We start from the raw sequence: 98,462 nt of genomic DNA on the forward strand, positions 1-98,462 counted from the left end.
CGGCCAGCACCACGCGGACATTGCGGTTCTTCAGGTGCTGGATGATGGCCCGCAGGTTGGCCTTGGTCATCGATGGGTCCAGGCCTAGCAAGAGATCGTTGCCGCCCAGGGCGATCACGCAGACGGTCGTCTCGGCCGGCACGCGGTCGACGCGGGCCAGGCCGTTGGCGCTGGTGTCGCCCAGCACGCCGAAACCCTGCACCCGCGACTTGATGCTCATCCGGTCCAGCGCCGCTTGCAGCCGCGCAGGCATGGCCATGTCGCTCTTGAGCCCCAGCCCCGCCGTGATCGAGTCGCCCAGCACCGTCACCAAGGGCGGCGGAGGCGGAGGGAGCGGCGGCTTGGGCGCGGCCTTCTTGCGCGTGGCGGCGAACGCGCCGCCCGGCAAGGCCAGGGCGAGCAGGCCCGCCAGCAGGCGGCGACGTTGGGGAACGCTGGACTGGAACTTCACCATGGTCGAACCGTATCAATCTCCAGAACAGATATAAGTCCATGCGCGTTGAACACAGGGTGAAGGGAGAACCGCCGATGCATCGCCGAGTTCGCGAAATCTTGGTCGTCGGCGGCGCGCTCATGGCGCTCGCGGCCTGCGGCAAGAGCAACAGCCAGCAGAACAGCTCGGTCGGCTATGGCCCCAATCCCGCCTTGCCCGAACCAACCCGCACCCTGATCCCGACCGTGAAGGTCTCCGAGGTCGTCGGCTGGCCGGCGGGCGTCACGCCCCGCGCCCCGGCCGGCTTCCGCGTGCAGCCGTTCGCGACGGGGCTGGACCATCCGCGCTGGCTGCTCGTCCTGCCCAACGGCGACGTGCTGGTCGCCGAGAGCAACGCCCCGCCCAAGAAGGAGCCGCCCAAGGGCATCAAGGGCTTCTTCGAGGCCAAGCTGATGAAGAAGGCCGGGGCGGGCGTGAAGAGCGCTGACCGCATTACCTTGCTGCGCGACGCCGACCACGATGGCATCGCCGAGGTGAAGACGCCTTTCCTGACCGGCCTCTATTCGCCGTTCGGCATGGCCCTGGTCGGCGACACGCTGTACGTCGCCAACGCCGACGCCATCGTCGCCTTCCCGTACCTGGCCGGCGAGACCCGGATCACCGCCGCGCCGCGCAAGGTCACGGACCTGCCGGGCGGGCCGATCAACCACCACTGGACCAAGAACATCATCGCCAGCCCGGACGGGACCAAGCTCTATGCCACCGTCGGCTCCAACAGCAATGTCGGCGAGAACGGCATGGCCAACGAGGTCGACCGCGCCGCGATCCTGGAGGTCGACCTGGCCACCGGGAGCAAGCGTGTGTTCGCCGGCGGCCTGCGCAATCCCAACGGCATGGGCTGGAACCCGGTGGGCGGCCAGTTGTGGACCACGGTCAACGAGCGCGACGAGCTGGGCAACGACCTGGTGCCCGACTACATGACCTCGGTGCATGAGGGCGGCTTCTACGGCTGGCCCTACAGCTGGTTCGGCCGCCATGTCGACAAGCGGGTCAAGGACGCCGACCGCCGCCCCGACATGGTCGAGCGCGCCATGGTCCCCGACTACGCCCTGGGCGCCCACACCGCCTCGCTGGGCCTGACATTCTATACCGGCGCCAGCTTCCCGGCCCACTACAAGGACGGGGTGTTTATCGGCCAGCACGGGTCGTGGAACCGCAAGCCGCAGGCGGGGTACAAGGTGATCTTCGTACCGTTCGCCGGGGGCAAGCCGGCCGGCGGGGTGGAGGATTTCCTGACCGGGTTCCTGGACGCGGACGGCAAGGCCCAGGGCCGGCCGGTCGGCGTGACCGTGGACGGCGCGGGGGCGCTGCTGGTGGCGGACGATGTGGGGAATGTGGTGTGGAAGGTCAGCAAGCAATGACCGAGCTCCCTCTCTCTTAGAGAGAGGGTTGGGGTGAGAGGTTACGGCGCCCGACGGAGTGCCGGCACGCCGTCAAACCTCGTAACCACTCACCCTCCCACCGCTTCGCGGCGGGCCCCTCCCTCTCTCTAAGAGAGAGGGGTTTTGAGCTCCGCCTCAGCGCCCTTCACGATCAACTCCAACCCCCGCTCGAACAGCCCCTCGTGGTCGCTCCGGCGGTAGTAGGCGATCGCCTCCGCCAGGGCCGGATAGGCCCGCGCCGCCTCGTCCAGCCGCGCCTGCTCGGCCGAGCCGGTGATGGGCGAGGCCTGTTCCTCCAGCACGCAGCCGACGATGTAGCGGCTGATCGCCACGAACAGCTGCAGCGCTTCGCCCGGCGAAAACCCCGCCGCTGTCAGATGGCGGATCTGGATCTCGACATGGTCCAGGTCGTCGGGCGCGGCCTCGGTGCCGGCATGCACACGCGCGCCGTCGCGATAGGACAGCAGAGCGGCGCGGAAGCCGCGGGCGTTGCGGCGCAGGAAGGCCTGCCAGGTCTCGTCCGGCCGCGGCGTGCGCGCGTCGGCGGCCCGCGCCAGGATCTCGCCGTTGATGGCGTCCAGCAGGGCCTGCTTGTTCTTGAAGTGCCAGTAGAGGGCCGGCTGCTGCACGCCCAGGCGCTGGGCGATGGCGCGCGTCGACAGGGCGTCGATCCCGACCTCGTTCAGGACCTCCAGGGCTGTGTCCAGGATGCGCTGGCGGTCGACCTTCATTCGATTTTCCAGAGCCCCATATGAATCGCTTGACCTCGCGGCCGATATGAACTTTATCGCCGATAAAGGAATTTATCGATGATAAAGTTTGACCGCTCGAAAGCCGCCTTCGGCTTGATCCTGACCACCGTGGCCCTGGACGCCGTCGGCATCGGCCTGGTCATGCCGATCATCCCGCGCCTGCTGCGCGAAGTCGGCCACACCGGGGACCTCGGCTGGCGGTTCGGCGCGTTCCTGGGCCTGTACGCTCTGATGCAGTTCCTGTGCGCCCCGGTGCTGGGGGCGATCAGCGACAAGGTCGGCCGGCGGCCGGTGCTGCTGGTCTCGCTGGCCGGGGCGGCGATCGACTATGTGTTCATGGCCCTGGCGCCGTCGCTGTGGTGGCTGTTCGTCGGCCGCGCCATCGCCGGGGTCACCGGGGCCAACATGGCCGTGGCCCAGGCCTATATCGCCGACATCACCCCCGAGGCGCAGCGCACCCGCCGCTTTGGCCTGTTCAGCGCCATGTTCGGGGTGGGCTTCATCCTGGGCCCGGTGATGGGCGGGTTCCTGGGCGAGGTCTGGACCCGCGCGCCGTTCCTGGCCGCCGCCGCGCTGAACGCCGTCAACTTCCTGCTGGCCGTGTTCGTACTGCCGGAGTCGCATGAGAAGCGCGGCGGGACCATCGACCACGCCGCCTTCAACCCGTTCGCCTCGCTGCGCTGGGCCACGGCCTTTCCCGCCCTGCTGCCGCTGATGGCCGCCTTCACGATCCTGGCCATCGTCGGCGAGGTCGGCGGCACCATTTGGGTGCTGTATGGCGAGGACAAGTTCGCCTGGGACCCGTGGACGATCGGCTTCTCGCTGGCCGGCTTCGGCGTCTTCACCGCCCTGGCCCAGGCCTTTGTGGCGGGCCCCGTCGCCGAGCGGTTCGGCGAGCGCAAGACCCTGGCCATGGCCATCGTCTGCGACGCTTTCGCGTACGGAGCTATCGCCCTGGCGACCAAGGGCTGGATGGCGTTCGCCCTGCTGCCGTTCTTCTGCCTGGGCGGCATCGGCCACGCGGCCATCGCCTCGCTGCTGTCGGCCCAGGTCGGCGAGGACCAGCAGGGCCGCCTGCAAGGCGTGATGGCCAGCCTGGCGAGCCTGGCCTCGGTCATCGGCCCGGTGGTCATCGCCCAGGTCTATTTCGCCAGCCGCGGCGTCTTCCCGGGTCTGGTCTGGGCGGTCGGCGCGGGGCTGGGCCTGCTGTGCCTGCCCATCTTGCTGAGCGGACGTCAGGGGAAGCTTGCACAACAGGACTGACTGGACTTAGGGTTGCCTCCAAAGCGGAGGAAGCCCCATGAAAGTCGATCGCCTGCCCAAGGTGCGGACCTCGCTGTCGCCGACCAACCACCCGTACATGACCGGCGCCTGGACGCCGCTGCACGAGGAGGTCAACGCCTGGGACCTGGAGGTGCTGGAGGGCGCGATCCCCGCCGACCTGGACGGCGTCTATCTGCGCAACACCGAGAACCCCGTCCACGACCCGGTCGGGCGCTACCACCCGTTCGACGGCGACGGCATGGTGCATGCGATCGAATTCAAGGGCGGTGAGGCGACCTATCGCAACCGCTTCATCCGCACCCGCTGCTTCGAGGCCGAGCAGGAAGCCGGCGAGGGCCTCTGGGGCGGGCTGATGGACGGTCCGGGCACGTCCAAGCTGCCCGGCTTCGGCGCCCACGGCTCTCTGAAGGACACCGCCAGCACCGACATCGTCGTCCACAACGGCGAGGCCATCGCCACCTTCTACCAGTGCGGCGAGGCCTATCGCCTGGATCCCCTGACCCTGGAGAACCTGGGCGTGGCGGCCTGGGCCCCGCTGGAGGGCGTCTCGGCCCACCCCAAGGTCGACGAGGCGACCGGGGAGCTGATGTTCTTCAACTACTCCAAGACCTGGCCCTACATGCACTACGGCGTGGTCGATCAGAGCGGCAAGCGCAGCGTCTACCAGGGCGTGCCCCTGCCCGGCCCGCGCCTGCCGCACGACATGGCCTTCTCGTCGAAATACGCGATCCTCAACGACTTGCCGGTGTTCTGGGACCAGGACCTGATGGCGCGGAACATCCATGCCGTGCGCCTGCACAAGGGCCTGCCGTCACGCTTTGCCCTGGTCCCCCGCGAGGGCGGCGAGCCGCGCTGGTTCGAGGCCGCGCCGACCTATGTGTTGCACTGGCTCAATGCGTATGAGGACGGCGACGAGGTGGTGCTGGACGGCTACTTCCAGGAAAACCCCATCCCCCGCCCGCTGGAGACCGCGCCCGAGGGTCACAGCCACCTGATGGCCTATCTGGACGAGCACAGCTTCCGTTCGAAACTGCACCGCTGGCGCTTCAACCTGGCCACCGGCGAGACCACCGAGCGCCACCTGGACGACCGGGTGCTGGAGTTCGGCATGTTCAACCAGAAATACGCCGGCAAGCCGTACCGCTACGCCTATTCCACCACGAGCAAGCCGGGCTGGTTTCTGTTCAACGGCTTCGTGAAGCACGACCTGGAGACGGGCGAGAGCTGGGAGATTCAGCTGCCCGAGGGTGTGTATGCGAGTGAAGCCCCGTTCGCGCCGAAAGTCGGGGCGGTGGACGAGGACGACGGGTATCTGGTCAGCTTCCTGATCGACGAGAACCGCGGAACGTCGGAGTGCGCGATCGTGGATGCGAAGAGCTTCCAGATCGTGTGTAGGGTGGCGTTGCCGCACAAGCTCAGCAGCGGGACGCACTCGGTGTGGGCGGGGCGGGAGATGCTCACCAAATAGCCCACAAACAACCCGTTTCCCCGGCGAAAGCCGGGGCCCAGATCGAACCCAAAGCGTCTGATAGGCGGACGGGGCGCATCTCGGATCACCCCAAACCCGCTCAGGCTTAATCTGGGCCCCGGCTTTCGCCGGGGAAACGGGGTTTTGGATGTGGGATTTATGGTTAATCGGGTTTTTACCCTACCACCCTACCCTCCCGGGCCATGCGCCGCGCCCTGCTCGCCCTGCTGATCTTGACCACCGCCGGCCCTGCCTTGGCGCAGAAGGTCGCCGCCAAGGCGCCGCCCAAGCCCGTGGCCATGGCCTCGCAGGCGCCGGTCGACACCCAGAACTACGTCCTGCCGCCGATGATCCCGCTGGCCTCGCAGCGCCCCGGCGGCGACGCCGGCCAATGCCGGGCCTCGTGCGCCAAGCAGCTCTATTTCTGCGGCGTCGACAGCGACGACGGCACGTGCGGCAGCCTCTACGCCCAGTGCGCGGCCTCGTGTAAGGCCACCTACGCCGCGCCCCGCTTCAACGGCGCGCGCTGACCTAAGGTCCGCTTGCCCGCTCGCATAACGCCGATACAGTCCTGAACAACGATAAGTCAGGAGGGCGCGATGACGACCAGGCTCCCCAAGGCATGCGTCATCGGCGCGGGCTGCAGCGGCTTCACCACGATCAAGCGGCTGAAGGACTTCGGCGTCCCCTACGACTGCTTCGAGATGTCCGACGAGGTCGGCGGCAACTGGTACTTCAAGAACCCCAACGGGATGTCGGCCTGCTACGAGAGCCTGCACATCGACACGTCCAAGTGGCGGCTGGCGTTCGAGGACTTCCCGGTGCCGAAGGACTGGCCGGACTTTCCGCACCACGCGCAGCTGTTCCAGTACTTCAAGGACTATGTCGACCACTTTGGCCTGCGCGAGACCATCACCTTCAACACCCGGGTCGAGAGCGCCAGACGCACCGACGAGGGGCTGTGGTCGGTGACGCTCTCCACCGGCGAGACGCGGCTCTACGACGTGCTGTTCGTCTGCAACGGCCACCACTGGGACCCACGTATCCCCGAATATCCGGGCGAGTTCGACGGGCCGGCCTTCCACGCTCATGCGTACAGCGACCCGTTCGAGCCGGTCGACATGCGCGGCAAGAACGTCGTGGTCGTCGGCATGGGCAACTCGGCCATGGACATCGCCAGCGAGCTCTCGCAGCGGCCGATCGCCAAGAACCTCTGGGTCTCGGCCCGGCGCGGGGTGTGGGTGTTTCCCAAGTACCTGAACGGCAAGCCCGCCGATAAGAGCGCCATGCCCGCCTGGATGCCCAAGGCGCTGGGCCTGAAGCTGGCCCGCTCGGTGATCAAGAAGACCATCGGCAAGATGGAGAACTACGGCCTCCCGAAACCCGACCACGAGCCGCTGGAGGCCCATCCGTCGGTCTCGGGCGAGTTCCTGACCCGCGCCGGCTGCGGCGACATCAAGTTCAAGCCGGCGATCAAGGCGCTGGAGGGCAGGCGCGTGCGCTTCGCCGACGACACCGTCGAGGACGTCGACGCCATCGTCTTCGCGACGGGGTACAAAATCAGCTTCCCGTTCTTCGACGACCCGGCCCTGCTGCCGGACGCCGACCACCGCCTGCCGCTGTTCAAGCGGATGATGAAGCCGGGGGTGCCCAACCTCTTCTTCATGGGCCTGGCCCAGCCGCTGCCGACCTTGGTGAACTTCGCCGAGCAGCAGGCCAAGCTGGCGGCGGCCTATCTGGCGGGGCGGTACGCGCCGCCGCCGGAAGCCGAGATGGTGCGGATCATGGCCAAGGACGAAGAGCGCCACACGGGGCAGTTCTATGACTCCGCGCGGCATACGATCCAGGTCGACTTCAACGTCTACTGCGCGGATCTCAAGAAGGAGATCGCCAAGGGCGAGGCGCGGGCGCGGAGCGCTGGCGGGAAACTCCCCGTGGCGGCGCTGGCGGAGATCAAGACCGAACCGCTGCTGGCCCCCACCTGACCACGCTCCGCGTGGTCGTCCGCCCCCGGAGGGGGCAGAAGGTGCGCTGTCGTCCTTCTTCCCCCTCTGGGGGAGGAGCGCCGTAGGCGCGGAGGGGGCAAGTGCGCTACCTCTCCCGCCAAAGGAGCCCCCATGCCCAAGATCACCTTCGACAAGGCCACCCGCGCCAAGCTTGCGGGCGCGCTGTCCGACTACATGCGGACCGAGCTGGACCTGGAGGTGAAGGGCTTCGACGCCGAGTTCCTGCTGGACTTCATCAGCGAGACCCTGGGCCCGCACTACTACAACCAGGGCCTCCAGGACGCCCAGGAGCTGTTCCGCACCAAGTTCGAGGCGGTGCTGGAGGCGGTCTACGAGATCGAGCAGCCGGTGAAGGGGCTCTGAGCCAATCCCAAACCCAAACCCCAATCCCGTCTCCCCGGCGAAAGCCGGGGCCCAGATGGAAGAGCGCTGGGGTGGGTTCTAGGAACTCCGAGCTTTTCCAATCAGCCCCAGCGCCTTGAGATCTGGGCCCCGGCTTTCGCCGGGGAGACGGATGTGGGGAGATCGGGCGGTGGATGATCTTCCCCTCGCGTAAACATTGACGCCCACCGCCAGCGGCGCATGCTTCCTGAACAACGATAAGTCGCTCATCCCAGAGCGACGGGAGGAAGCTCGATGGCCGACGGCTCCGCCGCCTTCGCCCTGCCCCGCGTCTGCGTCATCGGCGCGGGCAGCTCGGGCATCGCGACCTGCAAGCAGCTGCATGCGGCGGGCATCCCGTTCGACTGCTTCGAGGCCTCGGATCGGGTCGGCGGCAACTGGGTGTTCCAGAACCGCAACGGCATGAGCAGCGCCTATCGCTCGCTGCACATCAACACCAGCCGGGACAAGATGGCCTATTCGGACTTTCCGATGCCGGCCGACTATCCGGACTATCCGCACCACAGCCACATCGCGGCGTACTTCGACAGCTACGTCGACCACTTCGGCTTCCGCGACCGGATCACCTTCCAGTGCGCGGTGACCTGGGCCAAGCGCCGCGAAGACGGCCTGTGGGAGATCACGCTGGAGACCGGCGAGAAGCGGCTCTACGACGCCCTGTGCGTCGCCAACGGCCACCACTGGGATCCCCGCTGGCCCGAGCCCAAGCCGCCGGGCCAGTTCACCGGGCTGGAGATGCACAGCCACTATTATATCGACCCCGCCACGCCCCACGACCTGCGCGGCAAGAAGGTCGTCATCGTCGGCTTCGGCAACTCGGCCCTGGATCTGGCCTGTGAGCTGGGCCGGCGGGAGAACACCGACGGGGTCTATCTATCGGTGCGGCGCGGCTACTGGGTGGTGCCGCGCTATTTCGGCAACGAGGTGCTGGACCACTTCAACAATCACCCTAGCGAAGACCCCCCGCTGCTGGCCCGCCTCCTGCCCGGCAGGATGGTCGCCAAGATGCTGGAGAAGAAGATCGCCACCGTGCACGGCCGGCCCGAGGACCACGGCCTCCCCAAGCCCGACCACGACTTCGGCGCCAGCCACCCGGCCATCAGCCACGAGCTCTACAACCGCATCGGCTCGGGCGACGTGACCATCAAGCCCGATATCGAGCGGTTCGACGGCAAACAGGTGTTCTTCAAGGATGGGACGTCGGTCGAGGCCGACGCGGTGATCTGGTGCACCGGCTACAAGATCACCTTCCCGTTCTTCGACAGCCTGGTCATCGACGCGCCCGACAACGACATCGCCCTGTGGAAGCGGATGGTCGATCCGCGCTTCGACAACCTCTTCATGGTCGCCCTGGTCCAGCCGCTGTGCGCCATGATGCCGATCGCCGAGGAGCAGTCGAAACTGATCGCCGCCTACCTGACCGGCCACTACGCCATGCCCGATGCGGCGACCATGGCCCGCGAGCGCGACGCGATGCACCAGGCGGTCAAGTCGCACTATGTCGCCTCGGCCCGGCACACGATCCAGATCAATTGCGGGGAGTACGCCTATGACCTGCGCAAGGAGCTGAAGCGCGGGATCAAGCGCGCGAAATCCAAAGGTAATCCCCTGCCGATTCAACCGAGAGCCGTGAAGGTCTTGCGTGTTGCCGCAGAGTAAGGCTGTGATCATGACGGGGCGTCACGATCGTCCCGTCCTTGAGTCGCGGTCCATGTCGAATATCGCCTACTTCCCCAAGCCCCACGTCGACCAGCGACCGGGCAAGCGGGAACGCACCAAGACCGCCAACCGCCAGGCCATCCTGGACGCCGCCCGCGAGGTGTTCGGCGAGCTGGGCTACGACGCCGCCACCGTGCGCGACATCATCCGCCGCACCGGCCTCGCCTCGGGCACCTTCTATAACTACTACAAGTCCAAGGAGGAGGTGTTCGACGCCCTGGCCGACGACGGCGCTCGCCGCTTCCGGCCGCTGCTGCGCGAACAGTCCGAGAAGGCGACCGACTTCGAGAGCTTCGTGCGCGGGGCGATCCTGGCCTATTTCAACTTCGTGGCCACCGAGCAGGAGGCCTGGCGGATCAACCGGCCGCCGGGCGAGCAGATCCCGCATGCCCGTCCCACGCCCGAGGTCACCGCCGTGTTCGACGAGGTGCGCGAGGCCTTCGCCCGGGTGCTGGAACACACCCATGCGCCGCCCGTGGACCTGGACTACCTGACCACGGCCTGCATCGCGGTGGCCCGCGAGATCGGCGACAAGATGCTGGAGCGGCGGCCCGTCGACACCGAGGGCGCGACTGACTTCGCCGTCAAGCTGATCCTGGGCGGGCTGCCGGCTCTGCCGAGGTTGTAGGCTTTGACCGCTATGTCCCCTCTCTCCGTTCTTCCCGGCGAAAGCCGGGACCCAGATCGAACCCAGAGCGCCCGACGCGCCGATCTGGGCGTATTTCGGATCATCCCCAGACGCTCAGGCTGAATCTGGGCCCCGGCCTTCGCCGGGGAAACGGGCTTGGGTAATAATCAAAAAGACATTGGGAGCACACATGGCCTCCGACGCCGCCCAGAAGACCATCCTGAAGCTGATCCTGTCGCTGCCCAGCCCGGTCCTGCGGGCCATGTCGGGCGGCGGGGTCGTGTACAAGGGCGGTCGCACCCTGGACCCCCGCTTCCAGTTCTTCGCCCACGCCGCCAAGAAGATGCCGCCGATGAGCAGCGTCTCGCCCGCCGAGGCCGTCGCCGGCAGCGCCAAGGGCCTGGCGGCCGTGCAAGGCCCGCTGGAGCCGGGCGTGCGCACCGAGAGCGTGTCGATCGAGGGGCCCAACGGCGCGATCCCGGCCCGCGCCTATCGCCCAGAGAGCCAGGACGCGACCGCGCCGCTGATCGTCTACGCCCACATGGGCGGCGGGGTGATCGGGGACCTGGAGACCTGCCACGCCTTCTGTTCGATCCTGGCGCGGATCGTGCGCACGGCGGTGATCTCGGTCGACTACCGCCTGGCCCCGGACCACAAGTTCCCGGCCGGACTGGAGGATGTGCTGGCCGCCTATCGCTGGGCGCGCGACAACGCGGTGCGCTTCGGCGCGGCGGCGGTCCCGCCGGCTATCGGCGGCGACAGCATGGGCGGCAACTTCGCCGCCATCATCGCCCAGGAGATGGCCCGCAAGGGCGAGCCGCAACCGGCCGCCCAGATCCTGATCTATCCCGCCGTGGACGTGGCCAGCGAGACGGCGTCCATGACCACCTATGCCGACGCCTATCCCCTGACCCGCGCGACCATGGACTGGTTCATGGGCCACTATATGGGCACCGACGCCGACCCAGCCGACCCGCGCCTGTCGCCGGACAAGACCGCGGATTTGACCGGCCTGGCTCCGGCTGTAATCGCCACCGCCGGCTTCGATCCCTTGGTCGACCAGGGCGAGGCCTACGCCAAGCGCCTGCAGGCCGCCGGCGTGCCGGTGCTGTACCGCTGCTACGACAGCCTGGCGCATGGATTCACGGCGTTCACGGGGGCGATCCCGGCGGCGGACGGAGCGTGTCGCGAGATCGCGGGGCTGGTGCGCCAGACGTTTGACGCTTGGGCTACTCAATAGGCCCGTATTCCCGGCGAAAGCCGGGACCCAGATCGAACCAGAAGCGCCCGACAAGCTGACAGGGCGCATCTCGGATCATCCCAAACCGCTCAGGCTGGATCTGGGCCCCGGCTTTCGCCGGGGAAACGGAGGGGGAGAGGAAAGGCCTTGAGTTCCACCATGCGCGCCCTGGTCGTCGAGGATCTGGCTCCGGATTTTGCCGGTTGCGCCATCCGTGACGTCCCGACGCCCGCCCCAGGCCCCGGCGAGGTCCTCGTCCGCGTCCGCGCCGCCAGCGTCAACTTCCCCGACCTCCTGATGACGCGCGGCGAATACCAGTTCAAACCGCCCCTACCCTTCACGCCTGGCCTGGATATCGCCGGCGAGGTCGCGGCGCTGGGCGAGGGCGTCAGCGGCTTGAGCATCGGCGACGCTGTGGTCGGCGGGGCGCGGCTGGGCGGCTTCGCGGAATATGCCGTGCTCTCCGCGGACGCTCTGAAGCCCAAGCCTGCGCGGCTGTCTTATCCCGAGGCGGCCGCCTATGGCGCGGCCTACCTCACCGCCTATGTCGCCCTGGTCCGCCGCGCGCGGCTGGAGCCGGGCGAGTGGGTGCTGGTCCACGGCGCGGCCGGCGGGGTGGGTCTGGCGGCGGTCGACCTGGCCAAGGCCCTGGGCGCGCGGGTGATCGCCGCCTCGGCCTCCGACGACAAGTTGGCCCAGGTGCAGGCGCTCTACGCCCCTGACGCGGTCGTCAACGTCACCGGCGGCTTCCGCGAGTGCGTGAAAGAGATCACCGGCGGCCACGGCGCCGACGTCATCTACGACCCGGTCGGCGGCGACGTGTTCGACGAAAGCGTCCGCTGCATCGCCTTCGACGGCCGGCTGCTGGTGATCGGCTTCACCTCGGGGCGGATCCCGACGGTCTCGGTCAACATGCCGCTGATCAAGGGCTTCTCGGTCATGGGCGTCCGGGCGGGCGAATACGGCCGGCAGTTTCCCGAGAAAGGCCGCGAGAACGGCGAGGCGATCTGGCGAATGGCGGATGAGGGGACGATCCGGCCGCATGTGCATGCGGAGTTGCCGTTGGATCGCTGGCGGGAGGCGTTTGAGCTGCTGAGCGAGCGCAAGGTGGTGGGCAAGGCGGTGCTCACGCCCTGACACCGCTCCTACCCCGTCTCCCCGGCGAAAGCCGGGGTCCAGATCGAACCCACGGGCGCTGGGCGGGCGGACAGGACGTATCCCGGATCATCCCCAACCGCTCCGGATGAATCTGGGCCCCGGCTTTCGCCGGGGAAACGGGTATAGAGGGAAGTGGATGAAGGGAGCGGACCAAGAACCGTAACCCTCTGAACCGACTCAGGTTGACATCCCGCGCCCGTTCTTTTATCCACCGCCCCTCACTCGCGGAGCCCTTGGCCTCGCGTCCAACGTTTATGCATTTCGGAGCCACGTCGTGAAGCGCACCTTCCAGCCGTCGAAGCTCGTGCGTGCTCGCCGTCACGGCTACCGCGCGCGTATGGCCACCAAGAACGGTCAAAAGATCGTCGCGCGTCGCCGCGCCAAGGGCCGCAAGCGCCTGACCGCCTAATTTCTCTTCCTCCCCCGGGAGGCAAGACGATGATCAAAGCCGCCTTTTCCACAGACCTGGTTTCAGGTTCTCGCCGGAAAGGCGGCTTTTTTCATGCCTGAGACTCAAGCTTTGAAGTTCGAGCGCCTCAGAAAGCGCCCCGACTTCCTGCTGGCGGCCAAGGCCCCGGCCCTGTCGCGCGGCGCGGTCTTCATCCAGATGCGCAAGCGGCCCGACGAAGACCCCACGGTGCGGGTCGGCTTCACCGCCACCAAGAAGATCGGCGGGGCCGTCGACCGAAATCGCGCCAAACGCCGCCTCCGGGAGGCCGCGAGGCTGGTGCTACCCCTTCATGCGCGGCCTTCGCACGACTATGTGTTCATCGCGCGCGGCGGAACCACCGCCCGCGAATGGGGGCGTTTGCTTGACGACGTCAAAACCGCGCTGATAAGCCTCGCCGCCGAGTACGATCGCGGAGGAGCCAAGGTTCCCCAACGTCGCCACGGCCAGACATCTGAAGCCGCCTCTTCCCAATCACCCGATCCCAAAGTTTCCGGTTAAGCGCTCCATGCAGAACGACAACAAAAACACGCTGATGTTCATCGTCAGCGCGTTCGCGATCCTGATCGGGTACCAGTTCTTCGTCCTGGGTCCGCAACAGCGCAAGGCCGAGGCCGAGGCGCGCGCCAAGAAGGCCGCCGCCGTGCAGATGGCCGCGACCCAGCCCGGCGTGACCCTGGACGCCAACGGCAACCCCGCCCCGCTGCGCCTGTCGCGCGAGACGGCCAAGGCCGCCAGCCCGCGCGTTCCCGTCGACACCCCGGCCCTGTCGGGCTCGATCGCCCTGAAGGGCGGCCGCATCGACGACCTGTTCCTGCGCAAGTACGCCGAGACCACCGACAAGAACTCGCCGCCGGTCGAGCTCTTCCGTCCGGAAGGCGCCGAGCACGCCTGGTTCGCCGATTTCGGCTGGGCCGGCGCCAACCTGCCGGGCCTGCCCGACAGCCGCACCGTCTGGACCGCCGCGCCGGGCCAGGTGCTGCGCCCCAACTCGCCTGTCACCCTGACCTTCGACAACGGCCAGGGCCTGCTGTTCACCCGCGTGATCGCCGTCGACGCCGACGCGATGTTCACCATCACCGACAGCGTCAAGAACAATGGCGCCAACGCCTTCCAGCTGGCCCCCTACGCCACCGTCCAGCGCCAGGGCATCACCGACCACCTGGGCAAGACCCAGATCGTCCACGAAGGCGCCATCGGCGTGCTGGGCTCGGGCAAGGACCAGAAGCTGGAGCTGAACAAGTACGGCAAGTGGAAGAAGGACAAGCCGCTCACGACCTTCGACTCGGTCGGCGGCTGGGCCGGCATCACCGACAAGTACTGGCTGGCGGCCCTGGTCCCGAACCAGGACCAGACCATCAAGGCCCAGTACCGCATGACCAATGTCGGCGGCACCGATGTCTATGACGTCAACATCGTCGGCCCGACCCAGGCCCTGAACCCGGGCGCGACCCTGACCCAGGCCACCCGCCTGTTCGCCGGCGCCAAGACGGTGCCGCTGCTGCGCAAGTACGAGTACAATGGCCAGGCGCCCGAGTGGTGGAAGTTCTGGGACAGCCGCAAGGCCGAGATCCCGCGCTTCGACTGGGCCGTGGACTGGGGCATGTTCTCCATGTTCACCCGTCCGATCTTCAACATCCTGGAGATCTTCTATCGTCTGGTCGGCAACTTCGGCCTGGCCATCATGCTGCTGACCGTCGTGCTCAAGCTCGTCCTCTATCCGATGGCGGACAAGAGCTATGAGAGCATGGCCAAGATCAAGAAGATCCAGCCCGAGGTCGAGAAGCTCAAGGCCAAGCACAAGGACGATCCGACCAAGCAGCAGCAGGAAATGATGCAGCTGTATGCGAAGGAGAAGATCAACCCGATGATGGGCTGCCTGCCCATGCTGGTGCAGATCCCGGTCTTCTACTCGCTGTACAAGGTGCTGACCGTCACCATCGAAATGCGCCACGCGCCGTTCTTCGGCTGGATCCAGGACCTGTCGGCCCGCGACCCGTCGACGATCTTCAACCTGTTCGGCGCGATCCCCTGGGATCCGGCGACGGCCCCGCTGATCGGCTCGTTCCTGGGCGGTCCGCTGCACATCGGCGTCTGGCCGCTGCTGTACGGCTTCACCATGTGGCTGACGACGGCGATGAACCCGCCCGCCGGCGACCCCATCCAGCAGAAGATCTTCCAGCTGTTCCCGATCATCTTCACCTTCACCCTGTCGCAGTTCGCGGTGGGCCTGGTGATCTACTGGTGCTGGTCGAACGTCCTGACCATCATCCAGCAGTACATCATCATGCGCCGCTACAAGGTCGAGAACCCGATCGACAAGATCATCGCTCGACTGCAGGGCAAGACCGCAAACGCGACCTGATGACCGACGAACCGACCATCCAGCCCGACTTCTCCGATAAGTCGGAGTTCACCGAGGAGCAGATCGAGACGGCGCGGGTCTTCTTCGCCCAACCCGTCTCGTTCGTGATGGGCGCTGTCCGCATGGACACGATGCCCTCCACGGACCTGCCGGAAGTGGCCTTCGCGGGCCGCTCCAACGTCGGCAAGTCCAGCCTGATCAACGGGCTGGTGGGGCAGAAGTACCTGGCCCGCGCCTCGAACGAGCCGGGCCGCACGCGGGAGATCAACTTCTTCCTGCTGGCCGAGAAGATGCGCCTGGTCGACTTGCCCGGCTACGGCTTCGCCCGCGCCTCGCGCTCGATCGTCGACAAGTTCCAGGACCTGGGTCGCGCCTATCTGCGCGGCCGTCCGAACCTGAAGCGCGTCTATGTCCTGATCGACGCCCGCCACGGCCTCAAGAAGGTCGACCTGGAGGCGCTGGACGCCCTGGACGTGGCCGCCGTCAGCTACCAGATCGTCCTGACCAAGGCCGACAAGATCAAGCCGCACGAAGTCGACAAGGTCGTGGCCGAGACCCTCAAGGCCATCGCCAAACGCCCCGCCGCCTTCCCCCGCGTGCTGGCCACCTCGTCCGAGAAGGGCCTGGGCATGCCGGAGCTGCGGGCCGAGATCGTGCGGCTCTGCATCGACGAGTGACCTAGATCCGCCCGAGGGTGTCATCCCGGAAGCCTCGCAGAGGCTATCCGGGACCCAGGGGCAACCGCACTGCATTGGCCCCTGGGTCCCGGCTCTCCGCTTCGCTGCGGCCGGGATGACACACTTGGGGGCATTGGCTTTGAGGGCTATCCACAGCCCTATTGTCGTCCATTAACCCTGCGCTAGGTTCCCTCCGCCAGAACCGCCCGCTTTCCGTTTTTCTAGAAAAGTCCGCCCGCCATGACCCGCCACGAACTCAAGACCTGGCCCAAATATTTCGCCGCCGTCCGCTCGGGCCAGAAGCGCTTCGAGATCCGTCGCAACGACCGCGACTTCAAGGTCGGCGACATCCTGGTGCTGTCGGAGTTCGATCCGGAAACCGACAGCTACACCGGCCAGGCCGAGGAGCGGCAGGTGACCTTCCTGCTGTCGGAAGAAGACTATGGCGGCGTGATCCACGGCTTCGTGGCCATCGGCTTCGGTGAAGTCGCCCCGCACCCGGACGCCGCGGCCGAGGTCACCGCAGAGCAGCTGGCGACCTGGCACGAGACCGCCGCCTCCAACGCCGCCCTGCGCGCCCAGGAGGCCCGCAAGGTCTCGGAAAGCTACGCCGCCAGCAACATGGGCGTGGCCCGCGACCGCCACGGCGCCGTGGCCGACCTGGCCGAAGCCGAGGCCGGCTTCCACGCCGCCGCGGCCCGGATCGTCCGCAAGGGCTGACCTGCGCGCAGCGCGCAAAGAAAAGGCCGCCGGGGGCAACCCCGGCGGCCTTTCTCTTACCTGGATGGAAGCGACTTAAGCCGCTTCGCTGACCTGGGCCGGGAAAACGTCGTCCATGCGCAGATAGGTGATCAGGCGGTTTTCCATCGAGATGATGGCCTGGATGTAGCGCAGCTCTTCCACGCCGACGTCCGGGGCCGGCTGCAGGCTGTCGCGCGGCACGGTGAAGGTTTCCGACACGGCGTCGACCAGGATGCCGGCCAGGCGGTCCTGGCACTCGACGACCACGATCACGTGGCGGGTCTCGGGGATGGTGACGCCCAGGCCCAGGCGGTTGCGCAGGTCGATGACCGGCATGATCGCGCCGCGCAGGTTGATGACGCCGCGCATATAGGCCGGAGCGTGCGGGATCGGGGTGGCCGGGGTCCAGCCGCGGATTTCGCGGACCGTCTTCACGTCGATGCAGAATTCCTGCTCGCCGATGCAGAACGAGATCAGTTCCAGCGCGGGCGCGGTGTTGTCGGTCATGGCAGTCCCCAGGTCGAATGTGTGCCCGGAGCGGCGCGTTCGGCGCGCTCCCGTGGCTGGATGCCAGAAGAGCCCGAAGCGCCTTTAACAACGGTTAAGGCTGACGGCGAAGGGGCGCGGTGCAATGTCGCGGGCCGAAAAAACCTGTCATCCCGGCCGCAGCGCAGCGGAGAGCCGGGACCGCGGAAAGCTCGGCGCTTCCGGCGGTCCCGGCTCGGCGTGCTTCGCACTTGGCCGGGATGACAGTTTTTAAGGCGCGTCCAGCCCTTCATCCCCCTCGTCGGACAGGTTGAACTCGTACCAGATGCCGTTCAGCACGCCGAAGCCGACGGCGAGGCCCAGGCCCAGGATCCAGGTGAAGTACCACATGCTGAGGCCTCCTCAGTACAGGTCGGGGTTGGTGACGAGGGCGCCGGTGGTGCTCTTGCCCCACAGGACTTTGTAGACCCACGCGGTGTACAGCAGGATCAGCGGCAGGAAGACCGCCGTGACGATCATCATCACGAACAGCGTCAGGTGGGTCGACGAGGCGTTCCAAACCGTCAGGCTCGAGCGCGGATCGTAGCTGCTGGGCAGGATGAACGGGAACATCGACACGCCCACCGTCGCCACGATCCCGAAGGTCGAGGCCGACGAGCCGCCGAACGCCGCCCAGGCCTTGTTGAAGCGCATGCCGTAGAGGGCCAGCGCCGCGCCCAGGAAGCCCAGCACCGGGGCGATGATCATCCAGCCGTGGCGACCATAGTTGTCCAGCCACGCGCCCGGCGCCCGCACGGCGGCGGCGCCACGCAGCGGGTTCGAGGGTCCAGCCGCATCGGCCAAGCCTTCGATCCGGAAGCCCATGCCGCCGAACGCCACCCAGAAGCCGCCGGCCGCGAACAGCACGATGCTGGCCAGGCCGGCGATCTCGCCGATGCGGCGGGCGCGCTCGGTGACCGGACCGTCCTCGGCCTTGACCGTCAGCCACGCCGCGCCGTGCAGCACCAGCATAGAGACCGACAGCAGGCCGCACAGCAGGGCGAACGGCGAGAAGAGGCCAATGAAGCTGCCCTCATAGAAGGCGCGCAGGTCGGTATCCAGGCGGAAGGGCGCGCCTTGCAGCACGTTGCCCAGGGCCACGCCGAAGCACAGCACCGGCACGAAGCCGCCGACAAACAGGCCCCAGTCCCAGAACGACCGCCACTTGGCGTTCGGACGCTTGGACCGGTACTTGAAGCTGACCGGCCGCAGGATCATCGCCGACAGCACCACGAACAGGGCCAGATAGAACCCCGAGAAGGTGATGGCGTAGACGAACGGCCAGGCCGCGAAGATCGCGCCGCCGCCCAGGATGAACCACACCTGGTTGCCTTCCCAGGTCGGGCCGACGGTGTTGATGACCATGCGCCGCTCGGCGTCGTCCTTGGCCACGAAGGGCAGAAGGGTCCCGACGCCCATGTCGAAGCCGTCGGTGAGGGCGAAGCCGATCAGGAGGATGCCCACCAGGGCCCACCAGATGACCCGCAGGGTGGCGTAGTCGATAGGGAGTTCCATGTTCAGGGCTCCTCTTAAGCGGTCAGCGGCTCGGGCTCAGCCGGTTCCCCGTCCGGGACGGGGTCGTGCTGGGCGAACGGGCCTTTCTTGATGGCGCGCAGGATCAGGCCGACCTCGACCACGGCCAGCGCGCCGTACAGCAGGGTGAAGACCGCGATGCTGGTGATCAGCTGCGGGACGGTCAGGCTGGAGGCCGACAGGAAGGTGGGCAGCACGCCGTCCACCGCCCAGGGCTGACGCCCCACCTCGGCCAGCACCCAGCCCAGCTCGGTCGAGATCCACGGCAGCGGCAGGGCCAGCACGGCGATCCACAGGAACCACTTGGTCTCGTGCTTGCGCATGGTCACCAGGGCGAAGGCGGTGGCGAACATCAGGATCATCAGGACCCCGATCCCCGCCATGATCCGGAAGGCCCAGAACATCACCGGCACGTTGGGCACCGCGTCCCAGGCGGTCTTCTTGATCAGCTCTGGCGTGGCCGTGCGCGGATCCTCGACATAGCGCTTGAGCAACAGGGCATAGCCCAGGTCGCGGCGGTGCTGTTCGAAGGTGGCGCGGGCGGCGACGTCATTGGGATTGTTCTTCAGCGCTTCAACGGCTCCATAGGCGACGACGCCGCTCTCGATGCGGTCCTCGGCCTTGGCGACCAGCGAGAAGATGCCTTCCACCGGCTTGTCGAAGCTACGGGTGGCGATCAGGCCCAGGACATAGGGGATCTTGATCTCGGCGTGGGTCTTGCGTTCCTTCAGGTCCGGGATGCCGAAGGCGGTCAGACCGGCCGGGGCGGGCTCGGTCTCCCACATGGCTTCCAGAGCCGCGAGCTTCATTTTCTGGTTGTCGGTCAGGGCATAGCCGCTCTCGTCGCCCAGCACGACCACCGACAGCGAGGACGCCAGGCCGAAGGCGGCGGCCACGGTCATCGACCGCTTGGCCACGCCGATGTGCTTGCCCTTCAGCAGGTACCAGGCCGACACGCCCAGCACGAACACCGAGGCGATGACATAGCCGGCGCTGACCGTGTGCACGAACTTGGCCTGGGCCACCGGGTTGAACAGCACGTCGCGGAAGCTGGAGACCTCCATGCGCATGGTCTCGGGATTGAAAGCCGCCCCGATCGGGTTCTGCATCCAGCCGTTGGCGACCAGGATCCACAGCGCCGACAGGTTGGTGCCCAGGGCGACCATGAAGGTCACGAACAGGTGGCCCACCCGGCTCAGCTTGTCCCAGCCGAAGAACATCAGCCCGACGAAGGTGGCCTCCAGGAAGAAGGCCATCAGCCCTTCGATCGCCAGCGGGGCGCCGAAGATGTCGCCGACATAGTGCGAGTAGTAGGACCAGTTCATGCCGAACTGGAATTCCATGGTGATGCCGGTGGCCACGCCCAGGGCGAAGTTGATGCCGAACAGCACGCCCCAGAAGCGCGTGACGGTTCGCCAGATCGGGCGCTTGGTCATCACATAGACGCTCTCCATGATGACCAGCATGAAGCTGAGCCCGATGGTGAGCGGAACGAACAGGAAGTGGTACAGGGCGGTCAGCGCGAACTGGAGGCGCGACAGGTCGATGACGGCGGGGTCCATGGACAGCTCCGAGACGAACGGCCGAAGATCACGCCGATCGATGAGCCAAAGCTCCTAGACCGCCGCGACCGCCCGGTCCTTGATCGGGATCAAGGCTTCCGGATGAACCCAACCTACACTCAACCCATGGGCGCCCGCATAGTACAGATTGATCATATGTCCGAGGCGCCCAAGGCAGTGCTGAAACATCTGGAGCGCTCGGCAAGTCCGGCGGGGCAGCGCGCGCGGCTGCTGATGGCGCTGGACGGCCTGGCCGCGATCGCCTTCGCGGCGGGCCTGGCATTCGGGATCGACGCCATCGCGCAGGGGCGCGGCATGGCCCCGTGGCTGGTTCTGGCGCTGGCGGCCATGACGTTTCGAGGCGTGCTGGCTCATTTGACCGGCGTCGCCGGAGCCCAGGCCGCCGCCGAGGCCAAGGCCAGCGTGCGCGCCGATCTGGCCCGGTCGATTTTCGGCGGGCCGCGTCGCGCCGCCGGTGAAGCGACCACCGCCCTGGTCGAGGGCGTCGAGGCCCTGGACGGCCATGTCGCCCGCTTCCTGCCCGCCCGCTTCTCGGCCGCCGCCCTGCCGCTGGTGATGATCGCCGTCGCCGCCATCGCCAGCCCGGTCTGCGCCGGCATTCTCCTCGCCACGCTCGTCCCGTTCATCGCCGCCATGGTCCTGGCCGGCACGGCCGCCGCCGCCGAAAGCCGGGCGCAGTTCCTGGCCCTGGAGCGCCTGTCGGGCCTGTTCCTGGACCGCGTCCGCGCCCTGCCCGTGGTGCTGGCCTTCCAGGCCGAGGGCGCGACCACGGCAGCCCTGAAGCGCTCGGCGTCGGAGCTGGCCGAGCGCACCATCCGCGTTCTGCGCGTGGCCTTCATCTCGTCGGCGGCGCTGGAGTTCTTCGCGGCCCTGTCGGTGGCGCTGGTCGCGGTCTATTGCGGCTTCAACCTGCTGCGCCTGTTGCCTTTCCCGGTCCCTGAGCAACTGGACCTCAAGCGCGCCTTCTTCGTCCTGGCCCTGGCGCCGGAGGTCTATGCCCCGATGCGCCGCCTGGCCGCCGCCTATCACGATCGGCAGGCGGCGGAGGCGGCGAGCGCGAGCCTGTCGACGTTCGAGGCGCCGACGCCGAAGCCGGCCGCTGCGGTTGCGACTGAGGCGCCGACCATCCGCTTCGAAGGCGTCACCGTCCGCTATCCCGACGCCGACGCGCCAGCGCTGGAGAACTTCTCGCTGGTGGCCCAGGCCGGAACCATCACCGCCCTGGTCGGCCCCAGCGGCGCGGGCAAGAGCTCGCTGCTGAACCTACTGCTGGATCTCGCGCCCCTCACCGCCGGCCGCATCGAAGCGCAGGGCGAGATCGCCTGGGCCGGCCAGTCGCCGCTGATTCTGCCCGCCTCGATCGCCGACAACATCGCCCTCTCCCGCCGCGACGCCTCGCGCGCCGAGATCGAGGCCGCCGCCCGCGCGGTGGGCCTCGTTGTCGACCGTCCCGGCGGCCTGGACTTCGTGCTCGACGAACGCGGCAGCGGCCTCTCCGGCGGCGAGCGGAGACGCCTCTCCCTGGCCCGCGCCCTGCTCAAGCCCGCCCCGATCCTGCTGCTGGACGAACCGACCGCGAACCTGGACGCGGCATCGGAAGCCGCCCTGCTGGACGCCATCCGCGAGGCGGCGAAGGGGCGCACGACCCTGATCGCGACGCACTCGGAGGCCGTGGCGGCGCTGGCGGACCAGGTGGTGAGGCTGTGAGCTACAACCGCCATAACAAACTCCCGTCATTCCCGCCCTTGTGGCGGGAACCCCTCTATCCGCCGCTGGCGAAGACGGGGCGGACCGTCGGCGGTCCGCTTGCTCCGCACTTGCGGGTTGAACCAGGGGTTCCCGCCACAAGAGCGGGAATGACGAATGTTGAGGGGATCGTGAACTAATGTCGCCCTCCCCCCTCGACCACCTCATCCGCGCCCAGAAGCGCGAGCGGGCCGGGATGCTGCGCCTCGCCATCGCCAGCGCCGTGGTGCTGGGCGCCGCGTCGACGCTGCTGATGGGCCTGTCGGGCTGGTTCATCGTGGCCAGCGCCATCGCCGGCGCGGCGGGCCTGGCGGTGGCCCATACGTTCAACGTGCTGCTGCCCAGCGCCATGATCCGGCTCCTCGCCATCGGCCGCACCGCCGCCCGCTACGGCGAGCGCCTGTCGGGCCACGCCGCCGCCCTGCGGGCGCTCGCCGCCATCCGGCCGGCGGTGTTCGCCAGCCTGGCCGCCGCGCCGCCGTCGGAGGCCCTTTCCCTATCGCGCGGCGAGGCCTCGGCCCGGCTGGTGCAGGACGTCGATGCGATCGAGACCCGGTTCGTCCGCCTCTCCGCGCCGTGGAGCGCCGTCGCGGGGCTGGGTTCGGCCATCGCCCTGGCCGCGCTCGCGGGTCCCGCGCCCGCCGTCGTGATCCTGGTCGCGGCGCTCGCGGCGATCCTCTCCGCCCGCGCTCTCGCCAAGCGGTTCTCCACCCCCGCCCGCGCCGCCATCCAGGCCAAGGTCGGCGCGCTGAAGGACACCGCCGCCGCCCTGGTCGCCGCCAGCGCCGAGCTGCGCGCCTACGGCCTTGAGGCCTGGGCCGGCGAGGCGCTGAACGCCAAGGCGGCCGAGCTGGACGCCGCGCGCCTGGAGGCCGCCCGCGCCCAGGGCCTGATCGTCGCCAGCCAGGCGGTGATCCTGGGCGCGGCCGTCGCCGCCGCCATCGCGACCGCCGCTCCGGCCGGTCCCGCCCTCGCCGCGCTGGCGGGCCTGGCCGCCGCCATGGGCGTCGACGCCCTGGCGAGTCTGGCCCACGCCTTCGACCAGGACGGCGCGGCGCGGGAAGCATGCGAGCGGCTGGACACGATCCTGCGCCACCAGCCGCGAGCCGCGCCGAAGCTGGAAGCCGTCCCCACGCTGACCATCCTCGGCGAGACCCTGGCTCCCGGCGAGCGCCTGGCCATCGTCGGCCCGTCCGGCTGCGGCAAGACCACCGCCATCGAGACCCTGCTGGGCTTGCGTGGAGAAAGCGCCCTGCCCCGCGCCGCCTTCGCCTGGCTCCCGCAGGACGCCGGCCTGGTCGCCGGCACGGTGCGCGAGAACCTGCGCCTGGCCGCGCCCAAGGCGACCGACGATGAGCTGTGGCAAGTGCTGGAAGACGCCGCCCTGGCCGACCGCATCCGCGCCGCGCCGCAAGGCCTGGCCGCCTATCTCGGCGATAATGGCGAACGCCTGTCCGGCGGCGAGCGCCGGCGCCTGGCGCTCGCCCGCGCCTACCTGCGCGACGCCCCGTGGCTGCTGCTGGATGAACCGACCGAAGGCCTGGACGCGGCGACCGAGGCGCTGGTGGTGGAACGGCTGGACGCCCGGCTCCAGCGCACCGGCCAGGGCCTGATCTTGGTCAGCCATCGCCCCGCCCCGGCCGCGCTGTGCGGCCGCGTCGTGCGGATGGGCTAGCTGTCCTTCGGCGCCTTGCTCTGCAGGATCGTCCAGCCGCCGCCCTTCACCAGAAGCGCGGCTGACCGGGTGATGGTCTGGCCGTGATAGAGCAGCAGGATCACCAAGGCCGCGGTGACCACGCCCTTCTTCTTGGCCAGCGCCGCGATCAGCGTGAAGGTGGTGAAGATGGCCAGGCCGATCCACAGCATCGGCCGGTTGATGGCCCCGAACTCGCCCGTGCCCAGGGTCAGGGTCGTCAGCACCGCGACCATGACCAGGTTGGCCGCCAGCACGCACAGCAGCACGATGCGGCGGTTTTCCCAGAAGTGCTCGTCCAGGTGCGCGCCTTCAGGCGGGTCCTTGGCGAACACCAGGCTGGCGGCGACATAGAAGGTGATGGCCACGACCAGCCCCAGGATCAGCAGGGCGAAGTTGAACGGCGCGAACCGCAGGATCGTCCAGGCCTGGGCCCAGAAGGTGGCGATGTCGATGGCGACGAAGGCGGCCAGCAGCACGGTCAGGTAGCCGAAACGCACCGTCCGCCGCCGCTGCACCAGCCCCGCGAATCCGCCTGCCAGCTCGGCGGCGGAAAAGCCCAGGACCAGCCCGTAGAAGCTGAAGAAGAATTCGAACGCGCTCACTGAAGTCCCCCGCCGTGAAGCTTCCCGGACCGGCATAGTCGAGGAGGCGGGTTTTCCCAAACCCGATCTCCCCGGCTTTCGCCGGGGAGACGGGGTTATGGAGGAGGAGTCCTACTTCATGTTGACCCGGATATAGGTCACGAACAGCACCACGGCGAACGCGCTGAACGCCGCGATCACCAGACCCAGATACGCCATTTGCCCGCCCGACATCGAAATCTCCCGTGTGTTGGCAAAGACAGCATCGGACCTACGCAATGGCCCGTCCTTGACCTGGCTCAAACCGGCGCGGCTATAAGGACTTTCACGTTGGAGCTCCCATGAAGCCGGCCCGGGGCCTGTCCTCGACCCTGTTCAGCGATCCGCACCCCACCGCCTACCTGGCCGCCTTCGCGGCGGTGATGGCGACGGCGGTGGCGCGCCTGTACCTGCCGGAAGCCTTCACCGCGCCGTCGTCGTTCCTGCTGTTCGTGCCGGCCGTGCTGATCGCCGCCGCGCTGGGGGGCCTGGGGCCGGGCGTCTTCGCCACCACCTTCGCCTGGGGCACGGTGTGGTGGGTGACCCGGTCGATCCCGTTCAACCTGGTCAGCGGCATCTGCGCGGCGATCTTCCTGTCGGTGGGCTTTGGCATGGCCGTGGGCGGCGGCTGGTTCCACGCCGCGCGGCGGCGAGCGGCGGCGATCAACGACCACCTGCAATCGATCCTCGACACCGTGCCCGACGGGGTGGTGGTCATCGACCGCGCCGGGATCATGACCTCGTTCAGCCCCGCCGCCGAGCGCATGTTCGGCTGGAAGGCGTCCGAGGTGCTAGGCCGCAATGTCAGCATCCTGATGCCCGAGCCCAACGCCGCCGCCCACGACAGCTATATCCAGCGCTACCACCGCACCGGCGAGAAGCGGATCATCGGCGCCGGCCGCGTCGTGGTCGGCATGCGCAAGGACGGCTCGACCTTCCCCATGGAGCTGGCGGTCGGCGAGACACAAGGGCAGGTGCCCTCCTACACCGGCTTCATCCGCGACCTGACCGAGACGCAGGAGACCGAGACCCGCCTGCAGGAGCTGCAGAACGAACTGGTCCACGTCTCGCGCCTGACGGCCATGGGCGAGATGGCCTCGACGCTGGCGCACGAGCTGAACCAGCCGCTGTCGGCCATCGCCAACCTGCTGACCGGCTCGCGCCGCCTGATCGACCGGGGCCGCGAGGCCGACCAGGCCAAGGTGCGCGACGCCATCGACAAGGCCGCCAACCAGGCCCTGCGCGCCGGCGAGGTCATCCACCGCATGCGCGACTTCGTCCGCCGCGGAGCCAGCGAGCGCGAGGCCGAGAGCCTGTCCAAGCTGATCGAGGAGGCTTCGGCCCTCGCTTTGATCGGCGAGAAAGACCGCCAGGTCGATGTGCGCCTGTCGCTGGATCCCGCCGCCGACGCGGTGTTCGCCGATCGGGTCCAGGTGCAGCAGGTGCTGCTGAACCTGATCCGCAACGGCATCGACGCCATGCAGGACCAGACGGCCCGCCGCCGCGCCCTCCTGATCACCACCGACGTCACCGAGGAAGGCTGGTCGCGGGTCAGCGTCGCCGACACCGGTCCGGGCATCGCCGACGCGGTGCTGGAGCGCCTGTTCCAGCCGTTCATGACCACCAAGCCCCAGGGCATGGGCGTGGGCCTGTCGATCTCGCGCTCGATCATCGAGGCCCATGGCGGCCGGATCTGGGCGGAAGCCAATCCCGGCGGCGGGGCGCTGTTCCGCTTCACCCTGCCGCCCGCCGAGCACCATCAGAAGGAATCCGCAGATGACTGACGCAGTCGTGCACGTGGTCGACGACGACGAAAGCGCCCGCGAGTCGCTGGCCTTCCTGCTGGAGTCCGCCGACTTCGAGGTCGTGGCCTATGCCAGCGCCCCGGCCTTCCTGGACGCCCTGCCGGCCGCCAAGCCCGGCGTGATCATCAGCGACGTGCGCATGCCCGAGATGAGCGGCCAGGAGCTGGTCGCCCGCCTGGCGGCCCAGAAGATCCGCATGCCGATCATCATGATCACCGGCCACGGCGACATCCCGATGGCGGTCGAGGCCATGCGCTCGGGCGTCGTGGATTTCATCGAAAAGCCGTTCAGCGACGCGCGCATGCTGGACGCCCTGGAGCGCGCCATGAAGGCCGCCGAGGCCTCGCCCGTCAGCGACGACCAGGCCGCCGTGCTGCACCGGCTGGAGACCCTGTCCGAACGCGAACGCCAGGTGCTGGACGGCGTCGTGGCAGGCCACGCCAACAAGGTCATCGCCCGCGAGCTGGGCATCAGCCCGCGCACGGTCGAGATCTATCGCGCCAAGCTGATGACCAAGATGCAGGCCGACAACCTGGCGGCGCTGGTCCGGATGACGCTGTCCGCGCGCGGGGGTTAGTTAGGCCCTGAGGTTCAGCAGGCCGCCGGGCCGCACGCGGGACGCATCGCTGGCCTGGCCGCCGATCTTCTGCTTCAGCCAGCCGATCATGACATCGGGCGACGACGTCGTCTGGTCGCCCATGGTCGCGCTGAGCAGGCCCTTCTTCACCATTGGGTTCGAGGCCAAGTTCTCGAGCATGGCCAGCTTGGTCTTCGCCTGATCGGCCGTGTAGTGCGTGAAGTCGCCGATCGACGACGGGCGCCAGGTCTGGCGCGGGGCCTCAGTGGCGGGCGCCTGCTCGTCCGTGGGTTTCGCCTTAGCGCCAGAGGTGCGTTTCAGAGTCTCCTCGACCTCCGCCTTTTGCTGCGAAGTGAGTTCCTGCGGCTTGGGTTGGAGGGTGCGGAACGGCCCCGTCGGCGTCGACGTGGACGTCGGGAACTGGCTCTGGAGCTCGGCGCGGATCGCCATGGTCCGCTCTCTGTTCGTGATGTCCATGGTCGGCGCCCTCGACGGTTCACCGAAAAACATGCACAAAACACGCCAACTCAACCGAGCTTCAATCGGTTGATTTGTAAGGTAAAAAACTTCACCTTTCGCGTCACCCGACGCGGGCCGGGCAAGTTTCTCCCGGCGGTATTTTCCCCAGCAGAGTCGACAGCTTTCGCTCCAGCGCGTCGTCCAGCAGCGGCTTTTCCACCACCGCCACCCCGCTGACGCCCCGGCGCATGAGCCGCTCGGCGTCGCCCGTCAGCATGATGGTCGGCAGGCCCTGGACCGGTCCGCGCCAGTCGCCCTCGTCGACCACCACCGCCGCCACCGGCCGCCCGTCCGGACGCGTGGCCACCGCGTAGCCTTCCGTCTCCAGCGAGAACCGCAGGGCCTCGCGCAAGGGCTCGTCGTCGACGAGCAGCAGGATCAGGGGGCGGTTGGACATCTTGCCATCTTGCGCGCGCGCCCGCGCCGCGGCCTTGATCCGCCTCAAAAGCGGGCGCCCCCGCATCCCCGCGTAAGGGGGTTTCCTTAGGCGCGGCTCCCGAATGGCCCGCCGCGAGGGAAAGGCGCAAAGACCTTAATAACAGAAGGGTCTTTCCATGCTGTCTCCGCTTCGTATCGACGCCGCGCCTCTCGCCCTGGACCCGGTCCTGGCCATCCCCGGCGCCTGCCCGCTTTTCCGCCGCGACGAAGAGGTCTTCGGCGAGGGCGAAGAGGCCTCGCACGTCTATCAGGTGGTGTCGGGCGCGGTGCGCACCTACCGCATCCTGCGCGACGGCCGCCGGCAGATCGACGAGTTCCACTTCGCCGGCGACTATTTCGGCCTGGAGATGGGCGAGGCCCACCGGGTGACGGCCGAGGCCATGACCGACGCCAGCATCCGCATGATCCGGCGCGGGGCGCTCAGCGAGCTGGCCGCCCGGCGCGGCGACGCGGCCCGGGCCCTCTTCCGCCTGACCGCCGAGAACCTGCAGCGCTGCCAGGACCACGTGCTGATGCTGGGCCGCCGCTCCGCCCAGGAGCGGGTCGTGGGCCTGCTGCTCGACATCGCCGAACGCACCCATGCGACCGCCGAGCTGGACGTGCCGATGGGCCGCCAGGACATGGCCGACTATCTGGGCCTGACGATCGAGACGGTGTCGCGGACGCTGACGGCCTTGCAGGACGAGGGGCTGATCGCGCTGCCGACGGTGCGGCACGTGGTGCTGAAGGATCGGCGGGCGCTGGAGCGGATGGTGGCTTAGGGTTCACCTGCCCAATCCAAAATCCTGCCTTCCTAGGCCTTGTGCCTAGGACCCATGCCGACGCTCGCACTGGCGCCGCCGGGCGCGCGACCACACCGCCGAACGCTCCCAGAATTTCAGAACCTGGCAGAACGATGGGTCCTAGGCACAAGGCCTAGGAAGGCATGAGCTTTTGAAGCGTGAGGGGTCAAACGCCCCCCTCATCCGTCCGCTCCAGCCCCGCTATCGTGGCCTCCTCTCGCGCATCGCGGTCTCCCGCCGCGCGCAGCATGGCCTGGCGCAGGGCGTAGCCCAAGAGCGCCGCCAGGATCACCGCGTTCAGCACGAACGGGCCCCAGCCGATCTTCTCGTAGAGCAGTACAAATAGCGGGGCGACCACCACGTTCAGGCCGTTGATGGCGGCGATGGCCCCGGCCGCGCCGGCCTGGTCCTTGGCATCGACCGACAGCGAAGCCCCCGCCGTGAAACCCGGCCGGGCAAAGCCGTAGCCCAGGCTGGCGATGGCGTAGCCGATGGCGACAGCGGCATAGTCCGGCGCGAAGGCGACGATGATATTCCCTAAGGCCGCGCAGCCGACGCCCCAGCGCATCAGCTCGCGCGGGCCCATCTGGAACATGCGGATCAGGCCCCACTGGGCCAGCAAACCCGCCACCGCGCCCGCCGCCATGGCCAGGGTGATGAAGCCCTGGGCCTTGACCGGCTCCAAGCCCAGCTTGTCGATGATCAGGAAGCCCAGGGTCTGGGTCTGGGCCGTCTGGCACGAGGCGACCAGGAAGCCGAAGATCAGGAAGGGCTTCAGGCGCGGGTCCTTCCACAGCGCCGCGCCCTCGCCGCGCCAGGGCAGGCCGAAACGCCGGTGGCGGGGCGGGCTGTCGCCGCGTCCGGGCTTGAAGGTCTCGGGCAGGCCGCGATGGACGACGGCCATCATCACCGCGGCGACGATGGCGAAGGCGAACATCGGACCGGCCAGACCTACACCCGGCAGCACGAACAGCGGGGCCAGCAGCGGTCCGACCACGGTGCCCAGGCCGAACGCCCCGGCCAGGGTGGCCATGGTCTGGGTGCGCTCTTCGCGGGTCGTGCGCTCGGCCATATAGGCCTGGGTCGCCGGATTGGCCGCCGAGCCGAAGCCGCCGAATAGCGCCCGGCACAGCAAGAAGAGCACGAAGATCACCATCGGCGGGGCCAGGTGATGCAGCCCGGCCGAAACGACCAGGGCGCACATCAGCATCGAGATGGAAAAGCCCGCCAGGCCCAGCAGGATCAGCGGCTTGCGGCCTCGGATGTCGGACTGCCGCGCCCAGATCGGCGAGGTCACCGCCCACAGCACGGCCGACAGCGAGAAGATGCCCGCCACCAGGGCGTCGGGAATGCCGATCTGGCGGCCGATCGCCGGCAGCACCGACAGCATGCCGGTGTTCCCCAGGGCGGTCGCGACCGACACGCCGAAGAGGATGGCGAACGCGCGCCGGTGGTCCGACGCTGGCTTTATCTCTCCCGTCATCAAACAAACGTTAGAGGCCACAAGCTTCACACGCAATGTGTCGCAGGTCACAGACCGGCTGGCCAAACGCGTGAGAACCTTGGATTAATCATTAATCGGGATGATGCGCCGTCAATCTCGGGGCCCGCCTACCACCATGTTCCAGATCATCGGCATCGTCCTGCTCTTCGGCATGGTGTTCGGCAGCTACCTGATGGGTGGCGGCAAGCTGGACGTCATCATCGAGGCGGCGCCTCACGAACTGATGGCCATCCTGGGCGCGGCCGTGGCCGCGTTCCTGATCTCGAACTCGATGGTCGTGATCAAGGGCACGGCCGGCGGCTTCGGCAAGATCTTCAAGGGCCCCAAGTGGAAGCCGGCCGACTATCGCGACCTCTTGTCCCTGCTGTTCCTGCTGACCAAGACGATGAAGTCCAAGGGCGTCATCGCCCTGGAAAGCCACATCGAAAAGCCGCACGAGAGCACGATCTTCGCGCGCTATCCCAAGGTCACTCACGACCACTTCGCCGTCGACTTCATCTGCGACACCCTGCGGATGATGACCATGAACCTGGAGGATCCCCACCAGGTCGAGGACGCGATGGAAAAGCAGCTCGAGAAGCACCACCACGAGGCGCTGGAGCCCGCCCACGCCCTGCAGGCCATGGCCGACGCCCTTCCGGCGCTGGGCATCGTCGCCGCCGTGCTGGGCGTCATCAAGACCATGGGCTCGATCACCGAACCGCCGGCCGTCCTGGGCGGCATGATCGGCGGCGCTCTGGTCGGCACCTTCCTGGGCGTGTTCATCGCCTATGGCATCGTCGGCCCGATGGCCACGCGCCTGCAGGCCGTCGTCAACGAAGACGGCGCCTTCTACAAGATCATCCAGGCCGTCCTGGTCGCCCACCTGCACGGCAACGCCGCCCAGATCTCGGTCGAGATCGGCCGCGGCAACGTGCCCTCGCCCGCCCAGCCCAGCTTCGCCGAGCTGGAAGAGGCGCTCTCGCAGATCCCCAACGAGTAGGCGCACGTTAGCGCGTCGTAACTTGCACGCGCTTTCGAACCGGTATTCCTTGCCGTCAACGAACGCCAGTTGGCGGACAGACAGGGGAAACCACCTCATGAGCACCATTCGCAAACTGCTGATCGCCGGCATCGCCGTCTCGGCCCTGTCGCTGGCCGCCTGCGGCGGCAAGCACGAAGAAGCCGGCGGTGAAGACGCCGCCGCCAAGGCCGCGGCCGCCGACGCCTCGACCGTGACCGACGCCGCCTCGGCCCAGGACCAGGCCGCCGCCGACGCCAACAAGGCCGCCGCCGACGCGGCCGCGGCTCCCGCCGATCCGGCCGATACCGCCGCGCAAACCGCCGCTGACGCGGCCGCCACGGGTGCGACCTCGGCTCCGGCCGCTGAGGCTCCCAAGCCAGCGGAAGAGAAGAAGGCGGCGCACTAAGGCCAACAAGAACGCCGATCTTCCCGGCGAAAGCCGGGACCCAGATCGAACCCAGAGCGCCCTTCGTCGATCCTCGGCGGAGGGCGCTTTCACATCTGACGCTCAGGATGACTCTGGGCCCCGGCTTTCGCCGGGGAAACGGGGTGGGGTTGACGGTAGGCTCGCGCCGGCGCTCTAGACCCGCATGGATCCCACCGCCTCATCTCCCCTCGTCTGGCGCGAGGACGGCCTGCCACAGTCCAGCCTGTACGGCGACGTCTATTTCTCCAGCGTCGACGGCCTGGCCGAGACGCGGGCGGTGTTCCTGACCGGCTGCGGATTGCCCGAAAGGTTCGCGAAGACCTTCGTCGTCGGCGAGCTGGGCTTCGGCTCGGGCCTGAACATCGCCGCCCTGCTGGACCTGTGGCGGCGCGAGAAGCCCGCCGGCGCCAAGCTGCGCATCTTCTCGATCGAGGCCCATCCGCTGGAGCGCGACGAAGCCGCCCGGATCCTGGCCCATTGGCCCGAGCTGGGCGAGGCCGCCCAGGTGCTGCTGGACCACTGGCCCGGCCGGGCGCGGGGCTTCCACCGCGTCGACCTGCCCGGCTTCGATGCGGTCCTGGACCTGGCCGTCATGGATGTGATCGAGGCGCTGGAGGCCTGGGACGGCGCGGCCGACGCCTGGTTCCTGGACGGCTTCTCCCCGGCGCTAAATCCGGCCATGTGGCGCGAGGAGGTGCTGGCCGCCGTCGCCAGGCGCTCGGCCCCCGGGGCCCGCGCGGCGACCTTCACCGTGGCCGGGGCCGTGCGGCGCGCCCTGCAGGCGGCCGGCTTCGAGATCGCCAAGCGTCCGGGCTTTGGCCGCAAGCGCGAGCGGCTGGAGGCCTGGCTGCCGGGTGAGCGCGCGATCGCCCCGCCTCCCGAGACCCTGGCGATCATCGGCGGCGGCATCGCCGGCGCGTCCCTGGCCCGCGCGGCGCGCGCGGAAGGCCTCTCGGTCACCGTCGTCGACGACCCGGAGGGCGTCGCCGCCTCGGGCAATCCCGCCGCGCTGGTCACCCCCGCCCTGGACGCCGGTGGCGGCCCGCGCGCGGCGCTCTACGCCCAGGCCCTGGCCCGCGCGGCGGCGCTCTACGAAGCCGAGCCCGGCGCGGTGATCGCGCGCGGCGTGACCCAGCTGGCCGCCAGCGAGCGCGATCCCGTCCGCTTCGCCAAGGTGGCCCAGCAGGACCTATTCGAGCCCGGCGCGATGCAAGCGACCGAGACAGGCCTCACGATGGCCAGCAGCCTGGTCATCCAGCCCTCGGTCATCACCACCGCCTGGTCCGGCGAGGTGGCGCATCGCCACGTCGCCAAGCTGGAGCGCGGCAACGATGGCTGGCGGTTGCTTGACGAGGCCGGCGACCTGATCGTGCGCGCCGACCGCGTGGCCCTGGCCGGCGGGATCTCCACGGCGGACCTGCTGCCCCTGCCCCTTAAACCCGTGCGCGGCCAGGCCAGCTGGACGGACGCGCCCGCCTCGGCTCCGACGGCGTTTGGCGGCTATGCGGTCCCCACGCGCGACGGCGTGCTGTTCGGCGCCACCCACGATCGCGGCGAGACGGCGACGGACGTCCGCGAAGGCGACCACGCGCGCAACCTCGACACCCTGGCCAAGGGCCTGCCGGCGCTGGCCGCGTCCCTGGCGGACAAGACCTTCGAAGGCCGCGCCGCGATCCGCGCTACCACGCCGGACCGCATGCCGCTGGCCGGGATCACCGAAGGCGGCCTCTTGGTGCTGACCGGATTGGGCTCGCGCGGCTTTTGCCTGGCGCCCCTGATGGCCGAGCATCTGGTCGCCCGGATGCTGGACCTGCCCTCGCCTCTCCCGGACGTTTTGTCGCACCCGGTTGAATCCCGGCGTTTCGACTCGCCTGACACGAGCAGCGGCGTATAATCGAACGCGGTTATCGGAGCGCGGAAGCGGTCCCCTTTTCCCGCGTCCCACTCTTATTGCCATGACGAAGCCGACTGCCCCTTCAGGTCGGTTCGTGCGACGGCGGCCCTCCGCCCTCTTGGTCCGCCGGATCGGACGCTCCCGACGCCCCATCGGGAGCGTCTTTTCGTTGATGCTCCCCCGCGATGCGGGGGAGGATCTATCCAGACAAGGCTAGGGGGCCGGCCCGAAGGCCGACCCCCTGTCACCCCACCAATAGTCTTTTTTAGTCTTAGAACGTGATCGACACCGTCGAGCGGCGGTTCAGCGGTTCCTTCACGCCGTCACCCGTGGCGACGGCCGGAGCGCTTTCGCCCTTCCAGTCGACCGACAGGGCCGTGGCGTTGACGCCCATGCTAACCAGGCCATCGGCGACGGCCTTGGCGCGGCGTTCCGAGAGCTTGGCGTTGTACTTGTCCGAGCCCGAGGTGTCGGTGTGACCCGTCACCACGATCTTCGAAGCGCCGCCGCCCTTGGCGTATTCGGCGGCCTGCTGGACCACCGCCTGGGCTTCCGTCGTCAGCACGTACTGATCGAACGGGAAGTAGACCACGAACTCGCGCGCTTCATACGCCGGAGCGGCCGGGGGCGGCGGCGGGGGCGGAGGCGGCGGAGGCGGCGGGGGAGGCGGCGGCGGAGGCGGAGGCGGCGGGGGCGGCGGAGGCGGCGCCGACCCGAAGGTATAGCGCAGACCCAGGGTCACCGAGGTGTCCTTGTAGCGGCCCGAGAACGTGCCGACATCCGTGATCGAACCACCGGCCGGGCCGGCGTTCTGCGTCACCGAACCCCAGTCCAGCTTGCTGGTGCGCAGGTAGCGGCCGGTCAGGTCCAGCGACCAGTTGTCGGCGAAGTTCCAGGCCACGCCCAGGATGCCCTGCATGGCGAACGCCTGGTCGACGTCGTCGAAGCTGGTGTTCTGGTAGATGGCGGCGCCGGCCGGAACGCCCGACAGCTGGCCATAGACCTTGTTGTGCACCCAGGCCGTACCGACGCCGGCGCCGATGAACGGGTTGATGCTCGAGTTCGGGGCGACGTCGAAGATGGCGTTGGCCATCAGGGTCGTGGCCTTCAGGCTGCCCTTGGGTTCGCCGCAGGTCGGGGCGGCGGCGGTGCGGCCGACGCCGGCGGTGCACAGACCGAACGGCTGGCCCGCGCCCGTGCCGCCGACGCCGATGGCGCCAGCGCCGCGGACGCTCTGCATGTCGCCCGGACGATAGCCGTACTCGGCCTCGACGCGGAAGTTCGGGGTGAACTTGTAGCCGAAGCGGCCGAACGCGGCCCAATCCTTATCGGCCGAGAAGTCCCACTGATAATTGCCCGTGGAACGCGCCTTGACCGAGTCCGGCTCGTGATAGCCGGCATCGCCAGCGATGTAGAAACCGCTCGTGGCGCTCTGGGCCAGGGCGCCCGAGGCGGCGCCCAGCGCAACCGCCGCGACGCCGACCAGCAACCGCATTTTCATTGAAATACCCTCTTCTACGAATGTCGCGGGCCCGACTTGCCCGGCGCTCGAGACGACAAACGCGTCATGTCCGAAAATGGGTGTGTCGAATGGGCCACACATCTGCCTCGAATGTGAAAATTGTGGCCGGCGGCGCCATGGTCCGGCAGCGCTTAGCTTGGCGAAAAGCTTGGCCACAAGCTGTGCGCGTTTGTCGCAAATAGCCGAGATTGCAGAGGAATTCAGCATTCACCATACTCGTCTCAAGTGGCGTGTGGAGTACGGTCGTGAGCCTTGAACCCTTCCCTTTGGCGACGGACGAATTTTTGGAAACCGGCAGCGCGATCACCGGTGGTGAGCAGCCGAACGCCTTCGTCAACGCCGACTCCCGCGCCGGCGTGGTGGCCGGCAAGACCAGCCTGACGGTCGACCAGGCCGCCTCGCAGCTGATCCGCGGCGAGCCCGGCTGGGGCCCCGCCCTGCAGAAGGCCGCGACGGTCAGCTACGCCTTCCGCGCCACGGCGCCGACCACCATGCCCAGCGACACCGCGACCTTCTCGCAGTTCTCCTCCGCCCAGATCATCCAGGCCGAGAAGGCCCTGACCGCCTGGTCGGACGTCGCCAATGTCGTGTTCACCCGCGTGGGCTCGGGAACCGGCGGCGAGGCGGCCTACAGCAACAACGCCTCGATCCTGTTCAGCAACTACAACAGCGGCCAGTCCGGCGCGGCGGCCTTCGCCTACTATCCCGGCAACACCGCCCCCGGCAGCATCTCGGGCGACGTCTGGATCAATTCCAGCCTGAGCTACAACTCCATCCCGACCAGCACGAACTATGGCGGCATGGTGCTGGTGCATGAGATCGGCCACGCCATCGGCCTGGCCCACCCCGCCGACTACGACGCCGACGGCAGCGCGCCCCTGACCTACGCGGCCGACGCCGGGTACTATGAGGACAGCCGCCAGTACACGGTGATGTCCTATTTCAGCGAGAGCAACACGGGCGGCGCGTTCTCGGGGACCTACGCCTCCTCGCCGCTGCTGGACGACATCGCCGCCGCCCAGCTGGCCTATGGCGCCAACATGACCACCCGCACGGGCGACACGGTCTACGGCTTCAACTCGACCGCCGGCCGCGACTGGTTCAGCGCCATGGCCACGCCCAAGCTGATCTTCGCCGCCTGGGACGCCGGCGGGACCGACACCTTCGACTTCTCCGGCTACAAGGTGGCCCAGACCATCGACCTGCGCTCGGGCTACTTCTCCAGCGTCGGCGGGCTGACCGGCAACGTCACCATCGCCATGGGCGCGACGATCGAGAACGCCATCGGCGGCTCGGCGGCCGACACCATCAACGGCAACGCCGTCGCCAACCGCATCGTCGGCGGCGCGGGCAACGACGTCATCGACGGCGGCCTGGGCGTCGACACCGCCGTCTATGCCGGCAGGTTCGGCGGCTACGCCATCAGCGCCAAGGCCGACGGCGGCTGGCAGATCAAGGACAATGGCGGCGCGGGCGAAGGGACCGACAGCCTCGTCAATATCGAGAGCCTGGCGTTCTCGGACCGCACGGTCTCGATCGTCGACAGCCGCGTGGCCACGGCGATCACCAACGTGCTGCGTGTGGCGGCCTTCTCGGTCAATGGCGACGCCACCATCAAGACCTTCGCCGCGGCCATGGCCGGCGGGACCAGCTATACGGACGCCATCGCCCAGGTGACCAAGACGGCCATCGCCACCAGCGAGGTGGCGGTCCTGTCGTACCAGTTCTTCACCGGCAAGACGCCGACCGCCGCGGGCATGGACTTCCTAGTCAATCCCGACGGCGCGAACGTCAATAACCTCAACAGCGCCTACTACCAGTCGTTCAACATCGAGAACCGCTACATCAACTTCGCGGTCAATCTGGGCAAGGTCGGCGAGGGCGCGGCCAGCTTCGCCCAGACCTACGGCGCCCTGACGCTGGAGGACGCCACCAGCAGCGCCTACGCCAAGATCTTCGGCGCGGCGCCCACCGCCGCCAAGGTGCACGAGTTGCTGGACGCGACCTTCAGCTTCGGCGGCCAGACCATCACCCGCGCCCAGTACTTCGCCTATTACGGCCAGGACGGCGTCGGCGGCCAGGGGACCAAGGCGGCCATGGTCGGCTGGCTGATGGCCGAGGCCGCCAAGGCCGACATCGGCGTCTACGCCAAGTCCGCCGACGCCCTGTTCGCCGACCAGCTCAGCCACAATGTCTACGGCGTCGACCTGATCGGGACCTACGCCAAGGCGGAATACAATCTGGTCTGAGGGCTGCTAGGCCTTGGGAGCCTTGCCCGGCTTGGCCTTGAGGATCGCCAGGGCCTCCCACGGCTTGCCCTTGACCGCCACGCCGGCCGCCAGGCCCGCGACAAAGGCGCCGCTGGGGTGGGCCTGGATCAGGTCGACGATCCGCTGCTCGACCGAGGGCCGGCGATGCCGCGCCCGGTGCTGCTTGTGCGCCAGAGCCCACACGGCGACCGTCACGCCCGCCAGGGCCGTGACCGCCACATAGGCCCAGGCCCGCCCCAGATGCGGGACCAGGAACGCGAACACCGCCATGGCCCCGGTCACCGCCGCGATCGCCGCCGCCATGATCAATCCCGCGCCCGTCATCAGCCGCGAAATCAGGTCATCGATGAAGTCGTCCAGCATTGCCTGTCCTCCAGCGCCCACTCTGGAAGACGAAGGCGACGGAGGGCCGTTCGGTTCCGGCGCCCCCTAGAACGGCAGGTTGTTGACGGTGGCGGTCTTGGGCCGGTCGGCGTGCAACTGGCCTGAAGCGCCGCCCCTTACTGCGTAAGATCCGCCGACGCCCCGCCTCGCTGCGTCAGCTGCGGCTTGAACCTTGAGCACACGAAGTTTCGCGCCTCACTGGTGTCGCCTTCGCCTCGACGCCAGGCCCTGGCGGGGTAGGGACATAATGGCCGCTGCATCGAGACGCCTGCCGTCGGCGAGGCGTCGGTATAGCGTGTCGCGATAACCTGCGATGGCGCACTGCCCTTCTCGACCCACGCGGTCAACGCGGTGAAGAGGTCATATCGCGCGTCCAACGACGGCGGCGGCTTGGCCACGCCGGCGGAATTGAAAGCGTCCGGTCCCGTCCCGCCCCCGCAATGGGCCATGCCCGGCGCCATGAACAGTCGCGCGAAGCTCTGCGCCTGCCGGACACCGCCCGCATCCTTGGCGACCCGGTCGTAGAAGGCGATCGACTGTTCCGGAGGGACGAGGCTGTCAGCCCAGCCGTGATAGATGATCAGCTTGCCGCCCCGGGCCTGGAAGGCGCGCAGGTCGCCGCGCGTGGCGTCGTTCACCGAGGCGCCGAGGGCGGCGTCCACCTTGGGCATGTCGCGATCGACCTGGAAATCCGACCAGTTCCAGTCGGCGCCGTACACCCACTTGAACAGGCTGACGAACGGCGGCTGGCCGCCGGGGCGCGACTGCAGGAAGTCCCAGCCGAAGTGCCCGGGCGCTTCGCTTCCCCTCGGCCAGCCGAAGAAACGGGCTCGCCCCGTGCGATCGGCGGGGCCGGAGTAGAAGGCGCGAACCGTCGCGACCTCCGCCTGGGTCAGGCAGCTGGGCCCCTCGGCGGCTTTGCAAAGCAATGCGGCGGGATCGAACCGGCAGGCGGCCGGATCTCCCAGGAACGGATCGCCGGCGACGCCGCTGCCTAGACCGCCGCATTGCGCCAGGACCGCGGCGTTGAGGGTGCGCAGCTTGGCGTCCGACAGATGTCCCCCCGGCCGCAGATTGGCCGCCAGGTCATTCCACAGCACCGCCGCGTGGCCCCAAGTGCGATTGATCACCGGCGCCCCGACCAGGATGCCGTCGTAGTCTTCCGGGTAGTACAGCGCCTCGATCAGGCCCTGCTGCCCGCCTGTGGAGCAACCGGTGTAGTAGGATCGCTCCGGCTTGGCGCCATAATAGGCTTGGGCGATCGCCTTGCCGGTCACCGTCATGGCGTGCGCGGAGAGACGCCCCCAATCGCGCCACTTGCGGGGATGACCGATCAGGGCGTCACCCGCCAGCGGCGTCGCCGGCGCGGTTCCAGCGTCCTGGACGGCGGAGGCGTAGCCACGGCGCAGCCCCGCCTGCATAGGGCCGTAGCCCGCGGTGAGCACACCGCCGAAGCCGCCATTGCCATTGCCGTGGAAGACACCCTTCCACCCCGTCAGCGGCAGCCACACTTCCACCCCGACATCGGAGTCGGGCGCGGCTCTGACCGAGGCCACCACACGGCAAAAGGCCGGCGTATCGGGCAGGAGCTTGAGGCCGGGCGCCCCTCCCGCCGGAACCGTCACGGCGCTCTTGATCACCGTATCGGGCAGCTTCAGGTCGGCGAGCCCCTCGCAGGACCCCGCCCAACTGTGTGACGCGAAGCCCAAGGCCAGCATGCCCGCCGCCAGGCCCAGGCCACGACGCAGGATCGCCGTGACGCCCTCGCGCCGGTCGGGCGTTCGCCGATTGAACATCACATGCTCCTGTCGAAGTGTTGGAAACGTACGCGAAAGCCGTGGGGAAGGCCCACCGATCATGAACCCCGGATCCTTCGAGGGTCCACGACCTCCACGGGCAGGCCGGCAGCTCGCTTCTTCTCGTCCATGACCCTGCGAGCAGCCAGGACCGTGCCGTCGATCCAGGCGGGCGGGTCGATCCGCCGCCCGATGAACCCGAGGGCGTCGTAGAGGCGTGGGGACAGGGATGGCCCCACGTGCTCGCCGCCCTGCACCAGCCTGTACTCGTGGGCGACGCCGGCGTCGAAAAGCACCCGGTGCAAGAACTCGACACCATGGTTCAGGTACAGCAGGTCCTGGTCGCCGACGTCCAGATAGACACCCAGGTCGATCAGCCGCCGGGGATCGCGCTGAGCGATCGTCGCGGGATTGTTCGCGGCCCAGAAGGCCGTATCGACCGGCGCGCCGAAGATATGTTGGTAGATCTCGTCCGAGCGCCAGAACTTGACCCGCGGACCGATCGCTTGCCAGCTCAGCACCGGCTCGACCGCTGGCTCCAGCGCCGCGACCGCCGCGAAGAGATCCGGGTGCTTGAACGCCAGTCGCAGGCTGCCCAGCCCGCCCATCGACCAGCCACCGACAAAGGTGTGCTTGCGCTCCAGCGAAACCGCGAACGCGGCGCGCAGATGCGCCAGCAGCTCCGAGACCACGAAGGTCTCCCACCGTTCCGAACCATCCCGATAGTCCATATAGAGCGACCGTCTCGCGCTGGGCGTGGCCACGACCAGCGGCGGTATCCGCCCATCCCGGACGGCCCGGTCGATCACGGGCGCGAAACGCGCCAGGTCCCGCTCGCTGCCATCGCCGCCGTGCAGCAGCAACAGGAGCGGATACCGCTTGTCCGGCGTCGCCCCATAGCCTGGCGGGAGATAGACGCCGACCGCGACCTCGCCGGGCACGTGAGCGGACTGCAGGCGATCGGTCCTGAGCTCTCCCCCTGCCCTTTCCGCCGCGCTGGCAGCGGACGACATCGCGCTCGCCGCCAAGGCCGTGATCGCGGCGAAGCGCCTGCGGCTGATCATTGCACGCCCTCCGAGACTTCAAACCTGTCCAGCCATCCGGACCCGGGCGGGGGAGCGCCCGGGTCCGCGTCGTTCCGATCGGCTCCGCTGGCCGTTGCGGGTTCGATCAGAACTGATGGCTGAGCGTGACGCCGTACATTCGCGGCGCGCCGATCGAACCGATGCGAGACGGGTTCGCCGCCACGCGGGTGTTCGACTGGGTCACGTACCGCTTGTCGGTCGCGTTGCGGACCCAGCCCGACAACGACCAGTCTCGCTCCAGGGTCGCCACCGCGACCGAGGCGTTCAGCAGGCCGTACGATCGCTCGGCGTTCAGCGGGTTGTTGTAGAAGTCGAAATAGACCTTGCTCTGCCACTTGTAGTCGGCGCGGGTCGTGATCTGCAGGCCGTCCGAGATCGGGAAGGAATACTCGCCCGACAGGCTGGCCTGCCATTTCGGCGCCTGGGTCAGCCGATTGCCGGAGAGATCCTTCGCCCCCGGCGGCAGCGGCTTGCCATCGCTCAGCGTCGCCCCAACGCATCCGGGATCGGTGGTCGCGGTCGCGTACAGAGGATCGTTGTTGCAGAACTGGCCGTAGGTCGCGTCCAGTCGCGTGGCCGAGCCGGTGAAGCGCAGGCCCCTCACCGGCGCGGCCTCGAACTCGAACTCGACGCCCTTGATCTTGGCCTTGGGCGAGTTCTCGACCTTGGGGAAGCGCACCCCGGTGGCCTCGTTTACGCGGAAGATGCTGGCCTGCAGGTTGGTGTAGTCGGCGTAGAAGGCCGTGAGCCCGAACCGCAGCCGCTTGTCGAACAGCGTCGCCTTCGTGCCGACCTCGTAGTTCCAGACATATTCCGGATCGAAGAAGTTCACCGGCTGGTTCACGTCGCCCAGCGTGTTGAAGCCGCCCGATTTGAAGCCGCGCGAGACGCTGGCATAGACCAGGGCCTTCTCGCTGGGCGCATAGTCCAGCACGAAGCGCGGCGTGAAGGCGTTCCACTTGTCGCTCGCCGCCTTGACGATGTTCGAGCTGACCGCGTTCAGGTCGTAGTTCTTCCGGTCGGACGTGTAGCGCCCGCCGATCGTCGCGCGCAGGCTGTCGGTCAGCCGGTAGCGAACCTGGGCATAGGCGGCGTAGGAGTTGAGCTCCTCCGACGGCAGCAGGACCAGCGCGTTCTTGACCGTGGCCGTGCTGAGATACAGCGGCTCGCTGGAGTCGCCGTGCATGTAGAACAGGCCGCCCACAAAGTCGGCGCGATCGCTCAAGGTGGCGGTGGCGGTGAACTCCTGCGTGAACTGCTTGGCATAAAGCCCGATCAGGTCGAACCGCGAGGTCGGGGCCGGCGTCCCGTCGTTGTCGATGTCCTGCAGGTCGATGTCGTGCTTGATGAAGCCGGTCGTCGACGTGATGGTCAGGTTCGGTCCCAGCACCCAGGTCGCCAGGAGGCTGGTGCGAAGGTCTTCCACGTCCCGGCGGTTGGGCTCGTTGTAGTAGGCGGTCAGGTTGTTGATGTCGTTGCGGGGATAGGCGTAGCCCGGCAGCTCATCCGGCGTCGGGATGTTCGGCACGGCCCGCCCGAGCAACAGCGCGAACGACGGATCGCCGCGATCGCGCGTATATTCGGCCAGAGCCCGAACGCTGAAGGCGTCGGACGGCTTGTACAGCAGCGTCCCGCGCAGCTGGGTCATGTCGGTGTCGTCGTTGCGGCGGCCCAGATAGGCGTTCTTGAGCCAGCCGTCGGCGCGGTCGGTCTGGAAGGCCAGTCGTCCCGAGAGGTTGTCCGAGAGCGGTCCGTTGACGAAGCCCCTGACGCTGACCCGGTCGTAGTTGGCGACGGTCACCGACGCCTCGCCCGAGGGCTGGTCGGTCGGGGTCTTGCTGTAGATGTTGATGGCGCCGCCCGTGGCGTTGCGCCCCGCGATGGTGCCCTGCGGCCCGCGCAGCACCTCGACACGTTCAACGTCGAAGAAGGCGGGGTTCATCATGAAGTGGTTGAGCAGCGGCACGCCGTCCAGCGAGACGGTGACGCCGGACTGGCTGCCGATGTCCTGCCCCGCCTGGCCGATGCCGCGAAGGGCGATGAAGACGTTGGTCGACCGGGTGCCGAACTGCAGGCTGGGTGTCAGCTGGACGAGGTCGCCCACCTCCCGCACGCCGGCCTTCTGCAGGGTCTCGCCGGACACCGCCGTGATGGCGATCGGGATGTTCTGCAGCCCTTCGGCGCGCTTTTCAGCGGTGACGACGACCTCTTCAAGGGTCGTGGCGCTCTGCGCTTGCCCCCAAGCCGGGGTCGATAGCAGCCATCCCCCTAGCGCGGCGCTGGCGACCATGGACAGGGTACTGGCGCGATGGATCAATTCCTGGCGTTTCATTTCTTCCCCTTCCAACCTCTGTGGCTGGCTTCGCCGAAGATCTCAGGCCTTCGGTCGACGGGAATTCTTGGCGCGATGGAATGAAACACAATGACAGGGATGACGCGGGAACTTGGCTCAACTGACATGCTCCACGCCCCAGGCCAGAAGACATCGCACGTTCATTGAAGCGCGATGGTTGCACGCGCCAACAGATCCTCGTCAGGGTGTTGGAGGACAGGAGTTACGCGCCGGGACGTCCGCGCCGCGTAGCAGCGCGCCATCGGCATTCGCGGCCGCCGCGATCAGGTACGCGTGGAAGCGCGCCGCCCGCTCCAGCGCCTCGGGCGGCGTCGAATAGAGGTCATCGCCGGTGGTATGATAGACGCCGCCTGATGCGATCATTTGGGTCTGCGGCGTGCTCTTCAGATCCGAGAACCCGTTGAGGTCGCCGGGCAAGGCCTGGTCGACGATCCTCTGCCCCTCCAGGCCAAAACACGCGATCCCTTGCCGCCACAGGTCGATCAGGAACGGGGCGCGGTTATTGACCGCGATCTGCTTGGGCAGGTCGCCGGACGCGAGGGTCATCGCGGAGCCGAAGTTGTCGTCCTGGCGCTCGACATAGGTCCGCATCATGGCGCTCTGCGCCGGATGCTCGATGTTCACGATCAGGTCGGCCTTGGCGACATAGTCGCCGTCGTGATGCGCCCGGAACGCCCGCACGCCGTTGGCGCCCGCGCTGTGATGCCCGGCGCTGGCCACGAACACCAGCGTGCGGTCGAGCCTGGGTCCGGCCGCGAAATGCCGGGCCAAGGCGACCATGACCGCCAGGCCCGAGGCGTTGTCGTCGGCGCCGCCGAACCATCCGTCGGCGTGGGCCACCACAATCACCGTCCGGTCCGTCTTGCCCGGAAGCGTCGCCACGGCGTTCGAGACGTCGCGATCCAGCGTCTCCGAGGTCGCCGAGAGGGTCGCGGTAATGGCCTTGCCGGCCTTGGCGGCCTCTCCCAGGACGGTCTGCAGGAAGAAGCCATCCTCGCCGCCCACGGTGAAGCACAGATCCCGACCGCAGCCGTGCCGGTCCCGATCGAAGCTCTTGAGATTGCCCGGCTGCGCCAGGATCTCGATCGCGCCGACCGCGCCGGCGGCCATGACGGCGGCCAGGCGGTTCGAGGGCACGGCGGCGTAGAGGCTGGGATCGGGCGTCGCGACCACGACGGCGATCTTTCCCTTGAGGTCGCGTCCAGCCAGGTCGGCGTCCAGCCCTTGGCCGACATAGACGAGCGGCGCGGTGACCACACCGTCGACTGGCCCGTCACCACCGACCATCGCGGACTTCAGGACGATATCCTGGCTCCCGGCCCCCATCGCCTCGGTTCCGACCAGGCGGATCTCTCCCGAGACGGGCAGATTGACGCCGGCGGCGCGGAAGGGCTCCAGACGGGCGTCCGCCAGGCCCGCGCGCCGCAGCGCCTCAGAGGCCCAGGCGACCGTCTCGTCATAGGCCGGCCGACCGGTGACACGCCCCCAGAGATAGTCCCCGGCCGCCCGGCTCTCGTGCGAGAAGCCGACGATCGTCGCTACGTCCCGGTGGATGGCCTCGCCGCGCAGGGCCGGATCCATGGGTCCGGGCGCGAACTGGGCGGGGCGCGCGGGCAGTCTTGTGTCCGGGCTCTCCAGAGGCCCTTGGACCGGATCCGTTTCCGGACCGGGGAGGCGCAGGTTGAACCAGGCCGGCGTTTCGGACCGTGCGGGCGGAACGGGGCGCATGAAAGGCCGGACGACGGGCTGGGTCGCCGCCAGCAACGCCAGCGACACCGCCGCCCAGCTCATCGCGCGGTGTCCGCCTTAGGGATCCACCCCGGCTGGCCCGCGCCGCCGACGAGGCCCGCCGCGACCCGCTGCTTGAGCAAGGCCGGCGGGCGGAAACGTTCTCCGTAGGCGTCCTGCAGGATCTGCTGGACCTGCAGGCACAGGCCCGACGACACCGCGTCCATCAGGGCGAACGGGCCGATCGGATGGCCCAGGCCCAGCCGGCAAGCCGTGTCCAGATCCTCGGGCGTGGCCACCCCCTCCTCCACCAGCTTGATCGCCTCGATCAACATGGCGTGCAGCAGCCGATTGACCGCGAAGCCGGCCACATCCTTGACGACGATGGGCGTCTTGCCGATCCGCTGAAGAACGTCGACGACCTGGTCCTGCGTCTCCGCCGCCGTATCGAAGCTCGGAATGACCTCCACCAGCGCCATGCGCGAGACCGGCGAGAAGAAGTGGGCCCCGACAAACCTTGAACGACGCGCCGGCGCGAGCGCCGCGCTCAGGGTCGAGATCGGCAGGGTCGAGGTGTTCGACGTCAGCAGGCACCGCGGTTTGCAGACCTCATCCAGCGTCTTGAGAACCGTCTGCTTGACGTCGAGCGCCTCGAACACGGCCTCGCTGACCAGGTCGCATTCGGAAAGTCGGCCGATGTCGGCGACGGTGGTGATCCGCGCGAGCGCCTGGTCCTTGGCCTCGGCCGTGTAGATCCCCCGCGCGACGCCCTTGTCGAGCAATGCGGTCAGGCGGACGATGCCACGTTGCAGCGCGGCGTCGTCCCGATCGTTGAGCAGGACCTCGAACCCGCCCAACGCGAAGACCAGCGCGATTTCGCCGCCCATGAGGCCCGCCCCAACCACGCCGATCTTCATAGCCATTCCTCCTTCGCCCGCGCCGCCTGAGCCGCGTACCAAGGCACGAGATCGGGATTGGCGATGGTGTCACGATTGATCACCTTGGCGACCGGCCAGCCCTGGAACAGGCGCTTGACCGGCAGCTCCAGCTTCTTGCCCGAGAGCGTCCGCAAGACCCCTGGCGCTTCGATGAACTGGTCGGGGATGAAGCGCGGCGACAGGCTGGCCCGGATGGCCTCGGCCAAGCTGGACTCCATGTCGGCGTCCAGGCGGCGTCCGTCCGCGGGCGTGACGAACATCAGGAGCCGGCTGCCCCCCTGGCCGTACTCGATGTCGACGGCCAGGGTGTCGGCCACGTCTGGCAGCCGCTCGACCGCCGCGTAGAGCTCGGCCGTCCCCATGCGCAGGCCGTGGCGATTGATCGTCGCGTCGCTGCGGCCGCTGATCGAACAGCTGCCGTCCGCCTCGATGCGCAGCCAGTCGCCGTGACGCCAGACGCCGGGCCAGACGCCGAAGTAGGACGATCGGTACTGGCTCCCGTCCGCGTCGCCCCAGAAGTACAGCGGCATGCTGGGGAACGGTCGCGTGCAGACCAGCTCGCCAACCTCGTCGATCACCGGCTGGCCGTCCTCATTCCAGGCCTCGACGGCGGCGCCCAGATGGCGGCATTGCAGCCGGCCGGGCGTCGCCGGCAGCTCGCGATTGCCGGTCATGAACGCCGCGGCGATGTCGGTCCCGCCGCTGATATTGCACCACCAGATATCTGGACGCCCCAGTCGCGCGAACTGGTCGGATCCCCACGCCTGCACATCGGCGGGCAAGGGCGAACCGGTCGTGCCCAGGGCGCGGATGGCGCGAAGGCCCGCGCGCTCACCCAGCGCGACGCCCGCCTTCTGGCAGCTGCTGTAGAAGGCCGCGCCGGCGCCGAACCAAGTCACCCTGTGGCGCTCGGCGAAGTCCCACAGCGCGACCCAGCCGGGCCGCGCCTTGGACCCGCTGGGCGAGCCGTCGAACAGGCAGATCGTGGTCCCTGACAGCAACCCGCCAACCTGCTGGTTCCACATCACCCAGCCGGTCGCGCTGTACCAGTGGAAACGCTCGCCGAACGTGTTGACGGCGTAGCTCGCGCCCAGGTCCAGGTGCATGTTGCCGGCATAGGCGGTGACGATCACGCCGCCATGCCCATGCACGATGGCCTTGGGCAGGCCCGTCGTCCCGCTGGAATAGAGGATCCAGAGCGGGTGATCGAAGGGCACCCATTCGGGCTCGAAGGCCTCGACCTCGTCGTCCCACCGCGCCATGGCCTCGGCGAGATCCAAGGCGCCGTCGATGCGCGACTGGCCATATCCGGTCTCGAGCACGAACAGCGCCGTCACGCTGGGCAGAGCGTCGCGGATGCCTAGGACGGTGTCGACGCGATCCATGGCCTTGCCGCCGTAGAAGACCCCGTCGACGACGATCAGCACCTTGGGCGACGCCTGCCTCAGACGGTCCAGCACGGCCGGCGCGCCCATGTCGGGCGAACACAGCGTCCAGATCGCGCCCAGGCTGGCGCAGGCCAGGAAGGCCGTCACCGCCTCGGGAATGTTGGGCAGATAGGCCGCGATCCGGTCGCCCGGACCCACGCCTTGACGGCGAAGCTCCAGGGCCAGGGAGGCGCTGCGCTGGCGCAGGGTCCGCCAGTCGAGCTCGATGCTCTGGCCCTGCTCGTTGTCGGCGACGATCGCCGGCTGGCCGGCCGCCGTGGCCGCCTCTAGATGGCGAAAGACCTCGTGGACGTAGTTCACCCGCGCGCCTTCGAACCAGGCGACGCCCGGCATGGCGTCGCCCTGCACGACCGACGTGAACGGCGTGTCCGACCTTATGCCGTAGTAATCCCAGATGCTGCGCCAGAACGCCGACAGGTCTTGCGTCGACCAGCGCTGCATCGCGGCATAGTCGTCGAACCGAAGACCGCGCTCGCGCTCCAGCCATTCGCGATAGAGCCGAAGCTGCGAAACGGGCTCGCCGGGGACAGCATCACTGACGTTAGCGTGCATGGCGCGCGGCCGCTCTGGCGACGCCGAAATCCTGGTTCATCCCTTCCCTCTTATCACTCCGGCGGATTGATCACGCTCGGGTGCGGGGAAAGTGACAGCCGCCCACCGGAAGGACATGGCGGGAGTGACAAAAGGATTTGCCGGAAGTGACGGAGGCCGCCGGCCTTACGAAATCCGCCGTTCCTTGAGCAAGGCGGTGGCGGCGGCGATCATCGCCGCATCGCCTGAATGGGCGGCGCGATAGGCCGACGGCGCCATGCCCGCCCAGGCGAAGAAGTGCCGCGAGAAGCTGCCCGGCTCGCTGAAGCCCAAGGCGAACCCGATGGCCGTGACGGGCGTGTCGCTGGCCAGGAGGTAGGCGCTGGCCAGCTCTCCGCGCAGGCGGGTCCTGATGTCCTGGAAGCTCTCGCCTTCCAGCGCCAGGTCGTGACGCAGGCGCCGAGGGCGGGTTCTCAGGCGCGCGGCCACGACCTCGATCGGCGCCGACCACAGGCCGGCCTTCTGCAGGTCGACCAGCACCTGCTGGGTCCGCTCGCGCCAGCTGGGCTCACCGCCCGGGGTGGCGAACCAGTCCGGCTCGCTGCCGTAATAGTCGTCGTATTCCTTGATGGAGCCGTGCACCAACCGGACCGTCAGATCGCTGAAGTCGTAGCTGAGCGCATCGACCGGAGCCTCGTAATTCACAGGACAACCGAACAGCGCGAACCGATCAAAGCCGTTGGACTGCACGGGGCGCGGCCCTCTCACCGACACCTCGCGCAGCGCTAGCGGGCGGCCGATCAGCCAGCTGAAGAAGTGGTAGATCCACACGAAGCGGATCCAGACCAGGATGTCGCGGTCGACGCCCGGCACGGTGTGGTACTTGCAGATGTGCTGCAGGCCCGAGCCGTGCTCCTCGGTGATCCCCGGCCCCACGTCCGTCGACATCGCATCCGTGAACCGGATGCTGACGCGCAGGGCCTCCCCGAAGGTGGCGCAGCTCAGGAACGACAGCAGCCGCTCGGTTTCCAGCGCCATCCGGCAGCCCTGCGCCAGGAAGCCGAGATAGACGTCGTCGAGCGAGAACTGGATCTGCCGGACCAGCCTCACCAGCGCGGGTCCGTCGATGGCCGCGTCGGGATTTTCATAGACGCGCGGATCGATCAGGGCCTGGCGCAGAATGGCGTCCGGGTCCTTCCCCTTGAGCACGGCCCCGCTCAACAAGGCGGCCACCGCTCTGCCGTCCAGGCCGTGTTCCAGTGTGCTGTCCTTCCCGTCGTGCCGGTCGCGTTCTTCCAAGCGCGCTCAGCGCTTCATGACACGGCTTGCCGCACCGTCAAGGCGCCCAACGCCAGGGCCCGACACGCTGGTCACTTGTGTTAAATCCCCGCGTCACCCGCGCCATGGCCAAGCCCCTCACCGTCCGACATCGATGAGCCAAATCACGCTCCCGCGAACAAGGGAGCCCCCGGCCTTGCCCCAAAACGCGGGCAAGACGGCGTAAGAACAAAGGGAGGGATACCCGTGGAAAAGTCTTCCAACGGCAAGCTGCGCCTGGCGCTATCGAGCGCGTCCTGGCTGGCGATCGCACTGACCGCGCCGGCGACGGCCTGGGCCCAGGCGTCGGACGCGTCGGATCAGGTCTCCGAGATCGTCGTGACCGGTTCGAGCATCCGCGGCGTGCCGCCGACGGGCTCGAATCTGATCGCCGTTTCGCGCGAGGACATCCGCACCGTCGGCGCGAACACGACGCCGGATCTGCTGGCCAGCGTGCCGCAACTGAACAGCTTCAACACCGCCCCCCGGGCCGCCAACGGCGGCGTGGGCGCCTTCGCGCCGGGCCTGCGCAGCCTGCCGGCCAGCGCGACCCTGCCGCTGATGAACGGCCATCGCCTGGTGGCCGGCGGCACCAACCAGACCAACCCCGACTTTCCGTTCCTGCCCGACCTGGCCATCGAACGCGTCGAGATCGTCGCCGACGGCGCCTCGGCGATCTATGGCTCGGACGCCGTCGCCGGCGTCGTCAACTTCATCACCCGCCAGCACTATTCGGGCGTCGACGCCTCGGTTCGTTACGGCGCGGCCGACGACTACCATACGTTCAGCGCGAGCGGCCTGGTCGGCCATGACTGGAAGAACGGCTCGATCGTCGCCGCCTACCAGTACTCGGAGAACGGCAACATCGTCGGGGGCGACCGCGACTATCGCATCGTCGACTTCCGGCCGTATGGCGGCGTCGATGCTCGCTCGACCGTCTGCCCGTCGCCGAACGTGAAGGTCAACACCACCGCCTATGCCGTCAACTATGCCGCGCCGGGCCTGGCGGCGGGCACGACGAACTACTGCGACAACGGCGCGGTGGCCGACCTGGTCCCCAAGTCGCGGCTGCACAGCGCCTATGTCACGGCGCATCAGGAGCTTAGCGACAGCGTCACGCTGTGGGGCGAACTGCTGTATTCGGATCGCAAGGACACCGTCCGGGCTCCGCCGCCGGCCGCGGCCGGCGCGTCGGGCGGTGTGATCCTCAACAACATCCCGGGCTTTGCGAACCCCTTCTTCAAGGCCCCGCCCGGCACGGGCGCGACCACGGAATTCATCCAGTTCCGCACCGACAATCTCTATGGCGCCGATCACATCGACAATCGCTTCCGCGTCCGGGCCGGCAACTCGTCGGCCGGCGTCGACGCCAAGCTCACCAGCGACCTGAAGCTCAGCGTCTATGGCACCTATGACTGGGCCAAGAACGACTCGTATCTGCCGGCGATCAGCCCGGCCGCGCTCGACGCCGCGGCGGCGGGCACGACGGCCGCCACCGCGCTAGACCCGTTCGGCAACGGCACCGCGCCCGCCGTGGCCGCCAAGATCACCGACTACGCCGGCGATCTGGCCATCGACCAGCGCACCTATCTGGGCGCGGCCAAGATCGATGGCCCCCTGGCCGAGCTGCCCGGCGGCCAACTGAAGATCGCCGTCGGCGCCGAGTATCGGCACGAGACCTTCCAGCAGCGCGGGATCTATGGCGGCTCCCAGGTGCCCGAAAACCTGACCCGCAACATCGGATCGGTCTATGGCGAGCTGTACGTGCCGATCTTCGGGGCCGGCAACCCGGCGCCCCTGATGCGCAGCCTCGCGCTGTCGCTGTCGGGTCGCTACGACCACTACAGCGACTTCGGCTCGACCAAGAACCCCAAGATCGGGATCAACTGGGAGCCTGTCAGCGGGCTTACGCTGCGCAGCACCTACGGCCGCTCGTTCCGGGCTCCGGGCCTGCGCGATGTCGGGGCCACGGTCGGCGCCTACTACTTCAACGCCGCCGCCATCGCCGGCAGCACCTACCGCGACCCGACGCGCGGCTCGGCCCAGGTCGACACCGTATTCCTGCTGGGCGGCAATCGCGGCCTTCAGCCGGAAAGGGCCAGGACCTACTCGTTTGGCGCCGACCTGCGCCCGACGGCCCTGCCCAACTTCCGCGCCAGCGTCACGGTCTACGACATCCGGTACACGAACGTGATCGGCACTCCCGGCGGCGCCATCGCCTTCACCGATCCGACCTTCGCCTCGGTGGTCTATCGCAATCCCACCGCCACGCAGCTCAGCGGCCTGCTGGGCATCGCGGTGCCGGTCAACTTCGTGCCCGGCGCCCTTCCGGCAATCGGCAACCTGCTCGACTTCCGGCAGGGCAATTTCGGCGTGCGCAAGACCAACGGCCTGGATTTCGACATCGGCTATCGCCAGCCGACCGGCTTCGGCGCGGTCTATGCGGGCCTCGCCGGCAACTACATCTTCAAGTTCGAGACCCAGCTGTCGCCGACCGCGCCGGTCTCCGACAGCCTCAAGCTGGGCGTGCCCAAGGCGACCTTGCGCGGCACGCTCGGGGCCCAGGCGGGGCGCTTCAACGCCGTGGCGTTCGTCAACTACCGCGACGGCGTGACGAGCCAGTACGCCACGCCCACCGGCACGGCCAGCTATAGCGCCAAGAGCTACAAGACCGTCGATCTGCGCCTCTCGATGAAGCTGCCCGACACCGGCTTCGCCAAGGGGACGGACGTGGGTCTGCAAGTGAACGACCTGTTCGACCAGAAGCCGCCCTTCTTCCCGGCGACCGATGGCATCGGCGGCGCCTACAACCCGATCGGCCGCTACGTAGCGCTGAACGTGCGCAAGAGCTTCTGACCATGGCCACGCCTTCCAGGCCCCCGACCAGCCCGGGCGCGCGGATCACGCTGGCGATGCTGTGCTTCGTCTATGTGCTCAACTTCCTCGACCGCCAGCTGGTCTCGATCCTGGCCAAGCCCATCCAGGACGGCCTGAAGATCACCGACGGCCAGCTGGGCATGCTCACCGGCTTCTACTTCGCGCTGTTCTACTGCTTCATCGCCATTCCCATCGGCTGGCTGGCCGATCGCACCAGCCGGGTCCGGGTTCTCGCGCTGGCCTGCGCGGTCTGGAGCGCGGCGACGGCGGCCTGCGGCATGGTCGGAAGCTATGGCCAGCTGGTCGTGGCGCGCATGATGGTCGGCGTCGGCGAGGCCGGAGGCGTGCCGCCGTCCTACGCCATCATCTCCGACACCTTCCCGCGCGAGCGGCGCACGACGGCCATGGCCATCTTCAACCTGGGCCCGCCGCTCGGCTCGGCGCTGGGCGTGGCCTTCGGCGCGGCGCTGGCGTCCGCGTTCAGCTGGCGCATCCCCTTCTACGTCATCGGCGCGGTCGGGGTTGTCACCGCCGTGGCCGTGATCCTGATCGTCCGCGAGCCCAAGCGCGGTCAGATGGACGCCGCGACCGCCTCGGCCGCGCCGCGTCTTGGCCTGTTCGCCACGATCGCGCAGTTCTTCGGCGATCCGCTGATGACCGTGGCGTCGCTGGCCAGCGGCGCGGGCAACTTCATCACCTACGGCCTGCTGAACTTCGCGACCCTGTTCCTGATGCGCGAGAAGGGCATGCAGCTGGCCGACGTCGCGATCTGGTACGCCCTGGTGGTCGGGATCGGCATGAGCGCGGGCATCTACGCCTCGGGCCGGATCGTCGACCGGTTCGCGGCGCGCGGCAAAGCCGCCTACGCGACGGTTCCCGCCGTCTCGCTCGTGCTCGCCCTGCCCTTCTTCCTGGGCTTCGCCTGGGCGCCGACCTGGCAGCTGTCCCTGCTGTTCCTGCTGGTCCCGATGTTCCTGAACTCGTTCTTCCTGTCGGCGACCGTCACCTTCGTGCAGGGCGAAGCGCCGCCCGAAAGACGCGTCATCTCCGGCGCGCTGCTGCTGCTGGTGATGAACCTGATCGGCCTGGGCCTGGGCCCGACCTATGTCGGCATGGCCAGCGACCACTTCCGCCCCACCTACGGCCCCCACGCCCTGCAGGCGGCCTATTTCGCGCTCGCGCCCATGTACCTGATCGGCGCGGCGCTGTTCCTGCTCCTCGCCCGCCTGATCCGCCGCCGCGAGCGCGCCTACGAAGGACACTAGTGATGAAGCGTTTCTCGCGCGGCCTGGCCGCGACCTTGGCCGCGGTCCTTCTGGCCAGCGGCGCGACCTCGGCGTTCGCGGCCAGCGACGCTCCGGTCGTCGCGGCTCCCGCCGGCTCCGTCCAAGGCCTGCGCGAAGGGAACGCCGACGTGTTCCGGGCCATCCCCTACGCGCTTCCGCCCGTCGGCGAGCGTCGCTGGCGCCCGCCCGCGCCGATGCCGAAATGGACGGGCGTCCGCGCCGCCCAGACGATGGGCGTGGCCTGCATGCAGCCGCCGATGGGCGCTGGTCCCTATGATCGGGGCAAGGTCCCGATGTCGGAGGACTGCCTCACACTCGACGTCACCGCGCCCGCCAACGCCCGCAAGGCGCCGGTGATGGTCTGGATCCACGGTGGCACGCTGATCTGGGGCTCCGGCCATTCGGAGATGTACGACGGCCAGGAGTTCGCCAAGCGCGGCGTCGTGCTGGTCTCGATCAACTATCGCCTGGGCGTGCTGGGCTATCTGGCCCATCCCGAGCTGAGCAAGGAGTCGTCCGAGGACACCTCCGGCAACTACGGCCTGCTCGACCAGATCCAGGCGCTGAAATGGGTGCGCGAGAACATCGCCGCGTTCGGCGGCGATCCGGCCAACGTGACGATCTTCGGCGAGTCCGCCGGCGCGCTCAGCGTCGAGTACCTGCTCGCCTCGCCCCGGGCGCGCGGGACCTTCGACAAGGCGATCGTCGAGAGCGGCTACCTCTTCACCATGCCCGAACTGCGCGGCAAGCGCGGCGAGGAATTCGCGGCCGAGGACATCGGCCTGTGGCTGGCCGGCAAGCTGCAGGCGCCCAACCTCGCCAAGCTGCGGGCCATGGATGCGCGCCAGCTGGTCGAAGACGCTTCCAAGGCCGGTTATCCGCCTTATGGGACAATCGACGGCAAGATCCTGAAACGCCAGCTGGTCGACACCTTCGATCACGGCGAGCAGGCGCCGGTTCCGCTGATCGCCGGCTTCAACAGCGGCGAGATCCGTAGCCTCCGCTTCCTGGCCCCGCCGGTTCCCACTAGCCCCGAGGCCTATGCCGAAGGGATCAAGGCCCGCTACGGCGATCTGGCCGACGACTATCTGCGCCTCTATCCGGCGACCGGCGACCTGGCCCAGGCCGGTCTGGACAGCACGCGAGACGCCGTCTTCGGCTGGGCTTCCGAGCGTCTCGTGCGTAAGCAGGCCTCGCTGGGCCAGCCCGCATACCTCTATTATTTCAGCCACAGCTACCCCAGCGCGGATAAGGCCGGCCTGACCGGCTTCCACGCCAGCGAGGTGCCCTTCGTCTTCGGCACGATCACCAAGACGCCGCCGGCTTGGCCGGCGATCCCGGACACGGCGGGCGAGCGCGCGCTCTCCAGCGCGATGCTGGACTACTGGACCAGCTTCGCCCGCAGCGGGAAGCCGTCGTCCGGGCAGGCGCCCGTCTGGAACGCCTTCGGTTCGGCGAACGCCTTCATGACCTTCGCCGACAGCCCCCGGGTCTCCACAGGTTTCATGCCCGGCATGTACACTCTGCACGAACAGGTGATGTGCCGCCGCCGGGTTGACGGGAGCCAATCCTGGAACTGGCGCACGGGCGCGTCCGCGCCGGTCTTGCCCTCTCCGGCGGCGTCATGCTCATCGACGCCCTAGGATGGGCGTAGCCTGCCTTAAGCTCGAAAAGCATCCGGGATGGCGCACGGCGGAAAAAGCATTGCGCGCCACGTCTCTCCCGTCTTTGCGGGACAGACGATCCCTGCCCACGCGATAGCGCCGGCGATTTCGCAGCCCCAAGACGCCTTTGAGCTCTTGCTGCGCCCCAAGCTTCACAAGGTTTAGCCGCCGAAGCCGGATCGGCCTGAAGAGCCTGAACCGCCACCATTTTCTGACGGTCTGGAAGTGACCGTGTGCAGCATGGTGGTGTCGCAGAAGCCCTTGTGCGCTCTGGATTTTCCAGATTTCGCAGGCAGTTCATGGGTTGGGAGGAAATGGTGGACGCGACAGGGATTGAACCTGTGACCCCTACGATGTCAACGTAGTGCTCTCCCGCTGAGCTACGCGTCCGCCGAAGCGATCCGAAGCGTCTTCGAGAAGACGTCCCGGCCGGGAAGGTGTGGGGGTATAGCGGCGGCTTTTCCGGTAGGCAAGCCGCCTTTCGAAGTTTTTTAGGCCGCCATCATCTTTTCCACCTCGGCGACCAGGTCGCGCAGGTGGACGGGCTTGGACAGCACCTTGGCGCCGGCCGGCGCGCGGTCCTGCGCCGACAGGGCCACGGCGGCGAAACCGGTGATGAACATGATGCGCAGGGACGGATCGCGGGCGGCGGCCTGGCGGGCCACCTCGATGCCGTCCATGCCGGGCATGACGATGTCGGTCAGCAGCAGGTCCCAGGGGGCTTCCAGGTGCTGGACGGCTTCCTCGCCGTCGGCGCAGGCCTGGACTTCGAAGCCGGCGCGCTCCAGCGCCCGGGCCAGGAAGCCGCGGAGGGAATCGTCGTCTTCGGCGAGAAGGATGCGGGCCATCAGGTCACGTGTCCGGAAGATGTGCGTCGATAGAGGAGCCACCTTACCGCGCGCATCGTAAATCGGGGATGAACCTAATCGTCGCGGGTCGCAGCCGGCTGTGGACGGATCGCGCTATTGGGGCCCTTGCGAATTATTCGCGTTTGACCCCGGACCGCCCGCCTTCGATGATGGCGGCATGAGCGCTTGGCGGCCCCTCTCCGGCGATGACTCGACGACCGCGCCGCTGGAGACCCTCGGCGGGCCGGCGTTCGAGATCACGCGCGCCGCCCCGGCCGGCGCGCCGCCGCCGACGGCCCTGGTGTTCGCCTCGCCCCATTCCGGAGACGTCTATCCCGAGGACATGACCTCGGCCGCCCGCCTGCCGGTCGAGACCCTGCGCGCCTCGGAGGACGCCTTCGTCGACCGGATCGTGGCCGGGACCCCCGCTTTGGGCGCCAGCCTGATCCGCGCTCGCTTCGCCCGCGCCTATGTCGACCTCAATCGCGAGCCGTGGGAACTGGATCCGGCGATGTTCGAGGGCGAGCTGCCGGAATACGCGCGGGGCCGCACGGCGCGGGTGGCGGCGGGGCTCGGCACGATCCCCCGCATCGCCGGCGAGGGCCGGCCAATCTATGCCCGCAAGCTGACCTTCGCCGAGGCCAAGGACCGGGTCGAGCTGGCCCACCGGCCCTATCACGACGCCCTGGACCGCCAGCTGGCGGCGGCGCGGACGGCGCACGGCGTGGCGGTGCTGATCGACTGGCACTCGATGCCCGCCGCCGCCGCGCGCGGCCAGCGGGCCAAGGGCGGCGGGCCGTGCGACATCGTGCTGGGCGACCGCTTCGGCGCGGCCTGCTCGCCCAAGTTGACCGGCCTGGTCGAGCGCGAGCTGGAAGGCCTGGGCTACCGCGTCGTGCGCAACGCCCCCTATGCCGGCGGCTACACCACCGAACACTACGGCCGCCCGGCCAAACGCACCCACGCCCTGCAGATCGAGATCAACCGCGCGCTCTATATGAATGAGACCACGCGCGAGCCGACCGAAGGGCTGGCCAGGCTGACGGCCGACGCCGAGGCGCTGACCCGGGCGCTGGCGGGGTTGGATGTGGGGGAGCTGCGCTAGGCATGCTTCCCGCCCTCGCCGCCGCACTCGCCCTGGCAGCCCCTGCCTCGACCGCCGGCTGGGACGGCGTCTACAGCTACACCTATGACGGCGGCCGCACGGCGGGCGGGTCGCCGATCCTGGTCACCTGGCGGCTGACGCTGAAAGACGGGACCTGCCAGTTCCACGGCGAGGGCTTCCAGACCCTGGAGACCCTGATCTGCGACACCCAAGCCTCGCCCGAAGGCCTGACGGTGCGGTTCCTGCGTTATCCGCCCCCTGCGGCGGGCAATCGGTTCGGGGTCCAGACCTACAAGCCCGGCGCGCCGCTGTTCGTGCTGTCGCGATCGGACGGGCGGCTGCTGACCCGCTGGACGGGCTTCGTCCCCGACGAGGGCGCGACGCGCTCGCCCGCCCCTTTCTTCAAAAAGGTCCGCTGATGCGCGTGTCCAAGGTCGTGATCGCCCTGCTGGTCGTGGCCGGCGTCGCCGCCGCCGGGATCTTCGCCTACGAGGTCGCCCGGCCGCGCGTCCATCCGATCAAGCAGGCCGACGCGGCGAAGTACGGCGTCCAGGCCGCCCAAGCCCCGGTCGATCCGGCCGATCCCCGCACGTCGCTGTTTGGCCTGGCCCGCGCCCTGGACGGCGACACCCTGCTGATCCAGGGCGTCGAGGCCGATCTCTGGACGATCGACGCGCCGGAACTGGCCCAGACCTGCGAGGACAAGGATGGTCGCTCGTGGGCCTGCGGCGAGGCCGCGCGCGAGCATCTGGAAAAGTTGATCGGCGGACGCCAGGTGGCCTGCCGCCCGGAAGGCCCGCCGACCACCGACGGTCGCTGGCTGGGCCTGTGCTTCGTCGCCGACGCGCCCTGCCCAGACGCCACAGAAGAGGGCGCGACGGGCGCTTGCGAGTCGGATCTCAAGTCCTTGAACCTGGCCATGGTCGAGGACGGCTGGGCCGCCGACTTCGAGGGCCAGTACGCCGACTCCGAGAGCGCCGCCCAGGACCGCAAGGCCGGACTGTGGGCGGGCAAGTTCGAGTCGCCCGCGCAGTGGCGCGCGCGCGAGCTGCCGCGCGACCTGACCACCCAGCCCTAGCGGGGCGCTCCCGGCGGCAAGGCGAAGCGAATCGTGATTCCGGGCATGCGGCGCTGCACCTGCACCGCGTTCGGGCCCGTCACGTCGACCTGGTAATAGGTCATGGCCATCAAGGCCGCGCCGCCGAAGCCCAGGCCTTCGGGGTTCTCGCCCCGCACCACGCAGTCGCCGAAACTTCCGTCGCGGCGGATCACGCATTCCAGCGTGGCGGCGCCCTCGACTCCGGCCCGGCGGGCGGTGGCGGGGAACAGACCGGCCAGGACGTCCGGCGACGGCGATTTCAGGATTCGCAGCGGCGGCAGGCGCTGCTGGGCGGGCGTCACACTGGTGACACCGACGGCGGCCAGAAGAGCCGCCCCGAACATCATGCGCCGTCGTTTCAAAGCTTACCCCCCGGTTCGCTCTGCAATCGTCAGCAGTGGGAGGGATCGACGCTTTTCTGTCAAACGCCTGCGCGCTGAACGGGAACCCAAGGGCCTTTCGCGACCTCTAGGTCCGCTCAGGCCAAAAAAAAGCCCGGTGAAACCACCGGGCCAGTTCATTAGGGAGGAAACGCCCAGGAAGGGCAGAAGCGGCAGCGCCGCCTCACAGGATTGTTTATAGGGTGCGGCGCAAAATTAGGCAAGCGGAAAATTGCGCTTCAATGTCGATTTTTCGACAGGGGATTGAGGCAACCCGTTGCTGCACAAGGATTACGTAACGGCGCTATTTGAAATAGCCTAAAAATTGTGCATGTTGCAGCGCACAATTTGTTGCGTTTGAAACGGTCTCTCGAGCAAACATCGCGCAAAGCCAAGCCGGATAAGGCTTTGCGAATGACACCGGTTACCTGCGACAAGTGTTTCACAGCGTCAGGGCTAGATAAATCGAGCGCAGTCGCGTAAAAGCCGCGCGCCTGACGCGTGATGCGTCATCCCCTATTCCTCCCGAAAGTCCGTCCGCCCCCATGTCCATGCGAAATATCGCCATCATCGCGCACGTCGATCATGGCAAGACCACCCTCGTCGACCAGCTGCTGGCCCAATCGGGCGTCTTCCGCGCCAACGAAGCCACGACCGAGCGCGCCATGGACTCCAACGACCAGGAGCGCGAGCGCGGCATCACCATCCTGGCCAAGTGCACCAGCGTCCTGTGGAACGGTGAAGCGGGCGAGACCCGCATCAACATCATCGACACCCCCGGCCACGCCGACTTCGGCGGTGAGGTCGAGCGCATCCTGGGCATGGTGGACGGCTGCGTCCTGCTGATCGACGCCGAGGAAGGCGTCATGCCGCAGACCAAGTTCGTGCTGACCAAGGCGCTGAAGATGGGCCTGCGCCCGATCCTCTGCATCAACAAGGTCGACCGCGCCCACGCCGATCCGGACCGCGTCCACAACGCCGCCTTCGACCTGTTCGCCGCCATCGGCGCCACGGACGAGCAGCTGGACTTCCCGCACATCTACGCCTCGGGCCGTTCGGGCTGGGCGACGCTGGACATGAACGTGCCCAGCGACAACCTCGCCCCGCTGTTCGACCTGATCGTCCGCCACGTGCCGGAACCCAAGCAGGTCGCCAAGAAGGACGAGCCGTTCCAGATCCTGAACGTGCTGATCGAAAGCGACCCGTTCCTGGGCCGTCTGCTGACGGGCCGCATCGAGAGCGGCCGCGCCGTCCCCGGCATGGCCATCCACGCCCTGGACCGCAACGGCAAGGAAATCGAGCGCGGCCGCATCACCAAGGTGCTGGCCTTCCGCGGCCTGAAACGCCAGCCGATCGACGAGGGCGCGGAAGCGGGTGACATCGTCGCCATCGCCGGCATGTCCAAGGCGACCGTGGCCGACACCCTGTGCGCCCTGGAAGTCACCGAAGCCCTGCCCTCGCAGCCGATCGACCCGCCGACCATCTCGATGACCGTCTCGGTCAATGACAGCCCGCTGGCCGGCCGCGAAGGCGACAAGGTCCAGTCGCGCGTCATCCGCGACCGCCTGCTGAAGGAAGCCGAGAGCAACGTCGCCATCAAGGTGACCGAGACCAGCGAAGGCGACGCCTACGAAGTCTCGGGCCGCGGCGAACTGCAGCTGGGCGTTCTGATCGAAAACATGCGCCGCGAGGGCTTCGAGGTCTCGATCTCGCGTCCGCGCGTCGTGTTCCAGACCGACCCGGAAACCGGCAAGCGCCTGGAGCCGATGGAAGACGTCATGATCGACGTCGACGACGAGTTCTCGGGCATCGTCATCGAGAAGCTGTCGCTGCGTAAGGCCGAGCTGAAGGACATGGGTCCGTCGGGCGCCGGCAAGACCCGCATCCAGCTGACCGCCCCGTCGCGCTCGCTGATCGGCTATCAGGGCGAGTTCCTGACCGACACGCGCGGTTCGGGCGTGCTGAACCGCGTGTTCAGCCACTACGAGCCCTACAAGGGCGCGATCGACCAACAGCGCAAGGGCGTGCTGATCTCGAACTCGGACGGTGAAACCGCGGCCTACGCGCTGTGGAACCTGGAAGAGCGCGGCGTGATGTTCGTCGGCGCCGGCGAGAAGACCTACCTCGGCATGATCATCGGCGAGAACGCCCGTTCGGACGATCTGGACGTCAACCCGATGAAGGCCAAGCAGCTGACCAACGTCCGCGCCTCGGGCAAGGACGAGTCGATCCGCCTGACCCCGCCGCGCAAGATGACCCTTGAACAGGCCATCGCCTATATCGAGGAAGACGAGCTGGTCGAGGTGACCCCGAAGAACATCCGCCTGCGCAAGCAGATCCTGAACCCGTCGTTCCGCAAGCGTCGCGTCAAGGAAGAGTAGTCGTTTACGACCACTGAGATTGGGGCCGCCGTTCGCAAGGACGGCGGCCTTTTTCTTTGGCCTGCTCCCCCTCCCCCCACTCCGCTTCCCCGGCGAAAGCCGGGGCCCAGATGGAAGAATGCTGGGGTGGGCTCTAAGAACGCGGGGCCATTCCACTCAGCCCCAACGCCATGAGATCTGGGTCCCGGCTTTCGCCGGGAAGACGGGCCAGGGGCGGATTACGTTAGGTCAACTGAACTCACCCCCTCGAATACCGCCGCCCTACTCATTTCACCCCTCAATTTACTCCGCGAATTCGAGACCTTAACCGCAGGTTTACCCGGCCGAACGATGGTTACCGAGGGGGACTTCCGCTCCGTCGAACCAAAGGGCACGCGCCGTGCGCATCGCCGCCAGCACGCTGATCAATCGCGGCGCGTCCGCGCTGCACGACCGCCTGCTTCCGCACGTGCCCGAGGCCATGGCCGGCCGCGTCCGCATGGAGCAGGTGCAGAGCATCCTGCGCATGACGCCCGTGATGATGGGCGCCAATATCGTCATTGCCCTGCTGGTCGGGCTGGCGGGCCTCAACAGCCGCCACACCGCCGTCCTCACCGTCTGGGCCGCCCTGGTGGTCAGCTACGCCTTGCTGGGCCTGCGCGGCTGGGTCGTCTCGCAGCGCCGCAAGAGCACCAAGAATTCGGTCTCGGCGCGCGGCGTGCGCCGCATCACCTGGCAGGCCGGCGTGCTGGGCTGCCTGTGGGGCGCGCTGCCGATCCTGACCATGCCCAAGGAGCAGGGCTTCGCCGGCGCCATGCCGATGCTGGTCGCCTCGGTGCTGGCCGGGATGATCGGCTGCGGCGGCTTCGCCATGCTGACCCTGCCGGCCGCCGCCATCGCCTATTCGACCCCGATGGTCGTCGGCGCCCTCTATGTGCTGGCCACCAGCAACGATCCGATCCTGTACGCCCTGGGCGGCCTGCTGATCTTCTGCCACATGGTGGTCAGCGTCTCGTGCCTGTCGCACGCCAAGATCTTCGCCGACCGCCTGGTCGCCGCCGAGGAGCTGGAGCAGCAGCGCCAGGTCGTGTCCCTGCTGCTGTCCGACTTCGAGGAAGGCGCCAGCGACTGGCTGTGGGAAGTCGACGCCAACGGCGCCATGACCTACGTCTCCGACCGCATGGCCGCCGCGGCCGGGGTCGACAAGAGCCAGCTGCTGGGCCGTCCGATGTCGGAGCTGTGCGGCGCCGCCGAAGGTCCGATGGGCCCGATCGCCGCCCTGGCCCCGCTGTTCTTCGACCAGAAGGCCTTCCGCGACGTGACGGTCTCGATCGCCGTCGGCGGTCAGACCCACTGGTGGTCGCTCTCCGCGAAACCGGTCCACGACCTGAGCGGCGTCTTCACCGGCTTCCGCGGCGTGGGCGCCGACATCACCCAGGCCCGCGAGGACCAGGCCCGCATCTCGCGCCTGGCCCATTACGACGTGCTGACCACCCTGCCCAACCGCCTGTCGTTCCTCCAAGCGCTCAGCAAGGCCTGGACCGAGCATGGCAAAAAGGGCGGGACCGGTTGCGCGGTCCTGTGCCTGGACCTCGATCACTTCAAGGGCGTCAATGACAGCCTGGGCCATCCGATCGGCGATGATCTGCTGATCCAGGCTTCGGCCCGCCTGCGCGACACGGTCGGCGAGCTGGGTCTGGTCTCGCGCCTGGGCGGCGACGAGTTCGCCGTCGTCATCGCCCCCTCGCCCGGCCACGAGGCCCTGGGCGAGCTGGCCCGCGCCATCGTCGCCACCCTGTCGGATCCCTATGACGTGCGCGGCCACCACGTGCTGATCGGGGCCAGCGTCGGCATCGCCGTGGCGCCGTTCGACGCCGATGATCCCGACGGCCTGCTCAAGAACGCGGACCTGGCCCTCTACCGCGCCAAGGGCGACGGCCGGGGCGCCTATCGCTTCTTCGAGACCGCCATGGACGTCTGGGCCCAGGAGCGCCGCGCGCTGGAGCTGGACCTGCGCGACGCCCTGGCCAACAACGAGCTGAAGCTGTTCTTCCAGCCGCTGATCGGCAGCGTCGAGCACGAGACCATCGGCTTCGAGGCCCTGCTGCGCTGGCAGCATCCGCGCCGCGGCCTGGTGCCGCCGGCCGACTTCATCGAGTGCGCCGAACAGTGGGGCCTGATCGGCACCATCGGCGAGTGGGTGCTGCACGAGGCCTGCCGCACGGCCGCGACCTGGCCCTCGCACCTGAACGTGGCGGTGAACCTGTCGCCCAACCAGTTCGCCTCGGGCGATCTGGTGGCCCAGGTCCGCGCGGCTCTGGACGCCTCGGGCCTGGCCCCGCAGCGCCTGGAGCTGGAGATCACCGAGGGCCTGCTGCTGCACGACAGCGTCAAGACCCTGGAACAGCTGGCCGCCCTGAAGGCCCTGGGCGTCAAGATCGCCATGGACGACTTCGGCACCGGCTATTCCAGCCTGGCCTATCTGTGGCGGTTCCCGTTCGACAAGATCAAGATCGACCGCTCGTTCGTGGCCGAGATGCAGGACAACACGGCCATCGCCGACATCCTGCGCACCATCGCCCTGCTGGGCCAGACCCTGAACCTGGAAGTCACCGCCGAGGGCGTCGAGACACCGGCCCAGGCGAAGCTGCTGACCGACATGCGGTGTGACCAGTTCCAGGGCTTCCTGTACGGGCGGCCGATGCCGGTGGGGGATATTCCGAGCTTCCTGTTGTCGAACCTGGCGCGGCAGATGCGGCGGGAGAGCGAGGACGACGGGGCGTCTGAGGAAGCGGTTACGGGGTAGAGCGCCCCCTCCGTCTCGCTGCGTATCCGCAGCGATCCACCTCCCCCGTTTCACGAGGGAGGAGGCGGCTGAACCCTCCTGCCCCGCTTGCGGGGGAGGTGGCGCGCCGTCGATAGACGGCGTGACGGAGGGGGCGCAAACCCGCCCACCATGCTACGCAACCGCCATGGTTCACCCCGTCTTCGACAACCTGCCCACCACGATCTTCGAGCGCATGAGCGGCCTGGCCCGCCAGCACGGCGCGATCAACCTCGGTCAGGGGTTCCCCGACGACCAGGGCCCCCTGCCCGTGCGCGAGGCCGCCGCCCGGGCGCTGATCGAGGGCTCCAACCAGTATCCGCCGATGCGCGGCCTGCCCGAGCTGCGCGCCGCCGTCGCCGGGCACTATGGGCGGACGCAGGACCTGCAACTTGACCCCGACACCGAGATCGTCGTCACCTCCGGCGCGACCGAGGCCCTGGCGGCGGCGTTCACCGCGCTGATCTCGCCGGGCGACGAGGTGGTGCTGTTCCAGCCGCTGTACGACGCCTACCTGCCGCTGGTGCGCCGGGCGGGCGGGATCCCCCGACTGGTCCGCCTGGCGCCGCCCGACTGGCGCTTCACGCGCGAGATGCTGGAGGCGGTGTTCAGCGACAGGACCCGCATGGTGGTCCTGAACAGCCCGCTGAACCCGGCCGCCGTCGTCACGCCGGAAGAGGACCTGGCGCTGCTCGCCGAGTTCTGCGTGAAGCACGATGCGATCGCCGTCTGTGACGAGGTCTGGGAGGCCGTGGTCTTCGACGGCCGCCACCATCGCCCGCTGATCACCTTCCCCGGCATGCGCGAGCGCACGGTGAAGATCGGCTCGGCCGGCAAGCTGTTCGGCATGACCGGCTGGAAGGTCGGCTTCCTGATGGCCGCTCCCGCCCTGACCAATGCCCTGGCGGCCGCGCACCAGTTCCTGACCTTCACGACGCCGCCCAACCTTCAGGCGGGCGTGGCGTGGGGGCTGGAGAACCACCGCGCCTGGTTCGACGAGATGCCGGCTGATTTGCAGCGATCGCGGGACCGGCTGACGGCGGGGCTACGGGCGGCGGGGTATGTCGTGCTGGAGAGCCAGGGGACGTACTTCCTGAACGTCGACTTGGCGGCGTCGGGCGTGGCGCTGGACGACGTGACGTTCTGCGAGCGGTGTGTGGTCGAGTTCGGGGTGGCGGCGATCCCGGTGTCGGCGTTCTTCGCCGAAACCCCGGTGACGAACGTGGTGCGGCTGTGTTTTGCGAAGGCGGATGGGACGTTGGATGCGGCGGTGGAGCGGTTGGCGAGGGCGAAGGCTTCTTTCGCCCAACCCTAACTTCCGTCATTCCCGCCCTTGTGGCGGGAACCCCTGGTTCAGCTGGCAGGTGAGAGACAAACGGCCCTCCGCACCTGCGGCGGACAGAGGGGTTCCCGCCACAAGGGCGGGAATGACGGAGTTATAGATGGGAATGTAGGTGCGCTCCCCTAAAGCGCGCTCAGCCCCGCCGCCAACTCCCGCGCCACACCCCGCGCCAGGCACCGGTCCATCGCCGACAGCAGATTCCGCAGATCAATCGGCTTGGCCACGTGCGCATCGCACCCGGCCTCCAGGCACGTCTTGATCTGCGCCGACATCACATCCGCCGTCAGCGCGATCACCGGCAGCTTCGCGAAACGCGGATCCCGCCGCAGCCGCCGCGTGGCTTCCAGGCCGTCCAGCACCGGCATGTTGACGTCCATCAGCACGATGTCGACCGGTTCGACCTCCAGCGCGTCCAGGGCCTGCTGGCCGTTCTCGGCCTCGATCAGCTCGCAATCGAACGGGTCGAGGAACAGGCGGATGACCCGGCGGTTGACCGGGTGGTCGTCGACCACCAGCACCCGGCGGCCTTGCAACGCCGCGAAGCCGCCGGCCTCTTCGTCGCCCGTCTCGGCCTCCCACACCGGGACGTCGGCGGCCTCGGCGGCGTCGACCAGCATCTCGATCGTGAAGACCGAGCCCAGGCCTTCCTCGCTCTCGACGCGGATTTCGCCGCGCATCATCTCGACCAGGCGGCGGGTGATGTTCAGCCCCAGGCCCGTGCCGCCGAAATTGCGGGTGGTCGAGGCGTCGGCCTGCACGAAGGGCCGGAACAGCTTGCCGACCGTGGCCTCGTTCATGCCGATACCGGTGTCAGCCACGCGCAAGCGCACCCGGACGCGGCCTTCGTCTTCCGGGTAGCAGGCCAGGGCCACCTCGACCTTGCCGTGGGTGGTGAACTTCAGGGCGTTGGAGACCAGGTTCGTCAGGCACTGGCGCACCCGCACCCCGTCGAACATCAACGGCCCCGGCGCCTCGCTCTCCAGCTTGAAGGTCAGGCAGACGCCCTTCTCGCGGGCCGTGGGCTGATAGCCGTTGACCAGGCGCGAGCAGGTCTGGACCAGGTCGCCGACCGTCGGGGCGATCTCCAGCTTGCCGGCCTCGATCTTGGAGAGGTCCAGAATATCGTTCAGCAGCACCAGCAGGGTGTCGCCGCTGTCCATGATCAGGTCGACCTGGTCGCGTTGATCCTGGGTCAGCTGGCCGGCGCGCAGGGCCTGGCCCACGCCCAGCATGCCGTTCAGCGGCGTGCGCAGCTCGTGGCTCATCACCGCCAGGAACGCGGACTTGGCCTTGTTGGCGGCCTCGGCGTGCTCCTGCGCATCCTTGAAGCGGCGCGAGGCCCGGCGTTGGTGCACGGCCCAGGCCACGCCGCCGGCGACCAGCACGCCCAGCAGCAGCGCGATCACCACCGAGGCCCGCGCCAGGCTGCGGCTCAGGCGGACTTCCTCGGTCAGGCGGCGGTTGTCGTCGCGCTTGGCGCGCAGCTCGCTGTCCAGGGCCGAGGACATCTCGGCGACGCTGCGCGAGTGGTCACGGTCGGCCTCGACGCCGTCGATGCGCCGCCAGGCGTCCAGTTTGCGGAAGGCGTCGGCCCCGCGCCCCTCGGCCTGGTCGATATAGGCGTCGATCAGGTTTTCCAGATGCGGGTCGCGGGTGGCCAGGGTCGTCGGGATGGCCTTCAGGCGCGCCAGGTCCGTGCGGGCCGCGTCGGCGTCGCCCAGCTGGGCCTCGGCCAGGGCGCGCTGGCCCAGCATCAGCACCTGCAGGCGGCGATCAGGCGCGGCCAGCTTGTCGGCGGCCGACGCCAGGCACTCCAGCACCTTGGCCGGCGCGTTGCGATAGCCGGCGATCCGCGCGCACAGGAAGCGGTCCCAGGTGATCAGGTCCTTGTCGCCGTCGGCCGCGGTCATCTTGTGATGCAAGACGGCGAACCGCTCGGCCGCGTCCAGTTCGCCCAGGTCGGCGGCGGTGTAGGCGATGTCGTAGACCCGCTCGATCTTGCGCAGGTAGAAGGCGTCGCGCTCGTCCAGGCGCGCGGCCTGGGCCATGTGGTCCAGGGCCCCTTCCTTGTCGCCGATGTCCGACAGCGTGTAGCTGTGCACCTGGTGCAGCTCGGCCAGCAGCGGCTGGGCGATGCGGCCGCGCTTCTCCAGGTCGGTGGTCAGGTCGGCGGCCAGGCGGGCGGCCTGCGCCCAGCGTCCCACCTGCCCCAGGTGGCGCACCCGCTCGATGCCGGCCATCAGCCGGATGTCCGAGCCCGACCGCAGCATGAACCGGCCCCAGTCGGCGTCGGTGAAGGCGCGGAAACCCCGCGTCTCGTGGCGATAGGCGACGCTCTCCAGATCGACCAGCGTCGCCAGGGCCTGATCGTGGTCGCGGGCGGCGACCGCGCGGGCCTCCTTGGCCCAGGCGTCGAAGCGACCGGGGATCTGGTTGCTCTTGTAGGCGTACAGCACCCGCCACAGGCCAAACAGCCGGGCCTGGCCGCGCTCGTTGATCGCGCGCCGGCCGGCGCGCTCGATGTCCTCGTTGTCGCGCGGCGGGTTGCGGGTCTCGTGGGCGCCGATCTCGCGGCTCAACTGGTCCAGTCGCTGGCCCAAGGGGAGGTTCGCCTCGGGAACGTTTCTCTGGGGAATACTGGTCTGCGCCCCGGCGGCGGTGGCCGCGAGACTGGCGAACATGACAAGGGACGTGAGCAAGCGCCGCATTGGCGCTGAGATTTCGCGGGTATAGATGTGAGAAGAGTTAAGCTTACCGCGCAGGTTGCCAGGATCAGATCGTGGCGCCCCCATCCACTACCAGAGCTTGTCCAGTCATGAAGCTGCCGGCCTTCGAGGCCAGGTAGATCGCCGCGCCCGCCAGCTCGTCCGGCTCGCCGATTCGGCGCAGCGGCACGCCCTTGGTCGAGCGCTCCAGGGTCTCGGGATTGTCCCACAGCGCCTTGGCGAAATCGGTCTTGATCAGGCCCGGCGCGATGCAGTTGACCCGCACGTTGTCGGGGCCGAACTCGTGAGCCAGGTTGCGGGCCAGCTGGAAGTCGGCGGCCTTTGAGATGTTGTAGGCCCCGATGATGGCGTTGCCGCGCAGGCCGCCGATCGACGACACGATGATGATCGCCCCGTCCTTCCGCGCCCGCATTTCCGGAGCGACCATGCCGATCAGCCAGTGATTGCTGATGATGTTGTTGTCCAGGATCTTGCGGAACTGGTCGTCGCTGATCCCGGCCAGCGGGCCGTAATAGGGATTGCTGGCGGCGTTGCAGACGCAGATGTCGACCTGGCCGAAGGCTTTCAGGGTCTCGTCGACCAGGTTCCGCAGGTCGTCCTTCGAGGCGATATTGGCCGGGACCGCGATCGCCGTGCCCGCCCCGTGCCTGGCGTTGAGGGCCGCCGCGACTTCCTCGCACGGCTCGATCTTGCGCGACGAGATCACCACCTTGGCCCCGTGCTCGGCCATCCGCTCGGCGATCGCCTTGCCGATCCCGCGCGAGGATCCGGTGATGATCGCCACCTTGCCGGTCAGGTCGAAGAGGTTCACGGCGCGCTCCCTAAACGCTTGTTTGAAAGGAGAGTGCGGCGGGGAGGCTTGTGGGTCAAGGGTGGGTCAAAGATTGGGAACGCCTTCCCAAATACTCCCGTCATTCCCGCCCTTGTGGCGGGAACCCCTGGTTAAGCTGACACGTAAGATGCAAGCGGCCCTCCGCACCTGCGGCGGACAGAGGGGTTCCCGCCACAGGGGCGGGAATGACGGGTAGAGTTTAGGGTAGTTCTGAACGTCTTCAGTCGTGCGGATGCGCCCGCCCGATCGACTCCTCGACCGCGTCGTCCTCATCCGCGTCCTCGGGCGCGATCACCGACGGCTCAGCCTGCCGCGCCAGGTCACGAGCGCCGACGCCGCCGCCCTGCTGGATGTTGCGTTCGACCTCGACGCTGGTCGGCTCATAAGCGTCTTCGCGTTCAGGCATGACGGTCGCTCCTGGTGTGGGTGTCACAGGCCAACGAGCCCCCGTGAAAAAAGTTTCGAGGTCGATGTCGCATCGGGTGGAAGTGCTTCGTCCTTGAGGCGAGAGTTCACTCCAACCGACAAAGGAAACGCCCCCATGGCCCTCGACACCGCCGCCACCTTCCCCGCCGATCGCGAACTCGTCCTGGAACGTGTTCTCGAGGCCTCGGCCGAGAACCTCTACAAGTGCTGGACCACGCCGGAGCTGATGGAGCAGTGGTTCTGCCCCGCGCCCTGGACCGTCAAGAACGTCCGCACCGACGTACGCACCGGCGGCAACACCTTCCTGGAAATGCACGGCCCCAACGGCGAGGTCATGCCGCAGCCGGGCGTCTATCTGGAAGTCGTGCCCAACAAGAAGATCGTCTTCACCGACGCCTTCACCGAAACCTGGCAGCCCTCGGCCAAGCCGTTCATGGTCGCCATCATCACCTTCGAGGACTTGGGCGACGGCAAGACCCGCTACCGCGCCGTGGCCCGCCACTGGTCGGCCGAGGACAAGGCCGCCCACGAACAGATGGGCTTCCACGAAGGCTGGGGCATCGTGGCGGGGCAACTGGAAGCGCTGGCGAAGACGCTTTAGGGCCCCGAAGCCTCCCCCCATCCGTCTCCCCGGCGAAAGCCGGGGCCCAGATCCCAAGGCTCTGAGGCTAATTGGACAGGCGCAGCGCTTCTGGACCCACCCCATCGTTCTTCCAGCTGGGCCCCGGCTTTCGCCGGGGAAACGGGGGCGGGTTAGGAGCGCGCCGCTAAGAACACTTCGTCCACCCACTCATATCCAGATGGAAGTGGTCGCGGTGCTCGGCGTTGTAGTCCGGGCTCAGCGTGGTCAGGAACACCTTGCAGGCGCCGTCCCGTACGCGTCGCAGGAACTGACCGCGCGGGCCCGGATCGGTCCAGTCGCTCGCCACGCCGATCACCGAGCCGTCGGCCAGCCGGAAACCGGCCACGTCGATGGCGTCGGCGGTAGCGTGCTCGCTGACCGGGCCCTCCTGCAGGCCGTACATCCGCCGGCAGGCATAGGACCCGTAGTGCACCAGGGACGACACGCCTTGGCCCAGCAGTTCGTCGGCCGCCGGCTGGACGACCTGGCGCTCCCAGATGGTCAGGGCCAGGGCCTCCTTGCAGACCAGCGGGGCGTCAGCCGGCTCGAATTTCGCCAGGCCCGCTTGCAGCTGGACGGCGTCGCGCAGCTGGCAGAACTCGCCCTCGGTACGGTCGGGGACCTCGGCATAGGTCACCCCCGCCCGGGTCATTATCCCGCGGCACAGCTTGGGATCGGCCCCCGCCCGCGCCGCCTTGACCCGCGTGGCCAGGCCCACCGGATCGACGACGCTGAGCGGCTTCCAAGGCAGGTGCTGGTCGGGGATCTTGCGCTCGGCCACGAAGGCCATCAGCAGCACGATCAGCCACAGGATCACCAGCCCGGCATAGCGGGCCAGGCGCGCGCGGTGTTTGACCTCGTGCTCGATACGAGGGTTGTGCGGTACGCGATAACGCATGGAGCGGGGGAGCGCCCTTTAGCCGAAAAGGTTAACGCCGCACCCAAGCACGACCATGGCGACGGGTTCAACCCGCCCCTGCTCTCATCAACGGCAAAGACTGTAGCCGGCCGGGTTCAGGTGCAGATGGTCGGCGTGCTCGGCGTTGTAGTCCGGGCTCAGGGTGACGCCGAACACCCGGCAGGCCCCGTCACGGGCGGCGCGGACGAAGCGGCCCTCGGGCGTATCGGCGCGGAAGTCCTTCAGCACCGTGATCCGCCGCCCGTCGGCGGTGCGGAAACCGGCCACGTCCAGGGCGTTGGCGCGAGCGTGCTCGCTGGGCCGCTCGCCGGGGCGGCCATAGATCGTGCGGCAGGCATAGGTCCCGAGCTGGTCGATCCGGACAACCGGCGAGCCCAGGATCTCGCGCGCTCTCGGAACCGCCACCTGCCGCTCCCAGAGGGCATAGCGCAGGGCCAGCGGACAGGTCATGACCGGCGCCTTCGGGACCAGCAGGCTCGGCGCCCGCACGGTGTCGCGGGTGGAGCAGAAGCCCTCCTCCCGCACGGGCTGGTCGACGAAGCTGATCCCGCCCTCGCGCAGCGCCACGCGGCACTTGGCCGGATCGGCGGTGATCACGGCCAGCTTGCCCGCCGTCGCCAGGCCGATCGGCTGGCTCAGCGAGAACGGCTTCCACGGCAGGTCCTGCGGCGGCGCCAGGCGGTCGACCAGCAGGAAGGCCAGCATGCCGGCCAGGGCGAGATCCAGCAGGACCGACCACAGCTGGGCCAAGGCGAGCGTTTGCGGCGAGACGAGCTTCACCCCGGACCAACGAAGCACAACCGCCCGGGTTCACTTGGCGGCCGCATCACCCTAGATGGAAGCCGAAAGGGAGGGGACGCAGATGGCCGCCGGACTGAAGATCGACAAGGACCTGGCGCCGCGCTTCGCCCTTCTGTGTCTAGGCATCTGGCTGAACGCCGCCGACACCCTGGTCACCGCCACCATCATGCCCAGCGTCGCCCGCGAGATCGGCGGCTACCAGTATTTCGGCTGGTCGGTGGCGGCCTATCTGACCGGCTCGATCGTCGCCGGGGCCTGCTCGGGCAAGCTGTCGATGGCGCTGGGGCTGCGCACCGCCACCGCCCTGACGGGCCTGGTCTACGCCATCGGCTGCGCCATGAGCGCCCTGGCGCCCGAATTCGTCACCTTCATCGTCGGCCGACTGATCCAGGGCCTGGGCGCGGGGGCCGTCGTGGCCCTGTGCTACGTGGCCATCACCGCCCTGTTCCCCGAACACCTGTGGCCCAAGGTCTATGGCGCGGTGGCCGGGATCTGGGGCGCGGCGACCCTGCTTGGCCCGCTGCTGGGCGGCCTGTTCGCCGAGGCCCACTTCTGGCGCGGGACCTTCTGGTTCTTCGTGGTCCAGGCGGTGATCTTCGTCGGCGCGGTGATGGTCATGCTGCCCAGCGACCACACGGACCGGGGCCGCGGCCGCATCCCGACTCTGCAGCTGATCCTGCTGGTCATCGGCGTCAGCCTGATCGGCGGCGCTGGCATCGTCGCCTCGCCCCGGCTCTCGGCCGTCCTGGCCCTGGGCGGCGTGATCGGCATGGCCGCCATGCTGGCCGCCAACGCCCGCACCCAGGACCGCCTGCTGCCCCGCACGGTCGCCGACCTGCGCACCGCCACGGGCCTTGGCCTGCTGCACATCTTCGCCTGCGAGGCGGCGATCATCGGCTTCACGGTCTATGGTGCGGCCTTCATCCAGGCCCGCCACGGCGCCTCGCCGCTGACCGCCGGCTATGTCACCGGCGCCATCGCGGCCGGCTGGACCCTGGCGGCCCTGGCCGTGGGCAACACGCCCGCCGAGAAGGACCACCGCATGATCCGCCTGGGCGCGGCCGTGATCGTGCTGGGCGCTCTAGCCAGCGCCTGGGCCACCGCGCGCGGGACCCTGGTCGAGAACGGCCTGGCCTTCCTGTTCCTGGGCAGCGGCTTTGGCCTGGCCCACGCCTTCGTCGCCCGCCGCGCCATCGCCGCCGCCCCCGCCGACGAGCAGGGCATGGCCGCCTCGGCCGTCCCCACCGCCCTGCTGATCGGCGGCGCCGTCGGCTCTGCCGGCGCCGGCGCCCTGGCCAACGTCCTGGGCTTTGGCCACGGCATCGATCTGGCGCTGGCGCCCGTCAACGGCCTGATGCTGTTCGGGGCGTTCCTGCCGCTGGCGCTGGTGGGGTTTGGGGCGGCTTGGCGGCTGACGCGGCGCTAGGGCCTCTTCCCACACCGGCCGTCATTCCCGCCCTTGTGGCGGGAACCCCTCTATCCGCCGCTGGTGCGGGAGGGGCGGACTGCTTAGCAGGCCGCTTGCGTCTCACGTATCAGCTGAACCAGGGGTTCCCGCCACAAGGGCGGGAATGACGGGGTAAATTTGTTAGCTCAGCTTGGGTCCCCGCTTTCGCGGGGATGATCGGTGAGTAGGTAACCTAGATGTAGGCAACTTCGCTCAGCACACGGTCCCGCATCAGCCTGTGCAAAGTGTCAGGCGTCGCAAGGTCGAGTTCACTGGCCAGGGCGTCAGCGAGGCAGTCTCGAAGTGTGAAGAAGTCCAAGCCCGGATGCCGCTCCGGATCGAACTCCACCAGCACGTCCACGTCGCTGTCCGGCCCCGCCTCGCCCCGCGCCGTCGAGCCGAACACGCCCACCCGCGCGACGCCGTAGCGGTCGAGCAGCGGCTTGGCCGCGCGCAGTTTCGTCAGGGCCTCGTCGAGGGTCATGAGGCCATCCTAGCACAGCGCGCCCGTCACCCGTAGGTCGTGATCTTCGCCGTGCTCGGCACGTCCGTCGCGCCGTGGATCGGCAGGACGAAGCCGTTCGAGGTCCAGGGCTGGACGCGCAGGTCAGGGCGGATGGCGCGCAAGGCGGCCAGGGCTTCGTCTGAGCTTAGGCCGGTCGGGGTCAGCAGCAGGTCGCGCGAGCGCCCGTCCTTCAGCACCAGGGTCAGCTCGAAGCCGTTGCGGGGGTGAGCGACGAAGTCGATGGCGTCCCAGCCGACCGGCTCGCGCCAGGCTGGCGCATACACGCCCTCTGCGTCGATCCGCAGCTCCACCTGGGTGCGCCAGGTCCGGACCACGAACCGGACGATCCCGGCCAGCAAGACCAGGCTGGCCGCGACCGCCCCGACCAGGCGCGGCAGGTCGCCGGCCTGCCAATGGGCCCAGCCCATGCGCGCCAGCGGCGGCAGCAGGGCCATGGCGAACAGCACCAGCAGCAGCCGCTGCACGCGCTCTGCCCGCGAGGTGCGCCAGACACCGGCCGTCTCGAGATTCACCCGGCCGACGATGCGCCGCACGCGATCCTGCGCCAGCAGCCAGCGCAGCACGCAGATCACCAGGACCGACGGGCCAAACAGCGAGCCCGGCGCGGGCTCCAGCGGCTGCTCCAGCCAGTTCAAAAACACCACGCCGCCGACGATCAGCGCCAGGAACACCGCCCAGTCGACGGCGGGCCTGTACGGCGCCAGACGGTGGAAGAGCGCACGGATCATGCGCTCAATCTAGACGATAGCGCCTAGCCTGTCACGCGGTTCTCCAGCGCCGTCGCCTCGACCAGCCGCACCACGTCGCCCATGATCTCGGTAATCCGGAAATCCTTGGGCGTATAGATCCGCGCCACGCCCATCTGCTTCAGCAACAGGGCGTCGGCCTCGGGGATGATGCCGCCCGCGACGACCGGGATGTGGCCCAGGCCCTCGGCGCGCATCACGCGGATGACCTCCTGCACCAAATCGAGGTGCGAGCCCGACAGGATCGACAGCCCGACCACATGGGCGCGGCTTTCCTTGGCCCGACGGACGATCTCTTCCGGGGTCGAGCGGATGCCGTCATAGACGACTTCCATGCCGACGGCGCGGGCGCGGGTGGCGATCTGTTCGGCGCCGTTGGAGTGGCCGTCCAGGCCGGGCTTGCCGACCAGGTAGGTCAGGGTGCGGCCCAGCAGTTCCGAGACCCGCTCGACCTCCTTCTTCACCGCCTCGACGTCCTCGGCCTCGCCCGTCGAGACCACCACCGCCACGCCCGTGGGCCCGCGATACTCGCCGAACACTTCTCGCAGCGCCCCGGCCCATTCGCCGGTGGTGACGCCGGCCTTGGCCGCCGCGATCGAGGGTTCCATGACGTTGCGGCCGTCGCGGGCGGCGGCTTGCAGGTCGGCCAAGGCCGCTTGCACGGCGCCGTCATCGCGGGCTTCGCGCCAGGCTTTCAGGCGGGCGACGACATCGGCCTCGAGCCGCGGATCAACCGTCTCGATCGCCCCCTCGCCGGCCGACAGCGGCGACGCCTCCGTCTCGGTCCAGCGGTTGACGCCGACCACGGTCAGGTCGCCGGTCTCGACCGCCCGCACCCGCTGGGCGTTGGAGGCCACCAGCTGGCTTTTCATCCAGTCGATGGCGCTGGAGGCCCCGCCCATGGTGTCGATCTGCGCCAGCTGGTCCAGCGCGCCCTTGGATAGCTCGGCGACCTTGGCCTCGACCACGTGCGAGCCGTCGAACAGGTCCTCGTATTCCAGCAGGTCGGTCTCGTAGGCCAGCACCTGCTGCAGCCGCAGCGACCATTGCTGGTCCCACGGCCGCGGCAGGCCCAGGGCCTCGTTCCAGGCCGGCAGCTGCAAGGCCCGGCAGCGCGCGTCCTTGCTGAGCGTGACGGCCAGGGCCTCGATCAGGATGCGGTAGACGTTGTTCTCCGGCTGCGGCTCGGTCAGGCCCAGGCTGTTGACCTGCACCCCGTAGCGGAACCGCCGCGCCTTCTTGTCCTGCACGCCGTAGCGCTCCAGCAGGATCTGGTCCCACAGCTTGGTGAACGCCCTCATCTTGCAAAGCTCGGTGACGAACCGCACGCCGGCATTGACGAAGAAGCTGATCCGCGAGGCGACGATCTCGAAGTCCTCGTCGGGGACCTGGCCGCCGGCCTTGACCGTGTCCAGCACCGAGATCGCCGTGGCCAGGGCGAAGGCCAGCTCCTGCTCCGGCGTCGCGCCCGCCTCTTGCAGGTGGTAGCTGCAGACGTTCATCGGGTTCCACTTGGGCATCTCGCGATAGCACCAGGCGATCATGTCGCCGATCAGCCGCAGGCTGGGCGCGGGCGGGAAGATGTAGGTCCCGCGCGACAGATACTCCTTGATCAGATCATTCTGGGTCGTGCCTTGCAGCAGGGCCCGGTCCGCTCCCTGCTCGTCGGCCAGCGCCACGTACATCGCCAGCAGCCAGGCGGCCGGCGCGTTGATGGTCATGGAGGTGTTCATCTTCTCCAGCGGAATCTCGCTGAAGAGCGCGCGCATGTCGCCCAGATGGCTGATCGGCACGCCCACCTTGCCGACCTCGCCGCGCGCCAGGATATGGTCGGGGTCGTAGCCGGTCTGGGTCGGCAGATCGAACGCCACCGACAGGCCGGTCTGCCCCTTGGCCAGGTTGGCCCGGTACAGGGCGTTGGACTTCTCCGCCGTCGAGTGCCCCGCATAGGTGCGGAAGATCCACGGCGGATCCGGCGCATGCTGGTACGGCGTCGAGGACATGGCGGAGCTCCCGATGCGGCGCTTACAGCTCTTGGTTATCGGGGATCATGAGCCGGGATTTGCTGCGATGCAATGTGGGCGTTCGCGGGTGCGGGAGGGGCGGCCTGGACGTCGTCGTCAGATTGCGGAATCACATAATGTGAGCAAAGGTTGTTATCGGAAAAAAACTGCGGGGTAGCTGTGAGAAGAGAGAAGCGAGAATGGTGGAAAGCCATTCCGGTGGTGATGATCGTCGTACTGACCTGCGCCCTAACGCTCATCTGGTGGGTCTGGTGGCAGAACGTGGACGCGCATGGTGGCCACTACGCCGTACTGACTTGGACTGAAGATAATCAAGGTCTGGTCTCGGTAGCTGCCCTCGCGTTCGCCCTGCTATGGGCGCTATGGGAAAACCATAGAGCCAACACCGAAGGGCAGAGGCAAGCAACAGCATTCAATGACGCCATTTCTGATTTGATTGATCGCAGTGTTCGTGCTCTCACCGATCTGGAAAATGCCCAAAATGACCACCCAGGAAACCCTGACTACTATTGGAAGTGGGATCATTCACGGGCACTAACGCGAAAAGCACTGGACTATCTGAGGCAAGCAGGACCACCCGATGCGTCTCTGACGATCGCACTAACCGAACTAGACGAGCTTTTTGAAAATAGACTCGGACAGGGCAATCGACTTCCCGACGGGAGGACTCCATTTCTTCGCAATATTGATCCGTCTGAATTCAAGGATCTTAGAGATAAGCTGAAGGACAGTCAGACCAAGATCAGGGGAGCGAATCCATAGACATGGAGCGAATGACCGCATTCCTCGGGCTTGCTTAAGAGGAGGCCTCAATGCGCCTATTCCACATTTCGATCGCTCCATCCGCCGCGCTCCTCCTCCTCAGCCCAGCCGCAGCCCACGCCCAGGTGCGAGGCCTCGACAGGATGAAGATCCGGGGCGTCGAGGCCGGGCAGGTCGCGCTGGCCAAGGTCTGTCTGCCGGCGATCCTGCACGCGCGGTCGATCGAGGCGCTGGCAGTGGCCGAGGGCATGCTGCCGGCCTCCTTCGCTGGCGGCAAGGCGGACAAGGCCTGGCGCCTGGGCATGGCCCAGCCGGCTCATGCGGTGGCCTGGGGCGATGACAGCTGCACAGCCGTCGTCGACAAAGGCTCGGCCACGGACCTGCGCGCCATGGCCGAGCACGAAATCCTGGCGCGGCCCGAAGGCTTCAAGCTGGGCTCGACGGCTGTCGTCGAGGACGGGCGCCTGGAGCGAAGCGTCTACTGCGCGCGCACCGACGCCGGCTGGGCGCTGGTCAGCATCACCGTCCCCGGCCCCAAGCCGGTCGCACGCACCCGCGCCCTGTCCTCGACCGTCTATCTGCGACCGACGCCGTCGGCGCTTTGCGGTCCGGGCCAGTAGCCCCTCACCGCCCCGTAAACACCGCTGGCCGCTTGGCCATGAACGCCGCTCGCGCTTCGGCGTGATCGGCGCTCGCGGCGAGAGCCGGGATCTCTGCCTCGGTCGTCGAAGCGCCTGAGGCCACGCGCTTGGTGGCCTCGATAGCTAGTGGGGCGCGGGAGGCGATCACGCGGGCCATGGCCAGCGCCGCGTCCAGCAGCCCATCCGCCGGGTGAACCTCCGCCGCCACCCCATCCGCCAGCGCCCGCGCGGCGTCGAAGGGTGCGCCCGTCAGGAGGTGCGGCTTGGCGCGGCTTTGGCCGATCAGGGCGGTGAGGCGGTCGGCCGACGCCGTGAGCCCCATCCGAACCGCCGAGCAGGCGAAGCTGGCGCGGTTGCTGGCCAGGCGAATGTCGGCCGCCAGCGCCAGTTCCAGGCCGCCGCCGATGCACCAGCCGTCTATGGCGGCGATGACCGGCACGCGGCAGGCGGCGACGGTGTCGCACATCGCCAGGAAGTGCAGGATCGCCGCGCTCTGGGTGTCGGCGTCCCGGATGATGGCCTCGGCCAGGTCGTCGCCCGTGCAGAAGGCGCCGTTGCGGCCGGTGAGGATCACGGCCCGTACCGCCTTGTCGGTCTCGACGGCGGCGAAGGCCTCCAGCAGCCTCGCCCGTTCGGCCATGGCCAGGACGTTGGCGGGGGCGGTGTCCAGTTCGATCAGGGCGATCGACGGTTCGGGAAACGACAGGTGGATCATGGCCGCACCCTCGCCCGCCCCGTTGGCGCCGGCAACCTTCCCCACACGCCATGCTGCGACGCACAAGATTCCCCTTGCCAGGTTCAAACAGTTGTCTCAGCCTCACTCCCAAGACCCGGAAACAGCCGGGCGCGCATAGCCGAGTTTAGTCCTCAAGCGTTGTTGCGATGCGAGAACACGGGGAGAGTGACATGGCGGAGCCTGTCCTGAAGGACCTCTACGAGATCGGCGAGATCCCGCCGCCCTTCCACGTGCCCAAGTCCATGTACGCCTGGAGCATCCGCAAGGACCGCCACGGCAAGCCCTCCGACGCCATGCAGGTCGAGGTGGTCCCCACCTGGGAGATCGGCGAGGACGAGGTGCTGGTGCTCGTGATGGCCGCCGGGGTCAATTACAACGGCATCTGGGCGGCGCTGGGCGAGCCGATCAGCCCGCTGGACGGCCACAAGCAGCCCTTCCACATCGCCGGCTCCGACGCCTCGGGCATCGTCTGGGCGGTGGGTTCCAAGGTGAAGCGGTGGACGCTGGGCGACGAGGTGGTCATCCACTGCAATCAGGACGACGGCGACGACGAGGAGTGCAACGGCGGCGACCCGATGTACTCGTCCAGCCAGCGCATCTGGGGCTACGAGACGCCGGACGGCAGCTTCGCCCAGTTCTGCCGGGTGCAGTCGCGCCAGCTGATGCCGCGCCCGCGCCACCTGACCTGGGAAGAGGCCGCCTGCTACACCCTGACCCTGGCGACGGCCTACCGCATGCTGTTCGGCCACAAGCCGCATGAGCTGAAGCCTGGCCAGAACGTCCTGGTCTGGGGCGCGTCGGGGGGCTTAGGGGTCTTCGCCGTGCAGCTGGCCGCCGTCGCGGGGGCCAATGCGATCGGCGTGGTCAGCGACGACGACAAGCGCGAGTTCGTGCTGTCGATGGGCGCCAAGGCGGTGCTGAACCGCAAGGAATTCGACTGCTGGGGCCAGCTGCCCAAGGTCAACGGCCCCGAGTTCTCCGACTACATGAAGGAGAGCCGCAAGTTCGGCAAAGCCATCTGGCAGATCACCGGCAATCGCGATGTCGATTTGGTGTTCGAGCACCCCGGCGAGTCGACCTTCCCGGTCAGCGTGTTCGTGGTGAAGCGCGGCGGCATGGTGGCCATCTGCGCCGGCACTTCGGGCTTCAACCTGACCATGGACGCGCGGTTCCTGTGGATGCGGCAAAAGCGCGTGCAGGGGTCGCACTTCGCCAACCTGATGCAGGCCTCGGCGGCCAACCAGCTGGTCATCGACCGCCGCGTGGATCCTTGCCTGTCGGAGGTCTTCCCCTGGGACCAGATCCCGGCCGCCCACGAGAAGATGCTGGCCAACCAGCACCTGCCGGGGAACATGGCCGTGCTGGTCTGCGCCCAGCGGCCGGGCCTTAGGACCTTCGAGGAGGTTCAGGAACTGGGCGAGACGTAGCCGGTGTGGCATCCTGCGAGAACGCTCAGAGGATGCTCGCCATGACTTCCAGACTGCTCGCCGCCCTGGTCGCGACCATGTCGCTGGCCTCGACCCTTCCCGCCGTCGCCGCCCCGCCGGCAGGTGTCGAAGGCACCTGGCGACAGTGGATGACCTGCAGCACCCAGGACGACAACTTCAAGTTCTTCCACCAGATCAAGATCTATCGCGACCGCGACGGCTTGCGCTTCGTCGGCAATGCGCCGCTGAACAAGCTCAGCAACTCGCTGCGGGACCCGACCTTCGCCGGCAACTATTACGGCGCGGCTCGGCTGGACGGCGACATCCTGACCCTGCGCGTCAGCGAGCGCTACAAGCGCGACTACCAGAACAAGGGGCTGGTGCGTTACGGCGTGGTGAGCGCCCAGGACGCCACCTATCGCCTGACCGCGAGCGGCGAGCTGATCGCCCAGACCCAACCGATCGGCGTCGCCCAGGGCGGCTGCCAGTCGACGCCTCTGAAGCGGGGCTAATCCAGAAAACTGTCGGCCAGGGCCTGGTCGGTCTCATGCACCCAGCAGGCGTCCAGGCGGCCGTCCTTGGCGGTGTAGACCAAGAGGCGCTCGACCACCGCCTCGCGGCCGTCGCGGCGGAAGCGTTCGCGGGCCAGGATGGCGGCGCGGGTCGCGCCGACCATCACGTCGACGATCTGGACACCGACGGTGCTGGGCATGGCTGGCTCGCGGTCAGGCTCTAAGGCGCCTCCGACTTGGCCGCCCGCGCGCCGAGGACTGTCAGCAGGCCGGCTGACAGGCCCGTGGCCAGGGCCACCGGAACCAGCGCCCCGACCACCGCGCCGCCCGCCGCGCCCGCGCCGATCAGCTGCGCGGCCGCCAGCGGGCCGAAGATCGAGCCCAGGCGGCTGGCGGCGATGGCCGCGCCGATCCCGCTGCCGCGCACCGCTTCGGCATAGAGCTGCGGCGCCAGGCTGTAGAGCGTGAACTGCCCGCCCATCAGCAGGAAGCCCGCCACGAAGGCCAGCAGGGCGATCTCGCCGCCATCGCCCGCCGCCGCCAGACCCAGCAGCGCCAGGGCCAGCCCCGCGAAGGTCCCGACCAGCGGCCAGCGCGGGCCGATGCGGTCGACCAGCAGGCCCAGCAGCACGCCGCCGGCCGCGCCGCCCAGATTGAACAGCGCCGCCGCCCCGGACGCGGCGCTCTTGGGCAGGCCGCGCGCGACCAGCAGGGTCGGCAGCCAGTTGAGCAGCAGGTGCAGGATCAGCGCCGTCAGGGCCACGCCCAGCCACAGACTGACCGTGATCGGCAGGCGGCGCGGCGAGAACAGCGCGGAAAGGGCCGCCCGGCCCTGCCGCTCGATCGCCTGCGGCCGGCCCAGCGGCAAAACCAGATGCAAGAGCGGCGCGGCCAGCAGCGGGGCGACGCCGCCGACCACGAAGATCATCCGCCAGTCCTCGGCCAACGGCGAGCGCGCCAGGAGGCCCGCGACCGCTCCGCCCAGCGGCAGGCCGGCAGTGACCAGGCCCACCGTCACGGTCTTGCGCGCCGGACCGGCCTGCTCCGAGGCCAAGGCGATCAGCATCGGCATGGCCCCGCCAAGGCCCACGCCCGTCAGGATGCGCACGACCAGCAGGGCCTCGAAGTCGCGCGCCAGGGGCGTGGCCAGCGAGAAGAGCCCGAAGGCCGCCGCCGAGAACACCAGCACCGGCCGCCGGCCAATTCGGTCGGCCACGGCGCCGCCGGCCGAGGCCCCCAGCATCAACCCGATCAGGCTGGCGCTGAACGCCCACCCGGCCTGGCCGGGCGTCAGGCCCAGGGCCGGGACCATGCGCGGCGCGGCCACGCCCATCGACTGGATGTCGAACCCCTCCAGCATGGCGGCGAGGAGGCAGACGGCCAGGATGAGCCAGATGGGCTTCTTGTCGGTGGCCATGGTCCCCTCCCCCTGTTGGGGCGAACACTAAGCCATCAAAAAATCCCCGTCATTCCCGCCCTTGTGGCGGGAACCCCTGGTTCAGCTGACACGTGAGACGCAAACGGCCCTCCGCACCTGCGGCGGATAGAGGGGTTCCCGCCACAAGGGCGGGAATGACGGTGGTGGGGTTTAGGCGCGGGCGCTACGCCCCGCCCGCACCGCCGCCGCCAGGTCGTCCAGCACCTTCACCGAGGTCTCCCAATCGATGCAGGCGTCGGTGACCGACTGGCCGTAGGTCAGGGGCTGGCCGGGGACGATATCCTGGCGGCCGGCGACCAGGTTGCTCTCGATCATCACGCCCATGACCGGCGAAGACCCCGTGGCCACCTGGGCGCAGATGTCGGCGGCCACGGCCGGCTGGTTCTCGTGGTTCTTGCCGCTGTTGGCGTGGCTGACATCGACCATGATCCGGGCCGGCATGCCCGCCTTGGCCACGGCTTCGGCGGCGGCGGCCACGCTGGCGGCGTCGTAGTTGGGCGTCTTGCCGCCGCGCAGCACCACGTGGCAGTCGGCATTGCCCGTCGTGGTGGCGATGGCGGCGCGGCCTTCCTTGGTCACGGCCAGGAAATGGTGCGGCTGGCTGGCGGCCATCACCGCGTCCACCGCCACCTTCACGTCGCCATTGGTGCCGTTCTTGAAGCCCACCGGGCACGACAGGCCGGACGCCATCTCGCGGTGGATCTGGCTCTCGGTGGTGCGGGCCCCGATCGCGCCCCAGGCCACCAGGTCGGCGATGTACTGCGGGGTGGTGACGTCCAGGAACTCGCAGGCGGCCGGCAGGCCTTGCGCGCAGACGTCCAGCAGCACGCGGCGCGCCAGGCGCAGGCCCTCATTGATGTGGAAGCCGCCGTCCAGGCCGGGGTCGTTGATCAGGCCCTTCCAGCCCACCGTCGTGCGCGGCTTCTCGAAATAAACCCGCATGACGATCTCCAGATCGCCGGCGTGGCGCTCGCGCTCCACCGCCAGGCGGCGGGCATATTCGAGGGCGGCCTTGGGATCGTGGATCGAGCAGGGGCCGATCACCACCACCAGGCGGTCGTCGCGCCCGTTCAGGATCTCGTGCACGGCCCGGCGGCCGGCGCCCACGACCTCGGCCACCTGCGAGGTGGCGGGGGCCTCGCCGATCACCTGGGCGGGCGGGCTCAGGGTCTGCAGGCGCGAGATCCGCAGGTCATCGGTCGGGATGGGCAGCGAGACAAGATTGGCGGCGGTCGAGGAAGGCATGGCGTACTCCGGAAAATCGTTTGAAGAGGTCCGGCGGCCATTAAAAAAGCCGCCCGGGGAACCCCTGGCGGCTGGTGAAGATGTTTGTGGTCCTGGTTGATCTCAGGCCAAACGATCCCCTCCCGGCGCCAGAGGCGTCGGATAGCTAAAATACCAAAACAGCTGTTGGCTGGCGGCGAGGGTCATCGCCAAGCAACCTAGAGCCAAGTTTTCCAGGAGTCGAGAGGGCGAGGCCGCAAGCGACCCCGCCCCCGCTGTTAGAACTTCGCGTCGAGCTTCAAGAAGAAGTAGCGGCCGATCGCGTCGTAATAGGCCGGACCGATGTTGCGGCCGTCGCCCGCGCCGTGCGGCGAGATCGCCGTGTCCTGGATCGCCGGCGGCACGCCGTAGTCGTCCAGGTTCTTGACGCCCAGGCCGACGTCCAGGTTCTCGCGCACGTGCCAGGTGATGTTGACGTCCTTGTAGAGGAAGGCCTTCACGTCCGGGAACTCGTTGTACTCGTCGGTCGAATTGACCGCGTACTTGCTCTTGCTGACGAAGCGGTTGTTCATCCCGACGGTGAACTTGCCGACCTCGTAGCTGGTGGTCAGGGTCGCGCGGTAGCGCGGGTAGTTCCACTGGCCGGCGTTGTCGATGCCGGCCTTGCCCTTTTCCGAGATGGTCGTCTGTTCCAGCAGCTTGGTGGCCGACAGGTTCAGGCGCAGCATGCCCGGACCGACTTCGTGGCGATAGCGCGCCGACAGGTCGATGCCGCGCACGCGCTGGCCGGCCAGGTTGGCGAACTGGGTGCGGACTTCCTTGACCGAGCCCTCGATCAGCGTGCCGTCGGTGTCGCGCGTCCCGGCCGGGTTGCGGATCACGTACTTGCAGTAGGCCATGTCCGGACCGCCGGCGGCGTCCACGCAGTTGTTCATCAGCGTGGTGTAGGCCAGCGAGGTGATGACGTTGTCGACCTTGATATCCCAGTAGTCGACGGTCATGTCGAAGTTGCGCAGCCAGCGCGGCTGGAACACGACGCCGTAGGTCAGCGAGTTCGAGGTCTCCGGCTCCAGGTCCGGATTGCCGCCGCTATAGACGATCGGCACGTTCAGGTTCGGATATGGCACCGGGAACTTCACGCCCGGCAGGGTGGCGGCGCAGTTGGCGGCGCGGTTGGGCTTCAGCGTGATGTAGGCGCTGGAGCACGGGTCATCGATCTTGCCGTAGCTGGAGAAGCTGATCGGCGTGTACAGCTCGCCGAAATTGGGCACGCGGATCGAGTGCGACTTGGTCCCGCGGAAGGTCAGGTCGCGCACCGGCGACCAGGTCAGGCCGCCCTTCCAGGTGTCGGTGGCGTCGTTGTCGCTGTAGTCCGAGTAGCGATAGGCGCCTTCCACCTGCAGGCGGTGGGCGAACGGCAGGTCGGCCAGCACCGGCACGACCACTTCGGCGAAGGCTTCCGCCGTCTTGCGCTGCTGGTGGAAGTCGGGGTGCAGGGCGAAATCGTTGCCCGGCGTGAAGACGATGGTCGACAGCTTGGCGGTGTCCGGATCGTCCCAGGTGTTCAGCTTTTCCTGGCGCCACTCGACGCCGACCGAGGCCTTCACCGCGCCGGCGGGCAGGTTGAACAGCTCGCCGTCGACACTGGCGCCGATGTTCAGCATCGAATTGCGCGTCTTCTCGAAGCGATCGAACATCAGATAGTCGATCACGTCCTGCGGCAGCTTCTCGGTGGTGAAGAAGTCCAGCGGCTTGCAGCCGGCGGCGCGGGCGCTGGCGTCACGGCAGACGATATTGCCGCTGGCGTCCTTGATGCTGTCGCGCGCGAACAGCCACTGGTCGCGGCCGACCATGTTGGTGGTGGTCCAGTCGTCATCGACCTGGCCGTAGCGGACGAAGGCGTTCCAGCTGAGCTTGCTGGTCAGCTTGCCCGTGACCTCCGACCCCAGCAGGAAGTTGCGGCGATCGTGGTGCTCCATCGTCTGGGGCAGGTTGTTGTAGCTGCGGTCCAGGCCGAGCGACGTCAGGCCGTTGGCCAGCATGTAGTCGCGCATGGCGGCCGGCAGGAACGGATTGGTCAGGGTGGCGATCTCGCCGGTGTTGGCGACGCCGTTATTGCCCCACCAGATCTTGCCGGTGCGCGCGTCGGTCCGGTACTCGGGGAACTCGCCGGCGCCGCGCGTGGTGCTGCGCGTGAAGCTGACCGTGCCGTTCCATTCCAGGTCGTCGCTGAACGCATAGTTGACGTTCGAATAGACCGACTGGCGGTTGGAGCCGTTGCGGATGAAGTGGTTCTCGTTGCCGTTCAGGCCGGGACCGCCGTTCTGGCCGCCGGTCTCGCCGTTGGTGACGATGCCGTAGCTGCTCTGCGGCACGGCCACGACCTTGCCGTCGACATACTGATACCACTGGCCGTTGTTGTTCCCGCACGGGTTCTTGCCGCCGTACATGCACCAGGTCGGCACGATCGAGCGGTACATGACACGATAGTCGCGATAGAGCAGCCGGTCGGGAATGCCGTCGTTCGGACCCGTATTGGCCGGGTTGGCGCTGTAGACGTCGCGGTTGATCCAGCGCTCGGTGCTGCGCAGCTTGTCGGTGGTCGAGACGTTGCCGCCCACCACGACATGGCCCTTGCCCTGCGCGAAGTCGAAGCCGGTGGCCAGGGTGGCGTCCGACTGGCGCGCGTCGGTATGCGACGAGATCCCGGTCGTGGCGCTGAAGTGGATCCCCTTCATCTGCTTCTTCATCACCACGTTGACCGCGCCGGTCACCGCGTCGGCGCCGTAGACGGCCGCCGCCCCGCCCGTGACCACTTCGAAGCGGTCGATCAGGGCCGTCGGGATGGTGTTGACGTCGACCGCCGAGGTGCGCGCGCCGCCCGACACCCAGCGATGGCCGTCGACCAGCACCAGCGAGCGGTTGTTGCCCATGTTGCGCAGATTGATGTTGGCGACGCCGGCGTCGTACTCCTGGCCCAGCGAGCTGGCCTCGCCCAGGCCCGGGCCCATGGCCGGGTTCTGCATCAGGGCGTCATAGACGGTGACGCGGGCGAATTCCTTGGCCTGCTCCATGGTCGTCACCGAGATCGGCATGGCCGACTCCAGCTCAGGACGGGCGATGCGCGAGCCGGTGACGACGACGCTCTCGACCGAGGTGTCGTCCGGGGCGGCGCTCGCCTGTTGCGCCATCGCGGTCGGCGCAATCCAAAGCGGTGCGATGAAGGCGCTGGCCAGCGCCAATTTCCTGATGGTCACGATAATCCCCCTCACTATCCGCGTCGGATAGGAAACACTTCGCGGCATCTCCCTCCGGATGCCGCGTGAGGCGGGGCGATATCGTCGCGACTCTCGATTTTCTTGTCGGATATATGAAAGAACAGCGACAGCGCGATAAGCGGTTTTTTACTTCAAAAACCTGTAGCGGTTTTTCGCTCGTCGCGACTCTTATATCTCTATGCCTCTTTCCAACTGAGCCGAAACAGCGCTCAAAGTCGCGCCCGGATCCGAAATGTGCCTAAGCGCGGCTTTACCAAAAACTCAACTTCGGCTGGCATCTTCCCGCTCACGCCCACTGTGGGGCGATAGGGGGATTTGAACATGCCGAAGAGAACCCTGGCCGACCTGGTCCTGATCGCCACGTATGGCGGCGGCTTCGACCTCAGCGCCAACGACTACACCTACGAAGAGCTGGTGAAGGCCGCCGACGCGCTGTGCAACGGCGCTTCGATGCGCGTCTTCCACACCGACGGCCTGACCACCGAGCAGCTGAGCATCATCGCCCAGCACGGCGGCCCGGGCGGCGTCCAGTTCGTGTTCGTGGCCTAAATCACACCTAGCCCCGTTATAGGCGCCCGCGCCGGCCGCCCTTGAGGCGGTCCAGGGCGCGGGGCTTATGCGGCGGCGGTTCCGGCGTCTCGGCGAAAGCCGGGAGCGGGCCCGCCGCCGGCTTCCTGGCCGGGACCATCGCCGCGATCTTGCGGGCGGTGGCGGCCATGACGCCGCAAACCCTGGCCTTTTCACGGGCCTTGCGGATCAGGACGGGGTCGTCGCTGGCCTCGATCGAGGCCCAGACGGCGTCCAGCATCGCCATCAGCTTGGCTTGGGTGTCTTCGCACCAGGTTTCCGCGGAGGTCTTTGTCATGCCCTCAGCTTGCGGCCGCCCGGCGCGGCGGGGATAAGAAACGTGCGTTTTCCTATAAGGCTTTGAATTATTTCAGGGTGAGGCAGAAAAGTACGGGGATTGAGAGATCCTCCCCCGCGATGCAGGGGAGGTGGCCCAGAGGGCCGGAGAGGGCTAGCTCGGCTTAGGCAGCACTGGCCCCCTCAGTCGCTCCGCGACAGCTCCCCCGCATCGCGGGGGAGCATCTCCACCTCGCACCCTGTGGATAACTTTCCGCAATAACGAGATTGTCGCGTATCGAAATCCAAAGCACAGTCTCCCCAACAAATGTTCGGGGAGTTGGCCATGGGTGTCGGGGGTAAGGTCGCGCTGACGGCCGTGGGTCTGGTTCTGGCCGTGACGGCCGTGGTCGCCGTGCGCACCGCCACGTTCAAGGCCCCCGCCGTGGTCGATCCGGCCAGCGTCAAGCTGGCCTCGGCGCGTCCCGTCGATGTGAACAAGGCCGCCGGCCACCTCGCCGAAGCGGTGCGCTTCCAGACCATCAGCCACCAGGACCGCGCCGACGACCAGCCGGCCGAGTGGGACAAGCTGCACGCCTGGCTGCAGGCGACCTACCCTCTGGCCCACAAGGTCATGACCCGCGAGGTCGTGGCCGACCACACCCTGGTCTACACCTGGACCGGCTCCAACCCCGCCCTGCCCCCGATCGTGCTGATGGCCCACCAGGACGTGGTGCCGGTCACCCCAGGCAGCGAAGGCCAATGGAGCCACCCGCCGTTCGACGGCGTCATCGCCGACGGCGCGGTCTGGGGCCGGGGCGCGATCGACGACAAGGGCTCGCTGGTCACCCTGTTCGAGGCGCTGGAAGGCGTGGCGGCCAGCGGCTTCAAGCCGGTGCGCACCGTGATCATCGTCAGCGGCCATGACGAGGAGGTGCGCGGCGTGGGCGCCCGCGCCGCCGCGGCCCTCTTGAGGTCGCGCAACATCAAGGCCCAGTTCGTGCTGGACGAAGGCATGGCCGTGGTCGCCGACCATCCCGTCACGGGTAAGCCCGCCGCCATCATCGGCACGGCCGAGAAGGGCTACGCGACCCTGAAGGTCACCGCCCCGGCCGTGGGCGGCCACAGCTCGGCCCCGCCGGCCGACGGCGGCGGCGTGGTCGCCCTGTCCAAGGCGGTGGCGGCGATCAACGACCACCAATTCCCAATGAAGTTCCAGGGCCCTGGCGCCGACATGCTGGGCGCCATCGCCCCGCACGCCAAGCCCGAGGTGAAGATCTTCGCCGCCAACACCTGGCTGTTCTCGCCGCTCTTGGTGAAGGTCACGGCCAAGACCCCGGCGGGGGCGGCCATGCTGCACACCACCATCGCGCCGACCATGATCAAAGGATCTCCAAAGGAGAACGTCCTGCCGCAGGACGCCACCGCCTGGATCAACTACCGCATCGCGCCCGGCGACAGCTCGGCCACGGTGATGGCGCGGGCCAAGGACGCGGTGGGCAAGCTGCCGGTCCAGCTGGCCTGGAGCAAGACGCCGGACGAGCCCTCGGCCGTCTCGTCGACCAGCTCGGACGCCTGGAAGACCCTCGCGGTCCTGGCGGGCGACGAGAGCCGCGCCCCCGTCGTGCCGGGCCTGGTCACCGCCGGCACCGACAGCCGCTACATGGGCGGGGTCGCCAGCGACGTGTACCGCTTCCAGCCGCTGGTGCTGAAGGTCGAGGAAACCAAGATCATCCACGGCACCGACGAGCACATCAGTCTGGACAATGTCGAGCGAATGGTGCGCTTCTATCAGCGCCTGGTGGAGACCGCCGCGTCGCGGTGACGTCTTCCTCAGGAAGGGGCGTGTTCGGGGGAACACGGTCGGGGGACTTGGCGGAGGTAATCCGCCCACAACTTTGGCTGTCGATTTCTCGAGCCTGAATACGGCTGTCGCACACGCGTGTGACACTGCGCCTCACGTTACAGCGTTATCCCAACCGCTAAGAAGCGCACCATGCCCGCCGACGACGCCCCGCTGCTGAAGTCCGCCAAGCCGGCCACGAAACCCATGACCGACAAGTTCGGCGAGGGCTTCGTCTGGGACGCCTGGTACGTCGCCTGCCTGTCGCCGGACATCAAACCCGGCAAGGCCGAGAAGCGCGAGTACCTCGGCGAACCGATCCTGCTGGGCCGCACGCGCAAGGGCGAGGTCTACGCCATCCGCGACATCTGCCCCCACCGCGCCGCCGCCCTGTCGGCCGGCCGCGTCCACCGCGAGGCCGATGGCACCGACACCATCGAGTGCCCCTATCACGGCTGGCGCTTCGGCCCCGACGGGGCCTGCAAGTCGATCCCGTCGCTGACCGGCGACAGCGACTTCGACATTTCCAAGGTGCGGGTGCGCAAGTATCCGACCGTCGAGGCCCAGGGCCTGGTGTGGATCTGGATGAGCTCGAACCCGCGCTTCGACGGCGCGCCGCCGGAACCGCCGCCGACCATCCCCGGCGTGGTGGGCGGCAAGCCCAAGCTGGTCGACCACCTGGACTACGACATCCACATCGACCACGCGGTGCTGGGCCTGATCGACCCGGCCCACGGACCTTACGTGCACCAGCAGTGGTGGTGGCGGACCAAGACCAGCCAGCACGAGAAGAAGAAGACCTTCCGCGCCTCGGAGGCCGGCTTCACCATGGTGCGGCACGAGCCGTCCAAGAACTCCAAGGCCTACGCCATCCTGGGCGGCGAGCCCCTGACCGAGATCACCTTCCGCCTGCCGGGCCTGCGCTGGGAGCATGTGACGGTGGGGGAAAAGCAGGTGCTGGCCCTGTCGGCCATGACGCCGATCAACGCGACCAAGACCCGGATGAATCAGATCATGTGGTCGGATCACTGGGCCTTCACGGCCTTCTATCCGATCATCCGCATGGCCGCCCGCGCCTTCCTGCGCCAGGACGGCAAGATCGTCGCGGCCCAGACGCCGGGCCTGCAGTGCAACCCGCCCCTGATGTGGGTGGGCGACGCCGATCAGCAGGCGCGCTGGTACCACCAGTGCAAGCGCGAATGGAACAACAGCCAGCGCGAGGGGCGGGCGTTCGTGAACCCGGTGCGGGACCAGACGCTGCGGTGGCGGACTTAGGGGGTAGCCCCAACCACCCCCACTCCCACTCCCACTCCCACTCCCGTTTCCCCGGCGAAAGCCGGGGCCCAGATACAGCCTGAGCCTTTGGGGTGATCGCGCCCACGGCCTCGTGTACCTCTCCATCGTCAACGGGTTCGATCTGGGCCCCGGCTTTCGCCGGGGAGACGGAGTGAGGGGAATGGCGCTGAGCTTGAACGTCTACCGCCACCGCCTCCTCACCAGCCTGCGCACCCTGCCCACCCCGCGCGGCTGGCTGCTGTGCGCCGCCGTCTCCGCCGCCACCCTCGCCCTGATGCTAGTCATCGGCTTCGTCACCGGGCTCTACCGCCTCCAGCCGACCGAGCCCGGCCTGCCGCTGCGGATGCTGGTGGTGTTCTTCATCCCCGCCCTGGGCGAGGAGATCCCGTTCCGCGGCCTGCTGACCCCCGGCCCCAACGAAAGCGCGCGCCCCAGGCTGGAGATCGCCGTCTCCACCGCCCTCTACACCGCCTGGCACGTGTTCGAGGCCGTGACCTTCCTGAAGTCCGCCGCCGGGATCTTCCTGCGGCCCGACTTCCTGCTGTGCTGCGCGGTGCTGGGCCTGGGCTGCGCGATCACCAAGCGGGTCACCGGCTCGATCTGGCCGGCCGTGATCCTGCACTGGGCGCTGGTGGTGGTCTGGCAGACCTGGCTGGGCGGGGTCAGCGCGCTGGGGCAGTAGAGCTTGGGCGGGTTGATACCCCCGTCGCTCCACGCCAGAGTGCGCCGCTAAACCTTTGGAAGAGTTTCCATGCGACGCGTCCTCTGCCTGGCCCTGAGCCTCCTCGTCGCCGCGCCGGCCCTGGCCGCGCCCAAGCCGCTGACGCCCAAGCAGGAACTGGCCCGCTACAAGAAGGTCGCCAAGAAGCACGGCTGTCCCGCCTTCGACGCGGCCGACCTGGCGCTGCCCGACTCGTGGCGGACGCCGCGTCCGGCCCTGGAGGAGCACAGGGCGCTGCGCGCCAAGACCGAGGCCCCGCCGCCGCCCGAAAGCGGCCAGCGCCTGATGGTGTATTGGGCCGGCGGCCATCTTGAGATCGTCCACGGCAGCTTCGCGATCGTGCGCGGGGCCGACGGCCTGTGGCGCGGCGAGGGCGTGCGAACCTCCGAAATTCCGATCCGCGGCCCGAACGGCGAGCCGCCCCGCCCGACCGTCACCAAGGTCGCATGGACCCTACCCGCGGACGATAGCGCCAGGATGGACGCCCTGGTCGCCAACCCATGCCTGGCGGTCGAGCCCCGCTCCATCCATCGGATGGGCACGATCATCGGCGGAGGCCACACGACGCTGGAGGTCTTCGACGCCCGGGAGAACCGGCTGGCCAGCGTGCAGCATGGCGGCAGCTGGGGCGTGTCCGGACAGATCCTGAACCTGGCCTTCGCCAAGGCCCCGAATTAGCGCGCCAGGTTAGCAGGCACGAAAAAGCCCGCCCGGTCCTAGGGGGTGGACCGAGCGGGCTCTCTTCTCGGAGCGCGGCCAGAGGGACGGAGCGGACGCGCTCCGAAAGCTCGACGAGGGTGACAGCCGAAAGTGGAAGCCGGTTTCGGCGCCCGTCACCCTCGAAAGCTAAGACTCCCGCTTAGGCGCGGTAGACGTAGGCGCTGGAGACGTAGCCGACGCCGACGCCGTTCTGGCCGACCAGGATCCACTTGCCGTCACCGGTGCGGCCCAGGGCCTGGAAGGTCGAGCCCGAGCTGACCGAACCCAGGCGCTCGCCCCGGGTGGAGGCTTCGGCCCGCAGGTTCACGGTCGAGCGGGTGACGTACTTCTTGTCCATCTTGACCAGGGGAGCGGCCTCGACGGTCTGGGCGTAGCGATAGCCGCCCGACTTGTAGATGCCGCCGACGTCCTTGGCCGCCTCGCTCTTTTGCATGTTGCAGCCGACCGCCGAACCGGCGCCCGCGCCGACCACGGCGCCGATGGCCGTGCCCGTGCCGCGATCGCCCTTGCCGGCGATCTTGTTGCCGGCCAGGCCGCCCAGCAGACCGCCCAGGACGGCGCCGACTTCCTGCTTGGAGCCCGAGGCCTTGCAGCCGACGACGCCGGCATTGGCTTGCGGCGCGGCGGCCATCGACAGGGCCGCGGCGGCGGCGCCCAGGGTCAGGGTGATGGTCTTGATCGAGTTGGTCTTGGTCATGGTCGTATTCCTTCGTCCCTTGAAAGTTTCCGGGGTCAGCAACCCCGTGAGACAGACCATGACAGGGCGAAGCTGAACGGTTGCGGGAACCCGTTCAGCAGATTTCGTTCATGTTGAAAAAAGTTTGGGGGAGCGGCTTTGCGCCCAACCCAAAACCCGTCTTCCCGGCGAAAGCCGGGACCCAGATCGAACCCAGGGCGCCCGTTAGTTTGGCGGGGCCAAGGGCGCGTCATCCCAAGACGCTCAGGCTGAATCTGGGCCCCGGCTTTCGCCGGGGATACGGGGATGGGTATGGGGTGGGCTTCAAGCCCCCAGCGCGTAAGGCCCGCTCTTCTCCAGCGCCGTCTTCCAGGCCGGGCGGGCGTGCATGCGCCCAATCCAGGCGGCCATGTGCGGATAGTCGGCCAGCTTGCCCATGGCTTTCGCCACCTCGGGCACGAAGCTCATCTGGATGTCGGCGCCGGTCAGGGTCTCGCCGACGAAATACTCCCGCCCTGCCAGGTGGTCGTTCACGAACGCCAGGTGGTTGGCGATCTCGCTCTGGATGCGCGGGTGCAGCGGCGCGCCGGCCTCGCCCAGGCGGCCGACATACATGTTGAGCATCAGCGGCAGCATGGCCGAGCCCTCGGCATAGTGCAGCCACTGCTGGTAGCGGTCGTAGTCGGCGCTGGCCGGATCGGGCGCCAGGCGGCCTTCGCCATGGCGGCGGATCACGTAGTCGATGATCGCGCCGGACTCGATGACGGTCAGGTCGCCATCCGTGATCACCGGCGACTTGCCCAGCGGATGCACGGCCAGCAGCGACGGCGGGGCCAGGCGGGTCTTGGGATCGCGGGTGTGGAAGACGATCTCGTAGGGGACGTTCAGCTCCTCCAGCAGCCACAGGATCCGCTGCGAGCGCGACTCGTTGAGGTGGTGGACCGTCAGCATGTTTCTCTCCCCTGATTGTGAACCGCATGCTGCGGCGCGGCATTGCTCGCACGTGCGAAAAGCGCGAGGGTGAAAGAAAACGCCTGTTCGAGGCTGGGGAGCAAGCATGACGCATACGGCAAGTGAGACCCTGGTCCTGCCCGGCCTGACCGGCCTGCTGCGCGAGGCGGCCGACGCCGCCGGTCTGTTCGTGGCCGAGGCCAAGCCGCAGGTGCTGGCCCATATCTCCGGCGAGAACGGCAAGGTCGACCGCAAGCTGGCCGACGTGCACCAGCACCGGGTCCACGGCTATGGCTGGTACGCGGCCTATGCCGAGCTGCTGAACCAGGTCGCCGGCTGGGCCGAGCGCCTGCAGGACGAGGGCAAGTTCGGCGAGGTCGAGGCCCTGCTGGCCCAGCTCTTGTTCTCCGAATACTGCGCCCAACTGGTCGGCGGCGTGCCGATGAACCAGGGCGAGATCGTCCGGCCCGCGCACCTGGTCGAAGACCGCGCGGTGCTGAACCGGCTCTATTCCAACGGCCTGATGAAGCTGATGGTCGAGGGCGGGACCCAGGCCGTGAAGACCCGCGTCGCCAAGCATCTGTCCGAGGCGCGCGGCAAGCCCACCCTGGAGCAGACCGGTCTCGACGAGACCTTCGAGATGATCCGCGACCAGTTCCACGCCTTCGCCGAGGAGAAGGTCACACCTAACGCCCACGAGTGGCACCTGAAGGACCAGCTGATCCCGATCGAGCTGGTCGAGGAGCTGGGCGCCCTGGGCGTCTTCGGCCTGACCATCCCGGAGGAATACGGCGGCAGCGGCATGGGCAAGACGGCCATGTGCGTGGTGTCGGAAGAACTCTCCCGCGCCTGGATCGGCGTCGGCTCGCTGGCCACCCGCTCGGAGATCGCCGGCGAGCTGATCCTGACCGGCGGCACCGACGCCCAGAAGCAATACTGGCTGCCGAAGATCGCCAGCGCCGAGATCCTGCCGACGGCCGTCTTCACCGAGCCCAATACCGGCTCTGACCTGGGGTCCTTGCGCACCCGCGCCGAGCTGAAGGGCGACCACTATGTGGTGACCGGGAACAAGACCTGGATCACCCACGCCGCCCGCGCCGACGTCATGACCCTGCTGGTCCGCACCGATCCGGCGACGACCGACTATCGCGGCCTCTCCATGCTGCTGGCTCCCAAGCCGCGCGGCGTGGAGGGCGAAGACTTCCCGGCCGACGGCATGAGCGGCGGCGAGATCGGGGTGATCGGCTATCGCGGCATGAAGGAGTTCGAACTGGGCTTCGACGGCTTTGCCGTGCCCGCCGAGAACCTGCTGGGCGGCGTCCCCGGCCAGGGCTTCAAGCAGCTGATGGCCACCTTCGAGAGCGCCCGCATCCAGACCGCCGCCCGCGCCGTCGGCGTGGCCCAGGCGGCGCTGGAGACGGGCCTGGCCTACGCCCTGGACCGGCAGCAGTTCGGCCAGGCGATCTTCGAGTTCCCCCGCGTCGCCAACAAGCTGGCCATGATGGCCGCCGAGATCATGGGCGTGCGCCAGCTGACCTACTACGCCGCCCGCCAGAAGGACGAGAGCAAGCGCTGCGACCTGGAGGCCGGGATGGCCAAGTTGATCGCGGCGCGGGTGGCCTGGGCGGCGGCGGACAACGCCTTGCAGATCCACGGCGGGAATGGGTTCGCGATGGAGTATGCGGCCAGCCGCCTGCTGGCCGATGCGCGGATCCTCAACATTTTCGAGGGCGCGGGGGAGATTCAGGCGCAGGTGATCGCGCGCAGACTCTTGGATGGCGCCAACTAAGCTCCCTCTCTCTTAGAGAGAGGGTTGGGGTGAGAGGTTACGAGGCTCGACGGCGTGCCGGCACTCCGGTTGACGTCGTAACCTCTCACCCTCCCATTGCTGCGCAATGGGCCCCTCCCTCTCTCTATGAGAGAGGGATGATAATTGCGCCTTGCCGCGCCCTTGAGCATCGGAATAGCCTCGCGACCTTCACTGTAAGGACCGCCCATGCTTGCCACGACCCGCCGCTCCGCCCTCGTCTCGGCTCTCGCCACGGGCGGCCTCGCGGCGTTCGGCAGCAAGGCCTTCGCGCAGGAGACCGGCTCGGTCGCCGCCGCCGTCGACAAGCTGGCGCAGGAGGTCATGGCCGCCTTCCCCGACCAGCCCGGCCTGGGGATCACCGTCGTCGAGAAGGGCAAGATCACCCTGGCCAAGGGTTATGGCGTCAAGACGCTAGGCCAGCCGGATCGCTGCGACGAGAACACCATCTTCGGCATCGCCTCCAACACCAAGGCCATGACCGCCGCCCTGATCGCCATGCTGGTCGAGGACGGCAAGCTGGCCTGGGACGATCCGGTGACCAAGCACCTGCCGAACTTCCAGATGAGCGACCCGGTGGTCACCAAGCTGATGACCGTCCGCGATCTGCTGGTCCACCGCAGCGGCCTGTCGCTGGGCGCCGGCGACCTGATGATCTGGCCCGACCCGACCCACACCCGCGCCGACATCGTGGCGGGGCTGAAGTACCTGCCGATCGGCGGCCAGTTCCGGGGCGGCTATGCCTATGACAACGTCCTCTACGTCGCCGCCGGGGCGGTGATCGAGGCGGTCACCGGCCAGTCGTGGGAAGCGGTGATCAAGGCCCGGATCTTCGATCCCCTGGCCATGACCAGCACCGTCTCCAGCCCGTCCCTGGTCGACAAGAGCCGCCGGGCCGCGCCGCACGCGCGCCTGGGTCCGCCGGTCCGGGGCCTGGGCCCGCAGACGGTCCTGCCCTTCGACAACAGCTTCGCCTCGGCCGCGCCCGCCGGCGGGGTCAACACCACGCCCAGGGACATCGGCCAGTGGATGCTGGTCCAGCTGGGCTTGGGCATGACGCCCGGCGGCAAGCGCCTGTGGGGCGAGCCCTCGGCCAAGGAGATGTGGAAGCCCCAGACCATCACCGCCTGGGCCGACGGCCCCAGCGACGAGAACCCGGTGCGCCCCACGATGCAGGCCTATGGCCTGGGCTGGTTCGTCCAGGACCATCGCGGCGAGCGCCTGCTGTGGCACACCGGGGGCCTCGCAGGCTTCATCTCGTACACCGGCCTGCTGCCGGGCCGGAAGTCGGGCATCATGATCATGACCAATGCCGAGGAGGCCCCGGTCCTGCGCACCCTGCGCTATGGCGGGCCCGACCGGCTGCAAGGGCGCGGCGACTTCGACTGGATCGCCTCGTCCAAGCGCGTCCAGGCCCAGTCGGAAGCCGACACGATCAAGGACGCCGCCCGCGCCACCACCACCGCCACGCCGGGTGGGGCCAAGCCCAGCCTGCCGCTGGCGTCCTATGCCGGCGTCTATCGTGATCCTTGGTACGGTACGGTGACCATCAGCCTGACGGGCAAGGGCAAGAAGCAGGGCCTGCACGTCTCGTTCGACAAGACCCCGGCCCTGCGCGGCAAGCTGGATCCGTTCGACGGCGAGATGTTCAAGACCACCTTTGACGACCGCACCCAGGAGGACGCCTTCATCACCTTCGACCTCAAGGACGGCAAGGTGGTTTCGGCCCTGGTCAAGGCGGTCTCGCCCCTGGCCGACTTCAGCTACGACTACCAGGACCTGCGCCTGTCGAAGGTCAGCTGACGGTCAAATTGCAAAGCTTCGGAACTCACCCCCAACAGCCGCGTTGTCGGATTAGTTTGGGGGTGGGTTTGCTCTAGGCGGTACGGTCAAGGTTCGACTGCCGCCCCTCACCCCCAAAACGTCAGTCAACGCACGTGGGGGTGCATGGAAATGCAAGGCGTTTTGGAGCGGTCCGCCAGCGGCCGCGAGCTCGACGGCCATCAGCTGCTGGCGGCGCTGCGCGCGTTCCGCCGCGGCGACTTCTCGGTCCGCCTGCCGACCGACCTGTCGGGCCTGGACGGCGAGCTGGCCGAGGCCTTCAACGACGCTGTCGACCTGAACGACCGGATCTCCAAGGAGTTCGAGCGCCTGCGCGACGTCGTGGGCCGCCAGGGCAAGATCAACCAGCGCGCCCAGCTGCCGGGCGCGGTCGGCGCCTGGGCCGAGAGCGTCGAGAACGTCAACAGCCTGATCACCGACATGGTGCACCCGACCGCCGAAATGGCCCGGGTGATCGGCGCCGTCGCCAATGGCGACCTCTCCCAGACCATGGACCTGGAGAACGAGGACCGCCCCCTGCGCGGCGAGTTCCTGCGCACCGGCAAGGTCGTCAACACCATGGTGGGGCAGCTGGGCAGCTTCGCCTCGGAAGTCACCCGCGTGGCCCGTGAAGTTGGCACCGAGGGCAAGCTGGGCGGCCAGGCCCAGGTCAAGGGCGTCACCGGCGCCTGGAAAGACCTCACCGACAACGTCAACCTGATGGCCGGCAACCTGACCGGCCAGGTCCGCAACATCGCCGAAGTGACCACCGCCGTCGCCAACGGCGACCTCAGCCGCAAGATCACCGTCGACGTGAAGGGCGAGGTGCTGGAGCTGAAGAACACCATCAACACCATGGTGGACCAGCTCAACAGCTTCGCCTCGGAAGTCACCCGCGTGGCCCGCGAAGTGGGTACGGAAGGCAAGCTGGGCGGCCAGGCCCAGGTCAAGGGCGTCACCGGCGCCTGGAAGGAACTGACCGACAACGTCAACCTCATGGCCGGCAACCTGACCGGCCAGGTCCGCAACATCGCCGAGGTCACCACCGCCGTGGCCCGCGGCGACCTCTCCAAGAAGATCACCGTCGACGTGCGCGGGGAAATCCTGGAGCTGAAGGACACCATCAACGTCATGGTGGACCAGCTGAACGCCTTCGCCAGCGAAGTGACCCGCGTGGCCCGCGAAGTCGGCACCGAAGGCAAGCTGGGCGGCCAGGCGCGAGTCGAGGGCGTGACCGGCGCCTGGAAGGACCTGACCGACAACGTCAACTTCATGGCCGCCAACCTGACGGGTCAGGTGCGCAACATCGCCGAGGTGACCACCGCCGTCGCCAATGGCGACCTCTCCAAGAAGATCACCGTCGACGTGAAGGGCGAGATCCTGGAGCTGAAGTCGACCATCAACGTCATGGTCGATCAGCTGAACGCCTTCGCCTCGGAAGTGACCCGCGTGGCCCGCGAAGTGGGTACGGAAGGCAAGCTGGGCGGCCAGGCCAACGTCACCGGGGTCGGCGGCACGTGGAAGGAGCTGACCGACAACGTCAACCTGATGGCCGGCAACCTGACCGGCCAGGTGCGGAACATCGCCGAGGTCACCACCGCCGTCGCCATGGGCGACCTCTCCAAGAAGATCACCGTCGATGTGAAGGGCGAGATCCTGGAGCTGAAGAACACCATCAACACCATGGTGGACCAGCTCAACTCGTTCAGCTCGGAAGTCACCCGCGTGGCCCGCGAAGTGGGTACGGAAGGCAAGTTGGGCGGCCAGGCCCAGGTCAAGGGCGTCACCGGCGCCTGGAAGGACCTGACCGACAACGTCAACTTCATGGCCGCCAACCTGACCGGCCAGGTCCGCAACATCGCCGACGTCACCACCGCCGTGGCCAATGGCGACCTCTCCAAGAAGATCACCGTCGACGTGAAGGGCGAGATCCTGGAGCTGAAGTCGACCATCAACATCATGGTCGACCAGCTGAACGCCTTCGCCTCGGAAGTGACCCGCGTGGCCCGCGAGGTCGGCACCGAAGGCAAGCTGGGCGGTCAGGCCCAGGTGAAGGGCGTGGCCGGCACCTGGAAGGAGCTGACCGACAACGTCAACCTGATGGCCGGCAACCTGACCGGCCAGG

At 68.2% G+C, this 98,462-nt stretch carries 85 protein-coding genes, 1 tRNA gene and 6 pseudogenes (1 of these 92 only partly in view); 49 read left to right on the forward strand and 43 right to left on the reverse strand.

Features of this window, described 5'->3' with window-relative positions; translation table 11 throughout:
* Nucleotides 1-454, reverse strand: the 5' portion of a protein-coding gene (locus J7528_RS04660) for an arylesterase (RefSeq protein ID WP_291871775.1). Its footprint begins 227 nt before the window's first position; 454 of the gene's 681 nt are visible here — the first part of the coding sequence; its start codon is at nucleotides 452-454; its stop codon lies off the left edge, out of view.
* A gap of 74 nt (nucleotides 455-528) precedes the next feature.
* Between J7528_RS04660 and J7528_RS04665 the strand changes: the two genes are divergently transcribed.
* Both J7528_RS04665 and J7528_RS04670 read left to right on the forward strand, forming a co-directional pair.
* Nucleotides 529-1,854, forward strand: a complete 1,326-nt coding sequence (locus J7528_RS04665) for a sorbosone dehydrogenase family protein (protein ID WP_291871776.1) — start codon at nucleotides 529-531, stop codon at nucleotides 1,852-1,854.
* Nucleotides 1,855-1,887: 33 nt separating this feature from the next.
* A pseudogene (locus tag J7528_RS04670) lies at nucleotides 1,888-1,983 on the forward strand (hypothetical protein); the annotation flags it as partial.
* Here J7528_RS04670 and J7528_RS04675 read toward each other — a convergent pair.
* Entirely contained in the window at nucleotides 1,983-2,606 is a 624-nt protein-coding gene (locus J7528_RS04675; RefSeq protein WP_291871777.1) for a TetR/AcrR family transcriptional regulator C-terminal domain-containing protein, read from the reverse strand. The pseudogene J7528_RS04670 and the gene J7528_RS04675 sit on opposite strands and share 1 nt — an antisense overlap.
* A gap of 78 nt (nucleotides 2,607-2,684) precedes the next feature.
* On the opposite strand from J7528_RS04675, the gene tet reads away from it, so the two are divergent.
* From tet to yihA, 13 genes are all read left to right on the forward strand, one after another.
* On the forward strand, nucleotides 2,685-3,890 hold the full coding sequence (gene tet, locus J7528_RS04680) for a Tet(A)/Tet(B)/Tet(C) family tetracycline efflux MFS transporter (RefSeq protein WP_291871778.1): 1,206 nt from the start codon (nucleotides 2,685-2,687) through the stop codon (nucleotides 3,888-3,890).
* 37 nt (nucleotides 3,891-3,927) lie between these two features.
* The gene (locus J7528_RS04685; RefSeq protein ID WP_291871779.1) at nucleotides 3,928-5,379 is read left to right on the forward strand and encodes a carotenoid oxygenase family protein; all 1,452 of its coding nucleotides are present in this window, start codon (nucleotides 3,928-3,930) and stop codon (nucleotides 5,377-5,379) included.
* A 203-nt stretch (nucleotides 5,380-5,582) separates the two neighbouring features.
* A complete protein-coding gene (locus J7528_RS04690; protein WP_291871780.1) occupies nucleotides 5,583-5,909 on the forward strand; it encodes a hypothetical protein in 327 nt (108 codons plus the stop codon).
* Between the two features lie 69 nt (nucleotides 5,910-5,978).
* Nucleotides 5,979-7,364, forward strand: coding sequence for an NAD(P)-binding domain-containing protein (locus tag J7528_RS04695; protein ID WP_291871781.1), 1,386 nt, complete (start codon nucleotides 5,979-5,981; stop codon nucleotides 7,362-7,364).
* 132 nt (nucleotides 7,365-7,496) lie between these two features.
* Complete coding sequence (locus J7528_RS04700) at nucleotides 7,497-7,748, forward strand: DUF2164 domain-containing protein (protein ID WP_291871782.1); 252 nt, start codon at nucleotides 7,497-7,499, stop codon at nucleotides 7,746-7,748.
* A gap of 273 nt (nucleotides 7,749-8,021) precedes the next feature.
* Nucleotides 8,022-9,446 (forward strand): NAD(P)-binding domain-containing protein, encoded by a 1,425-nt coding sequence (locus J7528_RS04705; RefSeq protein ID WP_291871783.1) that lies wholly within the window; start codon nucleotides 8,022-8,024, stop codon nucleotides 9,444-9,446.
* 52 nt (nucleotides 9,447-9,498) lie between these two features.
* Entirely contained in the window at nucleotides 9,499-10,134 is a 636-nt protein-coding gene (locus tag J7528_RS04710; RefSeq protein WP_291871784.1) for a TetR/AcrR family transcriptional regulator, read from the forward strand.
* Between the two features lie 190 nt (nucleotides 10,135-10,324).
* Nucleotides 10,325-11,374: an alpha/beta hydrolase gene (locus J7528_RS04715; RefSeq protein WP_291871785.1), complete on the forward strand. Its 1,050-nt coding sequence runs from the start codon at nucleotides 10,325-10,327 to the stop codon at nucleotides 11,372-11,374.
* Nucleotides 11,375-11,533: 159 nt separating this feature from the next.
* Nucleotides 11,534-12,511, forward strand: coding sequence for an NADPH:quinone oxidoreductase family protein (locus J7528_RS04720; protein WP_291871863.1), 978 nt, complete (start codon nucleotides 11,534-11,536; stop codon nucleotides 12,509-12,511).
* A gap of 295 nt (nucleotides 12,512-12,806) precedes the next feature.
* Nucleotides 12,807-12,941 (forward strand): 50S ribosomal protein L34, encoded by a 135-nt coding sequence (gene rpmH, locus J7528_RS04725; protein ID WP_012284717.1) that lies wholly within the window; start codon nucleotides 12,807-12,809, stop codon nucleotides 12,939-12,941.
* Nucleotides 12,942-13,034: 93 nt separating this feature from the next.
* Nucleotides 13,035-13,481: a ribonuclease P protein component gene (gene rnpA, locus J7528_RS04730; RefSeq protein WP_291871786.1), complete on the forward strand. Its 447-nt coding sequence runs from the start codon at nucleotides 13,035-13,037 to the stop codon at nucleotides 13,479-13,481.
* Between the two features lie 7 nt (nucleotides 13,482-13,488).
* Nucleotides 13,489-15,345 carry a membrane protein insertase YidC gene (gene yidC / locus J7528_RS04735; protein ID WP_291871787.1) on the forward strand — a complete coding sequence of 619 codons (1,857 nt, stop codon included), beginning with the start codon at nucleotides 13,489-13,491 and terminating at the stop codon, nucleotides 15,343-15,345.
* Nucleotides 15,345-16,022: a ribosome biogenesis GTP-binding protein YihA/YsxC gene (gene yihA, locus J7528_RS04740; protein ID WP_291871788.1), complete on the forward strand. Its 678-nt coding sequence runs from the start codon at nucleotides 15,345-15,347 to the stop codon at nucleotides 16,020-16,022. Before yidC ends, yihA begins: the two co-directional genes overlap by 1 nt.
* Nucleotides 16,023-16,068: 46 nt before the next feature.
* Here the strand turns inward: yihA and J7528_RS04745 are convergent.
* Nucleotides 16,069-16,176: pseudogene (locus J7528_RS04745) on the reverse strand (hypothetical protein); the annotation flags it as partial.
* An 86-nt stretch (nucleotides 16,177-16,262) separates the two neighbouring features.
* Between J7528_RS04745 and J7528_RS04750 the strand changes: the two are divergent.
* Nucleotides 16,263-16,742, forward strand: a complete 480-nt coding sequence (locus J7528_RS04750) for an ASCH/PUA domain-containing protein (protein WP_291871789.1) — start codon at nucleotides 16,263-16,265, stop codon at nucleotides 16,740-16,742.
* A 75-nt stretch (nucleotides 16,743-16,817) separates the two neighbouring features.
* On the opposite strand, the gene J7528_RS04755 is transcribed toward J7528_RS04750, so the two are convergent.
* The 4 genes from J7528_RS04755 to J7528_RS04770 all read right to left on the reverse strand — a co-directional run bounded on the left by J7528_RS04755 (nucleotide 16,818) and on the right by J7528_RS04770 (nucleotide 20,383).
* Entirely contained in the window at nucleotides 16,818-17,270 is a 453-nt protein-coding gene (locus J7528_RS04755) for a chemotaxis protein CheW (RefSeq protein WP_291871790.1), read from the reverse strand.
* Nucleotides 17,271-17,519: 249 nt separating this feature from the next.
* Entirely contained in the window at nucleotides 17,520-17,639 is a 120-nt protein-coding gene (gene cydX / locus J7528_RS04760) for a cytochrome bd-I oxidase subunit CydX (RefSeq protein ID WP_291871791.1), read from the reverse strand.
* A 12-nt stretch (nucleotides 17,640-17,651) separates the two neighbouring features.
* Nucleotides 17,652-18,803 carry a cytochrome d ubiquinol oxidase subunit II gene (gene cydB / locus J7528_RS04765; RefSeq protein WP_291871792.1) on the reverse strand — a complete coding sequence of 384 codons (1,152 nt, stop codon included), beginning with the start codon at nucleotides 18,801-18,803 and terminating at the stop codon, nucleotides 17,652-17,654.
* 14 nt (nucleotides 18,804-18,817) lie between these two features.
* Nucleotides 18,818-20,383 carry a cytochrome ubiquinol oxidase subunit I gene (locus tag J7528_RS04770; protein ID WP_291871793.1) on the reverse strand — a complete coding sequence of 522 codons (1,566 nt, stop codon included), beginning with the start codon at nucleotides 20,381-20,383 and terminating at the stop codon, nucleotides 18,818-18,820.
* Between the two features lie 126 nt (nucleotides 20,384-20,509).
* Here J7528_RS04770 and cydD point away from each other — a divergent pair, with 126 nt between their 5' ends.
* Both cydD and J7528_RS04780 read left to right on the forward strand, forming a co-directional pair.
* The gene (cydD, locus tag J7528_RS04775) at nucleotides 20,510-22,111 is read left to right on the forward strand and encodes a thiol reductant ABC exporter subunit CydD (RefSeq protein ID WP_291871864.1); all 1,602 of its coding nucleotides are present in this window, start codon (nucleotides 20,510-20,512) and stop codon (nucleotides 22,109-22,111) included.
* A 178-nt stretch (nucleotides 22,112-22,289) separates the two neighbouring features.
* Nucleotides 22,290-23,825, forward strand: coding sequence for an ATP-binding cassette domain-containing protein (locus J7528_RS04780; protein ID WP_291871794.1), 1,536 nt, complete (start codon nucleotides 22,290-22,292; stop codon nucleotides 23,823-23,825).
* Here J7528_RS04780 and J7528_RS04785 read toward each other — a convergent pair.
* Together J7528_RS04785 and J7528_RS04790 are read right to left on the reverse strand one after the other, a co-directional pair.
* Nucleotides 23,822-24,448, reverse strand: coding sequence for a hypothetical protein (locus J7528_RS04785; protein ID WP_291871795.1), 627 nt, complete (start codon nucleotides 24,446-24,448; stop codon nucleotides 23,822-23,824). The two genes, J7528_RS04780 and J7528_RS04785, sit on opposite strands and share 4 nt — an antisense overlap.
* A gap of 111 nt (nucleotides 24,449-24,559) precedes the next feature.
* A complete protein-coding gene (locus tag J7528_RS04790; protein ID WP_291871865.1) occupies nucleotides 24,560-24,667 on the reverse strand; it encodes a hypothetical protein in 108 nt (35 codons plus the stop codon).
* Nucleotides 24,668-24,768: 101 nt separating this feature from the next.
* On the opposite strand from J7528_RS04790, the gene J7528_RS04795 reads away from it, so the two are divergent.
* Both J7528_RS04795 and fixJ read left to right on the forward strand, forming a co-directional pair.
* On the forward strand, nucleotides 24,769-26,250 hold the full coding sequence (locus J7528_RS04795) for a PAS domain S-box protein (RefSeq protein WP_291871796.1): 1,482 nt from the start codon (nucleotides 24,769-24,771) through the stop codon (nucleotides 26,248-26,250).
* Entirely contained in the window at nucleotides 26,243-26,848 is a 606-nt protein-coding gene (gene fixJ / locus J7528_RS04800) for a response regulator FixJ (protein ID WP_291871797.1), read from the forward strand. The genes J7528_RS04795 and fixJ overlap by 8 nt, the downstream gene beginning before the upstream one ends.
* On the opposite strand, the gene J7528_RS04805 is transcribed toward fixJ, so the two are convergent.
* Nucleotides 26,849-27,298: a hypothetical protein gene (locus J7528_RS04805; RefSeq protein ID WP_291871798.1), complete on the reverse strand. Its 450-nt coding sequence runs from the start codon at nucleotides 27,296-27,298 to the stop codon at nucleotides 26,849-26,851.
* A 130-nt stretch (nucleotides 27,299-27,428) separates the two neighbouring features.
* Nucleotides 27,429-27,764 carry a nucleoside transporter gene (locus J7528_RS04810; protein ID WP_291871799.1) on the reverse strand — a complete coding sequence of 112 codons (336 nt, stop codon included), beginning with the start codon at nucleotides 27,762-27,764 and terminating at the stop codon, nucleotides 27,429-27,431.
* A 157-nt stretch (nucleotides 27,765-27,921) separates the two neighbouring features.
* On the opposite strand from J7528_RS04810, the gene J7528_RS04815 reads away from it, so the two are divergent.
* Complete coding sequence (locus tag J7528_RS04815; protein ID WP_291871800.1) at nucleotides 27,922-28,566, forward strand: helix-turn-helix domain-containing protein; 645 nt, start codon at nucleotides 27,922-27,924, stop codon at nucleotides 28,564-28,566.
* A gap of 187 nt (nucleotides 28,567-28,753) precedes the next feature.
* On the opposite strand, the gene J7528_RS04820 is transcribed toward J7528_RS04815, so the two are convergent.
* Entirely contained in the window at nucleotides 28,754-30,070 is a 1,317-nt protein-coding gene (locus J7528_RS04820) for an MFS transporter (RefSeq protein WP_291871801.1), read from the reverse strand.
* Nucleotides 30,071-30,206: 136 nt separating this feature from the next.
* Here J7528_RS04820 and motA point away from each other — a divergent pair, with 136 nt between their 5' ends.
* From motA to mnmD, 3 genes are all read left to right on the forward strand, one after another.
* Nucleotides 30,207-31,073 carry a flagellar motor stator protein MotA gene (gene motA, locus J7528_RS04825; protein WP_291871802.1) on the forward strand — a complete coding sequence of 289 codons (867 nt, stop codon included), beginning with the start codon at nucleotides 30,207-30,209 and terminating at the stop codon, nucleotides 31,071-31,073.
* 97 nt (nucleotides 31,074-31,170) lie between these two features.
* Complete coding sequence (locus J7528_RS04830) at nucleotides 31,171-31,500, forward strand: hypothetical protein (protein WP_291871803.1); 330 nt, start codon at nucleotides 31,171-31,173, stop codon at nucleotides 31,498-31,500.
* Nucleotides 31,501-31,684: 184 nt separating this feature from the next.
* Nucleotides 31,685-33,415, forward strand: coding sequence for a tRNA (5-methylaminomethyl-2-thiouridine)(34)-methyltransferase MnmD (gene mnmD, locus J7528_RS04835; protein ID WP_291871804.1), 1,731 nt, complete (start codon nucleotides 31,685-31,687; stop codon nucleotides 33,413-33,415).
* Nucleotides 33,416-33,686: 271 nt separating this feature from the next.
* Here mnmD and J7528_RS04840 read toward each other — a convergent pair whose 3' ends face one another.
* Nucleotides 33,687-34,916 carry an OmpA family protein gene (locus J7528_RS04840; protein ID WP_291871805.1) on the reverse strand — a complete coding sequence of 410 codons (1,230 nt, stop codon included), beginning with the start codon at nucleotides 34,914-34,916 and terminating at the stop codon, nucleotides 33,687-33,689.
* A 305-nt stretch (nucleotides 34,917-35,221) separates the two neighbouring features.
* On the opposite strand from J7528_RS04840, the gene J7528_RS04845 reads away from it, so the two are divergent.
* Complete coding sequence (locus J7528_RS04845) at nucleotides 35,222-37,186, forward strand: M10 family metallopeptidase (RefSeq protein WP_291871806.1); 1,965 nt, start codon at nucleotides 35,222-35,224, stop codon at nucleotides 37,184-37,186.
* 6 nt (nucleotides 37,187-37,192) lie between these two features.
* Here the strand turns inward: J7528_RS04845 and J7528_RS04850 are convergent, their stop codons facing one another.
* The 8 genes from J7528_RS04850 to J7528_RS04885 all read right to left on the reverse strand — a co-directional run bounded on the left by J7528_RS04850 (nucleotide 37,193) and on the right by J7528_RS04885 (nucleotide 48,769).
* Entirely contained in the window at nucleotides 37,193-37,570 is a 378-nt protein-coding gene (locus J7528_RS04850) for a hypothetical protein (protein WP_291871807.1), read from the reverse strand.
* Between the two features lie 137 nt (nucleotides 37,571-37,707).
* A complete protein-coding gene (locus J7528_RS04855; protein WP_291871808.1) occupies nucleotides 37,708-39,387 on the reverse strand; it encodes a tannase/feruloyl esterase family alpha/beta hydrolase in 1,680 nt (559 codons plus the stop codon).
* Nucleotides 39,388-39,446: 59 nt separating this feature from the next.
* Nucleotides 39,447-40,451, reverse strand: coding sequence for an alpha/beta hydrolase-fold protein (locus J7528_RS04860; protein WP_291871809.1), 1,005 nt, complete (start codon nucleotides 40,449-40,451; stop codon nucleotides 39,447-39,449).
* Nucleotides 40,452-40,557: 106 nt separating this feature from the next.
* The gene (locus J7528_RS04865; protein ID WP_291871810.1) at nucleotides 40,558-42,804 is read right to left on the reverse strand and encodes a TonB-dependent receptor; all 2,247 of its coding nucleotides are present in this window, start codon (nucleotides 42,802-42,804) and stop codon (nucleotides 40,558-40,560) included.
* 201 nt (nucleotides 42,805-43,005) lie between these two features.
* Nucleotides 43,006-44,616: a M28 family peptidase gene (locus J7528_RS04870; RefSeq protein ID WP_291871811.1), complete on the reverse strand. Its 1,611-nt coding sequence runs from the start codon at nucleotides 44,614-44,616 to the stop codon at nucleotides 43,006-43,008.
* Complete coding sequence (locus J7528_RS04875; protein ID WP_291871812.1) at nucleotides 44,613-45,470, reverse strand: 3-hydroxyacyl-CoA dehydrogenase family protein; 858 nt, start codon at nucleotides 45,468-45,470, stop codon at nucleotides 44,613-44,615. The genes J7528_RS04870 and J7528_RS04875 overlap by 4 nt, the downstream gene beginning before the upstream one ends.
* A complete protein-coding gene (locus J7528_RS04880; RefSeq protein ID WP_291871813.1) occupies nucleotides 45,467-47,491 on the reverse strand; it encodes an acetoacetate--CoA ligase in 2,025 nt (674 codons plus the stop codon). Before J7528_RS04880 ends, J7528_RS04875 begins: the two co-directional genes overlap by 4 nt.
* Before the next feature lie 165 nt (nucleotides 47,492-47,656).
* On the reverse strand, nucleotides 47,657-48,769 hold the full coding sequence (locus tag J7528_RS04885) for an AraC family transcriptional regulator (RefSeq protein ID WP_291871814.1): 1,113 nt from the start codon (nucleotides 48,767-48,769) through the stop codon (nucleotides 47,657-47,659).
* 225 nt (nucleotides 48,770-48,994) lie between these two features.
* Between J7528_RS04885 and J7528_RS04890 the strand changes: the two genes are divergently transcribed.
* The 3 genes from J7528_RS04890 to J7528_RS04900 are packed head-to-tail and all read left to right on the forward strand — an operon-like array spanning nucleotide 48,995 to nucleotide 54,593.
* On the forward strand, nucleotides 48,995-51,643 hold the full coding sequence (locus tag J7528_RS04890; protein WP_291871815.1) for a TonB-dependent receptor: 2,649 nt from the start codon (nucleotides 48,995-48,997) through the stop codon (nucleotides 51,641-51,643).
* Nucleotides 51,644-51,645: 2 nt separating this feature from the next.
* Entirely contained in the window at nucleotides 51,646-52,929 is a 1,284-nt protein-coding gene (locus J7528_RS04895; RefSeq protein ID WP_291871816.1) for an MFS transporter, read from the forward strand.
* Between the two features lie 2 nt (nucleotides 52,930-52,931).
* Nucleotides 52,932-54,593, forward strand: a complete 1,662-nt coding sequence (locus J7528_RS04900; RefSeq protein WP_291871817.1) for a carboxylesterase family protein — start codon at nucleotides 52,932-52,934, stop codon at nucleotides 54,591-54,593.
* Nucleotides 54,594-54,929: 336 nt separating this feature from the next.
* Here the strand turns inward: J7528_RS04900 and J7528_RS04905 are convergent.
* Together J7528_RS04905 and cpdR are read right to left on the reverse strand one after the other, a co-directional pair.
* Nucleotides 54,930-55,004, reverse strand: a tRNA-Val gene (locus J7528_RS04905).
* Nucleotides 55,005-55,105: 101 nt separating this feature from the next.
* Nucleotides 55,106-55,462: a cell cycle two-component system response regulator CpdR gene (cpdR, locus tag J7528_RS04910; RefSeq protein WP_291871818.1), complete on the reverse strand. Its 357-nt coding sequence runs from the start codon at nucleotides 55,460-55,462 to the stop codon at nucleotides 55,106-55,108.
* Between the two features lie 178 nt (nucleotides 55,463-55,640).
* On the opposite strand from cpdR, the gene J7528_RS04915 reads away from it, so the two are divergent.
* From J7528_RS04915 to J7528_RS04925, 3 genes are read left to right on the forward strand one after another with little or no spacing between them, the layout of a single operon-like run.
* Nucleotides 55,641-56,567, forward strand: coding sequence for an N-formylglutamate amidohydrolase (locus J7528_RS04915; RefSeq protein ID WP_291871819.1), 927 nt, complete (start codon nucleotides 55,641-55,643; stop codon nucleotides 56,565-56,567).
* Nucleotides 56,568-56,569: 2 nt separating this feature from the next.
* Nucleotides 56,570-56,986: a DUF5991 domain-containing protein gene (locus tag J7528_RS04920; protein WP_291871820.1), complete on the forward strand. Its 417-nt coding sequence runs from the start codon at nucleotides 56,570-56,572 to the stop codon at nucleotides 56,984-56,986.
* On the forward strand, nucleotides 56,986-57,645 hold the full coding sequence (locus tag J7528_RS04925) for a thermonuclease family protein (RefSeq protein ID WP_291871821.1): 660 nt from the start codon (nucleotides 56,986-56,988) through the stop codon (nucleotides 57,643-57,645). Before J7528_RS04920 ends, J7528_RS04925 begins: the two co-directional genes overlap by 1 nt.
* Here the strand turns inward: J7528_RS04925 and J7528_RS04930 are convergent.
* Nucleotides 57,642-57,947, reverse strand: a pseudogene (locus J7528_RS04930) (energy transducer TonB); the annotation flags it as partial. The gene J7528_RS04925 and the pseudogene J7528_RS04930 overlap by 4 nt on opposite strands.
* A gap of 644 nt (nucleotides 57,948-58,591) precedes the next feature.
* On the opposite strand from J7528_RS04930, the gene typA reads away from it, so the two are divergent.
* The 3 genes from typA to J7528_RS04945 all read left to right on the forward strand — a co-directional run bounded on the left by typA (nucleotide 58,592) and on the right by J7528_RS04945 (nucleotide 64,545).
* The gene (typA, locus tag J7528_RS04935) at nucleotides 58,592-60,427 is read left to right on the forward strand and encodes a translational GTPase TypA (RefSeq protein ID WP_291871822.1); all 1,836 of its coding nucleotides are present in this window, start codon (nucleotides 58,592-58,594) and stop codon (nucleotides 60,425-60,427) included.
* Between the two features lie 379 nt (nucleotides 60,428-60,806).
* Nucleotides 60,807-63,212: an EAL domain-containing protein gene (locus tag J7528_RS04940; RefSeq protein WP_291871823.1), complete on the forward strand. Its 2,406-nt coding sequence runs from the start codon at nucleotides 60,807-60,809 to the stop codon at nucleotides 63,210-63,212.
* A 166-nt stretch (nucleotides 63,213-63,378) separates the two neighbouring features.
* On the forward strand, nucleotides 63,379-64,545 hold the full coding sequence (locus tag J7528_RS04945; RefSeq protein WP_291871824.1) for an aminotransferase: 1,167 nt from the start codon (nucleotides 63,379-63,381) through the stop codon (nucleotides 64,543-64,545).
* A gap of 149 nt (nucleotides 64,546-64,694) precedes the next feature.
* On the opposite strand, the gene J7528_RS04950 is transcribed toward J7528_RS04945, so the two are convergent.
* The 4 genes and pseudogenes from J7528_RS04950 to J7528_RS04965 form a co-directional block, all read right to left on the reverse strand.
* On the reverse strand, nucleotides 64,695-67,280 hold the full coding sequence (locus J7528_RS04950) for a response regulator (RefSeq protein WP_291871825.1): 2,586 nt from the start codon (nucleotides 67,278-67,280) through the stop codon (nucleotides 64,695-64,697).
* A gap of 64 nt (nucleotides 67,281-67,344) precedes the next feature.
* Nucleotides 67,345-68,109 carry an SDR family oxidoreductase gene (locus J7528_RS04955; RefSeq protein WP_291871826.1) on the reverse strand — a complete coding sequence of 255 codons (765 nt, stop codon included), beginning with the start codon at nucleotides 68,107-68,109 and terminating at the stop codon, nucleotides 67,345-67,347.
* Between the two features lie 134 nt (nucleotides 68,110-68,243).
* Nucleotides 68,244-68,364 (reverse strand): annotated as a pseudogene (locus tag J7528_RS04960) (hypothetical protein); the annotation flags it as partial.
* Nucleotides 68,351-68,536 carry a hypothetical protein gene (locus J7528_RS04965; protein ID WP_291871827.1) on the reverse strand — a complete coding sequence of 62 codons (186 nt, stop codon included), beginning with the start codon at nucleotides 68,534-68,536 and terminating at the stop codon, nucleotides 68,351-68,353. The gene J7528_RS04965 and the pseudogene J7528_RS04960, both read right to left, overlap by 14 nt.
* A 135-nt stretch (nucleotides 68,537-68,671) precedes the next feature.
* Between J7528_RS04965 and J7528_RS04970 the strand changes: the two genes are divergently transcribed.
* Nucleotides 68,672-69,157 carry an SRPBCC family protein gene (locus J7528_RS04970; RefSeq protein ID WP_291871828.1) on the forward strand — a complete coding sequence of 162 codons (486 nt, stop codon included), beginning with the start codon at nucleotides 68,672-68,674 and terminating at the stop codon, nucleotides 69,155-69,157.
* A 166-nt stretch (nucleotides 69,158-69,323) separates the two neighbouring features.
* Here the strand turns inward: J7528_RS04970 and J7528_RS04975 are convergent, their stop codons facing one another.
* On the reverse strand, nucleotides 69,324-70,076 hold the full coding sequence (locus J7528_RS04975) for an extensin family protein (protein WP_291871829.1): 753 nt from the start codon (nucleotides 70,074-70,076) through the stop codon (nucleotides 69,324-69,326).
* An 87-nt stretch (nucleotides 70,077-70,163) separates the two neighbouring features.
* Nucleotides 70,164-70,877, reverse strand: a complete 714-nt coding sequence (locus J7528_RS04980) for an extensin family protein (protein WP_291871830.1) — start codon at nucleotides 70,875-70,877, stop codon at nucleotides 70,164-70,166.
* A gap of 82 nt (nucleotides 70,878-70,959) precedes the next feature.
* On the opposite strand from J7528_RS04980, the gene J7528_RS04985 reads away from it, so the two are divergent.
* Together J7528_RS04985 and J7528_RS04990 are read left to right on the forward strand one after the other, a co-directional pair.
* The gene (locus tag J7528_RS04985) at nucleotides 70,960-72,324 is read left to right on the forward strand and encodes an MFS transporter (protein WP_291871831.1); all 1,365 of its coding nucleotides are present in this window, start codon (nucleotides 70,960-70,962) and stop codon (nucleotides 72,322-72,324) included.
* Nucleotides 72,325-72,327: 3 nt separating this feature from the next.
* Nucleotides 72,328-72,478, forward strand: a pseudogene (locus J7528_RS04990) (hypothetical protein); the annotation flags it as partial.
* A gap of 60 nt (nucleotides 72,479-72,538) precedes the next feature.
* Here J7528_RS04990 and J7528_RS04995 read toward each other — a convergent pair.
* The 3 genes from J7528_RS04995 to J7528_RS05005 are packed head-to-tail and all read right to left on the reverse strand — an operon-like array spanning nucleotide 72,539 to nucleotide 75,620.
* A complete protein-coding gene (locus tag J7528_RS04995; protein WP_291871832.1) occupies nucleotides 72,539-72,829 on the reverse strand; it encodes a nucleotidyltransferase family protein in 291 nt (96 codons plus the stop codon).
* 26 nt (nucleotides 72,830-72,855) lie between these two features.
* The gene (locus J7528_RS05000; protein WP_291871833.1) at nucleotides 72,856-73,599 is read right to left on the reverse strand and encodes a hypothetical protein; all 744 of its coding nucleotides are present in this window, start codon (nucleotides 73,597-73,599) and stop codon (nucleotides 72,856-72,858) included.
* A gap of 23 nt (nucleotides 73,600-73,622) precedes the next feature.
* Complete coding sequence (locus J7528_RS05005; RefSeq protein WP_291871834.1) at nucleotides 73,623-75,620, reverse strand: protein meaA; 1,998 nt, start codon at nucleotides 75,618-75,620, stop codon at nucleotides 73,623-73,625.
* Nucleotides 75,621-75,839: 219 nt separating this feature from the next.
* Here J7528_RS05005 and J7528_RS05010 point away from each other — a divergent pair, with 219 nt between their 5' ends.
* Nucleotides 75,840-76,403 (forward strand): hypothetical protein, encoded by a 564-nt coding sequence (locus J7528_RS05010; protein WP_291871835.1) that lies wholly within the window; start codon nucleotides 75,840-75,842, stop codon nucleotides 76,401-76,403.
* 143 nt (nucleotides 76,404-76,546) lie between these two features.
* A complete protein-coding gene (locus J7528_RS05015; protein ID WP_291871836.1) occupies nucleotides 76,547-77,023 on the forward strand; it encodes a hypothetical protein in 477 nt (158 codons plus the stop codon).
* A gap of 4 nt (nucleotides 77,024-77,027) precedes the next feature.
* Here the strand turns inward: J7528_RS05015 and J7528_RS05020 are convergent, their stop codons facing one another.
* Nucleotides 77,028-77,759, reverse strand: coding sequence for an enoyl-CoA hydratase/isomerase family protein (locus tag J7528_RS05020; RefSeq protein ID WP_291871837.1), 732 nt, complete (start codon nucleotides 77,757-77,759; stop codon nucleotides 77,028-77,030).
* A 191-nt stretch (nucleotides 77,760-77,950) separates the two neighbouring features.
* On the opposite strand from J7528_RS05020, the gene ccrA reads away from it, so the two are divergent.
* Nucleotides 77,951-79,207: a crotonyl-CoA carboxylase/reductase gene (gene ccrA / locus J7528_RS05025; RefSeq protein ID WP_291871838.1), complete on the forward strand. Its 1,257-nt coding sequence runs from the start codon at nucleotides 77,951-77,953 to the stop codon at nucleotides 79,205-79,207.
* Nucleotides 79,208-79,248: 41 nt separating this feature from the next.
* Complete coding sequence (locus tag J7528_RS05030) at nucleotides 79,249-79,719, forward strand: hypothetical protein (RefSeq protein WP_291871839.1); 471 nt, start codon at nucleotides 79,249-79,251, stop codon at nucleotides 79,717-79,719.
* On the opposite strand, the gene J7528_RS05035 is transcribed toward J7528_RS05030, so the two are convergent.
* The 6 genes and pseudogenes from J7528_RS05035 to J7528_RS05060 form a co-directional block, all read right to left on the reverse strand.
* Entirely contained in the window at nucleotides 79,716-79,919 is a 204-nt protein-coding gene (locus J7528_RS05035; protein WP_291871840.1) for a hypothetical protein, read from the reverse strand. The genes J7528_RS05030 and J7528_RS05035 overlap by 4 nt on opposite strands.
* Before the next feature lie 20 nt (nucleotides 79,920-79,939).
* Entirely contained in the window at nucleotides 79,940-81,136 is a 1,197-nt protein-coding gene (locus J7528_RS05040) for an MFS transporter (protein ID WP_291871841.1), read from the reverse strand.
* Nucleotides 81,137-81,185: 49 nt separating this feature from the next.
* Nucleotides 81,186-81,312, reverse strand: a pseudogene (locus J7528_RS05045) (hypothetical protein); the annotation flags it as partial.
* Nucleotides 81,308-82,402, reverse strand: a complete 1,095-nt coding sequence (locus J7528_RS05050) for a 3-deoxy-7-phosphoheptulonate synthase (protein WP_291871842.1) — start codon at nucleotides 82,400-82,402, stop codon at nucleotides 81,308-81,310. The pseudogene J7528_RS05045 and the gene J7528_RS05050, both read right to left, overlap by 5 nt.
* A 102-nt stretch (nucleotides 82,403-82,504) precedes the next feature.
* Nucleotides 82,505-82,588, reverse strand: coding sequence for a hypothetical protein (locus tag J7528_RS05055; protein WP_165262165.1), 84 nt, complete (start codon nucleotides 82,586-82,588; stop codon nucleotides 82,505-82,507).
* Between the two features lie 71 nt (nucleotides 82,589-82,659).
* Nucleotides 82,660-85,638: a TonB-dependent receptor gene (locus tag J7528_RS05060; RefSeq protein ID WP_291871843.1), complete on the reverse strand. Its 2,979-nt coding sequence runs from the start codon at nucleotides 85,636-85,638 to the stop codon at nucleotides 82,660-82,662.
* 342 nt (nucleotides 85,639-85,980) lie between these two features.
* On the opposite strand from J7528_RS05060, the gene J7528_RS05065 reads away from it, so the two are divergent.
* Nucleotides 85,981-86,208 carry a hypothetical protein gene (locus tag J7528_RS05065; RefSeq protein ID WP_291871844.1) on the forward strand — a complete coding sequence of 76 codons (228 nt, stop codon included), beginning with the start codon at nucleotides 85,981-85,983 and terminating at the stop codon, nucleotides 86,206-86,208.
* Nucleotides 86,209-86,224: 16 nt separating this feature from the next.
* On the opposite strand, the gene J7528_RS05070 is transcribed toward J7528_RS05065, so the two are convergent.
* A complete protein-coding gene (locus J7528_RS05070) occupies nucleotides 86,225-86,524 on the reverse strand; it encodes a hypothetical protein (protein WP_291871845.1) in 300 nt (99 codons plus the stop codon).
* 324 nt (nucleotides 86,525-86,848) lie between these two features.
* Here J7528_RS05070 and J7528_RS05075 point away from each other — a divergent pair, with 324 nt between their 5' ends.
* The 4 genes from J7528_RS05075 to J7528_RS05090 all read left to right on the forward strand — a co-directional run bounded on the left by J7528_RS05075 (nucleotide 86,849) and on the right by J7528_RS05090 (nucleotide 91,040).
* Nucleotides 86,849-88,327 carry a M20 family peptidase gene (locus J7528_RS05075; RefSeq protein WP_291871846.1) on the forward strand — a complete coding sequence of 493 codons (1,479 nt, stop codon included), beginning with the start codon at nucleotides 86,849-86,851 and terminating at the stop codon, nucleotides 88,325-88,327.
* A gap of 225 nt (nucleotides 88,328-88,552) precedes the next feature.
* Entirely contained in the window at nucleotides 88,553-89,620 is a 1,068-nt protein-coding gene (locus tag J7528_RS05080; protein ID WP_291871866.1) for an aromatic ring-hydroxylating dioxygenase subunit alpha, read from the forward strand.
* 181 nt (nucleotides 89,621-89,801) lie between these two features.
* On the forward strand, nucleotides 89,802-90,323 hold the full coding sequence (locus tag J7528_RS05085) for a CPBP family glutamic-type intramembrane protease (RefSeq protein ID WP_291871847.1): 522 nt from the start codon (nucleotides 89,802-89,804) through the stop codon (nucleotides 90,321-90,323).
* A gap of 69 nt (nucleotides 90,324-90,392) precedes the next feature.
* Nucleotides 90,393-91,040, forward strand: coding sequence for a hypothetical protein (locus J7528_RS05090; RefSeq protein ID WP_291871848.1), 648 nt, complete (start codon nucleotides 90,393-90,395; stop codon nucleotides 91,038-91,040).
* Nucleotides 91,041-91,221: 181 nt separating this feature from the next.
* Here J7528_RS05090 and J7528_RS05095 read toward each other — a convergent pair whose 3' ends face one another.
* On the reverse strand, nucleotides 91,222-91,779 hold the full coding sequence (locus J7528_RS05095; protein WP_291871849.1) for an SH3 domain-containing protein: 558 nt from the start codon (nucleotides 91,777-91,779) through the stop codon (nucleotides 91,222-91,224).
* A 303-nt stretch (nucleotides 91,780-92,082) separates the two neighbouring features.
* Nucleotides 92,083-92,709 carry a glutathione S-transferase gene (locus J7528_RS05100; protein WP_291871850.1) on the reverse strand — a complete coding sequence of 209 codons (627 nt, stop codon included), beginning with the start codon at nucleotides 92,707-92,709 and terminating at the stop codon, nucleotides 92,083-92,085.
* A gap of 106 nt (nucleotides 92,710-92,815) precedes the next feature.
* Between J7528_RS05100 and J7528_RS05105 the strand changes: the two genes are divergently transcribed.
* From J7528_RS05105 to J7528_RS05115, 3 genes are all read left to right on the forward strand, one after another.
* Entirely contained in the window at nucleotides 92,816-94,498 is a 1,683-nt protein-coding gene (locus J7528_RS05105) for an acyl-CoA dehydrogenase family protein (RefSeq protein WP_291871851.1), read from the forward strand.
* Nucleotides 94,499-94,705: 207 nt separating this feature from the next.
* Nucleotides 94,706-96,319: a serine hydrolase gene (locus tag J7528_RS05110; protein ID WP_291871852.1), complete on the forward strand. Its 1,614-nt coding sequence runs from the start codon at nucleotides 94,706-94,708 to the stop codon at nucleotides 96,317-96,319.
* Between the two features lie 150 nt (nucleotides 96,320-96,469).
* The coding region (locus tag J7528_RS05115; RefSeq protein ID WP_291871853.1) for a HAMP domain-containing protein at nucleotides 96,470-98,462 on the forward strand (1,993 nt) is incomplete at its 3' end.

It is taken from the genome of Caulobacter sp. (genome assembly GCF_017744445.1).
In the GTDB taxonomy this organism is placed as follows: Bacteria; Pseudomonadota; Alphaproteobacteria; order Caulobacterales; family Caulobacteraceae; genus Caulobacter.

Bases quoted from the DNA above. Each gene is read 5' to 3' on its own strand.
- J7528_RS05050 (WP_291871842.1), bottom strand. From the start codon at position 82,402: ATGCCTTCCTCGACCGCCGCCAATCTTGTCTCGCTGCCCATCCCGACC.
- J7528_RS04900 (WP_291871817.1), top strand. From the start codon at position 52,932: ATGAAGCGTTTCTCGCGCGGCCTGGCCGCGACCTTGGCCGCGGTCCTT.
- J7528_RS04965 (WP_291871827.1), bottom strand. From the start codon at position 68,536: ATGCCTGAACGCGAAGACGCTTATGAGCCGACCAGCGTCGAGGTCGAA.
- J7528_RS04840 (WP_291871805.1), bottom strand. From the start codon at position 34,916: ATGAAAATGCGGTTGCTGGTCGGCGTCGCGGCGGTTGCGCTGGGCGCC.
- J7528_RS04950 (WP_291871825.1), bottom strand. From the start codon at position 67,280: ATGCGGCGCTTGCTCACGTCCCTTGTCATGTTCGCCAGTCTCGCGGCC.
- J7528_RS04695 (WP_291871781.1), top strand. From the start codon at position 5,979: ATGACGACCAGGCTCCCCAAGGCATGCGTCATCGGCGCGGGCTGCAGC.
- ccrA (WP_291871838.1), top strand. From the start codon at position 77,951: ATGGCGGAGCCTGTCCTGAAGGACCTCTACGAGATCGGCGAGATCCCG.
- J7528_RS05085 (WP_291871847.1), top strand. From the start codon at position 89,802: ATGGCGCTGAGCTTGAACGTCTACCGCCACCGCCTCCTCACCAGCCTG.
- J7528_RS04815 (WP_291871800.1), top strand. From the start codon at position 27,922: ATGCTGTCTCCGCTTCGTATCGACGCCGCGCCTCTCGCCCTGGACCCG.
- J7528_RS04780 (WP_291871794.1), top strand. From the start codon at position 22,290: ATGTCGCCCTCCCCCCTCGACCACCTCATCCGCGCCCAGAAGCGCGAG.
- J7528_RS04715 (WP_291871785.1), top strand. From the start codon at position 10,325: ATGGCCTCCGACGCCGCCCAGAAGACCATCCTGAAGCTGATCCTGTCG.
- J7528_RS04985 (WP_291871831.1), top strand. From the start codon at position 70,960: ATGGCCGCCGGACTGAAGATCGACAAGGACCTGGCGCCGCGCTTCGCC.
- J7528_RS04865 (WP_291871810.1), bottom strand. From the start codon at position 42,804: ATGAAACGCCAGGAATTGATCCATCGCGCCAGTACCCTGTCCATGGTC.
- J7528_RS05030 (WP_291871839.1), top strand. From the start codon at position 79,249: ATGACTTCCAGACTGCTCGCCGCCCTGGTCGCGACCATGTCGCTGGCC.
- J7528_RS04870 (WP_291871811.1), bottom strand. From the start codon at position 44,616: ATGAGCTGGGCGGCGGTGTCGCTGGCGTTGCTGGCGGCGACCCAGCCC.
- J7528_RS04875 (WP_291871812.1), bottom strand. From the start codon at position 45,470: ATGAAGATCGGCGTGGTTGGGGCGGGCCTCATGGGCGGCGAAATCGCG.
- J7528_RS05090 (WP_291871848.1), top strand. From the start codon at position 90,393: ATGCGACGCGTCCTCTGCCTGGCCCTGAGCCTCCTCGTCGCCGCGCCG.
- J7528_RS04970 (WP_291871828.1), top strand. From the start codon at position 68,672: ATGGCCCTCGACACCGCCGCCACCTTCCCCGCCGATCGCGAACTCGTC.
- J7528_RS05080 (WP_291871866.1), top strand. From the start codon at position 88,553: ATGACCGACAAGTTCGGCGAGGGCTTCGTCTGGGACGCCTGGTACGTC.
- J7528_RS04945 (WP_291871824.1), top strand. From the start codon at position 63,379: ATGGTTCACCCCGTCTTCGACAACCTGCCCACCACGATCTTCGAGCGC.
- J7528_RS05075 (WP_291871846.1), top strand. From the start codon at position 86,849: ATGGGTGTCGGGGGTAAGGTCGCGCTGACGGCCGTGGGTCTGGTTCTG.
- J7528_RS04830 (WP_291871803.1), top strand. From the start codon at position 31,171: ATGAGCACCATTCGCAAACTGCTGATCGCCGGCATCGCCGTCTCGGCC.
- J7528_RS04710 (WP_291871784.1), top strand. From the start codon at position 9,499: ATGTCGAATATCGCCTACTTCCCCAAGCCCCACGTCGACCAGCGACCG.
- J7528_RS05055 (WP_165262165.1), bottom strand. From the start codon at position 82,588: ATGACCCTCGCCGCCAGCCAACAGCTGTTTTGGTATTTTAGCTATCCG.
- rnpA (WP_291871786.1), top strand. From the start codon at position 13,035: ATGCCTGAGACTCAAGCTTTGAAGTTCGAGCGCCTCAGAAAGCGCCCC.
- J7528_RS04975 (WP_291871829.1), bottom strand. From the start codon at position 70,076: ATGCGTTATCGCGTACCGCACAACCCTCGTATCGAGCACGAGGTCAAA.
- J7528_RS04690 (WP_291871780.1), top strand. From the start codon at position 5,583: ATGCGCCGCGCCCTGCTCGCCCTGCTGATCTTGACCACCGCCGGCCCT.
- J7528_RS04700 (WP_291871782.1), top strand. From the start codon at position 7,497: ATGCCCAAGATCACCTTCGACAAGGCCACCCGCGCCAAGCTTGCGGGC.
- J7528_RS05015 (WP_291871836.1), top strand. From the start codon at position 76,547: ATGAAGATCCGGGGCGTCGAGGCCGGGCAGGTCGCGCTGGCCAAGGTC.
- J7528_RS04810 (WP_291871799.1), bottom strand. From the start codon at position 27,764: ATGTCCAACCGCCCCCTGATCCTGCTGCTCGTCGACGACGAGCCCTTG.
- J7528_RS04770 (WP_291871793.1), bottom strand. From the start codon at position 20,383: ATGGACCCCGCCGTCATCGACCTGTCGCGCCTCCAGTTCGCGCTGACC.
- J7528_RS04750 (WP_291871789.1), top strand. From the start codon at position 16,263: ATGACCCGCCACGAACTCAAGACCTGGCCCAAATATTTCGCCGCCGTC.
- cydB (WP_291871792.1), bottom strand. From the start codon at position 18,803: ATGGAACTCCCTATCGACTACGCCACCCTGCGGGTCATCTGGTGGGCC.
- J7528_RS04755 (WP_291871790.1), bottom strand. From the start codon at position 17,270: ATGACCGACAACACCGCGCCCGCGCTGGAACTGATCTCGTTCTGCATC.
- yidC (WP_291871787.1), top strand. From the start codon at position 13,489: ATGCAGAACGACAACAAAAACACGCTGATGTTCATCGTCAGCGCGTTC.
- J7528_RS04915 (WP_291871819.1), top strand. From the start codon at position 55,641: ATGAGCGCTTGGCGGCCCCTCTCCGGCGATGACTCGACGACCGCGCCG.
- J7528_RS04805 (WP_291871798.1), bottom strand. From the start codon at position 27,298: ATGGCGATCCGCGCCGAGCTCCAGAGCCAGTTCCCGACGTCCACGTCG.
- J7528_RS05035 (WP_291871840.1), bottom strand. From the start codon at position 79,919: ATGCCCAGCACCGTCGGTGTCCAGATCGTCGACGTGATGGTCGGCGCG.
- J7528_RS05100 (WP_291871850.1), bottom strand. From the start codon at position 92,709: ATGCTGACGGTCCACCACCTCAACGAGTCGCGCTCGCAGCGGATCCTG.
- yihA (WP_291871788.1), top strand. From the start codon at position 15,345: ATGACCGACGAACCGACCATCCAGCCCGACTTCTCCGATAAGTCGGAG.
- J7528_RS05065 (WP_291871844.1), top strand. From the start codon at position 85,981: ATGCCGAAGAGAACCCTGGCCGACCTGGTCCTGATCGCCACGTATGGC.
- typA (WP_291871822.1), top strand. From the start codon at position 58,592: ATGTCCATGCGAAATATCGCCATCATCGCGCACGTCGATCATGGCAAG.
- J7528_RS04665 (WP_291871776.1), top strand. From the start codon at position 529: ATGCATCGCCGAGTTCGCGAAATCTTGGTCGTCGGCGGCGCGCTCATG.
- J7528_RS04720 (WP_291871863.1), top strand. From the start codon at position 11,534: ATGCGCGCCCTGGTCGTCGAGGATCTGGCTCCGGATTTTGCCGGTTGC.
- J7528_RS04925 (WP_291871821.1), top strand. From the start codon at position 56,986: ATGCGCGTGTCCAAGGTCGTGATCGCCCTGCTGGTCGTGGCCGGCGTC.
- J7528_RS04850 (WP_291871807.1), bottom strand. From the start codon at position 37,570: ATGCTGGACGACTTCATCGATGACCTGATTTCGCGGCTGATGACGGGC.
- J7528_RS05110 (WP_291871852.1), top strand. From the start codon at position 94,706: ATGCTTGCCACGACCCGCCGCTCCGCCCTCGTCTCGGCTCTCGCCACG.
- cydX (WP_291871791.1), bottom strand. From the start codon at position 17,639: ATGTGGTACTTCACCTGGATCCTGGGCCTGGGCCTCGCCGTCGGCTTC.
- J7528_RS04795 (WP_291871796.1), top strand. From the start codon at position 24,769: ATGAAGCCGGCCCGGGGCCTGTCCTCGACCCTGTTCAGCGATCCGCAC.
- mnmD (WP_291871804.1), top strand. From the start codon at position 31,685: ATGGATCCCACCGCCTCATCTCCCCTCGTCTGGCGCGAGGACGGCCTG.
- J7528_RS05020 (WP_291871837.1), bottom strand. From the start codon at position 77,759: ATGATCCACCTGTCGTTTCCCGAACCGTCGATCGCCCTGATCGAACTG.
- cpdR (WP_291871818.1), bottom strand. From the start codon at position 55,462: ATGGCCCGCATCCTTCTCGCCGAAGACGACGATTCCCTCCGCGGCTTC.
- J7528_RS04880 (WP_291871813.1), bottom strand. From the start codon at position 47,491: ATGCACGCTAACGTCAGTGATGCTGTCCCCGGCGAGCCCGTTTCGCAG.
- motA (WP_291871802.1), top strand. From the start codon at position 30,207: ATGTTCCAGATCATCGGCATCGTCCTGCTCTTCGGCATGGTGTTCGGC.
- J7528_RS04685 (WP_291871779.1), top strand. From the start codon at position 3,928: ATGAAAGTCGATCGCCTGCCCAAGGTGCGGACCTCGCTGTCGCCGACC.
- J7528_RS05040 (WP_291871841.1), bottom strand. From the start codon at position 81,136: ATGGCCACCGACAAGAAGCCCATCTGGCTCATCCTGGCCGTCTGCCTC.
- J7528_RS04855 (WP_291871808.1), bottom strand. From the start codon at position 39,387: ATGTTCAATCGGCGAACGCCCGACCGGCGCGAGGGCGTCACGGCGATC.
- J7528_RS05070 (WP_291871845.1), bottom strand. From the start codon at position 86,524: ATGACAAAGACCTCCGCGGAAACCTGGTGCGAAGACACCCAAGCCAAG.
- J7528_RS04995 (WP_291871832.1), bottom strand. From the start codon at position 72,829: ATGACCCTCGACGAGGCCCTGACGAAACTGCGCGCGGCCAAGCCGCTG.
- J7528_RS04920 (WP_291871820.1), top strand. From the start codon at position 56,570: ATGCTTCCCGCCCTCGCCGCCGCACTCGCCCTGGCAGCCCCTGCCTCG.
- J7528_RS05095 (WP_291871849.1), bottom strand. From the start codon at position 91,779: ATGACCAAGACCAACTCGATCAAGACCATCACCCTGACCCTGGGCGCC.
- tet (WP_291871778.1), top strand. From the start codon at position 2,685: ATGATAAAGTTTGACCGCTCGAAAGCCGCCTTCGGCTTGATCCTGACC.
- J7528_RS05105 (WP_291871851.1), top strand. From the start codon at position 92,816: ATGACGCATACGGCAAGTGAGACCCTGGTCCTGCCCGGCCTGACCGGC.
- J7528_RS04860 (WP_291871809.1), bottom strand. From the start codon at position 40,451: ATGATCAGCCGCAGGCGCTTCGCCGCGATCACGGCCTTGGCGGCGAGC.
- J7528_RS04675 (WP_291871777.1), bottom strand. From the start codon at position 2,606: ATGAAGGTCGACCGCCAGCGCATCCTGGACACAGCCCTGGAGGTCCTG.
- J7528_RS05000 (WP_291871833.1), bottom strand. From the start codon at position 73,599: ATGATCCGTGCGCTCTTCCACCGTCTGGCGCCGTACAGGCCCGCCGTC.
- J7528_RS04705 (WP_291871783.1), top strand. From the start codon at position 8,022: ATGGCCGACGGCTCCGCCGCCTTCGCCCTGCCCCGCGTCTGCGTCATC.
- J7528_RS05005 (WP_291871834.1), bottom strand. From the start codon at position 75,620: ATGTCCTCGACGCCGTACCAGCATGCGCCGGATCCGCCGTGGATCTTC.
- J7528_RS04820 (WP_291871801.1), bottom strand. From the start codon at position 30,070: ATGACGGGAGAGATAAAGCCAGCGTCGGACCACCGGCGCGCGTTCGCC.
- J7528_RS04895 (WP_291871816.1), top strand. From the start codon at position 51,646: ATGGCCACGCCTTCCAGGCCCCCGACCAGCCCGGGCGCGCGGATCACG.
- cydD (WP_291871864.1), top strand. From the start codon at position 20,510: ATGGGCGCCCGCATAGTACAGATTGATCATATGTCCGAGGCGCCCAAG.
- fixJ (WP_291871797.1), top strand. From the start codon at position 26,243: ATGACTGACGCAGTCGTGCACGTGGTCGACGACGACGAAAGCGCCCGC.